Origin of the sequence: Streptomyces sp. NPDC087844, from assembly GCF_044742785.1 — a bacterium.
GTDB lineage: Bacteria > Actinomycetota > Actinomycetes > Streptomycetales > Streptomycetaceae > Streptomyces.
Genome location: NZ_JBIUVD010000014.1, coordinates 1 through 115,343, shown reverse-complemented (window position 1 = coordinate 115,343; position 115,343 = coordinate 1). Strand labels below are relative to the sequence as shown.

Here is a 115,343-nt window from a genome sequence, read left to right as displayed (position 1 = left end):
CACGGCCCCGCGCAACGCGGCGAGGTCGTCGTACAGAACCGGCGCGACTCCTCCACCGCCGGTCTGCCGGCCCGCTGGGACTTCAGCGACGAGTGGTACAACCTCGTCCCGGCCCCTTCGAAGGTCCGCGTCCTGGCCACCGTCGACGAGTCCACGCTCGCCGGGGGCGTCACGGGCAATCAGGGGCACCCCGGCCATGGCAGGCACCACCCGGTCGCCTGGTGCCAGTACTACGACGGCGGACGTGCCTGGCTCACCACCCTCGGCCATGACGCCGACGCCTTCTCGACGGACGGCTCGTTCCCCGGTGCCGAGCAGTTCCGGAAACTGATCCTCGGCGGCATCGAGTCCGCCATGGGCAGGGAGCCGTTCTGCCGGGCGGACTGACGCACTCCTGCGCGTTACCTGTTGGCCCATTCGCCGAATCCCCGTGCATCCTGCAAGGAAAACGTGGAAGAAGGCGAAGATGAGATCTTCCATGGATGACGGGATCGTTGCCGACTTCTACGACTTCGAGGCCGCGCTGTCGGACGAGGAACGCAAGATCCTGCTGAAGACGCGCGCGTTCATGCACGACGAGGTCAAGCCCCTGGTGAACGAGAACTGGGCCGCGGGCACCTTTCCCAAGGAGCTGATCACCAAGTTCCGGGAGAGCGGCCTCGTAGGACTGTCGTACGAGGGCTACGGCGAGCACCGTCCCGCGGTGAGTCACCTGCTGACCGGGATGATGGCGCTGGAGATGAGCCGGGTGGACGCGTCGGTCGCCACGTTCTTCGGCGTGCACACCGGCCTGGCCATGTACTCCGTCCTCGCCGGTGGCAGCCAGGAGCAGCGTGACCGCTGGCTGCCCGGCATGGCCGCCATGGACACCATCGGGGCCTTCGCCCTGACGGAACCGCTCGACGGATCCGACGTCGCGGCCGGTATGGGCACCACGGCCGAGCGGCGGGGCGACACCTGGGTCCTCAACGGCGCCAAGCGCTGGATCGGCAACGCCACCTTCGCCGACCATGTCGTGGTCTGGGCGAGGGACCTCGCGGACGACCAGGTCAAGGGGTTCGTGGTCGGCGGGGGAACGCCGGGCTTCGTCACGGAGAAGATCGAGAACAAGATCTCCCTGCGCATCGTCGAGAACGCGGACATCACCCTGACCGATGTCAGGGTGCCGGAGGCCGACCGGCTCCAGAACGTCGAGTCCTTCCGCGACGTCGCGGAGGTGCTGCGCGCCACCCGCAGCGGCGTCGCCTGGCAGGCACTGGGTGTGATGATCGGCGCGTACGAGCTGGCGCTCGCCTATGCCACCGAACGCGAGCAGTTCGGCCGGCCGCTCGCCGGTTTCCAGCTCGTGCAGGACCTGCTGGTCAAGAGCCTCGGCAACATCACCGCCTGTTGGGGCATGCTGCTGCAGCTCGCGCGGCTGCAGGACTCGGGTGTGTTCAAGGACGAACACTCCTCACTGGCCAAGGCCCACGTCACGGCACGTATGCGCGAGGTCGTCGGCTGGGCCCGGGAGATCTTCGGCGGCAACGGAATCGTGCTGGACTACGACGTCGCCCGCTTCTTCTCGGACGCGGAGGCCATCTACTCCTTCGAGGGGACGCGGGAGATGAACACGCTCATCGTCGGGAAGGCGGTCACCGGCGAGAGCGCGTTCGTCTGAGGCCTGATGTCCTCGGGTCCGATGTCCTGGGGCACCCGATGTGCTGGGGCCCGGTGTACTGGGGCCTGGTGTGCTGGGGCCTGGTGTGCTGGGGCTCGATGTCCTGGAGCCTGGTGTCCTGGGGCCTGGTGTCCTGGGGCCTGGTGAGAAGACGGCGATCTCCTGCCTGTAATACTCGCCCAATGAACCGGAGCATTACAGGCAGGAGTGGCGCGATCTCGGTACGGCGGGCCACCGCGCGGGACGCCAAACGGCTCACGCGGCTCGTGCGCGGCTCACGCGCCTACGAGGGCCAGTACGCGGCCATGGTGGCGGGCTACCGGGTGGGCCCCGACTACATCGAGACCCACCGCGTGTTCGTGGCGGTCGCCGCCACGGAGGGACACGAAGGCCAGGTACTCGGGTTCTACTCGCTCGTTCTGGCCCCGCCCGAGCTGGACCTGATGTTCGTCGCCGAGCAGGCACAGGGGCGCGGGGTGGGACGGCTGCTCGTGGCACACATGACGGCTGAGGCCCGTGCGGCCGGGCTCGACCGTGTCCGTGTGGTGTCCCATCCTCCCGCCGAGGGTTTCTACCGCAGCGTGGGCGCGGTGCACGTCGGGATCGCGCCGGCGACGCCGCCCGCGGTGGTGTGGGACCGGCCCGAGCTGGAGTTCCGCATCCCTACTTGCCAGTAGGCTTGCCGGTAACTTCTGCGACTTCTGCGCCCACGGAGAGAGTGCCCATGCCCCGCACGTTCACCGTCACTCGTGACATCCTGGTCGAGGCGTCACCGGCGACGGTGTACGACCAGGTCAGCCGGCTTTCGCAGATGGGCCGCTGGAGCCCCGAGAACCTCGGCGCGACCGTCCCTGGCGGGGACGCTCCGGCCCAGGTCGGAATGGTCTTCGAGGGGCACAACAAGCGTCGCGGGTTCCGCTGGACGACCCGCTGCACGGTCACCGCGGCGGATCCCGGCCACCGCCTCGCCTTCCGCGTCCACGCCATCGGCATCAGGCGTCCCCGCCTCAAGGCGCCCATCGCCACGTGGGAGTACCGGTTCGAGGCGGAGGGCGGCGGCACCCGGGTGACGGAGACCTGGACCGACGACCGACGCTCCTGGCCGACGCCCGTGGCCGACGTCTTCGACCGCGTGGCCACCGGCGGCAAGACCTTCGCCGTCTTCCAGGTCGGCAACATCGACAGGACCCTGCGCAACCTCAAGCGAGAACTGGAGGCACAGGCACGCCCTTGACGGCCTTAACGGGGTTGACGGGGTTGACGGCCTTGGTAGCCGGCGGCCGGCGGCCGGTTCAGGCTGTCAGTTCTGTTGGTCATGTCAGTTCTGTCCGCGGGGACGCGACGGAGCTGAGGTCGTGGCGGATGTACCACTCGGTGGAGAGCAGCCGCGCCCGGTCGGACGCCGGGAGACCGGCGATCAGCGCCGGGACGGCTCCCCTTTCCACTTCGGTGCGGTGGGCCAGTACAGCGGCGACCTTCTGCTCCAGCCAGGGGCCGACGTCGACGGTCGCGGTGATCCACTCGTCCGGCACGCTGCGCATCGTCCTGCCCCTGGGCGCCAGGTGTCCGCCCCACGCCCGGACCGCCGAGTGCGGGTGCGTGGCCAGGTACAGGGCGCCCGGCTGCCAGGGTTCGCCGGCGTCCGGATAGAGCCGCTCCAGGCCGGCCGCCCGCACGGCGAGCGTCGTCACCCGGTGGGTGTGGACATGGTCCGGATGGCCGGTCAGCCCGCCGTAGGCGTCATGGGTGACCACGATCTCCGGGCGGAACTCCCTCAGGTGCGCGACCAGTTCGCCCACCGTCCGGTCGAGCGGCGCGTCACAGAACCGCGCCCTGCCGGGTGCCGACCGCGGGACGCGCGCGTCGGCGTGGCCGAGCAGCCGCGGAGCACCGGCGCCGAGGATTCCGAGCGCCTCGGCCAACTCCGCGGCACGCCCGGTGTCCGGGGCCCACGTCGCCGTGACCACCGTGACGGGCGCGCCCGCCGCGGCGTGCCGCGCGAGCACTCCGCCCGCCGACAGGGACTCGTCGTCCGGGTGGGCGAACACCGCGAGCAGACTCGGCGTGGTCATGGCACCTCAGGCGTTCTCGTTGCGTGAGGCACGTCGGCGCAGCCAGAGCGGCAGCGCGTACCAGCACAGGCCGAAGTACAGCATCACCCCGGCGACGAGGAACTCCGCTATGAGGCCCGGCAGAACAACGCGCAGGATGAGCAGCAGCGTCGAGCCGATGGTGAGGGCGAGCAGGGCCATTCCGAACATCATCAGCCGGTGGGCGGTCTCCACCAGCTCGTCCTTCATGCGCTGGCCGGACAGGAAGCGGTGGATCGAGACCGGGGCGATGAGGGAACCGGTGGCCGCCGCGCCGAGGACTACGGTGACCACGTAGATCGTCCGGTCGATGGTCCCGAGGTCCCGGAACCCGGCGGTGAAGGCCACGCTGAGCAGGAAGCCGAAAAGGATCTGTACGCCGGTCTGCGCGACCCGGGTCTCCTGGAGGATCTCGTTCCAGCGACGGTTCGCCTGCTCTCCCGGCGCCTCCGCATGCTCCCGGGCGTCCCTGGGTTCGGAGACCTCGGGAACCTCGGAGGCAATTGTGGGGGCGGGTGGGTCCGTCACGGCCATGATGTCCTCCACACATACGCGGTACGGATGCGGATACGGGCTTGGATACGAGTACGGGTACGGGGCACGGGCCGTGTGCGGCACGTCGGAGAATGCCGCATACCCCGCATGGCCTGCGTCAAGCCCGCTCGCCCCGGAGGCAGTTGACACACTGGCAGCGCGCACAGCACCGGGCGGCCCCGTCGGCCGGTCGGGAGCGGCCCGGTCACCCGTCGCGTGTGGGAGGGGAGCGCGCGGGTAACCGGGCCCTGCCGATCCGTCCGGTTCGGCGCCGAACCGACCACGAAAGGCGGCCCCGTGTCCGCATCCCTGGTGGAGACCGTCGACATCCAAGCCCCTGTTTCCGTCACCTGGGCCCTGTGGAGCGATGTGACGAGGTGGCCGTCCTTCCTCAGCCACGTACGGCTGGTGGAGCCCCTGGACGAACGGCGATTCGCCTGGCAGCTGTCCCTGCCGGGGGCGGACAAGAACTTCGTCGCCGAACTGGCCGAGGTGGTCCCCGAGGAGCGGATCGCCTGGCACACCGTCGAGGGCGTGCATCACGCGGGAGTTGTCACGTTCCACCGCCTCAGCGACACGTCGAGCCGCGTCACCCTGCAGATCGAGTACGACCCGAAGGGTTTCGTCGAGCGCCTGGGCGCCCTGACCAATCTGGACTCGGCGCTCGCCAACTACGACCTCGGCGAGTTCCAGAAACTCGCCGAGACCGCCGCGTCGGCCTGACCGCGCCACCCTCGGCCCGGCGCTGCGCCGGCCGACCCCAGGCGCTGTACCGGTGTCCGGCCGGTGTCAGGCGCTGTACTGGTGTGCTGGATAGGTCAGGTATCCGGCGTCGCCGCCCTGGTAGTAGGTCGCCTCGTCGACGGGGGCGACGGGGACACCCGTGCGCAGGCGTTCCACGAGGTCGGGGTTGGCGATGAAGGCGCGGCCGAAGCTGATGAGGTCGGCGCCCAGACCGAGCCAGTGGTCGGCGTCCGACCGGCCGGTCTGCCTGGGCCCCATGGGGAGGACCGGGTTCATGACGAGGGTGCCGGGCCAGGCGCGGCGAAGTTCCACCAGCACCTCTTCGTCCGTGGTCGCCTCGATGTGCACGTACGCCACGTCCAGCCGCGCCAACTCGCCGAGCAGGGCGGTGTAGAGCTCCGTGACGTCCGTCTCCTCCACTCCCCAGAAGGTCCCGCCCGGGGAGAGCCGGATGCCGGTGCGCGCCGCGCCGACGGCCTCGACGGTCGCGGACACCGCCTCGACGGCGAACCTGATCCGGTGGGCCACGGAGCCGCCGTAGCGGTCCGTCCGCAGGTTGGCGTTGGAGGAGAGGAACTGCGAGATCAGGTATCCGTTGGCGCCGTGCAGTTCCACGCCGTCGAATCCCGCGTCCACGGCTCGGCGGGCCGCGTCCGCGTAGGAGCGGGCGTGCTCCGGCACCTCTGAGGTCTCCAGTGCGCGGGGCACGGGCGCGGGCTGGGGTCCGGTCGGTGTGAACACGTCGCCGACGGCGGCCACGGCCGACGGGCCGACCGGTTGTGTGCCGATGGTGTCGGGGTGCGAGACGCGCCCGCCGTGCATGAGCTGGGCGAAGATCCGTCCGCCGTTGGCGTGCACGGCATCCGTCACCGGCCGCCACGACGTCTGCTGCTCATCGGTGTGCAGGCCCGGCGTCCCCGGGTTGGACTGCCCTATCAGGCTGGGCTGGACTCCCTCGGTCACGATCAGTCCGGCGCTCGCCCGCTGAGCGTAATAGGTGGCCATCGACGGCGTGGCCAGACCGCCGGCAGCGGCCCTCACCCGGGACATGGGGGCCATCACCACTCGGTTGGGCAGCGTCAGGGCACCGAGGTCGTAACGCTGGAACAGGCTCGTCACTTGCGACTCCTTCGCGATCCGTGGCCCGGGTACCGGGCACAACGGTTACGCTAAAACCTGACATTGACGTCAGGGGCAAGTTCTGTGACCCAGGTAACAGCGGAACGCGGGGAGAGCGGGGAGAAGCGCATGCGTATCGGAGAGCTCGCCGAACGGGCCGGTGTCAGCGTCCGGTCGCTGCGCTACTACGAGGAACAGAAGCTGCTCACCAGCACCCGCAGTGCGAGTGGACAGCGGCACTACACGAACGACGACATCGAACGCGTCAGGTTCCTCCAGAACCTCTACGCGGCCGGCCTGTCCAGCCGGACCATCGCAGAGCTGCTCCCCTGCGTCGACTCCCCCAGCGAGGACAACCAGGACGCCGCCCTCGACCGCATGGACCAGGAACGCGACCGGCTCACCACGCACATCGCGGAACTCGTCCAGGCCCGCGACGCCCTGGACCAGTTGAGGGTCTCGGCCCGGGCGTACCGCGACCAGCTCCAATCGGCCACTGCCTCCGTCTGACCGCACTGTGCCACTGACGGCCCGATTCCGTCTGCCACCGCCGGGTCACGCACGGCCGGCGGTCGCGCGGAACGTCACTTGGATTCGATCCGGCCCAAGGGGGCCACATCCTCCGAGAGCGCCTTGCGCACCGCTGTCCAGCTGTCGTCCTCCATGCCGAGCGCATGCCGGAGGTAGGCCCAGGTGGCCCGCTGCAGCAGGGCGACCCGCCCGGGGTTCTCGTCCGTCGTCTCCTGGACCTCGTATCCGGCGATCCCGCCGAGCGAGTGTTCCGCCCCGAACAGGGTGAGCAGACTCTTGTCGCCCGGACTCAGGAAGTACGGGTCGGCGAGCCACTCCGGCCCCCGGACGGACAGCGGGGAGTCGTCCCGGTCCCCGGCGACCACGAGGGCCGGTGCGGTCATGTTCTCGAAGCTCGGGTTCATGAACGGGAAGTGCTCGGCTGCGAACGGCGTCAGGTCGGCTCCGCCCTTTCCCGCCGTGGCGAGCAGCACGCCCGCCTTGATCCGCGCGTCGGACAGGTCCACTTCCTCCTTGCTCGTCGGATCCAGGACCCGCAGGCCCAGCAGATTGCCCGCGGTCTGACCGCCGAAGGAATGCCCGGCGGCGGCGATACGGGTCCGGTCGAGGCGACCTCCCAGACCGGGAACGGCCGCTTCCAGCAGATCGAGCCGGTCGAGAACCAGCTTCATGTCCTCGACGCGGTGACGCCAGATCCGCGGCGTACGAGGGTCGTCCTGGGCAAGGCCCACCGTGCGGGAGTCGAGGTGGGTCGGCTGGACGACGACGAAACCGTGAGCGGCCCAGAAGTCGGCCAGGGGGCCGTAGCCGTCGAGCGACGACCCGAAACCGTGCGAGAGAACGATGATCGGCAGCGCACTCCCGGTCACCGGCGCGGAGATCCTCACCCGGAGGTCTTCGCCACGGCCGGGCGCTGCCAGTGTCACCGGCTTCACCGAGAGGACGGGGGTGGGTGCGAGTTCCGGTACGGATACCCGTGCGGATACCGGTGCGGATGCGGGTGCGGGTGCGGTTGATGCAGTCACGGGAATTCCTCTTTCCGACTGTTCGATGTGCTGACTCTGCGCGGCTGGCCACCAGCTCCCCCACCTGCCATGATGAGGAAACGGGACGGTGTCCCGCATTGGTGTCGAACATACGGGACAGTGTCCCGTTTAGTAAAGACGGCTACGACGGTCAGCAGTGAGAGGGACGGTGCGGTGAGCGAGAACGATCAGAGTGCGGGACGTACGGCCCGCCCCAAACGTGCGGACGCGCGCCGCAACGAAGAGGTCCTGCTCGACTCGGCCGCCGCGGTCTTCGTCACGTCGGGCGTCGAGGCGCCGATTCGTGACATCGCGGCCAGGGCAGGCGTCGGAACAGCCACGATCTACCGCCACTTCCCCACCCGGGCGGACCTCATCGTCGCCGTCTACCGGCACCAGGTGGAGGCTCTGGCCGAGGCCGGTCCCGCGCTGCTGGCGTCCAGCGCGTATCCGTACGCCGCACTGGCACAGTGGATCGACCTGTTCGTCGACTTCGTGGTCACCAAGCAGGGGCTCGCCTCCGTGCTGCAGTCCGACGACCCCTGCTTCGACCCCCTGCACTCCTACTTCCTTGAGCGCCTCGTGCCCGTGTGCGCCGAACTGCTCGACGCCGCGGCCGCGTCGGGGGAGATCGACCCCGGCATGGACGCGTACGCACTCATGCGCGGCGTCGGCGGACTCTGCGCGGGCGCGGGCAACAACCCCCGCTACGACGCACGTCGACTGGTGGGAATCCTCATCGCGGGCCTGCGCCGCCAACATTGAGAGGTTGGCGGTTGGCGGTCGGCGGTTGGCGGTTGGCTCGAAACGAGCGGCGTCGCTGTCAGGTCGGCCGAGAGGGAGCGTTGTCAGTGGCCTCACCTAGAGTTCTCGGCACTTGATCAGTGAAGTGCGGGGAGGCACATATGGGGTGGGTCACGGCCGGCGATTACGAGGTCGGCCTCGACGGCGGAAAGGTGGTGTGCCGCAACGCCGCGGGACGGCGGTTGAAGTCCGTACCGGCCAAACTCGCGGAGGATCCCGCGGTCATGGGACTGCGGCAGCTCGCCGAGTGGCTGGAGCGGCACGAGCGCCAATGCCTCACCGACGTCGAGAAGTGGCTGGTGCGCTCGCTTCCGGTGCCCTTCGCCGTCATCGCCCGGGTGTGGCCGGACCCCGCCTGGCAGAGCGCGCTCCGCGATCTCGTCGTCACCGGCCCGGACGACGAAGTGGCCGGATTCCTGCGGGACGTCGACCTCGACCGCGGCCTCGGCCTGGTCGACCTCGACGGGGACAGCGTGCGCATCACTCCCGAACTCGTTCGCCTCCCCCACCCCGTCCTTCTCGACGACCTGGCGGAACTGCGGGAGTTCGCCGTCGAGATCGGTGTCGAGCAGCGCGCCCAGCAGCTCTTCCGCGAGGTGTGGCACCGTCCCGCGGCCCTCGACGCCGAAGCCACCACCGTGGAGGACTACGCGGGCGGCACGTTCGGGCAACTGCGCTTCCTGCAGGGCCGGACCACCCAGCACGGTTACCGCGTGCGCGGCGGCAACGCCGTCTGCTCCGTGCGGGAGGACTCCCGCGGCGTCGAGGCCCGCGTCTGGATCGGCGACTACGACGGTTACGAGCAGACCGAGACCGGCCCCCTGATGTGGACGGACGGCGCGGGCCGGGTTCTGAGGCTCGGTCAGGTGGGGCCCGTCGCCTGGTCGGAGGGCATGCGCATGGCGGCCACCCTGTTCGCCGGGCGTGACATCGAGGACGAGGAGCAGGCGGCATGACCACGTACGCGCACAGCAACACGGCCGCGCTGCTCGAAGCCGGCGCCGTCCTGCCCCTGGGCACCACCGCAGGCGAGGACGCCGACACTCTCACCGTGCGGACGTACAGCCACCCCGCGCTGGACGGCCGGGTGGCCGTCCGCCTGGTACCGGGCACGCTCGGCGAGGCCGAGGACCTGGCTCTGGAGTTCCTCGGTCTGGCCCGTGAGCCTCAGACTCCCGAGGTCGGCCAGGTCCGCCGCGAGACCCTCGGTTTCCCCGCCTGGGCACTGGTCAACGACCCTGCCAACGGTCACCACGCACTGGCGCTGGTCAAGGACGTCGAACGGCTCGCGCGCCAGGCCAAGTCCCGCCCCGGCACGGCCAAGGAGGGCTTCGAGGCGCTCGGCGAGCGGCTCGGCCGGGCCGTGCCGCACTTCCTGCCGACCTTCTACGAGCAGGCCGCGCGGGTCTTCCTCCAGCACGAGAACACGACGTACGGGGCCACCTTCTTCGGCAAGGCCCGCGAGGCCGAACGGGTGCACGCGCTCACCGTGGACGAGGAGCGGCAGCGTGCCGTGTTCCTGGAGTTCGCCTTCGCCGGGGCGCTGACGGTCAAGGCGCTCAAGGAACATGTGAAGGATCTGGCCCACCGGCTCGACCCGGCCACGGCGTGGGCGCAGTTCCGGCAGCTGTGCGTGGAGCGTTGCGCGGCCGGCATGCCTCCGTACGCGTCGCTGCCGCAGGACGCCCGTGGTCTGGTCAAGGCCGCGGGTCTCGACCGGGTCACCGAGGAGTGCGCGTTCGTGGCCGACCTGATCGCCTCACCCGCCGCGGTCCGGGCGCCCGCCTCCTTCTGGACCGCGTACCGAGCCACTCTCGCCGTCCTCACCGAGCGGCAACCGGCCGTACGGGTCCGGCTCCTTGAGATCATGCCGACCGGTCTGGGACGCGACGTCAAGAACGACGAGTTCTGGTTGACGCTGCTTGCCGAGAGCGGCGCCGATCGCCTCCTCACCGGCGAGGCCGGCGCGGGCGACGCGGCCGGCGAGGCCGGCGGCGGCGTCTCGGTGGACGGCATCGACGCGGCGGGCTGGCTCAGCCGCTGGGCCACCCACCGCAAGCACGGCGGTACGGTCAGCGGGCGCTCCCCGCTCACTCTCCAACTCGTCGAACGGATGGCGCCGCGGCTGCGCGCCGACGGCCGGGCCGTGGACCTCTTCACGGGCCGCTGGTACGCCGGTGCCGACCTCGACCTGCTGGACCTGTGCGTGGCGCAGGGCATTCCGCTCGCGATGCCCGCACCGGACAAGGACGTGCATCTGGCCCTCGACCGCTGGCTCCGCGAGCGCCGGCCCGGCGGACGCGACCTGGCCGCCACCGCCGCGGACGCGCGCTGTCGGCCGCTGCTGCACCGGGCCATCGGGACACTGGGCAACGACCGGTCGCTCTCCACCGAACTGCTGGAGAGCCTGGCCGACCATCCCGTACTGCACGACGTGCTGCGTGAGTGGCTGGACGACGCGGCCGAGACGTTCGGCTCGTCCACGGGCCTGCCCGGCGCCCGCGCCGCCCTCCAGCGCCTGCGCCCCTTCCGTCCGGTCGCCGCCCGGGTGAGCCCGCGAGCGGTCGCACGCGTCGCGGGGCACGAGATCGCGCCACTGCTCGGCCGCACCCTGCGGGCCGGCATCCCCGACGAGCTGGGCTGGCCCGCCCTCGACGAGGCGCTGCGGCTCATGGACAGCGAGACCGGCCGCAATCAGGACGATCATCTGCGCCTCACGGAGGCCTGGCCCGCGCTGATCCTCTCCCGCGGCCACAAGGCGGTCGTCGTCGGCCCGGACGAGGTACTCCTCGACCACGATCTGCGGCTGCCCGTAGAGCTGGACCGCTGGACGTATCCGCGGTTCCGTTACACCGACGGTGAACTGCTCGTGATCTGGCGGCAGGACGACAAGCAGTTCGGTTACTGGTCGGCCCGGCCGTCCGAGGTGTTCACCCTCGGCGGCGAGCAACTGCCGTACTGGTACGGCAGCGATGCCGGTGATCCCTCCATCCCGCTGTCCGGTGGCGGCCGTGCCACCGGCGGACGCACCCTGCACGCCGGCGACACCGTCCTGCCCGCCGACCGTCCCGTCATCGGTGACGGCACGACGTGCTGGCGTCAGGGCAAGCAGGGCCTGCAGCAGGTCTGGCTGGAGTACGACCCGGCCACCGGAACGCACGGACGTGCGTCCCTGCCCGCCTTCCTCCAGTCGGGCATCCGTGAGGACGCCACGCTCCTGCAGCACCACTGCCAGGTCCTGCCGCTGCAACCCGGTCTCGAAGGGACCCCGTTCGGCACCGACGGCACGGTACTGGGCCGCTGGGTGCGTGCGGAGGGCACCGGAGCCGAGGCCCGGACGACCACCGGTACGCCGGACGGCCGGACCGTCACCCGGCTGTCCGCCGGCAGCCGGTCGGCGGGCTTCCCCCTCGGTGCGCTGCGGCTGCCCGGCGGCGCCGAGCCCGTCGCGGCACAGTTCCATCAGCAGGTCGCACTGTTCGCCGACGAGGACACCTCGGACTCCGGTGAACTGGGCCGGGTGACACCCGGCCAGAGCGGCGGGGAGTTCGCGGCCGGTACGCGGCTCGTACCGCCGGTGGCCTTCTGGCACGCGCTGCGCCCCCGTGACGAGCGGGCCTCCGCCGTGCTGCGTGCGCTCACCGACAGGACGGCGGCCGATGTCCTGGCCGCCGCGGACCGGGCGCTGGCAAAGCGGCAGGCCCAGATCCTCCAGGCCGGTGACGCCGCCCTCGACACCGGTGACCCGGCCGGGACCACCGCCGATGGCAAGCCCGTCGTCGCGTCCGCGGACGACTTCGTCCGGCGTGCCGTGTCCGAGGCCCTGCCCCACCTCACCGACGAGCGGATGCTCACCGGTGTGTCCGCCCTGGTCCGTGCGGCGCTCCGCGTCGACGGGTCGGTCGCCACGTTCGTGGAGCCGCCGGTCGAGCGGCCGCAGGCCGACCGCCGACGCAGCGAGGGTATGTTCCCCGACTACAGTCCCGTGCACGGCGACGACCGGACCGTGCGTGCGGCGGCCGACGGTCTCGCCGAGATGCGGGGCTGGTGGGGCGGCGAATCCCAGTGGACGACTCTGCGCCAGATCCGGTCCGTGAACCATGTCCTGTCGGGGCGGCCCGCCGACGGCAGGCCGCTGCCCGACCTCGCCCGGACGGGCGCTGTCGGTGACGGATGGCGGAGCGAGGAACACACGATCCCCGGTACGGGCGGCGCCTGGACGTCCCTTCTCGCCGAGCTTCGTCCACTGGCCTACCGGGCCGCCGCGCCCGTGGTGACCGAGGCCGAGCGGGAAGCGCTGCTCCTGCTCTTCGAAGCGATCGCCGAAGGGCCGCTCGCCACGCCCGGAGGCGGGCTGCGCGAGATCGTGCTGAGCGAGCCGCACACCAAGCAGCAGCGTGCCGGCCAGGTGCTCCGCCGGGAGGGCCGCACCGTGGTCGTCCTCGGCTGCCGGAACGTCGACAACCAGCACGCCCGGGTCAGTTGGCTCGCGCTCGACCACGACCCCTCCGGTGCGTTCGGCGCCGTCGCCCACTTCACCCTGGCAAAGGAGACCTCGGTGGTGTCGGCGTTCCCCGAGAACGGCCTCGCCGCCGTCACCCGGCTGGTCCGGGACAAGGGCGCCGCCCCGTGGCTGCCCGAGGCGCCCGCCGCTCTCGCCGACGCGACCCGCGGCGGCCTGGGGCCCGTCCAGGCCGCGGTGCTGCTCGCCGGGCGTCCGCAGGAACCCGGAGCCGACGCCCTCGCGACGATCGGACTCAAGCCCCGGCAACTCGACCTGGGCAACGGCCGCCTGTCGTCGCTCAGCCGGGAGGACCGGTCCGCGCTGCTGAGCGCCCTGCTGCCCAAGGACCCCGCGGACCTGTGGACCACCGGTCCCGACACCGCGACCGCGGGCCGGGTGTGGGCCGAGCGGCTCGGTTCCGTCGTCCGCCTGCCCGAGGACCTCGCGGTCGATCTCGCCGGTCTGCCCGCCGGTTCCGCCGAGTCCGTGCTCAATCCGGGACTCACCGCCTGGATCAGCCGCACCACGGTGCAGCGTCCGGACAAGGACGGCGGTCTCGTCCCGGCGGACCCCGCCGCACTGCCCGGCGCGCACGACCTGACCCGCGCGGTGGCCGCCCTGGCCTCACTCGCCTACGCGCTGCCGTACGGGCACCCGCTGCGTGCGTCCCTGCCCGCGGGCCTCGCCGCCCTGCGGCACCGCCTCACCGACCCCGAGCTACTGCTCGGGCTCGATGTCATGTGGACCGAGAAGGGCGGCTCGACGGCGGTCGAACTGCGCAAGGCGTACGGGCTTCCCGCCACCGGGGGCGCCGACGCGCACGGCCTGACACCCGTCGGGGACGCCCTCGCGCTGCGGCCCTGGTACGCCGAGCGGGAGACGGTCCTGCTGCGCACCGCCGCCCTGACCGGTCCGGACGACTCGGTCCTCGGGCTCCTGGCTGGCCTGGTGGGTCCGCAGCGCGACGCCGGTGTCCGGTCCCTGCGTGCGATCCTCGACGCCGAACTGGCGCACGCGCTGAAGGCCGGCACGGACCCCGAAGGCCCCGCCGGGTACGCCCAGGACCCGACCGTCGTCGCTCCCGCACTGGTCGCCGAGGTGGCCGAGGCACACGGTCTCGGCGAGGACGCGGCGGCGCTCTACCTCCAGCTGCTGGCCCTGCCCGATCCGACCGACCGCAACTGCGCCCGCTGGACCGGCTGGAAGCCCACCCGGCTGAAGAGGGCCCGCGCCGAACTGACCGCCACCGACCTGGTGGTCGAGGCGAAGCGACCGCGCGCCGGGCGCACCCTCTTCCTGCCGTGCGGATGGCGCGACCTCAAGTCCCCCGCCCTGCCGGTGGAGACCTGGAAGGAGAGCCTCTACCCGATACGCGAGAGCACGCGTGCCGTGCCGCTCCTCCCGGTGCCCGAGCTGTTCGCCCGCGCCTGGCGACGCGTCCAGGACGGGGACGCGCCCGCCTACGAGAAGCTCACCACCCGTGCCACCCGGAAGGGCCGCCGCCGATGACCACCGCCCGAACCGAGCAGAACGACCGGGACGACCGGGACGACCGGGACGAGCCCTTGACGACGGCTCCCCGATGACGGCTCCCACGACGACCGCCCACCGGATGACACCCCCTCCGCCCATGACCCACCGACCCGACCGGACGTGCCCCCGATGACCACCACCCTGGCCTCCGCCCCGGGCCGCCAGATCACACCGCCCGAGGACCGGCACGCCACCGAGCTGGCCTTCCTCGCCGCGTACGACGACGGGCCGCGGCCACCGGCGTGGCGGCTCACGCCCCGCGCCGTCGTCACGTTCGTCATGGGCAGCGACAACCGCGCCCTGCGGCTGCCCGACGACGCCCAGGTGCCGGAGGGCGTGCCACGGCGCCTCGTGGTCGAGGGGAAGTTCGTCGGCGACCGTGCCCTGGTCGAGCGGTGCGTCGTCACGCTCGCCGGGGAGCGCGGGCTGCTGCTCGTCGGGGAGCCCGGCACCGCCAAGTCCATGCTGTCCGAGCTGCTGTCCGCCGCGGTCTGCGGCACCAGTGGCCTGGTCGTCCAGGGCACCGCGGGCACGACCGAGGACCAGCTGAAGTACGGCTGGAACTACGCCCTGTTGCTGGCCCAGGGGCCCAGTCGGCAAGCCCTGGTGCCGTCACCCGTCCTGACCGCCATGACCAGGGGGGCCGTCGCCCGGGTGGAGGAGGTCACCCGCTGTCTGCCCGAAGTGCAGGACGCCCTGGTGTCGTTGCTCTCCGAGCGGCGCATCGCCGTGCCCGAACTGGCGGGCACCGAGGACGCCCTGGCCCACGCGGCGCCCGGCTTCTGCCTCATCGCGACCGCCAACCTGCGCGACAGGGGCGTCTCCGAGATGTCGGCCGCGCTCAAGCGCCGCTTCAACTTCGAGACCATCGGTCCCATCGCGGACCTCGACGCCGAGACCGCGCTCGTCCGCGGTCAGGCCCGTGCCTCGGTCGAGCGCGCCGGGGCGCCCTTCCGGGTCGACGACGCCGTGCTGGAAGCCCTCATCACGGCCTTCCGGGACCTGCGGGAGGGCCGGTCCGCGGAAGGCTGGGAGGTCGAACGGCCCTCCACGGTGATGAGCACCGCGGAAGCCGTGTCCGTGGCGGGCGCCCTCGGACTCGCCGCCGCCTACTTCCCGGGCGACCGTGATGTCCTCGGCCTGCTGCCGGGCCATTTGCTCGGCGTGGTCCGCAAGGACGACCCCGCCGACGCGGCCCGGCTCCGCGGCTACTGGGACGGCCCCGTCAGGCGCCGCGCCGAGCAGGGCTCCGCCACCTGGCGCACCCTGTGGGACCTGCGCTCCGTCCTGGAGGGCTGACCACCGTGCCCCTCTCCCCCGAGGAAGCCGTCGCGGCTCTCACCGACCCGGCGGCGCCTTATCTCATCGGCGTACGGCATCACGCGCCCTCGCTGGCCGCGGCCGTGCCCGCGCTGCTGGACGCGGCCGAGCCGGATGTGCTCCTCGTCGAACTCCCCGACGAGATGCAGGAATGGCTGCCGTGGCTCGCCCACGAGGAGACGCGGGCACCGGTCGCCCTCGCCGCCGCTCCCCGCGACGGGGGCGGCGGCCGGGGCCCGGCCTTCTATCCGTTCGCCGACTTCTCGCCCGAACTGGCGGCCGTGCGCTGGGCCGCGCGGCACGAGGTGCCGGTCGTCGCGTGCGACCTGCCGCTCGCCGACCGGGCGTGGAGCACCGCCCGCCACGAACCCGTACGCCCGCACGACGGTCATGAGGGCCAGGAGGGCCGGGAGGGCCAGGAGGGCCAGGAGGGCCGGGCAGGTCAGGAGGGCCGGGCAGGTCAGGAGGGCCGGGCAGGTCAGGCAGGTCAGGCAGGTCAGGAAAGCGAAGAAGGCCGCGAGGGGACGGACCGGTCCTCCGCCACGCCGCCGACCGGAGGTCCCCCGCCTGTTCCGGCCACCCGGGCCGCGGCGGGTCTGGCCACAGCCCTGCGCGCCCGGCTGACCGGCCGTACCGGTGAAGATCTCTGGGACCGTCTCGTCGAGGCCGCCGCCCCGGACTCACCTCCCGAAGCGCTGCGGCGCGCCGCGCTCCTGACGGGCTGGGCGCTGCGCGAGGAGGCGGCAGCGGCCTCGGGGGGCGTGCCAGAGCTGGATCTTCGGCGCGAGGAGTGGATGCGCGCCCGGCTGGCCGCCGCCACCGCGAACGGCGAACGTGCCGCCGTGGTCGTCGGCGCCTTCCACGCCCCGGCGTTGGCGGCACCGACGCCCTCGGCCTCACCGGCGTCCTTGACGGCATCGACGTCATCGGCGTCGCAGTCGTCACCCGATACAGGCGTGAGGAGCCTGTCGCCCGTTTCCGGCGACACCGCCACCGGTGCTCCAGTGGCCTGGACGACGTCTCTCATCCCCTACACCTATGCGCTGCTCGACGAGCGGTCCGGCTATCCGGCGGGGATCCGGGACCCGGAGTGGCAGCATCTGGTGCTGCGCGCGGCGGGTGACCCGGTCGCGCTGGAGGAGTCCCTGACCCGCGCCGCCGTACAGGTCTGTGCCGAACTGCGCACCATGGGCCACCCGTCGGGCCCCGCCGAGGCCCGGGAGATCACCCGCCTCGCCGGAGATCTCGCCCGGCTGCGCGGCCTCCCCGCGGCAGGCCGGGGCGAACTGGTCGAGGCGGTGCAGACGGTACTCACACAGGGCGAGCCGTACGGGCGCGGGCGGGCCGTGGCGCGGGCGATGGAGCGGGTGCTCGTGGGAAAGCGGGGCGGCCGTCCGGCACCCGGAGCGCCCCGCAGCGGACTGGCTCCGGCGGTGGAGGACGAGGTGGCGGCCTTGCGGCTGCCCGGGCCCGAGAGCCATGGCACCGACGCCACTCGGGACCTGCGGCTGGACCCGCTGCGCTCGGACCTGGATCGCCGCCGCGAACTGCTGCTGCACCGCCTGACCGTGTGCGGCGTGCCGTACGGGGAGCCCAGGGAATCCGTCGGCGCCGGCGGCACGGAGGCCCTGACCTCGCGCTGGGAGGTGCGCTGGACACCCGCCACCGCGGCCATGCTGACCGCGGCCGGTGTCCGGGGAGTAACCCCGGCGCAGGCCGCAGAGGGTCTGCTGCGTGCACGGCGGCGGGCCGAGCAGGACGAGGGCGGGCCCACCGCCGCACAGACCCTGCAGGGGCTTCGGCAGGCGGCGGAGTGCGGCCTGCCGACCCTCACCGACGAACGCCTCACCGAGGTGCGTGACGTGCTGCCCCGGTCCGCCACGCTGCCGGAACTCCTCAGCGCCTTGGCCCTGTTGGACCGACTGCGGACAGGTCATGTCGCGGGCCTCGGCGCCGACGAGGAACGTACCGCCACGGTGACCGCCGTGGCCGAGTCGCTGACCGCCGCGGCGGTGCGGCAGGTCGACGGCCTCACCGGCTCCGAGGAGCCGGCCGACGCGCACGCGCTGCTCGAACTCGCGCATCGCGCGGACCGGTTGGGGGGCATACGGCTCGCCGACGCACTGGCCCGGCTGGCCACCGACGGCTCCCCGCTGATGCGCGGCGCCGCCGGAGCCGTACGAGTGCTCCTCGGACACGAGGATCCGCACGCTCTCGGCGATCGGATCGCCTCCTGGGTCGACGGGGCCGGCACCCCCGAGGCCCGTTCCGCCCTCACCGATCGCCTCGTCGGCGTGCTGACCGCCGCTGGTCCGCTGCTGGAGTCGGCGGCTCCCGCCCTGGAGCCACTGCTGAACCGGGTGGCCGAGATGTCCGACCAGGACCTGCTCGACCGGCTCCCCGCGCTGCGGGGAGGCTTCGACGCGCTCAGTCCCGCGGCCCGCGACCGGCTGCTCGACATCGTGGAGGAGCGCCTCGCCACCACGCGGCTGAGCGACACCGGTGGCGTCGACCCCGCCGCACTCGCCACCTGGACCCGCGCGGACCTCGCGGCCCGTGCCGCACTGCGCACGCTCGGGCTGCTGCCACCGCCCCCCGTGGACAAGCTCGTACCGACGGTGGAGTCCCCCGCACCGCACAGGCCCGGCGCAGGGGTTTCCGAGGATCACGTCCTCGGGGCCGCCGACCGCTGGCGGCTCGTGCTCGGACGCCGTACGGACCAGTTGCCGGCCTCGGCCTCGGCGTTGGCGACCGCGCTGGACGAGCTGTACGGCAGCGGACGCGGCGAGGGCAGCAGGGGCGGGCTGAACGGACGGGGCTCACGCGGCGGCCGCGAGGCTCCTTACCCCGGGGTGCGCGAGTGGTCCGAGGAACTCGCCGCCCTGTTCGGCCCGGGCATCCGGGAAGAGGTGCTGGCGGCTGCCGCCGCGTCGGGCCGCAAGGACGTGCTCGCCGAACTCGATCCGCAGAGCGTGCGGCCCTCCGTCGACCTGCTGCGTACCGTGCTCCGGCACGCGGGAGGACTGCCCGAGGCACGGCTGGCCGCGCTGCGCCCACTGGTCCGCCGGCTGGTCGAGGCGCTGACCCGGGAACTGGCCACGCGGCTGCGTCCCGCACTGCACGGCACGACCCTGCCGCGCCCCAGCCGACGACCGGGCGGCGGACTCGATCTGTCCCGCACACTGCGCGCCAACCTCGCGACGGCACGCCGCGGTCCGGACGGGACCGTCCAGGTCGTTCCGGAGCACCCCGTCTTCCGCTCGCGCGCCAGACGCGCCCCGGACTGGCGGCTGATCCTGGTGACCGACGTATCCGGGTCCATGGAGGCCTCGACGGTCTGGGCCGCCCTCACCGCTTCGGTCCTGGCGGGCGTACCGACCCTGTCCACACACTTCCTGGCCTTCTCCACGGAGGTCATCGACCTCACCGGCCATGTCGACGATCCGTTGTCGCTGCTGCTTGAGGTCAGTGTGGGCGGCGGCACCCACATCGCCGCGGGGCTGCGCCATGCCCGCGAGCTCGTGACCGTGCCGTCCCGCACCCTCGTCGTGGTCGTCAGCGACTTCGAGGAGGGATATCCCCTCGGTGGTCTGCTCGCCGAGGTCCGCGGCCTTGTCGGGGCGGGCTGCCATGTCCTGGGCTGCGCGAGTCTCGACGACACCGGCCGCCCCCGGTACTCGACCGGTGTCGCCGGACAGCTCGTCGCCGCGGGCATGCCCGTCGCCGCCCTCAGCCCGCTCGAACTCGCCCGCTGGGTAGGGGAGAAAGTCTCATGAGCCTCGATCTGCCTCCGGTCGCCCCGTCCGTGACCGCCGAACTCGTACAGGGGCTCACCCCCCGCCTCCGCAAGCGGCTGGACGCCGGCGTCAGCAAACTCGCGGACCGCCCGTGCGTCCGCGACGGCGACACCGTACGCATCGCCGTGGACGACGACACCCACCTCGAACTGCACGCTCCCGGCGGCAGCGTGACCAGCGCGGACGCGATCCGTTGCGGCTGCCTGCTGGCACCGGACTGCCTGCACCGCGCGGCTGCCGCCTCGGCCGCACCTATCGCCGGGTCCGGACCGGAGGCAACGCCGGAGCCGGGCTCCGAGTCCGGCTCGGGCACCGGCGCCGGGTCGACACCCGAAACCGCCCCCGTACCAGCGGCGGAGTCCGAGACCGCCATCACCACCGCCACCGCCATCACCACCACCGCCACCACCGCCACCACCGCCACCACCGAGCAGCGCACCGCCGCGCTGGCCGTGTACGACGCCACGGCCGCCGTACTGGAAGCCGGCACGGACGGGGCCGGGGCCGTGCTGCAGGCGGAGTTGCTGCGGGCCGCGCACACCGCACGGGTCGGTGGTCTGCCCAGGGTCGCCGCCTCGGCGGTCTCCGTGGTCACCCAACTCCGTGCCGCTCGGGGCGCCGAACCGGCGTACCGCCTCACCGATCTCACCGCGGCTCTCCGTGACGTCCTCATGACAGCCCATCGCCTTCCGGACTCCACCGATGGCGAACTCGCCGACCTGCGCGGCACCGCACGGCAGCCCTACGCTCCGGACGGGTCCCTGCGGTTGTACGGGCTGTTCTCCGAGCCCGTCCTGACGGCGACCGGTTACGCGGGAGCGGTCACCTGGACGGCCGACGCCGAAGGCAGGCTCTACACGGTCTCCGATGTCGCCCCGGGTGGTTCCGGCCGGGCCGTGGGTGCGGCCGACCGGGCTGTGCGCGTCGGGGACACGGCTCTCACCCACCGGGAGCTGTCGCGGGCCGGGCTCGCCGTGTCCGGCGCGACGGTCTCCCCGACGGGCCGACTGGGCGCGGGGGCGGGCGTGCGGGCCGTGCGCGCGGCGGGAGCCGCCTGGAACGAGGCTCCTCTCGACCGTCTGTGGGCGGCGCCGGTCGCCGAACAGGTGTCACGCGCCCTGCAGGGCGGGGACGGTCTGCTGTTCCTCGATGTGACCGTCACCGGGACGGTCCGGGAGGCCGCGGGCGACTGTCTGCTCGCCGACTGCGAGGGCCTGACTCTCCGTCTGGCCGCCGCGCACGACCACCCCGCGCTGCCCTACCGCGACAACCTCCGTCTCCTCGCGACCGCTCCGGGCACCCGGTTGCGTGTCGTCGCCCGCCTCGACACCTCTCCCCTGCCCCGGGCACTCCTGGTCGCCGCCGGCCACCCCGGTGATGCCGGGGCCCATGTCGACCTGGGCCTCGACCGCCTTCAGCACGCGGACCTGCCCGCCCCCGGGATGGCACCCACACCTACCGCCGACGGTTCCCCCCTCGACGAGGCACCGCTGCATCTCCTGCGACGCCGTGTCCACCAGGCGGCCTCGGCGGGCCGTCGCGTGCTCGCCTTCCCCGGTGACAGTTCTGCCGACGGTCGGCGTCTGAGCCGTTACGGCTTCGCCTGCGCCGGAGACCTCCTCGACGAACTCCACGCCGCCGCCGCGGACCGGTCCCGCGATGCCTTCGGCCGTCTGGTCCCCGCCGATCGCGACCGGTTCGCCCGCGCCTGGCTCGCGGCGGCCCACTACACCGAGGAGGTGGACCGGGCGCTGTGCGCCGCGGCGTGGGGCGCCTCTTGAGGCAGGGTCGGCCGGACAGGCCCTTCAGGGCGACAGGAACTCGGCCAGGCCCGCCAGGAACCGCTCGATGTCCTCCGCGCTGTTGTAAGGAGCGAGGCCGATCCGGAGACCGCCGGTGTCACCGAGGCCGAGACGGCGAGAGGCCTCGATCGCGTAGAAGGACCCCGCCGGCGCGTGCACATCGCGCTCCGCGAGAAAGCTGTACGCCTGCGCCGTCGACCGGCCCTCGAAGGTGAGCAGCACGGTGGGTGTGCGGTCGGCCGCCTTGGAGTGGACCTGGACTCCTCCGAGCGCGCTCAGCCCCTTGTCGAGCTGTGCGCGCAAGGTCTGCTCATGTGCTTCGAGTGCGGTGAAGGCCGAGGCGAGACGCTGCCGCCGCGTCCCGGTGGCGCCGGTGTCCAGGCCCGCGAGGAAGTCGACGGCCGCGTGTGTGCCCGCGAGGAACTCATAGGGCAGGGTGCCCAGTTCGAAGCGTTCGGGGACCACATCGGTGGAGGGCAGGAGCTTGTCCGGCCGCAGCGTCTCAAGCAACTCCGGCCGGGCCGCGAGCACTCCGTGGTGAGGGCCGAAGAACTTGTACGGGGAGCAGACGACGAAGTCCGCGCCCAGTTCTTCCAGGTCGATCAGCGCGTGGGCGGCGTGGTGGACGCCGTCGACGTAGATGAGGGCACCGACAGCGTGTGCCAGGCCGCAGATCTCAGCGATCGGGGGACGGGTGCCGATCAGGTTGGAGGCGGCGGTGACGGCCACCAGCCGGGTTCGCGGGGACAGTACGGCGCGAATGTCGTCGGCGGTCAGCTCTCCGGTGGCTGGATCGAAGTCGGCCCAGCGCACGGTGGCACCGGCCTGTTCGGCGGCCTGGACCCAGGGGCGGATGTTGGCGTCGTGGTCGAGTCGGGTGACGACCACCTCGTCACCGGGCGACCACGTCCTGGAGAGGGTGCGGGCGAAATCGTAGGTGAGCTGGGTGGCGCTGCGGCCGAAGACGATCCCCGTCGGCCGCGCTCCCAGAAGGTCGGCCAGGGCCTGTCGGGTCGAAGTGACGATGGCCTCGGCGTTGCGCTCCCCCGGCGTCATCCGGCCCCGGATGGACAGCGGCTGCCCCATCGCGTCGGCGATCGCCCGGATGACGGGCTGTGGGGTCTGGGTGCCGCCGGGGCCGTCGAAGTGGGCGATTCCGGCGCTCAGCGCCGGGAACTGGGCGCGGAGGGCGGTGATGTCGTACGTCACGGATACTCCTGTCGGTGCCGTGCCAGGCCAGCCGGCTGTGCTCTGGGCCGGCCCTGCCCCTTGAGCCCGGCCGCCCCTGCATCGTGATCGTTCGTCCCGCCTGCCACAAGGGGCAACTCTGCGGTCCAATGGGGTGTCCGCTGAGGTCCGTTGAGGTCCTCGGAGGTCCTGACGCATCAGGCCGTCCATGAAATCCGGGAAATCGATTGATTTTCGATCGATACCGATCGATAATCGATGCATGCATCAACTCCTCATAGCCGTACTCCGGGTCGGCATCCTTACGACGGTCGCGGTCGGGCTCTTCGGCCAGATCGTGGTCATTCCGACGACGGCGGCCGATGAGGTCGAGCGTTTCCCGCCCTACGCCCCGTTCGCCACGTCCTATGTGACGATGGCGATCATCGGCGTCGCCTGTGTCCAGGTCGCGCTCTTCGCGGTGTGGATGCTGCTCGACATGGTCCAACGTGACGCGATCTTCACGGCGCTGGCCTTCCGCTGGGTCGATGTCGTCATCGGTTCCTCGGTCGTGGCGACGCTGTTGGCAGGCGGGGTCGCCGTGCACATCCTCCTGGCCGACATTCCCACTCCGGACGATGGCATGGAACTCCTCGGAGTCCTGGGGGCCACGGTCATGGCTGTCGGCGTGGGAGCGGCGTTCGCGATGCTCACCGTCATCATGCGAGGACTCCTGCGCAAGGCGACGGACCTGGAGACCGAGATCGCCGGGGTCGTCTGATGGGGATCATCGTCGACCTCGACGTCCAGCTCGCCAGGCACAATCTGTCGGTCGGTGAGTTCGCCGCCGCCGTCGGCATCACGCCCGCCAACATCGCCGTGCTCAAGAACGGCCGCGCGAAGGCGGTACGGTTCACGACCCTCGACGCGATCTGCCGCACGCTCGACTGCCAGCCCGGTGATGTGCTGCGCTGGGTACCGGACGACGACGCCGGCAGTCAGACCTCCCGGACCTGATCCCGTCATCCGTCAGCTGTCATCCGTCAGCTGTCATCCGCAATCCGTAGTCCGTAGTCCGTAATCCGTGCCGGTCCGCGTGAACCTTGTGCGTGCCCCGTGCGTTGTCCTTGCAGGCCGCTCGCTGTCGGCCGGGCCGCTTTCGGTCGGAGTCGGGTGAGGAGGGGGGCGGGTCATGGCAGAGCGCATCCGTACGGCCTCGCCCACCGGCAGACACCGGGCTCCCGTCACCGGCGTACTGCTGGCGGCGCTGTTCACCCTCCTCGGCGTACTCGGCCTCCAGGGCAACTCCGCCGCGGCCTCCTCCGACGCACTGACATCGGTCGCGGTCGCCGCACACCACAGCCCGGCACCGGCACCGGCACAAGCCCGGGCCGACACCCGCACCGGCGTCGACGACACCTGCACCTCCGCCTGCGGCCAGCCGCCCCGCGCGGGCCGGGTCACCGCGGGCGAGTGGCACACGCCGCCTCCCGGCGGGGTGTCGGTCCCGCCCCGCCTCGTGGTCCCCCTGCCGAAACCAGGGCTGTCGCTGCCGGGCGCACTCGGCGCCTCCACACCCTCACAGCACTCCACGCGGCACAGCGGGCGCGGCCCGCCGCCTCCAACCGGCATCTGACGTCACCCGGTCGACAATCGATCTCCACCGCGCCCCTTCCCCGGGCGCGGTATGCCTGTTGGAGGCACTCTTGACGCGCGCCATCCGCGTGCGGGCGTTCTTCGCCCTGGCCGTCCTGGCCCTGTCGCTCTACATCACCCTGACCGTCCCGGTCCGCCTCGGGCTCGACCTGCGCGGCGGAACCCAGATCGTCCTGGAGACCCGCGACTCCCCCACCGCCGAAGCCGACTCCGAAGCCACCGACCGAACCCTGGAGGTACTGCGCCACCGCATCGACGCGCTCGGCGTATCCGAGCCCACCATCGCCCGTTCCGGGGACAACCGCGTCATCGTCGAGCTGCCCGGTGTCCAGGACCCGAGCGAAGCCGCCGACGTCCTCGGCCGTACCGCCCAACTGACCTTCCACCCCGTTCTCAGCACGGATCCAGGCACGGATCCAGGCGCGGATCCAGGCGCGGAAAACGGCACGGATGCCGACACGGATCTCGACACAGGTCCCGGCAGCACAGGTCCCGGCACAGTCGACTCCGACGAGTCCGGACGGCCCGTGCGACTCGGCCCGTCCGCGCTCACCGGTGCGGACGTCGACAGTGCCGAGGCGCGCATCGACCCGCAGACCGGGGCCGGCTGGTTCGTCGGCATCGAGTTCAAGGGTGCGGGCGACGCCTGGGCCGAGCTGACCGGCGAGGCCGCGTGTCACCCGCCCGGCGATCCGGCCCGCCGCGTGGCCATCGTCCTGGACGACAAGGTCATCTCCTCCCCCCAGGTCAACTCGTCCGTGGCCTGTCGTACGGGCATCGCCGGAGGGTCCACCCAGATCACCGGTTCGTTCAGCCGGGAGGAAGCGCGCGAACTGGGCCTGCTCATCAACGGCGGGGCCCTGCCGGTACCGGTCGAGACGGTCGAACAACGCACCGTCGGCCCCACCCTGGGCGCCACGGCCATCGAGGCCAGTGTCCGGGCCGCTGTCATCGGCACCGCGCTGACCTCACTGTTCATCATCGCGGTCTACCGGCTCCTCGGTGCCCTCGCCGCCCTGGCGCTGGCCTGTTACGGAGTCATCTCCTACGCCGCTCTGGCCGCGCTCGGCGCCACCCTCACCCTCCCGGGGCTCGCGGGGTTCGTCCTGGCCATCGGTATGGCCGTCGACGCCAACGTGCTCGTCTTCGAACGGGCCCGTGAGGAGTACGCGGCCCGTCGCAAGGGCCTGCGCCCGGCCCTCGACGCGGGATTCCGGAAGGCCTTCAGCGCCATCGCCGACTCCAACATCACGACCCTCATCGCCGCCGGCCTGCTGTTCCTCCTCGCTTCCGGGCCGGTGCGGGGCTTCGGCGTCACCCTGGGCATCGGCGTACTCGCCTCCATGCTCAGTGCCCTGGTCATCACCCGGGTCCTCGCCGACTACGCGGTCGCCCGGCGATCCGTACGACGCCGTCCCCGACTCACCGGCATCGCGGACACCGGGAAGGTCCGCGACTGGCTCACCCGCCGCGACCCGGACCTGATGCGGCGCGGGCGCACCTGGCTGGCGGCATCCGCCGTAGTCCTCGTCCTGGCCTCCTCGGGCATCGCGGTCAGGGGGCTGGACTTCGGCGTCGAGTTCACCGGCGGACGGCTCATGGAGTACGCCGCCTCCGCCCCGGTCGACGCCGACCGGGCGCGGGCCGCCCTGGCCGACGCGGGTGTGCCCCGCGCCGTTGTGCAGACCTCCGGCGACGGCGATCTCTCTGTCCGCACCGGTCAGCTGACCAACGCCGAGGCGGCGAAGGTGGACAAGGCGGTCGGCGATCTCACGGGCGGCGCCGAGAAGATCCGCGACGAGTTGATCGGCCCCAGCCTCGGGGACGAACTGCGCCGGGGTGCCCTCATCGCCCTCGCCTCGGCCCTGGCCGCGCAACTGCTGTATCTCGCGGTCCGCTTCCGGTGGGCTTTCGGGGCGTCCGCGGTCGCGGCCATGGTCCACGACACCCTGATCCTCATCGGTGTCTTCGCCTGGCTCGGCAAGCCGGTCGACGGAGTCTTCCTCGCCGCGCTGCTGACGGTGATCGGTTACTCGGTCAACGACTCCGTCGTCGTCTTCGACCGGATCAGGGAACTGTCAGCCGACAACCGGACCGACGGCCCCGGTGACGAACGAAAGGGGGTTCCCTTCCCTGTCCTCACCAACACGGCGATCCTGCAGACGCTCCCCCGGACGGTCAACACCGGTATGGGAGCCGTGTTCATCCTCGCCGCCCTCACCCTGCTGGGCGGCGACTCCCTGACCGACTTCGCGCTCGCCCTGCTCATCGGCATCGTCGTCGGCACGTACTCCTCGATGTTCACGGCCGCGCCCCTGGCCATCGAACTCGACGCCCGCAACAACCCGCCGCCCGGCGCACGGAAACGGGGCTCGCGGTAGGGGCCTGAGGCAAGGGCACCAGGGACGGCCGGCCACGGCAGACCGCCGTCAACCCCGTGGCGGCCCTCGTACTCATCGCGTCCGGCGCCTGGCACGGCAGCGGAGTACGCGGCCCCGAGGCGATACCTCCCGGCCGTTCCTCAACCTGCTCACGGAGTACGGGGCGCCGCGGGGCAGGCGGGAGGGCGCCGTTCCCGTGTCCGGACCGGACCGGACGCTCCATGAAGCCTCGTGGTCACTTCGCCGGGGTGCGGCGCACCACCTTGCCCCGCGCGTCCGCCTCCAGGGAGGCCACGCCCTCGGCGTCGGCCACGCCCACCCGTATGGAGGGGGAGCCGGCCAGGCCGTCGACGCTGATCTGCCAGGTCTTCGGGGAGCGGACACCGAGGGTGGTCCTGGCCTCCTCGACCAGGGCCGGAAAGCGTTCGTAGGGCAGGGAGTCCGGGTCGAAGTGCGCGGCTTGCGTGCCAGGAGGAGAGAACACGATCGACAACTGGCGCTCCCGTACGACGACAGTGAGCGCCAGGTGCTTGTTCTCACCCCTGCCCTTGCCCTTGCCCTTGCCCTTGGTGAGCGAGTCGACGGCTCGGCGCAGTTCCCCCTTGTCGAGCAGTGACTGGTCCGGGCCGACGTCGACCGTGCCGGTCTCCGACGACAGGACGGTGGTGGACGTACTGGAGGAGGACGTACTGGAGGAGGACATGCCGGCGGAGACGGACCGCTCCGCGGACGGTGACCGCCGGGTGGCGGAGGTGTCCTGGTCGAACAGGTCCCCGCGGAACGACAGCAGCACGGCCGCCGCGCCGAGCAACAGGCCGACCATCACGAAGGCCCCGAAGGCACAGCCCTCGGGAGGCCGGCTCACCTTGGACTCCTCGGGCGCCGAGTCGATACCCGCTTCGGCCGCCCGGGCCTCCCACTCCGGGGTGGGCCGCTGCACGATCGTCACCCGCCACGGACGGTCCGGCGGGTACTCGACCACCAGGATGCCGCGGGGCCGGTAGTCGGGGAGGTCGACCAGGTTGATGTCCCGGGTGGTCTCGGCGCGGAACGCGGGAGCGTCGTCCGGCGCGACGGTGAGATCGAACCGCACCGGGATGTCTCCCGTCTCACCGCCGACGGCCCGCAGACTCTCGATCATCGCGAGAGCCGTGCGGGGTACGACGGCCGCTTCCCGGGCCCGCCTCGGCGCTCCTGCCAGGACGAGGACCAGGCCGAAGACGACGGGCACGACCAGGCCCGTGACGAACACCGGCACGTTCTCGATGACGACGCCGGTGACGAGAGCCGCCGACGACGCTCCGATCACGCCGCCCGTCAGGAACCCCCGGGCGAGGGCGCCGGGGGTGCCGTGCGTGGGCGGCGCGCTCGTGCTGATCGTCATGGGGGTGATTGTGCCGGGCCGCACCGACAGCCGGTAGAGCGGTACGGCTGTGCGTCACGCGTTCCGTTCGGCTTCCTGGGCTGCGCGCTCCAGCCGGCTTCGGTATTCCTCCTGCCACGCCGAATCGCCCGGCGCCATACCGCTGTTGGTCCTGTTCATGCCGACCGAGCCGTCCATGAGTTCGCGGAGGATGTCGGCATGGCCGGCGTGCCGGTGCGTATCGGCGATCACGCGCACGGCGGCGTGGTGCAGGGTCACCTCGTTCCGCTCGCTCGGCCACCACGGCACCCGGCCGACCGTGTCCAGGGCGAGCGCGTCGATCGTCGCGTCCGCGTGCGCCCAGGCCCGTCGGTAGAGGCCCACGATGTGCTCGCGTGACTCTTCGGCGGTGGCCCACATGTCCGCGTTGGCCTCGGCTCCGTCCTCAAGCCAGGGCAGCGACTCGCCGGACGGGCGCCCGAAGGTGTCGCCGAAGTAGCCCAACTCCACCCCGGCCGCGTGTTTGACCAGGCCAAGGAGGTTGGTGCCGGTCGGCGTCGAGGGGCGGCGGATGTCGTACTCCCGGAGCCCTTCGAGCTTCCACAGCAGGGCCTCGCGGGCGGACTGCAGGTAGAAGTGCAGGTCGGCCTTGAGAGCAGCCTCGGGATCGCTCTCGGAACCGGGGTCGGGGTGGGTATCCGATGTGTTCATGGGGTCGAGTCTCCCGCTCGCGCGATGATCGCGGACAGTCCGAACTCGAAGCGTTCGTCGAAGGATCGCGTGTCGAGGTGGTGGAGGACGCGGTGGAGGGCGGGGTAGGCCGTCCTGGAAATCGCGTGCACCAGACTGTCGTTCGGGGGCCGTTGGGGCGCCGCCTGTTCCTCCTGGGTGAGGCCGAGGGCGAGGTAGATGATCGTCCACGTGGTCCAGGCGGCGTCCCGGTCGTCGAGACCGCTGTCCAGCAGCGCGGTCAGCAGCGCGTCGGCGAAGCCCAGGGTGTGCGGTTCGGCGGCGAACGTACCGACCACGAGTACGGCGCCGTCGCGGTGGGCGAGCAGGGCGCGGCGGTACCGGCGGGCGAGTTCGCGCACGCCCTCGTTTCGGTCGGCCGGGAGTCCGTCGAGCGAGGCCTCGCCGACGACGGCGTCCGCCATCAGCTCCAGCATCCGGGCCTTGGTCTTCACATGCCACAGCACGGTGTTCATGCGTACGCCGAGCCGGTCGGCGACGGCCCGGGTGGACAGGGCGTCCAGGCCCTTCTCGCCCAGCAGTTCCAGCGCGGTCCGGATCACGTTCTCGACCGCCCGCCGCGGCCCGGGTCCGGCGTCTTCGGTCTCCGGGGCGCGCTGATGGTCGCACCGCTGCCGGGCGGGCTTCATCGCCTCGTCGGCCTCAGCCCCGACAGCCTCACCACCGAGTCGCCGGGAGACCTCACTCTGGAGGAGCTGCGGGCCAAGGCCACATCGCCTGGGTCGGCACGGACCGGGACGACACCGCGCTGGCCGCCGCGGCGGACCGGGCGCTCGCCACCACCCACCGGTCGGCGGCCGGCTGACCGCGCCCGTCATCGGACGCGGAGCCGCAGAGCCGCGAGGAAGTGCCGTTCAGTCGCCCACGTACGCCGCGAGGTGTTCCCCCGTGAGGGTGGAGCGGGCGGCGACCAGGTCGGCCGGGGTGCCCTCGAAGACGATCAGGCCGCCGTCGTGGCCCGCGCCGGGGCCGAGGTCGATGATCCAGTCGGCGTGCGCCATGACCGCCAGGTGGTGCTCGACGACGATGACGGACTTGCCGGAGTCGACGAGCCGGTCGAGCAGGCCGAGCAGCTGCTCGACATCGGCGAGATGCAGGCCCGTGGTCGGCTCGTCCAGGACGTACACACCACCCTTGTCGCCCATGTGGGTGGCCAGCTTGAGCCGCTGGCGCTCGCCTCCGGAGAGCGTGGTGAGCGGCTGGCCGAGGCTGAGGTAGCCGAGCCCGACGTCGGCGAGGCGTTCGAGGACGCGGTGCGCGGCCGGGGTGCTCGCCTCGCCCTCGCCGAAGAACTCCACGGCCTCGGTCACCGACATCGCGAGCACCTCACTAATGTCACGGCCGCCGAGGCGGTACTTCAGGACCGCGGCCTGGAACCTCTTCCCCTCGCACTCCTCGCAGGGAGTGGCGACACCGGCCATCATCCCCAGGTCGGTGTAGACGACGCCCACGCCGTTGCAAGTGGGGCAGGCGCCCTCGGAGTTGGCGCTGAACAGGGCCGGCTTCACGTCGTTGGCCTTGGCGAACGCCTTGCGGATGGGGTCGAGCATGCCGGTGTACGTCGCCGGGTTGCTGCGCCTGGAGCCGCGAATGGCGCCCTGGTCGATCGACACCACGCCCTCGTCGTCGTGGATCGATCCATGGACGAGCGAGCTTTTTCCGGAGCCCGCGACTCCGGTGATGACGGTGAGCACCCCGAGGGGAATGTCGACGTCGACGCCCCGCAGGTTGTGCGCGCTCGCGCCGCGGATCTCCAGCGAGCCGGTGGGCTCACGTGGCGTCCTCTTGAGGGTGGCCCGGTCGTCGAGGTGGCGGCCGGTGACGGTGCCACTGGCCCGCAGCCCCTCCACCGTGCCCTCGAAGCAGACGCTGCCGCCCGCCGTACCCGCGCCCGGCCCGAGGTCGACGACATGGTCGGCGATCGCGATCGTCTGGGGCTTGTGCTCCACGACGAGCACGGTGTTGCCCTTGTCCCGCAGCCTCAGCAGCAGGTCGTTCATCCGCTGGATGTCATGGGGGTGCAGGCCGATGGTGGGCTCGTCGAAGACGTAGGTGATGTCGGTGAGCGAGGAGCCGAGGTGGCGGATCATCTTGACGCGCTGCGCCTCGCCGCCCGACAGCGTGCCCGCCGGACGGTCGAGCGAAAGGTAGCCGAGGCCGATCTCCACGAACGAGTCGAGGGCCTGCTGCAGTGCGGCGAGCAGCGGTGCCACCGACGGCTCGTCGAGGCCCCGGACCCATTCGGTCAGGTCGCGGATCTCCATCGCGCAGGCGTCGGCGATGCCGACTTCGCCGATCTTCGACGACCGGGCCCCTTCGCTGAGCCGGGTGCCGTCGCACTCGGGGCAGGTGGCGAAGGTGACCGCCCGCTCCACGAACGCCCGGATGTGCGGCTGCATCGACTCCTTGTCCTTGGACAGGAACGACTTCTGGAACTTCGGGATCAGCCCCTCGTAGGTGAGGTTGACGCCGTTGACCTTGACCTTGACGGGCTCCCCGTAGAGGAAGTCCCGCAACTGCTTCTCGGTGTACTCGCGGATCGGCTTGTCCGGGTCGACGAAGCCGGACTGGGCGTACACCTGCACGGTCCACTGGCTGTCGGACTTCCAGCCGGGAATGGTGAACGCGCCCTCGGCGAGGGACTTGGAGTCGTCGTAGAGCCGGCTGAGGTCGATGTCGGAGACCGTGCCCCGGCCCTCACAGCGCGTACACATGCCGCCGGTGCGGTTGAAGGTCGCCTTCACCGTCTTCTTGGCGCCGCGCTCCACGGTGATCGCACCGCTGGCCCGGACCGAGGCGGTGTTGAAGGAGTACGCGCTCGGCGGACCGATGTGCGGTGTGCCGAGGCGGCTGAAGAGGATGCGCAGCATCGCGTTGGCATCGGTGGCGGTGCCCACGGTGGAGCGCGGGTCGGAGCCCATCCGCTGCTGGTCGACGGTGATCACGGTGGTCAGCCCGTCGAGGACGTCGACCTCAGGGCGGGCCGGTGTCGGCATGAAGCCCTGGAGGAAGGCGCTGTAGGTCTCATTGATCATCCGCTGCGACTCGGCGGCGATCGTGTTGAACACCAGGGAGCTCTTGCCCGAGCCGGAGACACCGGTGAACACGGTCAGTCGGCGCTTGGGGATCTCGATGCTGACGTCTTTGAGGTTGTTCTCCCGCGCGCCGTGCACGCGGATCAGGTCATGACTGTCGGCAGCGTGCGGCGCGGGCGACCGCGTGTCCGTCCGGGGGGCCATGCTCATCATGTCTCCATCTGTCGCTCTGTCGCTCTGTCGCTCTGTCGCTCTGGTGATCTGGTGATCTGGTGATCTGGTGATCTGGTGATCTGGTGATCTGTGCGTTCGCTGGACATGCTCAGCGGCGTTCCTGAATGCGGATCATGTTGCCCGCGGGATCGAGGAAGGCACAGTCCCGGACGCCGTACGGCTGCTCGGCCGGCTCCTGGACGACCTCGCCGCTGCCCGCCGCCCTGACCCGCTCGAAGGTGGCGTCGAGGTCGGGGGTGGCCAGGAGGATGCCCGCGTACGCGCCCTTCGCCATCATCTCCGCGACGGTGCGGCGCTCGTCGTCGGTGACGCCGGGGTCGGTGACCGGCGGCTCCAGGACGAGGGACGGGCCGGACCGGCCGGCGACCCCGACCGTGATCCAGCGCATCGTGCCGTGCCCGACGTCGTCACGGACCTCGAAGCCGAGGGCGTCCCGGTAGAAGGCCAGGGACGCGTCCGGATCGGTGTGCGGGAGGAAGCTGGCGTGCAGGGTGACGTCCATGGCAGTCACGCTAGACGCGGCACGGGGGTCGGCGCTTCTCGATTCCTGATCGATCCGGTGCCCGCGGCCGGCCGGCGGCCCTACGTACCCGTGGTGGTGATGCGGGTGACCGCCTCAAGCGTCAGGGCACGGTCGTGGGGCTCGATGTCCAGGGCGCGGTGGAGGGTCAAACCCTCGATGAGGGCGTCGAGTTGGCGTGCCGTGTCCGGATCGAAGTGCTTCTCCAGATGGGTACGGCTGCGGGCCATCCACTCGTGGGTCAGTTCCCGGTAGACCGGCCGACGCGCGGCGAGGACGTACAGCTCCTGGGTGAGTACGAGGTCGCGGCGGCTCCCCTCCGACAGTGCGTGGACGAGATCCGTCACGGCCTGTCGGGCCTGGTCGCGGTCGGCCGGAGCGGCGAGATGGGCGTCGAAGACGGCGACGATGTGGTCGGCGAAGCGGGTGAACGCCTCCCGCAGCAGCTCGTCCATACCGCTGAAGTGGTAGGTCATCGATCCCAGCGGGACGCCGGCGCGCGCGGCGATCTTCCGGTGGGAGACGCCGGCGATCCCCTCCTCGGCGATGAGGTCGAGGGTCGCGCCGATGATGCGTTCGCGGCGCTGCGGGTCGGTGTGTCCGGTGGCCATGGCGGAAGCCTTCAGAGGGTGCGGACCGGGCGGGCGGGGTTGCCGACGGCGACGACACCGGCGGGCACGTCCTTCGTCACCACGGCGCCGGCGCCGATGACGGAGTTGTCTCCGATACTCACACCGGGCAGCACGATGGCGCCTCCCCCCAGCCACACGTTGTTCCCGATGGTGATCGGCTGGGCGGCTTCCAGCTTGTCGCGCCGGGGCTCCGGCTCCAGGGGGTGGGTGGGGGTGAGCAGTTGGACGTTCGGACCGATCTGGCAGTCCTCGCCGATCGTGATCGCCGCGACGTCCAGGGCGGTCAGGTTGTAGTTGACGAAGGTGCGCGCGCCGATCGTGATGTTGCTGCCGTAGTCGACGTACAGCGGTGGTCGCAGGTGTACGTCGGGCCCGAGGGAGCCGAGCAGTTCGGCGAGGATCGGGCGGGCCGCCTCGGTGTCCTCGACATAGGCGGCCTGATAGCGGGCGGCCAGGCGCACCGCTCGCTCGTAACGGCGGACGATCTCCGGGTCGTCGGCGATGTAGTGATCGCCCGCCATCATGCGTTCGACATTCGTGCGGGGGTCCTGGGCGAAGTAGTCCGTCGACATGCGTACGATCGTACGCTCGGCGGCGGGCCGCGACCCGGGAAACGTGAGACGCCAGGGACGACAGGGCCCAGGGCGTTTCTTCTGGATCAGGTCGGATCAGGCCGCGGTGTCCGGTGCGGTGCATCGCGAGGCGGAGCATGACCCGCGTACTGGACGTGCTCGGGTCGTGCGACAACGCCGCGAGGCGCCGTGCCGGGCGCCGCGGACCCGGGCTGATCCAAAAGAAACGCCCTAGCGGCGTTGGGGCTGCAGCACCTTGGCGAGCAGGAGTACCAGCAGGCCGGCGAGGGGCACCACCAGCAGGCCCACCCGCAGGCCGGCCGCGTCCGCGACCAGTCCGACGACCGGCGGGGAGAGCAGGAAGCCCAGACGCATGAGCCAGGACACGATGGCCAGCCCCGAACCGGGCTTGAGGCCGGGCAGTTCGTCGGCTTCGTGCATCGCCGCGGGGACCAGCGTCGCCACGCCGAACCCGGCCGCGGCGAACCCGAGAATCGTGCCGGGCACCGTGGGCACGGCCAGCGCCAGGCCCATGCCGGTAACGACGACGAGGCCGCCGGCTCGGGCCACCGCGCGCTGGCCGAACCGGTCGACGAGACGGTCGCCGATGATGCGGCCCACGAACTGGGCTCCGACCAGGGCGATGTAGCCGGAGGCGGCCAGCGTCACCGACGCGGACAGCGAGCCGGAGAGGTAGAGAGCGGCCCAGGAACTGCCCGCGTCCTCGACGAGCGTGCCGGCCGTGGCGATGAGCACGAGGGCGCCCAGCACGTACGCGGTACGCCGACCCGCCGTCGGACGCCGCACCTGCCCCTCTTTCCGACCGCCGGGACCCGACTCCGCTGCCGAGTCCGTCGCCGAGCCGGTGTCCGCCACGGACCCGGGCTCGTCGTCGCCCCCGGGCTCGGTCTCGGTCTCGGGGCCGGACAGGCAGAACCGCAGGGCGACGCACGCGGCCACCGCGAACACCACCGCCGAGATCGTCAGATGCCGCCCGCGTGAGAGGTCGAGCGCTATCGCCGCCGCGGCCATGGATCCGCCGGCGACGGCGCCGATGGACCAGATCGCGTGGAAGGAGTTGATGATGGAACGCCCGTAGCGTCGCTGCACACGCAGTCCGTGGGCGTTCTGCGCCACATCGGTGACCGCGTCCATCGCTCCGGCCAGGAACAGCGCCGCCGCGAACAGCACGACCGAGTCGGCCAGACCCGCGACGAGGATCCCCGCTCCGGTCAGCAGGGTGCCGGCCACCGCCGCCCGCGCCGAGCCCATCCGGCGGATCACCACCGCCGCGGCGAGACCGGCCGCGATGGCGCCCGCCGGGAACGCGGCGACGGCCAGACCGTAGGCCGCGTTCCCCAGGCCGAGATCCGCCTTGATCTGCGGATACCTCGGCAGAAGGTTGGCGAACAGGGCTCCGTTGGTGAAGAAGAGCACGGCGACGGCCACCCGAGCCCGCCGTTCGGCCGACGCGGGTCGGCGCAGTACGTCAACAGTCATGATGGCGACCCTATAGCGAGAGCGTACGAACGTACATTCTCGCTTGTTCGGCAGGCCACGACACACGGCGGGGCGGGACCGGCACGTGCCCCGGTCCCGCCCCGTCCCGCCTCTGTGCGCTCGCGTTCGTGTGACCTACTTGCTCGCAGCGAAGCGCATCAGGGCCTGCTCGTCGCCCTGCTTGATCTTCCCGGTCTCGTTGATCACCTGCAGCTTCCAGACCCCGCCGACCCGGATCGCCTTGGCGACGGCGCAGCCGTTGTCGTTGCTGAGGAGACTCGGCCAGACGTCCGCGACCTGCTGCGTGCTGCCGCCGCTGGCGTCGTACACCTTGAAGCTGATGTTCCGCGCCTTCTGGAAGGAGCTGCCCTTCTTGTAGGCGGCGGCGACGAAGACGATCGAGGTGATGTTCGTCGGGACACGGGCGAACTCGACGGTCACCGTCTCGTCGTCACCGGCGCCCTTGCCGGTCTGGTTGTCGCCGGTGTGCACCAGCGAGCCGTTGCCCAGCGGGTCCAGCGAGTCCAGACCTGCCAGCCGGACCGGGTCCGAGCCCTGCATCGCGATGGCGATCAGGTCGAGGTCCGTGCCGGTCTTCTGGCGCAGCTTGCCCATCAGTCCGCCGCTGCTGCCGACGGTGGGGTCCCAGGACACCCCGATCGACAGATGAGTCACTCCGTCGAGATCCGCCGGGCCGTCTTCCTTCGTAAGCGTGATCATGCCTGTTCCTCTTGATCGTGAGAATGCCTGTATGCAGTGTGCCTCCCTCGTGTCACACCACATAGCCCGGGACCCACACGAATCACCAGATCCCCGCCCCGCTCGGGTCACAGGCGCCCCGATGCGCCCATCGGGCGATCCGTCCCCTCACCGCGGGACATCTCACTGCCCCGTCTGGATGTCCCCCCGCGTGGAGGACGCGATGGTCTCGCGGTGGGCGAAGTCGCCCGGGGGGATGCCGGGGTGGTGACCGAGACGGGTCGGTGGTTCTGCCGCCGAGGGGTCGAGGGTGAGGCGGGAGACGATGCGGTAGCGGTCGCCGCGGTAGATCGAGTGGACGTATTCGACGGGTCGGCCGGTGGTGTCCGAGGTGAGCCGTTCGAAGAGCAGCGCCGGGGACAGTTCGGGAACGTCGAGCAGTTCGGCCTCGGCGCGGGTGACGACGGTCGGCTCGATGGCCTGCACGGCCTCCTGGACGTGTACGCCGTGCTGTTCGCGCAGATGCTCGTACAGGTCCCCCGCTTCCAGTTCCCGGGCGGACAGGGTGGGGACCAGATCGGCTCTGATGTGCAGATGCTCGATGGCCATCGGGGCGCCGTCGACGAGGCGCAGCCGTGCCACGTACACGATCTCGGCGGCGGGTGACATCCGCAGTTTGCGGCCCACGCGCGCGCCGGCCGCGAAGGTGGTGAACTCCAGCAGGCGGCTCGACCACGCCCCGGAGGCCTGAGGTGCCGTCATGGTCCGCTGTCCGGAGACGAGTTCCTGGGTGATCTTCTCGGGTGCGACGAACATGCCCCGGCCGTGCTCCCGCACCAGGAGGCCCGCGGCCACGAGTTCGTCGACCGCCGCGCGCAGGGTCGGGCGGGACACTCCCAGACGGGCGCACAGGGAGCGCTCGGAGGGAATCGCGTCACCCGGGCTGCGTGACTCGACGAGGTCGAGGACGAAGTCGCGGACCCGCTCCCGTTTCAGTACCGCACCCGACGCGTCTTCCCTCATGCCGCTCCCACCCACATGCTGCTCCCCCTCATTCCACTCCCCCATGCTGTGTCCCTCATGCTGTCGTGCGCGACATCCCCTTTACCAGTTGACCAGTTGTCGCACGCAGTGTCACTCCTGGTCGGGCGAAGTGTAACCGCTGCCCATGGCCCGACACCCGGGTATTGCCCTGCCCGGACGCCAACAACCCATGCGGCACAAGGGGTTGACGCCGCTGATTGGTCTATGCCAGTTTCATCCCCGCATCGAGAGGTGAGCTGTCCAGTGGGCTTCACTGGTCAGGTGGTCTGCTCATGTCCTCCAGAGGTGAACCGTGAAGCTCCGCTTGTTCGCCGGTGTGTCCGCGCTCGTCGTGACCGCCGGGCTGAGTGCCTGCAGCAGTTCTTCCGACGCCTCCGACGGGAGCACCGCCATCGATGTCTGGCTGATGCGCGACAGCGTCTCGGACCGGTTCCAGAAGGACTTCGTCAAGAGCTTCGAGGCCGCTCACCCCGACATCGAGGCCAAGGTCCAGATCCAGGAGTGGGACGGCATCGGCGAGAAGGTCACGGCGGCACTCGCCAGCGGCGACGCACCCGACGTCATCGAGACCGGCAACACCCAGGTCGCCCAGTTCGCGCAGAGCGGGGGCCTGCTCGACCTCAGCGACAAGGTCGGCGAACTCGGCGGGGAGGACTGGCTCAAGGGCCTCGCCGAGCCCGGCGCCCATGAGGGCAAGCAGTACGGCATCCCGTACTACGCCGCCAACCGCGTCGTCATCTACCGCACCGACCTCTTCAGGGAGGCAGGCGTCGACCCGGCCGAGATCAAGACCCGCGACCAGTGGATCACCGCCACCAGAAGGCTGAACTCCGGTGGTACGCAAGGCATTTACCTGCCCGGACAGAACTGGTACACCTTCGCGGGCTTCGTCTGGGACGAGGGCGGCGACCTCGCCACCGAGTCCGGCGGCAGGTGGAAGGGCTCGCTGGACACCCCCGAGGCGATCCGCGGCATGGAGTTCTACAAGAAGCTGCAGTCGCTCGGCAGGGGCCCCAAGGACTCCGACGAGGCCAATCCTCCGCAGGCGGACGTGATGGCCAAGGGGAAGGTCGCCCAGATCGTCTCGTCCCCGGGCGGCGCCAACACGGTCGTGGAGAACAACCCCGCGCTCAAGGACAAGCTCGGCTTCTTCCCGATCCCGGGGAAGACCGCCGACACCCCCGGCGCCGTCTTCACCGGCGGCTCGGACCTCGTCATCCCCACGGCCTCCGCCAAACAGGACGCGGCCTACACCTTCGTCAGGGAACTCACCGGGGACACCTGGCAGAAGAAGCTCGCCGTCGCCATGAGCTACGTACCGAACAAGACCACGCTGTCCGACGCGGTCGCCGCCGACCCGGGCGCCTCGGCGATGGCGGTCGGCGCCGCCGAAGGCCGGGCCACGCCCAACACACCCGGCTGGGCCGCCGTCGAGGCCAAGAACCCGATCAAGGACTATCTGACCGCCGTGCTCACCGGCGGCGACGCGCGGAAGGAAGCCGCCAGGGCGTCCGAGGCCGTCACCACGGCGATGAACTCCGGCACCTGAACCGGCCGGCCCCCGAACCGTCCTCGCACCGGCTGTCCGCGCCGGTGCCGCGCTGGAGGAAGTGTGCCGTGACGGCCGTCCGAGAGCAGACCGCGCCCCATCTCCCACCGAACGCCGGGCGCCCCCGGCGCTCCCCCGGCTCAGGACCGCGCCGCCCGTCGAAGGACGGCGGGCCCGGCGTCTGGCCGTACGTCCTGATCGCACCCGCCGTCCTCGGCACGCTCTACCTGCTCGTCCACCCCCTCGTCCGCGCCGTGGTGATCTCGCTGCAGGACTTCGGCCTGCGTCAACTCATCCTGGGCGACGCGCGGTTCGTCGGACTCGACAACTACGGGACGCTGCTCGGCGACAGCCGCTTCTGGGAGGTCGTGCGCCGCACCTTCCTCTTCATGGCGGTCAACGTCGCATTGATCATGGTGCTGTCCACGCTGGTCGCGCTGATGATCGAACGGCTGGGCCGCTTCGGCCGGACCGCGGTCCTCAGCTCACTCGTCCTGACCTGGGCGATGCCCGTCATCGCGGCGACCACCGTCTTCCAGTGGCTGTTCCACTCGGAGTTCGGCATCGTCAACGCGGTGCTGACGGACCTGGGGTTCACGTCCTTCGACCGCTACGCCTGGTTCGCGCACGGACCGGCCGCCTTCGCCATCCTGGTCGCGCTCATCGTGTGGCAGTCCGTGCCCTTCGCGGCGATCACCCTGTACTCGGCCCTCACCACCGTCCCCGTCGAGCTGTACGAGTCGGCGCGGCTCGACGGGGCGTCGGGGACACGGATCTTCCGTTCCCTCACCTTCCCGGTCGTGCGGCCGATCTTCCTGCTGGTGTTCTCGCTCGAAGTGATCTGGACGTTCAAGGCGTTCGTCCAGATCTGGGTGATGACCAACGGCGGCCCCGGCGACGCGACCACGATCCTGCCCGTGTACGCGGTGCAGACCGCCCTGTCGAGCCAGCGCTACGACCTCGGGTCGGCGGCCTCCATGGTCACCGTCGTGCTGATGTCGGGCGTGCTCGTCCTCTACTTCCGCCAGATGTTCCGCCAGGAGGACGAGCTCGCATGAGCACCACCCGGCCCCGTATGCGCCGCATCCCCCTCAAAACCGCCGCCGTCGTCACGGTCGCGCTCTGCCTGTTCCCGGTCTACTGGATGGTCGCGACCGCGTTCACCCCGGCGCGCGACATCCAGTCCGACAGTCCACGACTCGTCCCCCGGACGTGGACGCTCGACCACTTCCGCACCGCTGTCGGCGCCGACGGCTTCGGCCTGTTCTGGCGCAACAGCCTCCTGGTCACACTGAGCGCCGTCCTGCTCTCCCTCGTCATCGCGCTCGGTTCCGCCTACGCGGTGGCGCGGATGAGGTGGAAGGGGCGCCGGCAGTTCATGCTCATGGTCTTCATCGCCCAGATGGCGCCCTGGGAGTCACTGATCATCCCGGTCTACATCATCTCCCGGGACACCGGCATGCTGGACCGGCTGCCGACCCTGACCCTGGTCTACTTCATGATGACCCTGCCGTTCACGGTCATCGTCCTGCGCGGCTTCATCGGCACGATCCCGCCGGAGCTGGAGGAGTCCGCGCAGGTCGACGGCTGCACCCGGCTCGGCGCGTTCCGGCACATCGCGTTGCCGCTGCTGGCACCGGGGCTCATGGCCACCTCGCTCTTCGGCTACATCACCGCCTGGAACGAGTTCGCCTACGCCAACTTCCTCATCATCAAACAGCAGGACAACCGCACCCTGCCGGTGTGGCTGTCCTCCTTCCAGAACGTCTTCGGCACCGACTGGGGCGCCACCATGGCCGCCTCGACCCTCTTCGCGGCCCCGGCTCTCGTGGTGTTCCTGCTGCTCCAACGCCATGTCACGTCCGGTTTCGCCGCCGGCGCGGTCAAGGGCTGACCCCCGCCACTCCCCCCTGTGCTCCCCGTGCACCAGCTCCGGAGGCGATCCGTGCCCACACAGCCGCCCGCGCCCACCCTCGTCCCCCGCCCCACCGAGGCCACGCTCCGGCCAGGACACTTCACGCTCGACGCCGACACAGCGCTGCGGATCGGCGAAGGCGCCGAACCCGCCGCGGAACTGCTGCGCACCCTGCTCGCCCCCGCCACCGGGCTGCCCCTGCGACCCTCCACGAAGGGGCAGTTCACCCTGGCACTCGACCCCGGTCCCGGTGAGCTGGGCGAGGAGGGATACCAACTCACCGTCGACCCGCACACCGTGCTGCTGCGCGCCGCGCACCCCACCGGCCTGCTCCGCGGCATCCAGACGGTCCGCCAACTCCTGCCCCCGGCCGCCCTGTCGGCGGACCCGCAGCGCGTCACCCGGTGGCCGCTGCCGTGCGCCGACATCACCGACGTCCCACGTCACCCCTGGCGCGGCGCGATGCTGGACGTGGCACGCCACTTCCAGCCCGTCTCCTATCTGCGCCGGTACGTCGACCTGCTCGCCCTGCACAAGATCAGCGTCTTCCATCTGCACCTCACGGACGACCAGGGCTGGCGCATGCCGGTCGCCGCCCACCCCAAGCTCACCGAGATCGGCGGCCACCGCGCCGAGTCACAGCAGGGCCCGGCCGGCAGCGGCACGTACGACGGAATCCCGCACGGTGGGGCGTACACGCGGGGCGAACTGACCGGCCTGGTCCGGTACGCGGCCGCGCGCGGTGTCACCGTCGTGCCGGAGATCGAGATGCCAGGGCATGTACGCGCCGCCCTCGCCGCCTATCCCTCCCTGGGCAACCTCCCTGAGCGCACCCTCGACGTGTGGACGCGCTGGGGTGTGTGCGACACCGTCCTCGGCGTCCACGACGAGGTCCTCGACTTCTGCCGAACCGTCCTCGACGAGGTCATGGACGTCTTCCCGTCGCCGTACATCCACCTCGGCGGCGAGGAGTGCCCGACCGGCGAGTGGACGCACAGCGCCGCCGCACGGGAACGAGCGTCGGCGCAGGGCCTGTCGAGTCCCGAGGCGCTGCACGGCTGGTTCCTCAAGCGGATCGGCGAGCATGTCGTCAGGAACGGGCGCAGGCCGGTCGGCTGGGCCGAGACCGGAACCGAACTGCCCGCCGCGTTCACGGTGATGACGTGGCGCGACCCGGCCCACACCCTGACGGCGGCCCGCCGCGGCCACTCCGTCATCAACGCCCACCACCGGGCCACCTACCTCGACCACGCCCAGTGCGACGACCCGAAGGAGCCGCCGGCCCAGCCGGGAGCCGTCGTCGATCTGCGCGCCGTCCACGCCCATGACCCGGTGCCCGCGAACGCCGACGCCGAAGCCGCCGGGCGGGTGATCGGTACACAGGCCCAGCTGTGGACCGAGTTCGTCACGACGCCCGCGCACATCGAACACCTCACCTATCCACGGCTGTGCGCCCTCGCCGACCGCGGCTGGAGCGGCGCCACCGACTGGTCCGACTTCCGGTCCCGGCTCGACGGGCACATGGCCCGGCTGGACGCACTCGACGTCCACCACCATCCCTGACCTCACCCCCTACCCCAACCCATCCCTCCACCGACCCGTCCGTTTCCGGGAATCACCCCCACCTTTCTGGAGAGGAACCACCATGAGATCCGCGAAGAACCGGCTGCGCGCCACCGCACACACCGCCGTCGCCGTGGCCATGGGCGCCGCCGCGCTCACCGCACTCCCGGCCACCGCGAGCGCTGCCGCCGACGGACTGAGCGTCCAGTACCGCACGAGCGCCACCGGAGCCGGCGCCGACCAGGCCGAACCGTGGTTCAAGGTGAAGAACACCGGTACCGCGACTGTGCAGTTGAGCAGCGTCAGGGTCCGGTACTACTTCAAGGCCGACTCCGCGGGCGCCACCTATCGCTTCGCCTGTTCCTGGGCCGTCAAGGGCTGCGCCAACGTCACGGGCACCTTCGGCACACTCGCCGACCCGACCGCCACAGCCGACCGCTATCTCGAAATCGGCTTCACCTCGGGGGCCGGCTCACTCGCCCCCGGCGCCGACACCGGCGACCTGCAACTGCGCTTCCACCAGTCGACCTGGGCGTCACTGAACCAGAGCGACGACTACTCCTTCGGCGCCTCCCAGACCTCGTACGGCGACTGGTCCAAGGTCACCGCGCAGCTGGGCGGCGCCACCGTGTGGGGGCAGGCGCCCGCGGGCAACGGGCCGACGGATCCGCCCACCGACCCGCCGACCGATCCTCCGGCCGACGCCGCCACGCTGTTCGACGACTTCAACTACAGCGGCTACAGCGACCCGAGGATCTCGGCGAACGGCTGGAACGTACGCGCCAACTCCGGCGGCCCCGGCGTGCCCGGCGCCACCTGGGCGCCGGAGAAGGTCACCTTCGCCACCACGGGCGGCAACTCCATCATGAACCTGGAGACCTCGACCGCCGGCACCGCGGCGAGCACCAGGCAGACCGAGGTCCTCACCAAGGCGACGAAGTTCAAGAACGGCACCTACGCGGCACGGGTCCGGTTCAACGACGCGCCCAAGTACGGCCCGGACGGCGACCGCCTCGTCCAGACGTTCTTCACCATCAACGACCTCAAGGCACCGCTGGCGGACGACTACTCCGAGTACGACTTCGAGTACCTGCCCAACGGCGGCTGGGGCGAGCCGTCGAACATCCTTTACACGACGTCCTGGGAGACCTACCAGGCCGAGCCGTGGGTGGCGGTCAACGAGCACACCGAGGCGAGGCGGAGCTTCAGCGGCTGGCACGACCTGGTGCTGACCATCGACAACAACAGCATCAAGTACTACATCGACGGGCAGCTCTTCGGTACGCACGGCTCCGCGTATCTGCCGGAGCGGCCGATGTCGATCAACTTCAACCAGTGGCTGATCGACCTCGCGGGCCAGACCAGCACCACCGCGCGGGCGTACGACCAGCAGGTCGACTACGTCCTGCATGTGAAGGACCAGGTCCTCACACCGGCGCAGGTCACCACGAGGTTGAACGCCTACCGCGGCGCGGGCACCACCTTCCAGGACACCGTGCCCGGCAGTTGACCGCCCGCCCGGGCCCTGGCCTCCGACGGCTCGTCAGCCGTCGGAGGCGAGACGGTCCAGCCACTCCCTGAGCAGCTGCTGCTCCGCTCCGCTGAGGGTCGACTGCTCGGGCAGCGTGGCGCGCAGGGCACGGGCGGCGCCGGCCGGGCCCACGTCCTGCACGGCCGGCTCCTCGTTGGTGACGGCGGTGACCATGGACTCCCGAAGAACGGTCAGCAGAGCGGGGTCGCGCCGGTCCACGGTCAGGGACAGCCAGGTGAGCACCGCGCCGCGTGCCGTGGCGTGGATGAGCATGGCCGCGAGCTCTTCGTCGACACGGAGGCGGCCACCGGCGGCAAGGCGGCTGATACGGCCCATCAGGATCTCCATGCCGGCCTTGAACGCGGCCGATGTCGCCCTTGTGGGCTCGCTGTACATCAGCGTGTACAGCGCGGGATGGGCCAGACCGAACTCGACCGCCAGGTCCCACCCGGCCCGCAGGTCCTCGATGAGGTCCTGCGGGTCGGGGTCGACGTGTTTGGCCGCGAGGAACGTCGCGAAGCCGTGTTCGGCGACTGCTTCGAGCAGCCCGTCCTTGTCGCCGAACAGCCGGTAGATGGCCGGCGGCTGCAAGCCCGCCGCGACCGCGACCGCGCGTGTGGTGACGGCGTCGCGGCCCTCGCGCGCGAGCAGGTCGGCGGCGGCCTCGATGACGCGCTGCCTGGTCTCGACGACGGCCCCGTCCCCGGCACGTGCATGTGATGGCATATATCAACGATACCGCACTTGCGTTTCCAGCGTTAATATCAGTGATACGCTAAATCTGTTTCCACTGGAACGCATCCTCGTGCCATCACGTAACCCCACCATTGGAGCCCCACATGATCATCGTCACCGGAGCCACCGGACTGCTCGGACGCCAGATCGTCGAGCGACTGCTCACCCTCGTACCGGCGGACAGGATCGGCGTCAGCGTCCGCGATCCGCTGAAGGCGGAGGCGAAGACGTTCGCCGAGCAGGGGGTACGGGTCCGGCAGGGCAGCTTCACCGACGCCGCGAGCCTTGCCCACGCCTTCGAAAGCGCCGCCCAGGTACTGATCGTCTCCGTCGACAAGATGGGCGAGGAGGCCGTACGGCGACATCGCGCCGCGATAGACGGCGCCGTGGCCGCCGGTGCCCGCCGCATCCTCTACACCAGTCACATGGGAGCCGACGCCTCGTCGCGCTTCCAGCCCTGCCGCGACCATGCCGCCACCGAGGATGCGCTGCGGGCCTGCGGCGTGCCGTTCACCTCCCTGCGCAACGGCTTCTACGCCTCCAGCGCGATGCAGTTCCTGAGCCAGGGCCTGCAGTCCGGCCAGGTCGCTCTCCCCGCGGACGGGCCCGTGAGCTGGACCGCCCACGCCGACCTCGCCGAAGCGGCAGCCGTGGTGCTGGCCGACGAGGGGCGCTTCGACGGCCCCACTCCTGCGCTCACCGCGGGCCAGGCGTTGACCTTCGACGACATCGCCCGCATCGCCACCGATGTCACCGGCCGTTCCCTCACGAGGAGCACCGCACCGGACGACCGGTTCCGGCAGCAGCTGATCGGTCACGGGGTGCCCGCCGAGACGGCGGACCAGTTGCTCGGCGTCTTCACCGCGGCCCGCGCCGGAGAATTCGCCACCGTGGACCCGACGCTGGCCACGTTGCTCGGCCGGGAACCCATCGCGCTGAGCACGGTCCTGCGCGAGCACCTGTGACACCCCGGAGGTACATGTTCAAAACTCCACGCGGCGAGTGCGTCGGGCGACATTGGAATCGCCGCACTACACGGACCGGACCCCCTGCTCAGAAGCCGACGTCGGCCGGTCGGTAGGTCGGCGGGCGGCGGACCCGGCCGGCCTGTCCGTAGGCGTAAGCGAGGCGGAGCAGGACCGGTTCGCTCCACGCCGTGCCCATGAACGTCAGCCCGACGGGCAGGCCGAACACGAAGCCGGCCGGGACGCTGACCGCGGGGTATCCCGCGAGGGCGGCGGGCGTCGAAGCGCCTCCGCCGTAACTGTCCCCGCGGATCAGGTCGATCTTCGCGGGCGGCCCGGTGGTGGGCATCACCAGTGCGTCCAGGCGGTACCGGCGCAGCACCGCGTCGATTCCCTCGGCGCGCGAGAGCCGGTGGTTGGTGGCCAGCGCCTCCCGGTACTCGCGTTCACCGAAGTCCAGTCGGTGCACGGCCTCCAGTCCGTCCTGCCGCACATAGCGCAGTTCCCGGTCGGCGTGTTCGCGGTTGAACGCGATCAACTCCGCCAGGCCGCGCGGGTGGTCACCGGGGGCAGCCGCCAGATAGCCGTTGAGGGCGCGCTTGATCTCGTACGCCTGGACGATCATCGAGCTGGGCAGGTCCTCCAGTTGCTCGGCGGTCGGGATGTCGGCCGGGTCGACCACGGTCGCCCCGGCCCCGCGCAGCGTGGCGATCGCGCGTTCCGCGATGTCGTCGGCGTGGTGGCTGTAGCCGAAGTACACCGTTCGCGGTACGCCGATGCGCGCTCCCCTGAGTCCGCCGGCGTCGAGGAATCGGGTGTAGTCGCGGTGGAAGTGGCCGCGGCTCGCCCTGGTCGCCGGATCACGGTCGTCGACCCCGACGAGAGTGCCGAGCAGGATCGCGGCGTCGCGGACCGTGCGTGCGATCGGGCCGACGCTGTCCTGGCTCGGCACGCCGGGGATGACACCGCCGCGGCCGACCAGTCCGACGGTCGGCTTCACCCCGACGACGCAGTTGGCCGAGGAAGGGTCGATGATCGAGCCGTTGGTCTCGGTACCGATCGCGGCGACGCACAGGCCGGCCGCGGCGGCGACCGCGCTGCCGGAGCTCGACTCGTTCGGTGACCGGTCCAGCTTGTAGGGGTTCCGGGTCTGCCCTCCTCGGGCGCTCCAGCCCGCGTGGTGGGTCAGCGACATGCCGCCCGCCCACTCGCTCAGATTGGTCTTGCCGAGAATGACGGCACCGGCCGCGCGCAGCCTGGCCGCGACGGTGGCGTCGGCCGCCGGACGCAGACCCCGCAGGGCGAGTGATCCGGCCGTGGTGTGCATCCGGTCCGCGGTCTCCACCAGGTCCTTGAGCAGGACGGGCATGCCGTGCAGCGGTTTCCGGGGGTCGCCCTCGGCGTCCAGGCGCCGGGCTTCGCGCAGCGCGTCGGGGTTCACCTCGATCACGGAGTGCAGGAGGGGGTCGATGCGTTCGATGCGTTCCAGGTGGTGGCGGGTGAGCTGTTCGACGTCGAGCCGTCCGTCGGCCATCCGTCGGCGCAGTTCGCCGATGCCCAGTTCGTGCGGTGCCGTGGCGGACGCGTGGCGTGTACTGCTCGCGGTACGGGCCTGGGCTGGTGTCCCGCCGAGCAAGGGTGTGGCGGCCGCGGCGGTGCCGAGTGCGAGCACGGTGCGGCGGGGGGTGTCGGTCCGGTCCGTTTCGTGCGACTCCTGGGACGTCATGCACCAGAACGCTAGAGGCGCGGCCGACGTTTCTCGCTCCGGCTGTCCCCCGCTTTCCTGGTGCGAGCAGCCCCATGCGGCAGCGGGGGACAGCCGGAGCAGCCCTCTGCCGTAGCGGGGGCCGGACGGACGTACCGTGCCGCGGTGCCAGGCGGAGCTGTCGTCGGCCAGGACCGTCTCGGCCCCGGCCGGATCGAGACGATGCCGCACCGGCCGCGCCCCGCTGGGACTCGTCCAAACGTCGAGGTCCCGCTCCCCGTCCTCCCACCGCAGTCCGCCTTCTGTTGACCCCCGTCGCCGCCCTTCTCAACGAAAGGTTGATCCGACCACACCCCAGGACTCGACCGCACGTGTACGGAGGAAATCGACCGGCTGATCGATGACATGCGCCAGCAGGGCTGAAACACTGAACCTGAGCAATTTCGGCCGCGCTTTCTGGAACAGCGCGACTTTCACGCCGGTCTCTCCATAGAGCAGCACATCGCGCAGCACACATCGGGGGAACAGTTTGCGGATCAACATTCTGGGACCTGTGTCCATCAGCATGAGCGGCAAGCATCACACCATACGTGCCAACAAAGTACGGGCATTTCTCGCCCTTCTCGCGCTGGAAGCCGGCCGGGCCGTGTCGAATGAGGATCTTGCAGAGGAACTGTGGTCCGGACATCTGGTGGGCAACACCCGAAACGCGTTACAGGCGCATGCGACCCGGCTGCGCAAGGTGATCGTCGGCTCGGCTCAGCAGCGTCAGGGCGCCTCCGTCCTGCGGGCCGTGCACAACGGCTACCTTCTCGAAGTGCCGCCCGAGTGCGTCGACAGCAACAGGTTTCTCGAACTGGCCGCGCGAGGGGCCGCCGAGTTGCCGGTCCGTCCGGAGCATTCACTGGAGCTTCTGCAGCAGGCTCTCGGGCTCTGGCAGGGACCCGCGCTGCTCGACGCCGGTGACGGACTGCGGGCCCGCGGCGCGGCCGCCCTCTTCGACGAACGAAGGCTCACGGCCTGGGAGAACCTGGTCAGCGCCTATCTGGCCGTGGGAGACGACGCGGGCGCGATCGCGGAGCTTCGTCAGCTCGTCGCCCGGTACCCGCTGCGCGAGCGGTTCTGCGAACTGCTCATGCTGGCGCTGTACCGAACCGGTCGGCAGGGCGAGGCCCTGGATCTGTTCCAGTGGGCCAGAAGGCGACTGGACGAGGAGCTGGGGGTCCGGCCGGGCGCCCTGCTCCAGCGCCGTCACACGGAGATCCTCGCCCAGGACCCGTCGCTGACGCTCCCCTCCGCGGTCATCCCAGGCCGGCGGGAGCCCGCGGCCGCCAGAAACTGACGCGTGCGGGACTGCGCCTTCCTTGCGGCTTGTACATCCCCTGTACATCCCCTGTACATCCCCTCCGGGATTCACTGTTCTCCGACTTTCCGCTCTCACGGAATTCTCGAACCGTCAGCCGGGCCAACCAGCGGGAGTGTTCAGACATCATGCGGTTCGATTCGGCGGAACCCGTGGCGATCGTGGGTATCGCCGCCTTGTACCCGGGTGTGCAGGGCCCCGCAGAGTACTGGCAGTTGCTGAATGAGGAAGCTCCCACCGCGAAAGTCTCCCGTGCCGCCCCGGGCCTCGACGACATAGAAGTGAACGTCGCACGGTTCGGGATTCCCCCGGCCCAGGCCCGTTCCATGGCCCGCATGCAGATCCTCATGCTTGAGGCCGCCCGGCAGTGCCTGGCGGACGCGGGGCATCCCGAGCGCGCTCTGCCCGTTGAGCGAACGGATGTCATCACGGGCACCTGCTTCGGCCTGGACCGCCAGCACGCCAACGCGCTGCGCGTAGAGGCGAGTCGTTATGTCCGCGAGGTCGAACGCGCGGCCCTCTCCGCGGGCGCCGGCTCCGACAGCGCGAGGCGAGCCGTGGAGGAACTGCGGCTGCTCCTGGCCGAGCGCCTGCACGGTTCCCCGCACGACCGGGTCGGGGAGATGGCGAGCACGATCCCGGCACGCGTCGCGACGGCCTTCAAGTTCCACGGCAGGACGCTGGCCATGGAGTCCGCGGACGCGACCTCGTACGCGGGTGTCGCCCAGGCCGTGCTCAATCTCCGCGGCCGGCTGTCCGACGCGGTGCTCGTCGTCGCCGGGCAGCGCCGGGAGAGCCCGCTGTTCGCCAGGGCCCTCGACGCGAAAGGGCTCCTCTCCTCCGCGAGCCGCCCTTTCGCGTCGGAAGGCCCCGGTTCCGGCCTCGGTTCCGGCTCCGGTTCCGGCTCCGGTTCCGGCTCCGGCTCCGGCTCCGGCTCCGGTCCCGGCTCCGGCTCCGGCTTCGTGCTCGGCGAGGGCGTCGGGGCGCTCCTGCTCAAGCGCCTGTCCACCGCCGTACGCGACGGTGACCGGATCTACGCCACGATCCTCGACTGCTCGCTGCGCCACGACCCCCGCCCGGGCCCCTTCGCCACTTCGCCGTCCGTCGGGCTTCGCCACTCGACGGCCGTCGGCTCACTGCGTGCGGCGGCGGTGCGCCCGGAGACGATCCAGTACGTCGAGTGCGTCGGATCCGGTGTCGCCCACGAGGTCCGCGCGGAGCTGGAGGCGCTCGCCGCGCTCCACGAGGGCGGTACCGCCGCATCCGTGGCCGTCGGAAGTGTGAAGGACCGGCTCGGACACACCTTCGCCAACGCGGGAATCGCCGCTCTCAGCAAGGTCGCCCTCGCGTTGCACCACCGCAGGATCCCGCCCCAGCTGGAGCCCGCCGACGCGGCGGAGTTCGAGCGCTCCGGCACGCCGCTCCGGCACGCCGACGCGGGCCGGCCGTGGCCGCCGGGCGAGGAAGGCCACCCGCGTCGGGCGACCGTGCACGGCACCTCCCTCACCGGCACGCTCTGCCACCTCGTACTCGAAGAACACGAAGAACACGAAGGACTCGTACGCGAAGAACATGACCGGACGGACCCGCACGGCCGGGCGCCGACCGCCGAAGCCGTGTGCCCGACCCTGCCGACCCGGCTGACCCGGCTGCCCGGAGACGGGCCCGCAGCCCGGTACGCGGTCGGGAACACGGCGTCGGACACCGAGCCGATCGCGGTGGTGGGGCTGGCGGGTTGGTTCGCGGACTCATCCGACGCGGAGAGCTTCTGGCAGGCCAACCGTTCGGGTGTCAGCCGGATCGGCCCGGTCCCGGAGACCGTCCTCGACCGGGACCTGTACTACGCCCCGGGCGCGCTGAGCCTCACCCACAGCTACACCGACCAGGGCGGTCACACGACGCTCCCGGCCGCTCCCCCACCCGGTCTGCGGATATCGCCTTCGCGCCACGCCTCCATGGACGGCGCCCAGCGCCTGGCCCTCGGTGTCGCCGCACAACTCCTCGCCGGACGCGGCACGTCCGTACCGGGCGGTCGCGGACTGATCGCCGTCGGCAGCAATCTCGGCCTGTCCCGTGAACGCCGCCTGAACGCCGAGTCGTCGCTGCAGGACCTGGAGGACACGGTCGCCCGTCTCGACGCCCTCGGCGGCCTGTCCCCGCTGCGGAGGAAGTCGCTCCTCACGTCCCTGCGCGAGCACACGGGCCCGCCGGACGAGGGCGTACCGCCGGACCTGCTCGACGGCTGCCTGGCCAGCGGGATCGCCGCCCTCCTCGCCAACGAGTACGGGCTCGACGCGGTCCCACTCGCCGTGGAGGCGGCGTGCGCCTCCTCCCTCGCGGCGATCGACGTGGCGGTCGGCGCGCTCCGCGCGGGGGCCGCCGACTTCGCGATCGCCGGCGGCGTCGAGCTGGCCTGCAACGCCCGGGACATGGTCCTGTGCTCCGCGCTCGGTCTGCTGTCGCACAGCAGGAACGCGCCGTTCGACGCGGGCGCCGACGGCTTCACGCCGGGCGACGGCTGCGGTCTGTTCCTGCTCAAACGCCACGGTGACGCGCTGCGCGACGGCGACGAGATCCTCGGCCTCGTCCGGGCCGTCGGAGCGTCCAACGACGCCAAGTCCCTGATCGCACCCGATGTCGCGGGACAGACACGCGCGATGGAACGGGCCTTCGCCCAGGTCGACTTCGCCCCCTCGGCGGTCGACTACCTGGAGGCACACGGCACCGGCACCAAGGTGGGGGACCGGGTGGAGATCGCCGCGGTCGCGAAGGTCTACGGCGGGGCAGGGCGCACCCGTCCGCTGGAGATCGGATCGGCCAAGTCGTTCTACGGCCACACCTTCGCCGCCGCCGGGAGCGCCGGACTTCTGCGCACGCTGCTCGCGATGCGGGCGCGGACACTGCCGCCCAACACGAACCTGCACACCCTCAATCCGGCGCTCGACCTGGCCGCTGTTCCCGCCGTGGTCTCGACCGAGCCCTCTTCGTGGGTCGAGCGGCCCGGGCAGCCGAGGCGTGCTGCCGTGAGCTCGTTCGGCACGGGCGGCATCAACTATCACGTACTCGTCGAGGAGCACGAAGAGCACATGGACGGATCACGATGAACTTCGAGTTCGACCCGGACGTCGAGGAAATGCGCGCCGTGACGGTGGCGTTCGCCCGGCGCGAGCTGGACGGCCGGCGCGAGGAGACCGGTGCGGCCTTCGACGCGGACGACTTCCGCAGGCGCTGGCTCCTCGCGGGCAAGCAGGGTGTGGTCGGTGGCGTCGTCCCTGTCGGGTACGGGGGCAGCGGCCTGGACGCGGTCGCCGCGTCAGCGGTCATGGAAGCCCTGGGGTACGGCTCCTGGGACCTGGGCTTCGCCTTCTCCGTCGCGGCGCACCTGTTCGCTTCCCTGATGCCGATCGTGGAGTTCGGTACGGAGGAGCAGAAACGGCGTCTGCTGCCCGCGCTCGGCTCGGGAGAGCGCATCGCTGCGCATGCCATCACCGAGCCCGAGGCGGGTTCGGACGCGCTGAACCTGCGTACACGCGCCGAGTTCCGGGGCGACCACTATGTGCTGCACGGCAGCAAGTGCTTCACCACGAACGCGCCGGTCGCCGATGTCTTCGTCGTGCAGGCGGCGACGGAGCCGGGCCGTGGCTTCTTCGGTCTGACGGCGTTCGTCGTCGAGGCGGGCACGCCCGGGCTCAGCGTGGGGCCGCCCTACTCCAAGGTCGGTCTGCGGGGCTCCCCGACGGCCGACGTCCACTTCGACGGGTGTGCGGTGCCCTCGGCCGATGTGCTCGGCGCCCGGGGCGCGGGGGCGAGTGTGTTCTCCTCCTCCATGAAGTGGGAGCGCACCTGCCTCTTCGCCGCCTATCTCGGTGCCATGCAGCGTGTCCTGGAGTCGACGGTCGAGTACGCGGGCGAACGTGAGCAGTTCGGCGCTCCCATCGGTAGTTTCCAGGCGGTGGGCCATCGCCTCGTCGACATGACCCTGCGGCTGGAGTCCGCCCGGCTCCTGCTCTACAGGGCCGCCTGGGGGCTGGCGCGGGGCTCCGAGGACGAGGTGGCTCCCGCGCTGGCGAAGCTGGCCGTCAGCGAGGCCGCCGTGCAGTTGGGCCTCGACGCGATTCAGGTGCGCGGTGCTCTCGGCGTCCTCGAAGGGGAGGCCGAGACGCTGTTGCGTGACGCGCTGCCCGCACGGATCTTCTCCGGCACCAACGAGATCCAGAAGAACAACATCGCCCGGGCGCTGGGGCTCAGCGGCAGCCGCCGCCGGTCCGGGCGGCGCTGACCCACCGGTTGCTCCGGCAACCACTCGTCGGCCCGGTCACCTTGTCCGGCCCGGAACGGAGTACACCATGACCGTCATCGTTCACCGCATCCGGCTGCTCGACGGTGTGGCACCGGACCGCTTCGAGACATGGGTGCGGGACGTCGACTACGCCACGTGCCCCGAGCTGCCCAGTGTCCTGTCGTTCAGCGTCCAGCGGGTGCATGCCGGGGACGCCCCCCTCGCCTACGTCGAAATCATCGAGGTGTCCAGCCTCGCGGACTTCGAGCACGACATGCAGAGCCCGCCATTTCGAAAGCTGGTCTCCGACTTCGATCAGATGGCCGAGGTCGTGTCCGAGACGGTGGGCGATCGTATCGGAGACGGCTATCGCGCGTGAATAGCGGATGCGCCGTCGGCGGCGAAAGGCGTATTGCTTTGCGCTCGTCAGCTCCGGCCCGATCCTTTTGAATTCTGTTCAATGGCCGCCATGAGTCCGGTCTCGTAGGCGACGGCCACGGCCTGGGCGCGACTTCCGACACCCAGTTTCCTCAGCAAATGGTGAACGTGGGAGCGAACGGTCGCTGTGGAAACCGATAGTTTCTCCGCTATCTCCGCATTGGACTTTCCCTGGGTGAGCAGGGCGATCACCTCGGTCTCCCGTGGAGTCAGCGAGGGCACGACGCTCGCGGCGAGCGCGGAGGCAGGACGCTGCGGCAGGTGGTCGAGGCTCCTGCGGGCCGCCTCGGGGATGACCATCGCACTGCCCGCACTGACCGTCCGCAGGACATGGATCAGCTCGTCGGCGGAGGTGTCGGGGGCGAGGACGGCACGGACCCCGAGACGTAAAATCTCGATCGAACGGCAGGCGTTCTCGGCCTTCGTGATGTGGATGACCTTGGTCAGTGCCGCGAGAGCGGTCAGCTCACGCTTGTTCTCGATGGTCAGAGCGGGGGCGACCACCACAGTGACGTCCGGTGCCGAGTCGGCGGCGACGGCTTCCGAATCCGTCCCGGTCGAGTAACCGATGACAGCGATGTCGGGCTGCTGGTCGAGCAGGGCCCGCATACCGGCACCCACGATCGATCCCTCGCAGCAGACCAGCACCCGGATGCCGCGGCCGGCACCACCGCTGGGGGCCGTGTGATGAGCTGGAGAGGCCGACCAGTCGTCCCGCACGGCTCGATGTCCCGGCCTCCGCCGGTGGACGCTCATCGCCCGGTGATCAGGTAGGTCGTCCACGCGAAACGATGAGTGGCATTGAGGCCCGTTCGCCGAGAGCAGTGCAAGGTTCGTTCCTCCCCCGAGATTGACGCGACCCTGCGTGTTCCAGGAGACCCTTCGCTGCTTATCGGTCTCGCAACATCGAGGCCGCATGGCATATGCAGGGTAACACAGGAGGCACACACTCACGGCTCTCCGAGGATGCCTCGACGTTTTACCACCGAGTAACCTCACGCCTTATGTGTCCGGTATTTGATGGCTGGTTCCGACAACGCCCAGGAGAATTTCACGGGACATTTGGGCGACGTGTCAGATCGTGCGTACGGCACGGGCTCCTATCCGGCGCGGGGACCGCGGGAAACCCGTGAGAGGGTGCCCCAATCTGCTCACGAAGAAGGTGCGGCCCGGCAGTCCCAGCCGGTCCTGCAGCTCCTTTCGAACGTCGTCGTGCTGCAGGACGACGCTGACGGGGTGCAGCGCGAGCCCCGCCTCCGTGGCCCGCAGCCAGTATTCGGCCAGCCGGGCTCCGCCGCGGACGGTGGCCTCGACACCGGGAAGCGCGTCGGCCAGACCCATGGCGACGATGGCCGGCGTCGGCCGTACGACGCGGGCGAGTTGGCGGGCGAGCACCCGGTGGTAACCCGCGTGGCGGAGCACACCCATCGTGGTGGGAGCCAGCGCGAGGCGCAGTGCGTGGCGCCGTGGCGTCGACAGCGGCCCGAACAACTGGCTGAGGGGGAAGCCGTCGCCACGCGCCTGTGCCTCGGCCTCGTCCCGGCGCACGAACGAGTACGTCTCGCGCCAGGCCTGTCGATGAGTGAAGTCGCGGCCCCCGTGGCGGGCCACGAGGCCGGCGAAGGCCGCACGCTCGCTGTCGGCCACGAGATGCCGGACGGTGACGCCCGCGTCCTCGGCGACGCCGGTCGACGGGGCGGACAGACCGTCCAGGACGGCCGGTTCGACCGCACCGGGGCGGTAGGGCGCGCGGTTGGTCCGTCGGGCCAGGGCGGTGCGGCGGAGTTCGGCGAGCGTACCGACCGGCTCGTCCGTGCGGCGCAGCCGGACCGCACACAGGGGCGACCATGACTTCGGCCAGGTGTCTCCGAGTGGGCGACACGCGTCGTAGGCCTTCTGCGTCCGTCCGTCGGCGAGCGGTTCGACGAATCGGATCCGGTCCGTCGACCAGCCCTGGAGGGCCAGGGAGCGCAACAGGATCTGCAGGTACGCGCCACAGCTGACCAGCATCTCGACGGCGTGTGCGGGGAGGGAGGTGAGTTCACGCTCCCGGTCGAGGGCCAGGATCACGTACTCGTCCGTGTCACCTCCACCGGTACTGCTTTCACCGGAGGTGCTGTCGGGGGCCTCGGGGCCGCCGGCGGGAGCCTCTTCGACGAGTCGTTCCGCTGCCCGGCGCGCGCCACGGCCGGAGGGCCAGGCGACGCCCCAGGGCTGGCAGTTGTGCGACGACGGGCTGAGCGCGGCGATGTCTGCCGCTTCACGCAGAGCGTGTTCGAAGGGCACTCGCCGTGCCGCGGAGGGCGGCCGGGGTGCCGAGGTGGGTGAACCGGTCACGGTGTCCGTTCTCCTCACTGCCACACGAGCGCCAGGGCGTATCCGTCGACTTCCCGGGCCCAGCTGTCGAAACGGGAACCGTCGGCCGCGGGCGCGTGACGGCGCAGTTCCGGCCCTGCCCGCCAGGCGAACCGGCCGTCGGGCCACCACTGGGTGAGCCGCACCTCGCGGCTGTCCACCCGCAGGCCGAAGCCGAAGTGCTTGAGCACCGCCTCCTTGCAGGCCCACCGCAGGGGGAGCGGCATGCCGCCCACTCCCCCGAGTCGTGGATCCGCGGCGATCTCCGGGGACTGCGTGAGCAGTTGCGCGAGCGGCGGTGGCACCTGGCGGCTGCGCTCGACGTCGATCCCGACGGCACGCGGCCCGCAGACGGCGACGGCGAAGTCCACCGAGTGGGACAGACCCACCTCGACACGGGCGTCGACGACGGGTTTTCCGGCGCGGAGCCCGTCCGGGACGACGCCGACCGTGATGTCGCGGGGGCGCACCGAGGTGCCGGCGTGCCGCCGCTGATAGGCGCACACGCTGTGTTTGATGGCCAGACGTCCTGCCAGCCACTCCAAGCGCCGCTTGAACAGGCGCAGTTGTGCCGCCTGCTGGATCTCGTCGTCGCTCAGATGCCGGGCGCCGATCAGCACGCGGTCCGTTTCGTCGCGTCCGCGCAGCCAGGCGATGGACACCACGGCGACCGTCAGGGGGCCGCGGGCGTGACTGACGTACAGGGGACGTGCGGGATCGAGCGTCATGCTGTCGTCGAGGCTGCGGGCCGCGACGCGGTCCGGCGAGGTGATGGTCATCGCCGGGCCTTCAGCGCTCCACGCGCGGGGGCAGCAGGAACGGGTAGGTGCGGCGCCTGATCCTGTGGTGCCAGAAACGGTCGGCCTGGCGCAGCCGCTGGATGAGTTCCCACATCCGGGCGTCGTCGCGGTAGTACGCGGCCACCTCCTCCGCGGTGATCGGTCTGGACAGGCGGGCGTTGGCCTGTTCGAGGAACGCCGGGACGAGCTCGTGGAGCCGTTCCTTGTGCAGGTTGCCGAGGAAGTCCAGCAGGACGCCGCGGGTCTCGTAGAACTTGTCGAAGATCGACTTGGTCATCGAGATACGGACGGCGTCGCGCAGGACCCAGGGCAGCGAGCTGAAGAAGAGCCGGACGTCCAGTCGTTCGCGGTTGCGGGCGTCCCGCATGAGAGGCGTCGTGACATCGATGTACACCAGTTCACCGCCGACATCCACCCAGTTGTCGGCCTGCGCGTCCAGACCGAGGGTGGGCTCCACGGCACGCTCGACCCGGTCGAGGAACCGGGAGAAGAAGTCCTTGACCCAGATGTCGTCCTCGGTGTGCAGAAGCCTGGAACACAACCGGTGCGGCGGCAGCTCGCGCTGCACGCAGTAGGCCGTGATGCGCCCCGACGGCAGCCGCGTGTGCCACAGCCCGGTGTCCGCGACGTCGAGGCCGTTGTCCGCGAGCCTCCTCAGGTACTCGCGGAGGCCCTCCTCGTACCGTTCGAAGCGTCCGCGGTCGGGGAACACCGGCAGCCGTTTGCAGGCGAACACCCCGTCACCGCTCTCCAGCCGCAGTACCAGGCTGACTTCGCCGTACCCGAGCACATCGAGGGCACTGTCGTCCATGGTCCTGAGCGCGGCTTGAACCCGGTCTTCGAGCTGCGCGAGTTCGACGTGCGGAACGGTGAAGGACATGGCGTGACCCTTAGCTCTGGTTGTCCGTCCTGGCCGGCGTGGTTGCCGCGGCGGACGGGGACGATGTGCGCCGGTGCCGCACGAGGAGGTAGACGGCCGCGGCGAAGAACGCGGCGTCGAGCACGAGTATCTGCGGCACGCTGCTCACGAGGACGACGACCAGGCAGACCAGCATGAGCAGTTGGCCGTAGAGCGCGGCGACGACCAGGCCCCGGCCGAGGATCAGGACGACACCGCTGACGGCCATCGCCGCCGCGACGAACACGGTGACGCCCGTGGGGTGTGCGGCGAGCCAGTCGGTGAAGGGACCGATGACGGCGACACCGTCGTTGCCGTCCGCGGCGCCGTCGAGGCGCTCTTCGACCGACTCGATCTCCGGGAAGAACTTGCCGATGCCGGCGATGACGTAGAGGACGCCCACTGTGCGCTGGAGGATCAGGTCTCGTGTGGTCACCCGATGGAGTCTTCCGGTGTCGTGGCCTGACGGCCGGGGCTTTTTCGGACGAGATCCATTGACCGTGCGATCCGCAGTCCGCGTGTACGCCGATTTCAGGCGGCCGTGATCACCAGCACCGCGTTCTGACCGCCGAAGCCGAACGAGTTGCTCACCGCCACCTCCACCTTCCGTTCCCGGGGCGATCCGGCGACGATGTCCAACTCGACCTCGGGGTCCTGCCGTTCGAGGTTGGCGGTCGGGGGGATGGTGCCGTTCTCGACGGTCAGCACGGTCAGCGCGGCCTCGATCGCACCGGCGGCTCCCAGGGTGTGGCCGGTCACCCCCTTGGTGGAGGTGACCGCGGGACCTTCGCCGAGGAGCCCTCGCAACACCTTGGCCTCCGCCGCGTCGTTGAGCGGTGTGGACGTGCCGTGGGCGTTGACATGGTCGACCTCCCCGGGCGTGACGCCCGCTCCCGACAGCGCCGTGCGCAACGCTCGCAGAACCCCCGCGCCCTCGGGGTCCGGTGCGGTCATGTGGTACGCGTCGGCGGAGGCCCCGTACCCGGCGATCCTCGCCCGGACCGTCGCCCGGCGCGCCCGTGCGTCCGCCTCGCGTTCGAGGACGAGCATGCCGCTGCCCTCGCCGATGACGAACCCGTCACGGTCCGCGTCGAAGGGGCGGGAGGCGGCGGACGGTGCGTCGAGCCGCCTGGACAGCGCGCCCATCTGCGCGAAACCCGTCACCATCAGGGGGCTGACCCCGGCCTCGGCGCCGCCCGTGACGACGACGTCGCAGCTTCCGTCGCGCAGCAGTTGCAGGGCCGTGCCGATCGCCGTGGCGCCGGACGCACAGGCCGTCGCCGTGACCAGATTCGGACCCTTGGCGTGCAGGTCCATCGCCAGGTGCCCGGCGGCCATGTTCGGCACGAGCATCGGGATCAGCAGGGCGGAGACCGCTTCCGGGCCCTTCTCCAGCATCCGCCGGTGCTGGGTCTCCCAGGTCGTCACTCCCCCGAGGCCGCAGCCGACGACGACCCCGACGCGGACGCCGTCCCAGGTACCGGGGTCCAGCCCGGCGTCGGCGACCGCCTCACGGGCCGCGGTGATGCAGAGCTGGCTGAAGCGGTCGTGTGCCAATGCGCTGCGCCGGCCCACGTGCTCGCGGGCGGAGAAGCCGGGCACGGTGCAGGAGATGTCCACGGGAAGTCCGGCCAGCGAGGGGTTCCTGGCCGCCGGGGACCGGCCCGCGCACACGCCCTTCCAGGTGTCGTCGGCGCCGATGCCGACGGGGGTGACCAGACCGACACCCGTCACCGCGATGGGCGGCGAAGGTGACCTGGAGATGGTCATGCCGAGGCCTCGGCGGACGCGAGGCGCTCGATCAGGTCGGCGACCTGGGTGATCGTGTCCCCGGGAGACGCGGCGTCGTCACCGACGTGCACACCGAAGTCGGACTGGACGACGAGGAGCAGCTCGACGAGGAACAGGGAGTCCATGTCGAGGTCCTCGAACGTGGTGTCAGGGCCGATCTCCGCGCGGTCCACCTCGAAACGGTCGACCAGCAGATCGACCAGCCTGCCGTACATCACGCTCATGCGTTCATCACATCCATGCGATGCGCCCTGCCTTTCCGGCGCTCACAAGGCACCGCTGCGTCACTTCGCCGCTTCACTTCGCCGTGCCCGACCGGACAGGTCCTGGTCGTCATCGAGTGTGGGCGACCGGGCTGACCGCCCGCTGACCGATGACTGACCGCGCGCTGACGGGCAGGCACCCGTCCACACGGAGATGCTGCGTCAGCCATCGGTCAGTGCCTCGTCAGCCATCGGTCAGCCCCTCGGACCAGACTCGGCCCGGACATCACCCATGACCGTCCGGAACACATGGCCGTCCGGAAGACGAGGAGCACTCGCGTGGTTGCACGTCTTCGCGACCGACCGACACCTCGACACCTCACCGGTGACCGCCCCGGCCGTCATGGCCGGGACGGTGTCCGATGAGCCGGGCCGCCGTGCTGACGGGAGTCGGCAGCTGCCTGCCGCCCAGGGCTGTCCCGAACGACGAACTGGCCGCCGGACTGGACAGTTCCGAGGAATGGATCCGCTCACGCACAGGTATCGAGCAGCGGTACTTCGCGGAGCAGGGCACGGCCACCTCCGACCTGGCGGTCGGGGCGGGCGAGAGAGCCCTCAAGAGCGCGGGCGTCTCCACCGTGGACACGGTGCTCGTCGCGACGACCACCCCGGACCGCCCCTGCCCGGCGACCGCCCCCGTGGTGGCCGCCCGGCTCGGGATGAGGGGAACGGCCGCCTACGACGTGTCCGCCGTCTGCACCGGGTTCGTGTACGGGCTGGCGACCGCGGCGGGGCTCATCTCCGCGGGCGTCGCGGACCGCGTGCTGGTGATCGGCGCGGAGACGTTCTCCACCCTGCTCGATCCCCAGGACCGGTCCACGGCCGTGATCTTCGGGGACGGCGCCGGAGCCGTCGTACTGCGCTCGGGCGATCCGGCGGAGCCCGGCGCGCTCGGCCCGTTCGATCTGGGGAGCGACGGAGCGGGCGAGGACCTGATCACCGTGCCCGCCGGCGGATCACGCCAGCGCCTGTCCGGGCTGGCACCGGCCGCCGGCGAGCGGTACTTCACCATGTCGGGCAAGGAGGTTTTCCGGCACGCGGTACTGCGGATGACCGGATCGGCCCGCACGGTTCTCGCCCGGGCGGGCTGGCTGGCGCGGGACGTCGACCATCTGGTGAGTCACCAGGCGAATCTCCGGATCACCAACCATGTCGCCGACGACCTCGGGATTCCCAGGAACCGCTGTGTCGGCAACATCGCCGAGGTCGGCAACACCGCGGCGGCCTCCATCCCCCTCGCCCTCGACCAGGCACACACCGAAGGTGCGTTGCGGCCGGGCGGGCGGATGCTGCTCACCGCGTTCGGCGGAGGGCTCACCTGGGGGTCCACGGTACTGACCTGGCCGGACCTGGACCCGGCCCGCGCGTGAGCACACACAAGCACACGCACAAGTACAGGAACGAGCACCGGAACGAGCACCGGAACGAGCACGAGCACGACGGAAGGAGCACACGGCATGGGCGTGATGAACGCATGAGCGTGATGTACGGCAGGCTGGTCGATCTGCTGGTCGACCGTTTCGAGGTGGACCGCGCGGAGATCGGCCCTGACACCACGTTCGAGGACCTCGACATGGACTCCCTGTTCCTCGTCGAGCTGCTCCTCGTCGTCCAGTCCGACTTCGGTGTGCACGTCGGTGACGACGCCGCGTCTCCCGGGGACACGATCACCCAGGTCGCCGACCTGATCGAGCGCCTCGCGTCCGCCGAGGTCCCCACCGGGCCCTAGCCGGGCCGCAGCAGGGCCAGAGTCCGCCGGAAAACGAGCCGAGGACGACCATGAGCACCCAGCAGTCAATCATCAACTACATCGCCGGTGTGTGGCTCGACGGTGACGCCGAGGGCCTCGACGCGCAGGTCCCCATCGCCGAGCTGAACATCATCGACTCGGCCGGAATCTTCGACCTCGTGCACTACATGCAGGACGACTTCCGTATCACCGTCCCGCTGCAGGAGATCTCCCCGGCGAACTTCCGGACGGTCGACACGATGGCAGCGCTGGTCGAGCGGCTGCGGCGAGAGGGAGAAACCGTCCGATGACGAACGTCACTGGGGACAGGCGGGACAGCGTCCGGCGTGAGGTCGTCGACATCATCGCCTCGCGGACGCTCTACGACGAGTCCTACCTTCTGCCCGACAGCCACTTCGAGGCAGAACTCGGTATCGACTCGGTCATCTTCGAATCGATCCTGGCCTCGGTGAAGGAACAGTTCTCGCTGGTGGCACCGCTGCCGTCCGGCCTCGCAACGGTCGGCGACCTCGTCCGCGCGGTCGAGCAGGCCTGCCAGGCCGCCACCGCCGACGTTCACCGACCGGCGGAGACCGCACCGGGTGGCTCGCTCCTGGAGACCGTCGTCACCACCACCATGCGGCACACCCAGTACCAGCGCGGTCAGTTGGCACCCGGCGCCGACTTCGAGAGCGAGCTAGGCATCGATTCGGTGGTCCTGGCCTCGATCGTGGCCGACGCCGCACGTGAGCTGGGACTTCCCCCCGGCCTGGCGGGCACCGTCACCGCGACGTCCCTGGACGAGCTGGTGGAGGCCCTGCGTCCCTATCACGAGGACGCGCACCGGGTGGACCGGGCGCTCACCGACCCCGATCGGGGTGCGGCGCGGATCCCGGACGGGCGCGCCGCGGACGACCTGGGCTCGGCCTGGGACGGCCGCTCCATGAAGGACTTCGTGGAGGAACGCGACAGCGACCTGTTCGCCAAGACCCGCAGTTTCGGCAGGTATCTGCGGCGGCGCGAGGCCGAGCGGCTCTACTGGTACGGCATGCCGCTGCACTCCCGCTGCTCGAACCGGGCCGTCATCTTCGACGAACTGGAGGGCCACGAACGCGAGTTCCTGATGTTCGCGTCGAACAACTACCTGGGCCTGGCCAACCACCCCAAGGTGATCGAGGCGGTCTGCGAGGCCACCCGCCGGTACGGGGCCACACACACCGGCTCCCGGTTCATCGGCGGGACCAACATGCTCCACAAGGAACTGGAGCGGCGCCTCGCGGCCTTCAAGCAGCGGCCGGCCTGCATCGTCTATCCCGGTGGCTACGCGGCGAACATCGGCGCGATCTCCGCGCTGGTCAAGAGCTACGACACCGTCGTCGTCGACAAGCTCAACCATATGAGCATCGTCGACGGCGCCCGGCTCTCCGGCGCCACCCGCAGGATCTACCAGCACAACGACATGGCCGACCTGGTGCGCATCCTGAAGCGCTGCGACGAGGGACCCGGCGGCAAACTCGTCGTGGCCGACGGTGTGTTCAGCATGCACGGCGACATCTGCGACCTGCCCGAGATCGTCCGCCTGGCCAAGGAGCACGGCGCCAGGGTCATGATCGACGACGCACACTCCACCGGTGTACTCGGCCGGCGCGGCTCGGGGACGGCCGAGCACTTCGGACTGAAGGGCGAGGTCGACCTCGAACTCGGCACGATGAGCAAGACACTCGCGGGCATGGGCGGGTTCGTCGTCGGCGACGAGGAGGTCGTCGAGTACCTCCGCTTCTACTCGAACTCGTACGTCTTCGCCGCGAACATTCCCGCGGGTGTCGCCGCCGGGCTGATCGCGTCCATCGACGTCATCGAGTCGGAACCCGAGCGCATCACGAAGCTGTGGCGCAACATCCGGCTGCTGCGGAGCCAGTTGGCGGACGCCGGCTTCGATCTGGAGAACACCCGCAGCGCGATCCTTCCCCTGGTCATCGGCGACGAGCGCAAGGCGATGGAGATGGGCCGCGCGGTCCGCGCGAGAGGGCTCTACTGCCAGACGGTGGTGTTCCCCGGCGTGCCGCTCGGTGACGCGCGCCTACGGGTCAGTGTCACCTCGGAGCACACCCCCGAGGACCTGGAGACCGCCGCGGGCATCTTCGTCGAGGCCGGCCGCGAGGTCGGTGTCCTGCCGTCGGCGGGGTGAGGCGACGATGACGGAAACAGCCCTGACGCGGATGCGGCACGACTGCGACACCTCGCTGATCCGGTTGCCGCGGTCGCTGTCCCCCGAGCAGGCGGTCCGGCCCGCCTTCGTCGGCGAACGGACCATCACATACGGCCAGTTGGGGGCGGACGTCGCCGCCGTCGCGTCCGGCCTGGTCGGGCTCGGCGCGACGATCGGTGACCGGGTGGCTGTCTGGATGGACAAGACGCCGCGCTACGCCGAGGCGATCCTCGCGACCCTGCAGGCCGGCTGCGCCTATGTCCCCCTCGACGGGGGCCAGCCGCCGGCGCGGGTGGAGCACATCCTCAGGGACTGCGAGCCGGTGGTCCTCTTCACCGACCACCGGCACCTGGAACTGCTCGCGGGCTGCGCACTGCCCGCCTCCGTGCGGGCGATCGTGCCGGCCGACGGCACCGGCCCGGAATCGAAGGGGACCACGTCGAGGCCGACGGCACCTGTCCGGTCGTGGGCCGACTTCGCCGCGACGCCAGGAGGGAAGGCCGCCTACGCCGAGATCCCGCCCACGCCGGATCGCGACGACCTCGCCGCCATCCTCTACACCTCCGGCTCGACCGGCACGCCGAAAGGGGTGCGGATCTCCTACCGGAACCTGGCGAACTTCATCCGCTGGGCGCGTACCGAACTGACCGTGGGGCCGGACGACGTCTTCGCCAACCACGCCTCCTTCAACTTCGACCTGTCCACCTTCGACCTCTTCACCGCGCTGTCGGTGGGCGCCGGCGTCTGGATCGTCGCCGACGACCAGTCACGCGACGTCGCGTCGCTGGCCAGGGGAATACGCGAGCACGGCGTCACGGTGTGGTACTCCGTGCCCTCCGTGCTGAACCTCCTGACCCGCTCGGGAGCGCTCACCCCGGACACGGTACGCACCCTGCGGTACGTCCTCTTCGCGGGTGAGGTCTACCCGATCGGGCAGTTGCGTGCACTGGCGACCCTGCTGCCCGAGCAGACGGCGCTCTACAACCTGTACGGGCCGACCGAGACCAACGTCTGCACCTATCACCGGGTCCGTGCGGAGGACCTCGCCCGGGACGAGCCCGTACCGATCGGCACACCGGTGCCCGGCGCCCGCGCGTCCGTCGTGGACGAGGACGGACACACGCTGCACGGGCCCGAGGCGTACGGCGAACTGATCGTCGAGGGTGACTGCGTCACTCCCGGCTACTGGCGACGGGGGTCGCGTGCGCCCGACGCCCAGGACGCCGCCTCCGCAGACGCCGCCTCCGCGGACGCCGCCTCCGGACACACCGCGGTCGGCCATGGGCGGGGCCGCCACGCCACCGGCGACCTGGTGAGCTACGAGGGAGACAGCCTCGTCTACCGCGGACGCCGTGACCGGATGGTCAAACTCCACGGCTACCGCGTGGAGTTGGGTGAGATAGAGGCCACGGTGCTCAAGCGGCCGGGCATCACGTCCGCCGCCGTCGTGCTCGACAAGCAGGGCACGGAGCCGCGGATCGCCCTCTACTACACCCTCGGTCCGGGCGTCCGCAGACCGAACCTCATCGAGATCAAGCGGCACTGCGCACAGCACCTGCCCCGCTACATGCTGCCCCAGCTGGCCGTCTGCCTCGACGAACTGCCCCACAACGCCAACGGCAAGACCGACTACCACCGCCTGGGCAGCGGGACGGCCGGTCCTGTCCGGCACTCGCAGGCCGTGCCCGGCAAATGACGGAGACGCTCATGAACCAGGATCCCCACGAGACCCCCTGGCAACCCTGGCAGGGGAAAGAGCCGAAGACCGTCGCCGGGCTGCTGCGCCGCCATCTCGACCACCGCCCGGACGCGCTCGCCTACCGTTTCCTCGACGGAACCGATGCGGGCCGCGCCGGCGACGGCAGCGCGGGAGAAGCAGGAGAGGCGGAAGGGGCGGAACAGGGCGAGTCATGGAACTACCGGGAGCTGGACCTCCGCACCCGGGCAGTGGCCGCGCTCCTCCAGCGCGAAGGCCTCACCGGCAAGCCGGTCCTGCTGCTCCATCCTCCGGGGCTCGACTACGTCGCCGGCTTCCTCGGCTGCCTGTACGCCGGAGCCATCGCCGTACCGGCCTACCCGCCGGACACCCGGCGCTTCGGCCAGACCATGCCCCGTCTCGCGGCCATCGCCCGGGACTCCGGGGCGACGCACGCCCTCACGACCGAAGCCCTGTCGCGCTTCGCGGCCACGAAACGACGCGAGATGGACTCCCTCGGACTCGCCGGTCTGCGCTGGCTGACGCTGTCGGAGCTGGGCACCGCCGGAGCCGGCGACTGGCATGAGCCCTCCGTCGGCAGCGATGCGACGGCCTTCCTCCAGTACACGTCCGGTTCGACCTCGTCCCCCAAGGGCGTCATGGTCAGCAACGGCAACCTGCTGCACAACCTCCGTTCGATCCACCGCAGGCTGGAGCACGACGCCGGGTCGGGCATGGTGTCCTGGCTGCCCCCGTACCACGACATGGGTCTCATCGGCGGCATCCTCACGCCCCTGTACGGCGGCTTTCCCGCTCACCTCATGTCCGCGATGTCCTTCGTACGGCAGCCGCTGCTGTGGCTGCGGACGCTGTCGCGGACCAGGGCGTCCACCAGCGTGGCCCCCAACTTCGGCTTCGAGCACTGCGTACGCCGGATCACGGACGAGCAGCGGGACGGTCTGGACCTGAGCCACTGGAGGCTGGCGCTGAACGGCGCCGAGCCGGTACGCGCCGACACCCTCGACCTGTTCACCGAACGGTTCGCGCCCTGCGGCTTCGAACGCCGCGCCCTGCTGCCCTGCTACGGCCTCGCCGAGGCCACGCTGATGGTGACGGGGGTCGGCGCGCACGAACCGCCGCCGGTCGGCGCGTTCGCGTCCGCCGCGCTCAGTTCGGGGGTCGCCGAGTCCGTACCCGACACAGCCGTGACCGAGGTGCCCGAGGTGCCCGAGTCGCGTGGTGAGCGGGCGGTGCGGCTGGTCGGATGCGGCCCCGCCGTCGAAGGAGTGGACGTCGCGATCGTCGACCCCGGCACCCGACGGCGGATCGACTCCGAGGGGCACGTCGGCGAGATCTGGATCGCGGGCGGGAGCGTGGCACACGGCTACTGGGGCCGCCCCGAGACCAGCGAGGTCACCTTCCGGGCCCGTATCGAGGGCGAAGGGCCGACAGCCTTCCTGCGCACCGGCGATCTCGGCTTCCTGAAGGGTGGCCACCTCCACGTCGTCGGCCGTATCAAGGACGTCGTCATCGTGCAGGGCCGCAACCACTACCCGCAGGACGTCGAACGCACCATGGAGCGGGCCGACGAAGCGGTCCGGGCGGGGTCGGGCGCCGCCTTCTCCATCGAGATCGACGGCGCCGAGGAACTCGTCGTCGTGCACGAGGTGGAGAGCAGGCGTCTCGACGGGGCGCCCGCGCTCCTGGCGAAGCTGCGCACGGCGATCGCCGAGGAGCACGACGTGGCACCCCACGCCGTCGTCCTCCTGAAGAGGTCGACGGTCCACAAGACGACCAGCGGAAAGATCCAACGACAGGCGTGCAAGCGGGACTTCCTCGGACTCGGGCTCACCGTGGTGGCGGCCGGCGTCACCAGGGACCTTGTGACACCCCTGCCCGCCGGGGACCTCGCCGGCCTGTCCGGCGGCGCGCGCCGGCAGCGGGTGACCGACGCGGTCACCGAGGTTCTGACAGGTGTCCCGGCGACTGCCGACGCGCCGGACGTGACCGGCTGGACGTTCGCCGAACTCGACCTGGACTACCCGGCGCTCCTCACCGCCGTACGCGTCCTGGAGGAGCGGCTCGGCACCAGGATCCCCGTGGGCGCGCTGCTGGCACGTCCGAGGGTCGACACCCTGATCAGCCTGCTTCTCGGTGAGAAACCAGGTACGGAAGCAAGTGAGGAACCGCTCTCCAAAGATCAGGCGGCCGGTCCGTGGGACCCGGACGCCGTCGAGGCATGGCTGGTCGAGGAGGTGGCGACCCGCCTCGGCCTGTCCGCCGCCTCGGTCGATGTCACCAGGCCGCTGGCCTCGTTGGGCCTGGACTCGAAGCAGGCCGTGGCGATCCTCGCGGAACTCGGCGCGCGGACAGGGCGCGAGATGAGCACGGGCAGCGCGTTCGAGCACCCGACCATCCGGGCCGTCGCGGCGCACGTCGGTGCCGCCGGACGCCCGGCGGGCACGGCGGTCTCGACGGTGGCGACCCCGCCACGGCAGCCTCAGCCGTCGCGGCAACCGTCACGGCAGGAGGACACCGGGCACGAGCCCATCGCCGTCATCGGTATGGGGTGCCGTTTCCCGGGCGCCCCGGACCCGGACAGCTACTGGCGGCTCCTGGTGGACGGACGCGACGCGATCACCGGGGTCCCGGGCGGCCGTTGGGCCACCGAGCAGGTGGACGCGCCGGCGTTCGGCGGCTTCATCGATCGCGTGGACGAGTTCGACGCCCGCTTCTTCGGCCTGTCTGCCAGAGAGGCGGCGCGGATGGACCCCCAGCAGCGGCTGCTCCTGGAGACCGCCTGGCAGACCGTGGAGGACGCGGGCCTCGACCCGACCGGGCTGTCGGGCAGCGCGACCGGCGTATTCGTCGGGATCAGCAGCCATGACTACTCCGAGCTGCAGATGAGCCGGCTGGAGACGATCGACGTCCACGCGGCGACCGGCAACGCGCACTCCATCGCGGCGAACAGGCTCTCGTACACACTCGATCTGCGCGGGCCGAGCCTCGCGGTGGACACCGCGTGCTCGTCGTCGTTGCTGGCGGTGCACCTCGCCTGCGAGAGCATACGGCGCGGGGAGTGCGACACCGCCCTGGCCGGCGGGGTCAACCTGCTGATCTCGCCGGGCCTCTCGGTGGCGTTCGCCCAGGGCAATATGCTCTCCCCCGACGGACGGTGCCGGACGTTCGACGACTCGGCGAACGGCTACGTACGCGGTGAGGGCGTGGGCCTGGTCCTGCTCAAACCCCTCTCCGCGGCCCTCGCCGACGGCGACCCGGTCCACGCCGTGATCCGCGGGTCGGCCACCGCCCACGGTGGCCGGAGCAACGGCCTGACGGCGCCGAAGGGTTCCGCCCAGCGGTCCGTGATCGAACGGGCCCTGGTCCAGGCGGGTCTGAGCGGTGCGGACGTCGACTACGTCGAGGCGCACGGCACCGGCACCTCGCTCGGCGACCCCGTCGAGTGGGAAGGCCTCGCAGCCGCCTACGGCCAGGGCAGGCCCGAGGGCAACCGCTGCCTGGTGGGGTCGGTGAAGACCAACATCGGCCACCTGGAGTCGGCCGCGGGCATCGCCGGGCTCATCAAGGCGGCCCTCGTCGTACGGCACCGCCAGGTCCCGCCGACGCTCCACCTGCGCACCCCGAACCGCCACCTCGCCTGGGACGGCGCCGGACTCGACGTGCCGACCCGGCTCACCGGCCTGCCGGACACCGGCAGCGTACGGGCAGGTGTCAGTTCGTTCGGGTTCGGCGGGGCGAACGCACACGTGGTGCTCGAATCGGCCCCCGAGCCGGACCCGGTCGAGGCGGTGGCTCCGAAGCGGCCCACCCACGCCCTGTGCCTGTCGGCGCACACACCGACCGCTCTCACCACGCTGGCCCAGCGCTGGCGTACGCACCTGGCCGCCCACCCCGACGCGGAACTCGCGGAACTCTGCCACACGGCCAACACCGGGCGGGCCCGGCTCGCCTTCCGGGCGGTCGTCACCGGTGGTTCCCAGGAGACGTTCGACACCGCGCTCGACGCCCTGGCCCGCGGCGGACCGTCGACCGCCGTGGTGCGCGGCCGGACCCGCCCGGGACCCGCGCCGAAGGTCGCGTTCCTCTTCAGCGGCCAGGGCACGCAGTACACGGGCATGGGCAAGGGCCTGTACGACACACACAGCGGGTTCGCCCGCACCCTGGAACGCGCCGACGGCGTCCTGCGACCGCACCTCGGCGTCCCGCTGACGGAACTGCTGTTCGGGGAGGGGAGCGCCGACCGGCTGGCGAACACCCGGTACTGCCAGCCCGCGCTGGTGGCACTGGAGGTCGCGCTCGCCGAGCTGTGGATCTCGCTGGGTGTGCGGCCCACCGCCCTGCTCGGGCACAGCATCGGGGCGTACGGCGCCGCCTGTGTCGCCGGGGTGATGTCGCTTGAGGACGCCCTGACGCTGGCCGTGGTGCGGGGCGGGCACATGGCCGAACAGCCCGGCGAGGGCGCGATGATCGCCTGTGCCGGGGACGCGGAGACGATCCGCGCCGCGGCGGCCACCGGGGACTCCGTCGCGGTCGCCGCCGTCAACGCCCCCGGGCATCTGGTGCTGTCCGGGCCCCGTACGGAGATCGACGGGGTACGAGCGCTGCTGGAGAGCCGGTCGGTCGTCGTCAGGCCTCTCACGGTGTCGCACGCCTTCCACTCCCCGCTGATGGCGGGTGCGGCTGAGCCGCTGCGCGCCGCGGCCGACGGTGTCGCGTTCCGGCGGCCGGAGATCCCCTGGGTCTTCGACGCCACGGGCGAACCGGTCACCGGTCCTGTCGGGGCCGACGACTGGGCGCGGCACATGCTGGGTCCGGTGCGTTTCGCCGACGGTTTCGCGACGCTGCGCCGCCTCGGCTGCGATGCCTTCGTGGAGATCGGCCCGCATCCGACCCTGCTCGGCATGGCACGCACCATGACCACCCCGGACGACGAGGAGTCGGTGCTGTGGCTGCCCTCCCTGCGCCGCGCACGCGGCGGCCCCGCGGGGGACGGTGACTGGCAGACGCTTCTCCAGTCGCTCGGCCGTCTGCACTGCGCGGGCGGGCCCGTGGACTGGGCCGCGCTGGACGAGGGCTCGCGCCGGCCGCGGATCCCGGTACCGCACGCGGTCCTCGAAGGGCAGCCGTACTGGTTCTCGCCGCCGCCGCCGTCGATGACGCCGTCGCCGTCGCCGTCGACGAGCGGCGCCGCGCAGGACGGCCTCGCGCATCCCGGACCGCCGCGGTCCGCCCCGGCCGCCCTTGTCACCCCTGCCCCGGTCGCCCCGGCCACCCTTGCCGCCCCACCGGCTTCAGCCCCACCGGCTTCGGCCCCTCCGACCTCCGACGCAGGCGAGGTCCGCAGTGAGGTGGTCGACCAGGTGGCGCGGGCCTGTGCCTTCCCGCCCGAGCAGATCCCCCTGGACGCACGGCTGGGCGCGGACCTCGGTTTCGACTCGCTGATGCGCACCGAACTCGAACGCGCCCTCGCCCGCCGGTTCCCCGGGCATCTGGACAGGTACCGCGAGTCGGTGCCCGAGGACCCGACCGTCGGCGAGCTGGTGGCCCTGCTGGACTCCGGCGACCGGCCCCCGGCCCAGGGGAACGGCACTCCCCCGGCTGCCGTCGACGGCCCTCCGGTGCGGCAGGAGCGCGAGTTCGAGGAGTGGGCCGAGTACGCGGAACTGCGGGGCCGCCTCCGCCAGACGACGGCGAGCGGCTCGAACCCGTACGGCCGGATCCACGAGGGCCACAACTGCGGCCGTGTCTCCATCGACGGGCGCCCGGTCATCAACTTCTCGTCCTTCAACTACCTCGCGCTGTCGCACCACCCACGGGTACGCAAGGCCGCGCAGGAGGCCATCGACCGGTACGGCACCTCCAGTTCGGCGACTCCCCTGTTGTTCGGCGAGACCCCGCTGCACCACGAACTGGACGCCGAGATCGCCTCGTTCCTCGGCACGGAGGCCGCGATCGTCTTCGCCGGGGGCCATGCGACGAACGTGGCGACCATCGGGCACCTCTTCGGGCCCGAGGACCTGGTCCTGCACGACGAGTGGATCCACGACAGCGCGCTGCGCGGCTGCATGCTCTCGGGTGCCCGGCGCCGGCCCTTCCCGCACAACGACTGGCGGGCGCTGGACTCGATGCTGGGGACCCTCCGCTCGCAGCACCGGCGGGCCCTGGTCCTCATCGAGGGCGCGTACAGCCAGGACGGTGATCTCCCCGATCTGCGCAGGTTCATCGACGTGAAGAAGCACCACGGCGCGATGCTGATGATCGACGAGGCCCACTCGATCGGTGTCCTCGGGCGGACGGGCCGGGGCATCGGCGAGTACTTCGGCGTCGACCGCCGTGACGTCGACCTGTGGATGGGCACGCTCAGCAAGGCACTGGGCAGCCTCGGCGGTTACATCGCGGCCCGTGAACCGATCATCGAGTACCTCAGGTTCACCGCTCCGCTGCACATCTTCAGCACCGGTATCTCGCCGGCGAACACGGCCGCCGCCCTGGAGGCGATCCGGGTCGTCAGGGACGAGCCGCAGCGCGTGGCCCGGGTGCGGCGGCTCGCCGAGCACTTCCGCGACTCGGCCCGAGCGCGCGGCTTCGACATCGGTGTGTCCCGTGCCTCGGCGGTGATCCCGGTCGTCATCGGCGACTGGGAGAAGACGATGGCCCTCTCCAACTCCCTTCTGGAGCGGGGGGTGAACGTGATGCCGATCGGTTATCCGGCCGTCGCACGCGACGAGTGCCGGCTGCGCTTCTTCGTCAACGCGGACCACACCGAAGAAGATCTGGAACACTCCCTCGACCTCCTGGGACGAGCCATGTCGGAACACACCCACGCGACCCCCTCCCCCGGCCCCACGGAGCACTTGACCGCGACCTCCCGCCCGACCGCTACCGATCCCGCGGCCCATCCCGTTCCCGCACCCCGCTCCGGATCCTCGGGCGACTCCGTCGCGGACGTCCTGGTCACCGGCGCGAGCGGGTTCATCGGCGGGCATCTGACGCGTCGGCTGACCGAACACGGCCATCGCGTGCGGGTGCTGGTGCGCGAGGGCAGCGACCGTGCCGCCTTCGCGGGCCTGGACGTGGAGGTGACGACCGGTGACCTCAGCGACCCGGAGAGTCTGCGCCACGCCACCTCGGGCGTCCGGCACGTCTACAACTGTGCGGGCCTGTCGGCCGACTGGGGACCGTGGGAGGAGTTCAGGCGGATCAACGTCGACGGCAGCCGCAACCTGGTCGAGGCCGCCCACCACGCGGGGACCGTGGAGCGCCTCCTCCACCTCAGCACCACCGACGTGTACGGCTATCCGGTCACCCCCTGCGACGAGAGCGCGGAGCCCAGAGACATCGGACTGCCCTACAACCGCAGCAAGGTGCTGGGAGAGCGAGCCGTGCGGCAGGCGGCCGAGCGGACCGGGCTGCCGGTCACCGTCGTACGGCCGGTGTCGGTCTACGGGCCGCGCAGCAAGGACTTCGTGATCGAGATCGCGACGCTGCTGCTGAGCCGGCAGATGGTCTACGTCCGCGGGGGTGCCGTACCGGCGGGTCTCGTCTATGTGGGCAACCTTGTCGACGGAATGATCGCGGCGTGCGCCTCGGACACCGCGGTCGGCAAGGCGTACAACATGCGGGATCCCGATCCGACGACATGGCGGGAGTACGTGGAGGCACTGGCTCGCGGTCTGGGCGTGAAGCCTCCCGCGTTCAGTCTGCCGACTCCGGTGGCGCGGGGGGTGGCCACGGTGTCCGAGAGGCTCTACGGCGCCCTGAGGATCAAGTCCCGCCCGGTGCTCACCCGCCATGCCGTCCATCTTTTCGACCGTGATCAGTCCTACGCCATCGACCGGGCGCGCGACGACTTCGGGTTCAAGAGCGAGGTGGGCTTCGAGGAGGGCATCGAGCTGACGCTGGCCTGGCTGGACTCACCGGAAGGCCGCGCACTCGTCACCCGCTGACCCCGACCGAGAGGATCCACGTGCACACGATCGAGCGGCCGTCGGCGACGGGTCCTTCGGTTCCGCGACCACCGACCGCCGTCTGGTTCCCCGGCTTCGGCCCGAGCACGGACACGGACACAGCTACAGGTACAGGTACAGGTACAGGTACAGGTACAGGTAAGAGTGCCGGGGCGCGCACCGCCCCACTGCGTCTCGTCTGCCTCCCGTACGCGGGCGGCACGCCGTCCGTCTACCGGAACTGGGCGGCGCACCTCGGCGTCGGTGTGCACGTCGTCCCCGTGCTCCTGCCCGGCCGGGGACTGCGCGCGCGGGAGGTGCCGTACACGGACATGGGCGCTCTGGTCGCGGATCTCACGGACGCGTTGGTCGAGCACGGACTCGCCGACGGGTACGCCTTGTTCGGGCACAGCATGGGAGCGCTGCTCGCCTACGAGGTCGCCCGCGAGCTGCGGGACCGCGGCCTGCCCGAGCCGGCGCACCTGTTCGTGTCGGGCAGCAAGGCACCGCACCTGTACGGCGACCGCCGCGACCACACGCTCTCCGACGCGGACCTGCGGCAGTTGGTACGCGACCTCGGAGGCCTGGCCGCCGACGACACCATCGGCAGCTCGTACCTGGAAAGGCGGCTGCCGGTGCTGCGCGCCGACCTCACCGTCTGCGAGACCTACCGGTGGGCCCCGCGTCGCCCCCTGAGCTGCCCGATGACCGCGTTCTCCGCCACCCGTGACCCGATCGCGCCCGCGCACGAGATGGAGGCATGGCGCGTCCACACCCGGGGGTCGCTCCTGCGCCACCACGTGGAAGGTGACCACTTCTTCCTCAACGGCCCGTCCAGGCCGTTCCTCCTGCGCGAGATCCGTGCCGAACTCGCCCGCCACCTCGTTTGCCCACTGTGAAGAGGGAATCCTCATGGATCTACTGAGCCTGGCCAGGACCGTCAAGGACCGGGTGGAGACACCGATCACGGATGCGCTGGCCGTGGCGAAGGTCGTCACGGACCCGCGGACCCCCCTGTTGCTGGCGCTCTCCACCGTGGTGGTCACACCCCTGTACCGGGCGGCCTTCCTGGCGTCCGCCTCGGGCTCGGGTGTGCTCCAGTGCCTGGCCGTGCGGCCCTGCGATCTGGACAGCCTGGTCGAGTATCTGGAGGTGCCCCAGGACCGGGAACGGCTGCGCGTCTGGCTCGACACCGGTGTCCGCCTCGGTGAACTCGACGTGCGAGAGGGGTGTTACCGCCTCCGCAGCACCCTGGCCAAGGTCCTGGCGCGGGCGGGGAACGACGCGGTGGCCGCCGCCCTCGAAGAGATCATGCGCTTCCATGTGCCCGCGCTCCTGGACGCGCCCCGGATGCTCCAGGAGGGCCGTCGCTTCTCCCTCGGCGACCAGGACGGTACGGTCATCGCCCGTTCGTCCCTGGCGCTGCGGGGCATGGTGCAGGAGGCCATCGACCGGCATCTGGAGCGCGCCACCCCGATCCGGCTGCTGGAGATCGGCTGCGGGACGGGGGCGTACGTCCGCCACGCCGCACGGCTCAACCCCCGCCTGACCGCCCTCGCGGTCGACCTCCAGCCGGAGGTCGCCCTGCGGGCCGCCGCCAACATGGCCGAATGGGGGCTCACCGAGCGCGTGGAGACCCGCCAGGGTGATCTGCGGACCCTCGAACTCCAGCCCCAGTTCGATCTGGTCACCCTGCACAACAACATCTACTACTTCCCCGAGGCCGAGCGGGTCGAGGTGCTGGAGCGGGCCCGCTCCTTCCTGGCGCCCGGCGGCCGGCTGCTCCTCACCTCGTCGTGTCAGGGCGGCGGCAACGCCGGGCTCGACGTGCTCAACCTCTGGTTCGAGTACGCCGACTTCGGTGGTCCGCTGCCCCGGGAGGACGAGTTGGTCACCCAGCTGGAGAAAGCGGGGTTCACGGACGTCCGGGCCGCCGGGATCGTCCCCACACAGCCGTTCCGCGTGTTCGTCGCGACCAACGGCGCCCATGGCGCCCACGTTCAGGCCTGACGGGCCAGGAGACCTCATCATGGACACACGCACGGCAAGCACTCCGGCCCCCGCCGTCTCTCCCGCCTCACTTGTGGTCGTCCTCGGTCATACCACCGGCATCACCAGCGAGACCCTGGGTGGCAAGGCGGCCCGGCTCAGCGAGATGACCGAGGCGGGACTGCCCGTCCCGCCCGCGTTCTGCGTCACGACCGGGATGTTCGACCTGTTCCTGCGCGAGACGGGCCTGGGCGCGGAGATCCGGGCCGCCGAGGCGCGCGACGCGGACCCCGGGGCCATCCGTGAGCTGATCACGGCCCGGGAGATACCCGAGCCCCTCACCCGTGCGATCCTCGCCGCCTACGAGGCCCTTGGCCGGCCGAGGGTCGCGGTCCGTTCGTCGGCCTGCCGGGAGGACTCCGCCGCCCAGTCCTTCGCGGGCCAGCACGACACCGTCCTGGACGTGTCGGGCGACCAGGACCTGCTCGACGCGGTGAAGGTCTGCTGGGCCTCCCTGTGGTCGGACCGCGCGGTCGCCTACCGCGAGGGGACGGGTCCCGCGGGTTCCATCGCCGTGGTCGTGCAGGAGATGGTCCAGGCGGACGTCAGCGGGGTGCTGTTCACCGTCGACCCCGTCGGCGCACGGCCCAACCGCCTCGTGGTGGAGGCCTGTTGCGGGCTCGGCGAGGGCCTGGTCTCCGGACGGGTGTCCAGTGACTTCTTCGTCGTCGACGACCGCACGCTGGAGGTGATCGAGGAGCATGTGCGGTACAAGGTGACCAAGTGCGCGCCCCTCGCCCCCGGCCGGATCGGCATGACGAAGGTGGACGCCGCCGACCGCAGCGCGCCCTGTCTGACCCGGGAGCAGCTGGGTGTGCTCGCCCGGCTCGCGGTCGAGGTCCGTTCGCACTACGGCACGGAGCAGGACATCGAGTGGGCCATGCGCGACGGAGAACTCCACCTCCTCCAGGCCAGGCCGGTCACCACGCGTCCGCCGGACCGGTCGACGGCCGACGGGGAGCGCAGCCCGTATCTCGCGCGGCAGAGCGACCCCGTGCGGCACGGCACGCTCTGGTCGCGGATGGACATCGGCGAGATCTTCGTCGGGCTGATGTCGCCGCTCGGTCTGAGCTTCGCGCAGTACTACCAGCGGAACGTGCACGGAGACTGCGCCGCCGCGCTCGGGGTGCGGGACACCGGTGACGTGGGTCTGCAGATGGGCTTCCTCCAGGGCCATGTGTATCTGAACATCTCCTACACGGCCTATCTGCTCGGCCAGTGTCTGCCCACCCGCGACCAGCGCCACTTCACCAAGCGCTTCGTCAGCGAGGAGGTCGACCTCGCCGCGTACAAGAATCCCTTCGGCACCTTTCCCGGGGGTGTGGAGGATCTGCTCTCCACGGTGCACTGGGTGCAGGCCACGGCCACCGAGATGCTGAGCATGAAGCAGCGTGCCGAGGAGATGGCCGGCTCGCGGCTCTACGAGTTCGACCGCGCCCGGCAACTCGACCTGACGCGGATGAGCCGCCGGGAACTCGACGCCGAACTGACCCGCTACCTCGGCTACTTCCACGACGCGCACGTCGGCTACATGCCGTACTACATCAACGCGTTCGGGTTCTACGGCGTCCTCACGGAGCTGTGCGCCAAGTGGCTCGGTGCCGACGGCGACAACCTGCAGAACCGCGTCAAGACCGACATGTCGAGCCTGCGGACCGTCGCGTCGGCGCAGGAGATCTGGGGTGTGGCCCAGGCCGCCAGGGCGAGGCCCCGCGTACTGAAGATCATCCATGAGGCTCCCCTCGACGAGATTGAGGAACGGCTGCGCGGCGACGACGAGGGCCGGGCGTTCTGGGACGCGCAGGTGGAGCCCTTCCTGCGTGCCAACGGCACCCGCGGACGCCAGGAGATGGAGCTCACCCATCCGCGCTGGATCGACGACCCCTCGTACATCTTCCAGATGATCCGCCGTTACGCCGCCGACGGGATCTCCGTGGACGACCTGATGGGACGCAGCCGTGCCCACGCGGAGGGCGACGGCCGGGATGTGCTGGAGAAACTGCCACTGCACAGGCGGAAGGTCCTGGAGACCGTCATCTCGATGTACAGCCTGTGCAGCGAGCTCCGCGAGACCACCCGCATGTCGATGATCACCTCGATCTGGCTGGTCAGGAACGTCGTGTACGAGGTGGGCCGGCGGCTCGTCGCGGAAGGGGTCCTGCACTCCCTGGACGAGGTCGCCTTCCTGGAGTTCGAGGACGTACGGGCCTATCTGGCCGGTGCCGCCACGGAACGTGCGGCGTTTCCCCGGGCCGAGCTGGACGAACGGCGGCGTCTGCACGAGTACCACAACCGGCTGCCCGAGCCGCCGCTCACGTTCGTCGGCGAGCACGACATCACCCAGGCGGTGCGACCGGTGGCCGACGGGACCCGGCTCGAAGGGCTGGGCTCCAGCCCCGGGCGGATCATGGGCCGCGCGCGGATCGTGGAGGACCTGGTCTGGCAGGCGGACGAGTTCCAGCCCGGCGAGGTCCTGGTCACCCGCTACACCGACGCGTCCTGGACGCCGCTCTTCGCCATCGCCGGCGCGGTGGTCACCGACATCGGTTCGATGCTCTCCCACAGCTCGATCGTGTCGCGGGAGTTCAACGTGCCGTCCGTGGTCAACACCAAGTACGCCACGCAGCGCATCAACACGGGCGACCTGATCGTCGTCGACGGCGACACGGGTGTCGTGGAGGTCGTCGAAGGCTGAGCAGCCCTCCGACCCCGCCCGTCAGCGAACCGTGCCGCGCCCCCATGGAGCGGTTCACCCCAGGAAGGCAGCGAGATGATCCCCAATCAGTGGTATCCGATCCTCCAGACCGGTGACATCGAACGCGACAAGCCCACCGGTGTACGACGCATGGGCGAGGAGCTCGTGCTCTGGCGCGACCTCGGCGGCACCCTCGTCTGCCAGAGCGCGCGATGCCCGCACAAGGGCGCCAACATCGCCGAGGGGCGGCTCAAGGGCAACACGGTCGAGTGCCCGTACCACGGCTTCCGTTACAACGCCGAGGGCACCTGCAAGGTCGTCCCCGCCCTCGGCGCCGACGCCCGCATCCCCCAGTCGCTCCAGCTGAAGACCTACCCGGTGCGCGAGCAGCACGGGCTGGTGTGGCTGTGGTGGGGCGAGGCGCGGGAACAGCTCCCGCGGATCGAGCTGCCCCACGAACTGGCGGGCAACCCGCGCCCGCACGAGACGATCTCCTGGACCAGGCCGGTCCACTACACCCGGTACATCGAGAGCCTGCTTGAGTTCTACCACGTGACCTTCGTGCACCGGGATCACTGGACGAACAACATCGACTACACCTTCATGTACGGCACCGCCCGCAAACTGTGGACGGACGGCCGTGAGCGGTACCTCGCCGCGAACAAGATCGTCAATCACGAGGTCGAGGTCGACGGCACCACGATCCGTTCCACCTTCGACCAGTGCGAGGAGGCGAATCCCGCCAACAGTTCGCACTTCGACCTCATCTACCAGGCGCCGGGCCTGACGCACGTCAAGACCGGCCTGCTGGAGATCACGACGTGGCTCACGCCCATCGACGACGAGAACACGCTGGCGATCATGCGCCTCTACGAATACCCGCAGTTGCGGACCATGGTGCCCATCAAGCCACTCAGGCCCTGGGTGTTGCGCGCTTCGCTCCTGATGGAGAAGCTCGTCCAGGACCCCCAGGACGTGGGCATCATGCTCCGGCAGGAGCCCAAGGTCAGCGAGCGCGGCGTGAACAAGTTCATCGCCGTGGACGAGATGAACGCCAAATTCCTGCAGATGCGCGACCGGCTCAAAGCGGAGGCGCAGGCGGGGGCAGGGGCGGGGGCGGAACCCGAGGCGAAGGCAGCACCCACGGAAACCCCGGAGATCCCTGTGGCACCGACCGCCGAGACACCTCCCCCGGCCAACGGCAAAGTCAATGGCAACGGTGCCAAGAGCCCGCACAACCCCCGGCGGAAGCGAACAGGATCGGCGGACCATGAGGACGGCCTGACGAAGGTCCGTTCCTGATGTACGGCGGGTACGACGCCTCGACCGGCCCCAAGATCCTGGTGACCACGTGCAACACCCTGGCCGTGGTGGCCGCCGGGTGGTTTCTCTTCGGTGGCACGGACACGGTGGCGGACTGGTTCGGGACCGACCTGGACCACGCCGAACCGCTGCGCCGGGGGCTGCTGTTCGCCCTCTCGGCGATCTACCTGCTCCGCTTCGTCGCCACGACCTTCGTCATGCTGAAGAGAAGCATGGAGTGGTCCGAGGCCGCGACCGTGGGCGTCTGGGTCGTCATCATCCACGGCACGATGGCGTACCTGGGCGGCACCAACTCCGCCTCCGTGGGCGTGGTCACCTGGCTGGGGGTGCTGCTCTACCTGGTGGGTTCGTACCTCAACACGGGCTCGGAGTACCAGCGCAAACTGTGGAAGCGAGCGCCGGAACACAAGGGCAAGCTCTACACCGAGGGCCTCTTCAAGTACTCCATGCACATCAACTACTTCGGTGACGTCGTGCTCTTCACCGGATTCGCCCTGGTGACGGGCAGCCCCTGGGCCCTGATCATCCCGGCGGTCATGGCGTGCATGTTCTCGTTCATGAACATCCCCATGCTCGACAAGTACCTGGCCGAGCGGTACGGGGCAGCGTTCGACGAGTACGCGAAGAACACGGCCAAGCTGGTCCCCTTCGTCTACTGACCTGCGACACGCCGAAAGACACACCGAACGGCACAGGAGGAGAAACGCATGGCAGAGGCGGGCGACGAACGGTCCGGGACCGCGCAGGAGCGGGTGAGCCCGGCCGAGTTGTTCACGGAAGTGATCGCCCAGGGTCTGCTGACTCTCGCGCGGGGCCGCGACCTCCTCGACCGGTGTCTCACCGAAGAGCAGAGCGTCGACGACTTCGGCTTCGACCCCGAGCTCACCGACGAGATGATCCTCGCCCCCTTCCGGCCCCTGTACGAGAAGTACTTCCGGGTGACGGTGGAGGGACTGGAGAACGTGCCGGGCGAGGGCGGTGCCCTGGTGGTGGCCAACCATTCCGGCACGCTTCCGCTGGACGCGTTGATGCTGCAGGTCGCCCTGCGCGACCGTCATCCCGCCCATCGCGCGCTGCGTCTGCTCGCCGCGGACCTGGTGTTCGATCTGCCCGTGCTGCGCACGCTGGCCCGCCGGGCCGGGCACACCCAGGCCCGTATGGACAACGCGCTGCGACTGCTGGAGCGCGGCGAACTGGTCGGTGTGATGCCGGAGGGCTACAAAGGCCTCGGCAAGCCCTTCGCCGAGCGGTACCGGCTGAGGCGCTTCGGCCGGGGCGGCTTCGCGGCCGCGGCTCTGCGCACGGGGAGACCGATCGTGCCGTGCGCCGTCGTGGGCGCCGAGGAGATCTACCCGATGGTCGCCGACGCCCGGCCCCTGGCCAGGCTCCTCGGGCTGCCGTACTTTCCGATCACCCCCACGTTCCCGCTGCTCGGACCGCTCGGTGCGATTCCCCTGCCGACGAAGTGGACGATCCGTTTCGGTACGCCCCTGCCGACCGACCACTACGCGCAGGACTCGCTGGACGACCCGATGTTCGTCCACAAGATCTCCGACGAGGTCCGGGACACCGTCCAGGACATGCTCACCGAGATGGTCCGCGAGCGCCGCTCGCTGTTCGGCTGAGCCGTGCTCGGACGGGCCGTGCTCGGACAGGCCGCGTTCAGGCAGGCCGTGAGCGGAAGGTGCGGCGGTAGGTGTCCGGTGGTACGCCGAGCGTGTGGTTGAAGTGGCGGCGCAGCGTCGTGGCGGTGCCCATGCCGGTGGCCTCCGCGATGGCTCCGACACCGCTGTCGGTGGTCTCCAGCAACTCCTGGGCACGGCGGATCCGTTGGGACAGCAGCCATTGCAGCGGGGTGGTGCCGGTCGCCGCCCTGAAGTGACGGCCGAGGTGGCGCGAACTCATCCCTGCCCGGCGCGCCAGGTCGTCCACGGTCAGCGGTTGGTCGAGGCGTTCGATCACCCAGGGCAGCAGAGCGGCGAGCGGGTGGTCGTCCCGGGCGGGTACGGGCGTGGCGACGAACTGGGCCTGGCCGCCGGCCCGGTGTGGCGGCACGACCAGACGGCGGGCCACCGCGTTGGCGACCGCCGAACCGTGGTCGAGGCGGACGAGATGGAGGCACAGGTCCATCGCGGCGGCCTTGCCCGCGGAGGTGAGCACGCTGCCGTTGTCCACGTAGAGCACGTCCGGGTCGACCTGCACGCGGGGGTGGCGGGCCGCGAGCACGTCGGTGTGCGCCCAGTGCGTGGTGGCACGCCTGCCGTCCAGCAGTCCGGCGGCGGCCAGCACGAAGGCGCCCGTGCACAGGGAAGCCACCCGTGCGCCCGCCTCGTGGGCCGCGCGCACCGCGTCGACCAGTTCGCCGGGCGGGTCCTCGTCGACGTCGGCCCAGGCCGGGACGAGGACCGTGTCGGCGTGCGGCAACCGGTCGAGCCCGTGGTCGGGCTCCAGCCGGAACCGGCCGACCCGTACGGCGGCGGACCCGCAGACCTCGACGTCGTACCAGGGGACATCCACTCCCGCCGGGGCGCTGCCGAACACCTCGCAGGCCACCGCCAGTTCGAAGTGCAGCATTCCCTCGGTGGCGACCACCGCGACAGAGCTCATGTCCGTAATTGTACGCAGCATGTCGTTCCGGACACTCACGGTCAGGTGCCGCCACTCGACAGGATGATCGCAGCGGATGCCGAACAGGTCCGCGGGGGATCTGTGCAGCGGATCCCTGTCGACTTTTGAGCACGGGGAGTAGTCATGAGACCGAGTCCGGGTCACACGGTGACGGTGTTCGGCGCGTACGGGCACACCGGGCGGTTCGTGGTGGCGGAGCTGCTGAAGCGCGGGTTCGTCCCGGTGCTCTCCGGCCGCGACGCGGGCAAGCTGAGGGCGCTGGCGGCATCCTGTCCCGGACTCGACGTCCGGCCCGCGTCGGTCGACGATCCGGCCGCGCTCGACCGCGCCCTGGCCGGTGCGGCAGCGGTCGTCAACTGCGCCGGCCCCTTCACCACCACGGCCGCCCCCGTGATCGAGGCGGCCCTGCGCGCCGGGATCCCGTACGTCGATGTGGCGGCCGAGATCGAGGCGAACGCCGACACGCTCGCGCACTTCGCGGACCGTGCCCGCGCCGCCGGAACAGTGGTCGTGCCCGCGATGGCCTTCTACGGCGGACTCGGCGATCTGCTGGTCACCGCGGCCATGGGTGACTGGACCGCGGCCGACGAGGCGCACATCGCCTACGGCCTGAGCGGCTGGCACCCCACCGCCGGGACGCGCATCGCGGGCGCGGCCGTCCAGGCCCGGCGTGAGGGACAGCGCGTCCGCTTCCGGAAGGGGCGGCTGGAGTACCACCGGGACGACCTGCCCACCCTCGACTGGCGGTTTCCCGCCCCGATGGGCACGCGGAGCGTCATCGGGGAGTTCACGATGGCCGATGTCGTCACCGTCCCCAGCCACCTGTCCATCCCCGAGGTGCGCACCTACATGACCACCGAGGCGGCCGGTGACCTGGCGGCCCCGGACACTCCGGCGCCCACCGCCGTCGACGGGAGCGGGCGGTCCGCGCAGACCTTCCTCGTCGATGTCGTCGTACGGTCCGGCGCTGCCGAGCGCCGTGCCACGGCCTCGGGGCAGGACATCTACGCCGTCACCGCGCCCCTCGCCGTGGAGGCCGTCCACCGCGTCCTCGACGGACGGACCGGCAGGACGGGCGTCACCTTCGCCGGGGAGGTCTTCGACGCGCCCGACTTCCTCGACGCACTCGCCCCGCACATCACGTACTCGACGACGAAGTAGCCTCCGGCGGCGGGGCGTGGGGCGGCAACTACCCACCGGCTTACCGCGATTGCCGCTATGCATAGGGTGTGGGCTGCGACAGCCGCCCGCACCGGTGCGGCGGTCACGCACGAGAACGCAGTCGAGGGGAAAACCGCCGTCCGATGAACCAGATCCTGTTTGCCGGGGCCATAGGCCTGTTCCTGACACTCGGCGGCACACCACTGCTGATCAAGCTGCTGGCCCGCAAGGGCTACGGCCAGTACATCCGTGACGACGGACCCCGCGGCCACCACGGCAAGCGCGGCACACCCACCATGGGCGGCATCGCGTTCATCCTGGCCACCCTCGCCGCGTACGCCCTGACCAAGGTCATCACCGGTGAGCCGCCGACCTTTCCCGGTGTTCTGGTGCTGTTCCTGATGGCAGGCATGGGCGTCGTCGGTTTCCTCGACGACTACATCAAGATCGTGAAGCGGCGTTCGCTGGGGCTGCGGGCCGGTGCCAAGATGGCGGGCCAGCTGATCGTCGGCATCCTGTTCGCCGTCCTGGCGATCCGGTTCGCCGACGACCGCGGACTGACTCCCGCCTCGCTGAAGCTCTCGTTCGTGACCGACTTCGGGTGGACCATCGGGCCGGTGCTGTTCGTCGTATGGGCCCTGTTCATGATCCTGGCCATGTCCAACGGGGTGAACCTGACCGACGGTCTGGACGGACTCGCCACCGGCGCCTCGGCGATGGTCCTCGCCGGTTACACCTTCATCGGCCTGTGGCAGTTCCAGAACTCGTGCGCCAACGCGATGAACCTGACCGACCCCGGCTCCTGCATCGAGGTACGCGATCCGCTCGACCTGGCCGTCGTCGCCTCGGCGTTGATGGGTGCCTGCATCGGGTTCCTCTGGTGGAACACCTCACCCGCCAAGATCTTCATGGGTGACACCGGTTCGCTCGCCCTCGGCGGTGCGCTGGCGGGTCTGGCCATCTGCTCCCGCACCCAGCTGCTGCTCGCCCTGCTGGGCGGCCTCTTCGTCCTGATCACCCTGTCCGTGGTCATCCAGGTCGGCTCGTTCAAGATGACCGGCAAGCGGGTCTTCAAGATGGCCCCACTGCAGCACCACTTCGAACTCAAGGGCTGGTCCGAGGTCCTGGTCGTGGTCCGCTTCTGGACCATCCAGGGGATCTGCGTCATCGTCGGGATCGGTGTGTTCTACGCGGGCTGGGTGGCGGGCTGAGGGCCGGCGTCACTCCGGCGTCACATGAGTCGCGCCGCCTGCCCACTTCACATCGCCTACTTCACATCGCCGGTGAAGACGGCCGTCTCCGATTCGTAGTCGGGTGCGACTTCCACCTGTAAGTACTTCTGCTTCTTGGGGAGTTCGCAGGCCCAGACGACGGAGAGGGAGCGCCCGGCGAGTATGCGGGTCTCGGGGAGCCCGTCGAGGCCTTCGTCGAAGATGGCGTCTCCTTCCTTGCCCTCGTCACCGTAGGCGCAGTTGACGCTGAGTTCGTCGGCGTTGACGCTGGCGTCGGACTCGTTCACGATCTTGATGGTGAACTTGGCGTACGGCGTGTTCTGCGGGGACGCGTAGTCACTGGACATGCCCCGCGAGAACCTCGACAGGCTGACCTCCACGTCGGTCTCGTAGACGACCGCCTCGGTGAGGCTGTGGACGCCGTCGCCCGACTCCTCGGCGACCGGTTCGGTGTCGCCTTCGGACACGGCGGGGGCGTCGTCCGCCGGCGCGACTTCGGTGACCGTGACGGTCGGGCCCGGCTGGGCCGCGCCGTCACGGCTGCCGCTCACCGCGAGGCCCGTGGCGACGACAGCGACGACGACGGCAGCCGCGGAGCCGATGACGACCGCGTTCGAGTGGTTCTTCCTCACGGGTGGCGGAGGCAGCGGCGGAGGCGGGAGACCCGGCATGAGTGGCGGTGTCGACTCGTGGCTCATGTGTCCCCCTGTGTGGTGCTGCCGAGGCATGCATCATGACGTCGCGAGCGAGACTTGTGGACCCTCTGTGGCCAAATAGTTCTCATGATGCGCGAGCGCTGTCCGGTTCCGGCATCAGCCGTCCGTGGACGGCGGCTCAGGCCCCCGCCAGTCGGCGTGCCAGGTACGGCGCCGTCGCACTGTGGCGTGCTTTCGCCACCTTCGCCGGCGGGCCCTCGGCGACCACACCGCCGCCGGCGTCCCCGCCGCCGGGGCCCAGGTCGATGATCCAGTCGGCGGTGGCGATCGTGTCCAGGTCGTGTTCGACCAGGACGACCGTGTTGCCCGCGTCGACCAGCCGGTGCAACTGGCGCAGCAGCAGGGCGATATCGGCGGGGTGGAGTCCGGCCGTCGGCTCGTCGAGGAGGTAGAGCGCGTGGCCGCGACGGGCCCGTTGCAACTCCGTGGACGGTTTGATGCGCTGGGCCTCACCTCCACTGAGCTCCGTCGCGGGCTGCCCCGACCTCAGGTACCCCAGCCCCACTTCCCGCAGCGTCTCCAGGCTCCGTCGGGCGGCCGGGAGGTCGGCGAGGAACCCGGCGGCCTCGTCCACGGGCATGGCCAGCACGTCCGCGATGTTCTTGCCCCGGTAGGTGACTTCGAGCGTCCCGGGGTCGTAACGCGCGCCGTGGCAGGCCGGGCACGGGGCGTACGTTCCGGGCCGGAACAGCAGCTCGACCTCGACGAACCCCTCACCCTGGCAGGTCTCGCAGCGGCCCTCCGCGACGTTGAAGGAGAACCGCCCCGCCGAGTACCCGCGCTCGCGTGCTTCGCCGGTCGCCGCGTACAGCTTGCGGACCGTGTCGAACATGCCTGTGTACGTGGCCAGGTTGGAGCGGGGTGTCCGGTCGACGGGCCGCTGGTCGACCCGTAGCAGCCGGTCGAAGGAGTCGAGTCCCGACGCTCCCCGCAGGTCGACCTCCAGCTCCGCGCCCTCCCCGTCGCTTTCGGTTCCGTCCGGGCCCTGGCCCAGGTGGCGGCCTACGACCTCGGCGAGCACCTGGGTCACCAGTGTGGACTTCCCGGACCCGGACCCGGACACCCCGGTCACCGCTGTCAGCACCTGAAGCGGTACGTCGACCGAGACGTCCCGCAGGTTGTGCCGAAAGACCCCGCTCAGGCGCGGCCGGCCCCGCGGAGCCCGGAGATCTCCTGGACGTGTGGGGCGCCGACCTGCTGGAGCAGCCGCCGGGCATACGGCGCGACGGACTCGAAGTACCGCCGCTGAGCCTCGGCACAGAGCGTGGGCGAAGGCCAGCGAGGACTTGCCCGAGCCCGAGATCCCGGTGAAGGCGACCATCGCGTCGCGGGGAACATCCACGTCGACGTTCTTGAGATTGTGCTCGGCGGCACCTCTGACACGCACGAACGGGTCGGACGCGTCACGCTCCACCACCCCTCCTCACCCGGCGGGTCCGCCCCCACACATCCACCCTGCCGCTCCTGCCCCGCTTCGGCACCCGGGGAGGGAGGAACCGGGGCGCGGCCCCGTTCCTCCAGGGGCGCGCGGGGCTGCGCGCCCAGCCCCGACCGAGCCCGCGGACGAAACCCATACCCCTGCAGGGCCTCGCTTGCCCACCCCGGTACCTACTAGGTACCATCCGGGCATGCCGTCCTTGAACATCACCTACAGCGACGAGGAGATGCAGGAACTGCGAGCCGCCGCCGCAGCCGCAGGCACCTCCCTCAAGCAGTACGTCCACGACCTCTCACTCCGCGAACGCCAGCGCCAGCAGTTCGTGCGCTACGCCGTCTCCTGGGGCGAGCTGCGGCGCGCCGAGTTCGACGAGGCGTTCCCGGACGAGATCCCACCGGCCGGCCGTCACCAGGGAGCCGAAGCCGCCTGATGCTCCATGTCGACATCGCCTGGCTGCTCGACATCCAGGAGCAGGCGGTCCCGGAGGACGTGACGGTCGGGGACTACTCGGCTCTGGTGGCCGCGGTCGCCCGCCACAAGACCCGTATCCCCCGCCCCGGCATCGCCACGCCGGACGCGTCCTGGCGGGCGGCGGCGCTCCTGCACACGATCGTCCGGCTGGAGCCCCTGCCGTACCGGAACTCCCTGTACGCCTGTCAGGTCGCCGTCGCCTACATGCACACCTCCGCCGAGGGCATCGATCCGCCCTACGGGGCGCTTGTGGAGCTGGTGCGCGACATCCAGGCCCGCAAGGCCACGGTCTACCAGGCCGCCGACCGGATCCGTACCTGGCGCATCTGACGCCGGGGCGGAACGGTCGACGTAGGCCTGGCAGCAGGCGGGGGCCGCCCGGTGAGCAGCGGGGAGGCATCTCACCGGGCGGCCCTGGCGTCGGCCGCGTCAGACGTCAGACGCCGGCGCCAGACGTCAGACGCAGCCCACCGGAACCGCCCGCGACACGTCGTCGATCAACGCCTCGTGGGCCGCCTTCACCCGCCGCACATCGGGCTTGACGACCGCACGGTCGTACGTGATCAGCCCGTTGAGCTCGCCCTCGACGTCCGCGATCTGGGTGTACACCGCACCGTTGCCGCCCTCGCAGGCCAACGCGTGCACCTCGGCGAGCTTGGTGAGGTAGTCGTCGGTGTACGTGGCCGGGTCGACGTCGACATAGGACTGCTGCACCGACCAGGCATGTCCGGGCACGGCGAGTCCGAGGCCGCCGTACTCACCCATGACCAGTGCCCGCTTGCCGTCCGGACGCGGTGGCAGCGCGGGGCTCGGATAGCCGTGCTCGTCCATGATGTCGCCCGTACCGCCGTCGGCGCCGAGGTTGAGGCCCGACTGGTTGTTGACCAGACGCGTCGGGTCCCAGGCCTTGGCCTGTTCGGCGATGCGGCCCACGTCGTACTGGCCCCACCCTTCGTTGAAGGTGACCCACATGACGATCGACGGGCTGCTGATGTGCTCGTCGATCATCTGCTTCATCTCGCGCTCGTACGTGGCTCGGGCGGCGGCGGACGGGTTCACGCCCGCCGTCATGGCCGGCATGTCCTGCCACACCATCAGGCCGAGCTTGTCCGCCCAGTAGAACCACCGGTCGGGTTCGACCTTGATGTGCTTGCGGACCGAGTTGAAGCCCATCGCCTTGTGCATCCTGAGGTCGTACGCGAGCGCCTTGTCACTCGGGGCGGTGTGCAGTCCGTCCGGCCAGAAACCCTGGTCGAGGGTGGCCATCATGAAGACGGGCTCGCCGTTGAGGACGGTACGAGGGGTTCCCTCGACGTTCTCCACCGCGATGGACCGCATACCGAAGTAGCTGTCGACCCGGTCCTTGCCGACGCGGACCTTCAGGTCGTACAGGAACGGGTCGTCCGGCGACCACAGGCGTGCGTCGCGGATCCTCAGGGTGAGCGGGCTGCCCGTGCGGCCGGAGACCGTGGCCACCTTGCGCTTGCCCTCGTACGCGGTCGCGGTGACCGGCACCCCGTCGCGTACGCCCTTCGGCGCGACCGTCAGCGTGCCGGCGTCCACGTCCGGGGTGAGGGCGAGCGAGTCGACGTGGTCGGCGGCGACGGGCTCCATCCACACGGTCTGCCAGATGCCGGAGGACGGCGTGTACCAGATGCCGCTCGGGTCGAGGCGCTGCTTGCCGATCGGCGGGTTCTCGCCGTTCGCGGCGTCCGTCGGGTCGTAGACGCCGACGATCAGCTCCTGGGTGCGGCCCGGCTTGAGGGCGTCGGTGACATCGGCGCTGAACTTGTCGTAGCCGCCCTGGTGGTCGGCGACCTTCGTGCCGTTGACGTAGACCTCGGAACGCCAGTCGACCGCGCCGAAGTTGAGCCGCAGACGCTGCTTCGAGCCGATCTTCCAGTCCTTCGGGACGGTGAAGGTGCGCCGGTACCACATCCGGTCCTCGTGCCGCTCGATGCCCGACAGCTGGGACTCGACGGGATACGGGACGAGGATCTTCTCGGCGAGCTTCCTGCCCACCGGGGGCCGCTCCCCCGCCTGTGCCGCGGCGAACTGCCAGCTGCCGTTGAGGTTCTTCCAGGTGTCGCGGGTGAGCTGGGGCCTCGGGTACTCGCGGTGGGCGTTGGCCGGGGTGACGTCCTTGCCCCACTTGGTGCTCAACTGGTGGGTCGAGCTGTTGGTGCCACTGCTCCAGAAGGACTTGACAACGTTGCCGTCCTGGGCGGAGAGGCCCCCTGCCCCGTCGTAGCGCACATCGGCGCTGCCGCGCGCGGTGCCGGTCCTGTTGCCGACAACGGGTTCCTTGAGCGCGATCAGCAGGGACCTGGAGTCGCCCGGGTCGAGTGTGATGCGCCCGAGCGGCCAGGTGGCCCCGCCGATGACCGCGTCCAGGTGATCGACGAGACCGGCCGGGGGCGCCTTGAGTTCCTGGGCGAAGTCGAGCCGCAGCGTGCGGCCGTCCTTGAGGACGGTGGTGGCGATGGCCCCGTCGTAGTCGTAGCCCGCGGGCAGCAGGAACGCCGACTGCGGGATCGCGGTCTTGGTGCCGCCGGGCGGAGTCCAGCGCAGGTGGAGGTTGGAGCCTCCGTAGTGCTCGAAGTACTCGACCTTGATGTCATACGCTGTGCCGGCGGTCAGCTCCACCGGTTCCGCACTCTGTTCGCGGTCCCAGTCGTCGACCCAGTGGTCGATGGCGAGTCTCCCGTCCACCCAGAGGCGGAAGCCGTTGTCCCCGATGATCGAAAAGGTGGTGGGGCCGGTCTTCTCGGGCACGATCCGGCCGGTCCAGCGCACGCTGACGTCGTCCGACCTCCCGGTCGCGGAACGCAGCCGGGACTCCAGACTGTCGAAGTCGAGCCGCGCGTCCATCCCGGTGGCCTTGAGCTCGTGGAAATCGAAGGCGCCGGGGGCGGACTGGGTGTAGTACTCCCCCTTGAGCCCGTGGACCTCGACAGGAGGCTCCACAGCTGTCGCGACAGGTGCGGCGGCAAGTCCCGCGGCCCCGAGTAATGCCGCGACGAGCAGAGCGAGTCGGTCTCTGAGTGGTCTGATGCGCACGCATCCTCCTAAGGAGCTTCTGATGAGAGCCGGTGTCACATCCACGGCCGGACCTCGCGCGCACGGCCGGGGACATGACACAGGCTCCGGATCTCCGCGGCGAACCCCGCTCCTTCACCCGCGAAGACCCATCAGAAGCCCCCTAGGGTGAGGAAGGGTGGCGGCTCGGAGCTTCAGTCTGTACAACGTTGGAAGCAGAGGCAGTTGGCATGAGAGCACGGGCTCCCACCCGCTGTCCAGGTTCATGACACAGCTCCGGTCGCGGAGTTCCCGTCGATGCCGAGGAGATCCCTTGCGGGTCAGCCTGAAGGACGTGGCCGAACGGGCCGGCGTCTCGATCAAGACCGTTTCCAACGTCGTGAACAACTATCCGCACATCACCCCGACGATGCGCGCCAAGGTCCAGGAGGCGATCGACGAGCTCGGCTACCGGCCGAACCTCACCGCGCGGCATTTGCGCAAAGGCCGCACCGGCATCATCGCGCTGGCCGTTCCCGAGCTGGGCAACCCCTATTTCGCCGAGCTCGCGGGAGCGGTGATCGACGCCGCCGCCGAGCACGAGTTCACAGTCCTGCTCGACCACACACGGGGCGAGCGCCAGCAGGAACTGCTGGTCAGCCAGGGGTTCCGGGCCCGGGTGATCGACGGGCTGATCCTCAGTCCGCTGGAGATCGAGCCCGAGGACCTGCAGGGCCGGGCCGACGACGTGCCCCTGGTCCTGCTCGGCGAGCGCGAGTACGGTCTGCCCTTCGACCACATCGCGATCGACAACGTCGCCGCCGCACGGGCCGCGGTGCGCCACCTGCTCGACCGCGGCCGGACCCGGATCGCCTATCTCGGAGTCCGCACGGACTCCGCGAACCGTCCCGCCCATCTGCGGCTCGACGGCTGGCGTGCGGAGCTGGCGGCGGCGGGCCTGACCCCCGACGAGGACCTGATCGTGCCCGTCGGCGGCTGGGACCGGGACGACGGCGCCCGGGCCATGGCGGAGCTGCTGGACGCGGGCCATCGGCCCGACGCGGTCTTCGCCTTCAACGACCTCATCGCGATCGGCGCCATGCGGGTGCTGCACGAGCGCGGACTCAGGGTGCCGTGGGACATCGCCGTGGTCGGCTTCGACGACATCGCCGAGAGCCGTTTCGGAGCCGTTTCGCTGACCACCATCGCGCCGGACAAACAGGCGATCGCCCGCCTCGCGGTGGCCTCGCTGCTGCGCAGTCTTTCGGGCCGCCAGGACCCCGGCGGACGTGAACTCACGGCGGAGTTCCGGCTGGTGGAGCGGGAGAGCACCCTCGGGCGGCGCTGACGGCGGGTCGAACGAACCGGTCGAGATTTCGGACAGAGGGGTTTACACGGTCTCTCCAACGATGTAAAAACCTCCCCTGAACGCCGTGCACGCCTATCGACCGTCAAGTGCCGAACTCCCGGGAGCGCTCTCAGCTCCGGGGCCGCGCCGTTTGGGGATCTCCATGAAGTCGACCGCATCTTCTCGTCGCACCACCGCTCGCGCCCTCCTCGCCACCGGCATCCTCACGAGCCTGGCACTCACCGGATGCACCAAGTCCGAGGACTCCTCCGACGACAAGGCCACCGAGCAGCAGGCCGACGCGGGTCAGGAGGTCGCCTCGCCGAGCGCCGGTTCCGGGCCCTCCTGCACCATCGACACGTTCGGGGGCGAGAAGCTCGACCTCAAGAACGCCACGGTCGGTTTCTCGCAGTCCGAGAAGGAGGCCAACCCCTTCCGGATCGCCGAGACCGCCTCGATCAGGGCCGAGGCGAAGAAGCGCGGCGTCAAGCTCCTCACCGCCAACGCCCAGTCGCAGTTCTCCAAGCAGATCAGCGACGTCCAGGACCTCATCGCCAAGGGCGCGGACGTGCTGGTCGTCGCCCCGCTCAACTCGGACGGCTGGGAGCCGGTACTGAAGACGGCGGCGGCCAAGCACATCCCGATCGTCACGGTCGACCGCAAGATCAACGCCGAGGCCTGCAAGGACTATGTGAGCTTCATCGGCTCCGACTTCGTGGAGCAGGGCAAGCGGGCCGCCGACCAGATGATCGAGGCGACCGGCGGCAAGGGCGAGATCGCCATCCTGCTCGGCGCGGCGGGCAACAACGTCACCACGGAACGGACCAAGGGCTTCGTGGACCGGATCGAGGCGGAGGCCCCCGGCCTCAAGGTGGTGTTCCAGCAGACCGGCGAGTTCGCCCGCGAGAAGGGCCAGTCGGTCACCGAGAACCTCATCCAGTCCAAGCCCGGCATCAAGGGCATCTACGCCGAGAACGACGAGATGGGCCTCGGCGCCGTCAACGCCCTCAAGGGCGCGGGCAAGAAGGCCGGCGATGTGAAGATCGTGACCATCGACGGCACGCGCAACGCCGTCCAGGGCATCGTGGACGGCTGGATCAGCGGTGTCGTCGAGTCCAACCCGCGCTTCGGTCCGCTCGCCTTCCAGACCCTCGACAGCTTCACCAAGGGCGACGAGGTCTCGCAGGACATCGTCATCAAGGACACCGAGTACACCGAGGCCAACGCCGAGTCGGACATCGCCAAGGCCTACTGAGATGCTCTCCGTCACCGGCGTGTCCAAGCTCTTCCCCGGCGTGAAGGCGTTGTCCGACGTGGACTTCACCGCCCGCGCCGGGGAGGTGCACGCCCTCGTCGGCGAGAACGGCGCGGGCAAGTCGACCCTGATCAAAGTACTCACCGGTGTCTACCGGCCGGACTCCGGCGAGGTCGTCCACAACGGCTCGCCGGTCCACTTCACCACACCCCTGCAGGCCCAGCAGGCGGGCATCTCCACCATCTACCAGGAGGTCAACCTCGTCCCGCTGATGAGCGTGGCGCGCAACCTCCTCCTCGGCCGTGAACCGCGCGGCCGGCTCGGTCTCATCGACTTCCGGCGGATGCACCGGGAGGCGGACGAGGCACTGCGGGGCCTCGGCATCCGGGTCGACGTGAGCCGGCCGCTGCGTGAACTGGGCGTAGGCGCGCAGCAGATGGTGGCCCTCGCGCGAGCCGTCGCCATCGACGCACGTGTCGTGATCATGGACGAGCCCACCTCCTCGCTCGAACCGCGCGAGGTGCGCACCCTGTTCGACGTGATCGCCATGCTCCGCGAACGCGGCATCGCCGTGGTCTATGTGAGCCACCGCATGGACGAGCTGTACGAGATCTGCGACGCCGTCACCGTGCTGCGTGACGGCCGGGTGGTGCACACCGGGCGGCTCGCCGACCTCGACCGTCTGCGGCTGGTCTCGCTGATGCTGGGCCGGGAGATCGGCGAGGTCCGCACTGAGGGACTGACCAAGTTCACCGGCTCGCACCAGGCATCGGCCGAACCGGTGCTTCGAGCCGATGGGCTGACGGTCCGTCACCGGCTGAAGGGCGTGTCGCTCACCATCCGTCCGGGTGAGGTGGTGGGTCTGGGCGGGCTCCTCGGCTCGGGCCGCAGTGAGACCGCGAGGGCGATCGCGGGAGCGCTGCCGACCGACTCCGGCCGGGTGTCGGTCGGCGGCGCGCCCGTGCGCACCGGCTCCACACCGGCCGCGATCCGCGCCGGCATCAGCCTGCTGCCGGAAGACCGCAAGGCCGAGGGCATCTCGCCCGGACTCTCGGTACGGGAGAACATCGCGCTGGCCGCCCTTCCGGGGCTCTCACGGTTCGGCCTGGTGGACAACGCCCGCGTCGACAAGGTCGTCGACATGTTCGTCAAGCGGCTGCGCATCAAGTCCGCGGGGCCGCACCAGAAGGTCGGCGAGCTCTCCGGCGGCAACCAGCAGAAGGTGCTGCTGGCCCGCTGGCTCGCCATGCACCCGAAGGTACTGCTCCTGGACGAGCCCACCCGGGGCATCGACGTGGGCGCCAAGGCCGAGGTCCAGTCCCTCATCGACGAACTCGCCGAGGAGGGACTCGCCGTGCTGCTGATCTCCTCCGACACCGAGGAACTGATCGAGGGCAGCGACCGGATCATCGTCCTCAAGGACGGTGTGGTGGTCGACGAGCTGACCGGCGACGCCGTCACCGAGGACGCGCTGATGCGCGCCATCGCCGCTGAACCCGCAGGGCTCTCGGAGCCCGCAGAGCCTTCGAAATCGCCCGACGTCCCGAAGTCCGCGGAATCCGCTGGGAGCGCCCCATGACCGACCTGACGCTCACCCGCGGTCAGGTGGACCGCGAGCGGCTGCTGCGCCTGCTCCAGGAGTACGGCGTCTACGCGGGCGTCGTGGCTCTGCTCGTCTTCAACTCCGTCTTCACCTCGCACTTCGTCTCGGCGGAGAACTTCCGCACCCAGGCCGTCCAGGTCGCGCCGGTGCTCATCGTCGCGCTCGGCATGGCGCTGGCGATCGGCACCGAGGGTGTGGACCTGTCGGTGGGCTCCGTGATGGCCCTGTCCACCTCGCTGCTGTCCCTGTACCTCGGCTACGGCCTGTGGATCGCCATGCTCATGGCGGTGGCGGGCGGCATCGTGATCGGCCTGGCGAACGGTTCGCTGATCGCCTTCCTGGGCGTCCAGCCGATCGTCGCCACCCTGGCCCTCATGGTCGCCGGCCGCGGAACAGCCCTGGTGCTGCTCCCGCAGCTGGAGGACGTACGGGACCCGGGAATGGCGTCGCTCGGCTCCGGTGACGTGCTGGGCGTACCGTATCTCGTCCTCGTCGCGGCGGCCCTGGCGTTGCTGGTGGCCTTCGTGGTGCGGCGCACCACCTTCGGGCGCCAGTTGCTGGCCGTCGGCGACAGCAGGCCCGCGGCACGCCTCGCGGGGTTGCCCGTGCGCCGGGTCCTCATCGTGGTGTACGCGTGCTCCGGCGCGCTGGCCGCGGTGGCGGGCGTCCTCGCCACCGCCCGGCTGACGGCCAGCGATCCCACCTCGCTGGGCAACCTCATGGAACTGTCGGCGATCACGGCGGTGGTCGTCGGCGGCACTCCCCTGTCCGGGGGCCGTGTACGCATCGGCGGCACGGTCGCCGGGGCCGTCCTGATCCAGTTGCTGACCACCACGCTCATCAAGCACGACCTGCAACCGTCGTGGACGCAGATGGCCCAGGCCGTGGTGATCATCGCCGCCGTCTACGCGGCCCGTGAACGGGGGAAGCGATGACCACCGAGACCACGGAGGCCGAGATGCGACCGGCCGCCGCCCGCCAGGAGGCCGACCCGTCCGACGCCCCCACCCGTGCGGAGCGCTTCAGCGCCCTCGCCCAGCAGCACGGTGCCCTGGTCACCCTCCTGGTGGCCATGGTCGCGGCGTCGCTCAGCTTCGACACCTTCCTGACCGGTGACAACCTGGAGAACATGGCGCTGTCCTCGGCCTTCCTCGCCGTGGTAGCGCTCGGTATGACGTTCGTCATCGTCACCGGCGGGATCGACCTGTCGGTCGGCTCGCTCTTCGCCCTCGGCGGAGTACTGGCGGCCTGGGGCTCGCAGTACGGCACGGCGGTGGCACTCCTGCTCCCGCTCGCGGTGTGCGGGCTGATCGGAGTGGTCAACGGCCTGCTCATCGCCCGGTCGGGCCTGGCCCCGTTCATCGTCACCCTGGCCGCCATGCTGGGGGCGCGCGGCATCCTGCTGGCCATCACCGATGAGGGCTCACGCACCTATCTCGTCGACAAGGACTCGTTCTTCGCGACCCTCGGGCAGGGTTCGCTGCTCGGCATCGGCGTACCGATATGGATCACGGTGGCACTGTTCGCGCTGGGCGCCGTCGTCCTGCGGCTCACCAGATTCGGGCAGTACGTGTACGCGGTCGGCGGCAACGAGGACGCGGCGGCCCTGATGGGTGCCCCCGTGGCGCGTACGAAGATCACCGTGTACGCCCTGTCGGGGTTGTGCGCCGGTCTCGCGGGCGCGCTCAACGCGGCCTGGCTGGTGTCGGGCGTGACGATCCTCGGGTCGGGCATGGAGCTGGAGGCCATCTCGGCGGTCGTCATCGGCGGCACCCTGCTCTCCGGCGGCTTCGGCTTCGTGAGCGGTTCACTGGTCGGCGTGCTCCTGTTGAAGGTGATCCAGAACGTCATCAACCAGATCGGCTCACTGGACTCCGCGTACCAGCAGGTGGTCAGCGGTGCCTTCCTCGCCGTGGTGGTGGTGGCCCAGACATGGCTGGGGCGCAGGCGCCGGGTGCTGTGAACCGGCCCCGTTCGGGCGGCGTCGACGCCGCCCGAACGGGGCCGAGCCATGTCCCGGGCCGGGGTGTCCCTCCGCTGTTCCAGGGCATTCGGAACCCCGGAGGAGGTGTCGGCCTCCGCCTTCCTGGATTTCTCGTTGTCGCCCCCGGCAACCCTTATGAGAGGCTTTATCACGTGCGTACCGTGGGAGTGGAAGAAGAACTTCTCCTGGTCGATCCCGAGACCGGAGAACCACAGGCACTGTCCGCCGCGGTACTCGCTCGCGCCGCCAGGGACGATCCGTCGGAGGAGACGTTCGAGAAGGAGCTGCACACCCAGCAGCTCGAATTCGCCACTCACCCCCAGGCGGACATGACCGAGCTCGGCGCGGAGATCGTCCGGTGCCGGAAGGAGGCGGCGCGTGTCGCGGGGGACATCGGAGCCACTGTCGTCGCGCTCGCCACTTCCCCCCTGCCGGTCAGGCCGTCGGTCAGTATGAGTTCCCGTTACCAGTGGATGATCGAGGAATTCGGCCTGCCTGCTCAGGAGCAGCTCGTCTGCGGCTGCCACATCCATGTGTCGGTGGAATCCGACGACGAGGGCGCCGCGGTGCTCGACCGCATTCGCCCCTGGCTGTCCGTGCTGACCGCGCTCAGCGCGAACTCCCCGTTCTGGCAGGGAAAGGACAGCCTCTACAGCAGTTACCGGAGCCGGGTGTGGATGCGCTGGCCGATGGCCGGTCCCACGGAACTCTTCGGTACGGCGGACGCCTACCACCGGCGGGTCGACGACATGGTGGCCACGGGGGTGTTGAAGGACAGGGGCATGGTCTATTACGACGCCCGGATCGCCGAGCGGTACCCCACCGTCGAGATACGCGTGTCGGACGTCTGCCTGGAGGCGAGCACCGCGACCCTGCTGGCCACCCTCACCCGTGGACTCGTCGAGACGGCGGCGCGCGAGTGGCGTGCGGGAACCGCACCGGCGGCGCACCCCGTGGAGCTGTTGCGCCTGGCCGCCTGGCGGGCCGCACGGTCGGGTCTTGAGGGGGAACTGCTGCACCCGTCGACCATGCGCCCGGCACCGGCCGGGGACGTGGTGCGCGCACTGCTGGAACATGTCGGCCCCGCCCTGGACGACAGCGGTGACACCGACCGTGTGCACACGGCCGCGGCGGAGTTGCTGCGTGACGGCAACGGCGCCCGGGTCCAGCGCGAGATCCTGGAGCGGACCGGAAGCCTGGGCGACGTGGTCACGGAGTGCGTGCGGCGCACACAGACCTGAGCGCACCGACCGCACCGACCACCGACGGGTCGCGTGCGGTCAGTGCGGTCAGTGCGGTCAGTGCGGTCAGTGCACGGTCGCCCGGGTGGGGCCGTCGTCGAGGAAGCCGCCGGACTGGTGCTGCCAGAGCTTGGCGTAGGCGCCGGCCGAGGCGAGCAGTTCCTGGTGGGTGCCCTGTTCGACGATGCGTCCGCGGTCGAGGACGACAAGCCGGTCCATGGTGGCGACCGTGCTCAGCCGGTGGGCCACCACGAGCGCCGTCCGTCCCTCCATGAGCCTCCACAGCGCCTCCTGGACCAGGACCTCGCTCTCGGAGTCCAGGGCGCTGGTGGCCTCGTCGAGCAGCAGGATCGGCGCGTCACGCAGGATCGCCCTGGCGAGCGCGACCCGCTGGCGCTGTCCGCCCGACAGCTTCACCCCGCGCTCACCCACCATGGTGTCGAAGCCGTCCGGCAGGGCGTCGGCGAACTCCGTGACGTGCGCCGTCTCGGCCGCGCGCCGGATCTCCCCGTCCGTGGCGTCCGGGCGGGCGAACGCGATGTTGTCCCGCAGCGAGCGGTGGAACATCGCCGGATCCTGCGGCACATAGGCGATCAGGCTGCGCAGTTCGGCCTGGCGCAGCCTGCTGATGTCCTGCCCCCCGATCAGGATCCGGCCGGCGTCGAGGTCCGTCATCCTCAGCAGCAGCCGGCTGAGTGTGGTCTTGCCTCCGCCGGACCGGCCGACGAGACCGATCCTCGTCCCGCTGGGCACCGCCAGTTCGAGCCCCTGGAAGAGGGGCCCCGCCCCCGCGTGGGCGAAGGTCACCTCCTCGAAGCGGACGTCGGCGGCCCTGGACAGCAGCGGCTCAGGCGGCACCGGGTCCAGCACGGTCGGCGGCATGAGCAGCAGTTCGGTGAACTGCCCGGCCTCTGTCATCGAGCTCTCCAGGCGGCGGTACACCTGATTGAACTCGAACATGATCCGCGTCGCGTTCGAGTAGTACGTGAAGGACACCACGACCGCCTCCACACCGTGCCCGCCGCCGGCGAGGGCGACCGCGAGCAACAGGCCCAGCGCGTTGGTGAGTACGGACATGGGTGCGACCAGTGTGTCGATGCGCAGGTTGCCGTAGTCCCACGCCCGCAGGGTGAGCCGCCGTGACTCGGCGACCCGGGACCGGTGTTCGGCGGCTTCACGTTCCTCGGCCGCGAACGCGCGGACCGTGTCCATGTTCATCAGACTGTCGGCGACATGACCCGACACCCGGGCGATGGCCTCCTCGCGCCGGTCGACCAGTGCCTGGCGACGGCGGATGAGAGGCACCACGCACAGCGCGGTCAGCACGAGCATGGTCAACAGGCCGACCACGAGCAGCGGTTCGTACCGCCAGAGGATCACCGAGCCGAACGCCAGTGGCACCACGCGGCCCACGACCTGGAACGTCAGCGTGTCGACGAACTCCTCGAACCGGGAGGCGAAGCTCAGCACCCGCTTGGTCAGCGACCCGGCGAAGTTGTCGTGGAAGAAGGCCGCGTCCTTGGCGAACAGCTCGTCCATGCCGATCACGTAGAGGTTCTCGATACCGCGGGCGGCGAGCCGGTTCAGGCAGTGCAGGCCCAGGCGCCACAGCGTCTCCCCGAGCAACAGGACACCGGCGAAGCCGAGGACGTAGGGGAGCGCCTCGGTGACGGTGATGCCGCCTTCGGTGGCGATCCTGGCGACGAGTTTCGCGACGATGAGCGGCGCGATGTAGTTGATGCCGATGTTGCCCATCGCCGGCAGCAGCATGGCCGGTACCGAGAACAGCCGTAACCGTGCCAGTTCCCGTCCGTAGTGACGAAGTGCCAGAAGCACCGCACCCTTGCGCGGTTGCACCCTGTGTGTCCCAGGCGATCCCATCCCACCCCCGAGTGGTCGTAAGGCGGCCCGTCGCCCGTTTCCCCGGTCGATCGCCGTTGCCGCACGCCGACAACAGGTGCGAGTACGGGTGGGCCGGAACTGGGATTGTCCCGCGACGGCACCCGCTGAGTCCAAGTGTTTTGCGGCCCGTACACCTCTACGCATGTGCGAAGTCGGTGAGCGGATTCCCCTTCCGTCAACGGCATGCCACAGCCCTCATGCCTCGCGGGAGGCACACATGCAGGTGCGGGCATACAGTGCCACCCAGGCTCCGTACACGTACGAGTGGGGAATACGACGTGGTGCACACACTTGTCATCGGTGGTGGGATCGCCGGCACGGCTGCCGCGCTGGCTCTGCACAAGGCGGGTTCGGACGTCACCGTGTACGAGACTCATCCCGACTCGGCCGAGGACATCGGGGCGTTCCTCACCCTCGCGAGCAACGGCATGCGGGCCCTCGCCCAGATCGACGCCTCCGCCGCGGTCGCGGCGGTCGGCTTCCCCCTGCGTTCGATGCGTGTCCTCGACGACACGGGCGCCGTGGTGGCCCATGTACCGCTCGGTGAGGCCGGCGACCCACTCCTGCGGTACCGGTGCCTGCACCGTGGCGAACTCGCCACCGCGCTGCAGGCGGAGGCCGCTCGCCGGGGCATCGACATCCGGCACGGAGCACACCTCGTGTCCGTCCGGGACACCCCGGACGCGGTCACCGCGCACTTCACCGACGGCAGTACCGCGACCGGTGACCTGCTCGTCGGAGCGGACGGACTGAACTCCGTCGTACGGCACGGATTCGCCCCTGCCGTGCGGCCCCGTCACGCGGGACAACGCGTCTTCTACGGCTGCACCGACGACGCGCTCCTGGCCGAGGAGAACGCCGGGGAGAGCGAGCGCATCACCATGGTGCGGGGCAGCGGGACCGCCTTCGGCTACGCGGTGTCGCCGGTGGGGGAGACGTACTGGTTCGCGCGCGTGGCCGGTGAGCCCCTGGCCGCCGAGGCGATCGCCCACGGCACACCCGGTCACTGGCGCGAGCTGCTCCTGCCGCTGCTGCGCAAGGACACCACCCCTGCCGCGGGTGTCGTCGCGGCCACCACCGACCGCCTCATGGTCACCAACGCCACGGAGCTCCCCACGGGTACACCCTGGCGCTCCGGCCGCGTCCTGACCATCGGTGACGCGGCCCACGCCGCCTCCCCCGCGACCGGACAAGGAGCCTCCATGGCACTGGAGGACGCGGTCGTTCTCGCGAAGTCCCTGCGCGACGCACCCGATACCGAGGCCGCGCTCTCCCACTACGAGTCACTCCGCCGCCCGCGCGTCGAGGAGAACGTCACCGTCAGCGGGAACATCTCCCGAGGCACTCCCCCGCCACCCCGGCCCGGCCGGGGAGCCCCCGTGTCGCGGCCGGGCGACGACGACCTCGTCCGGCACCTGGACTGGCACACCGACCTCTGGACCGAGGCCGGCGGCAGCACACCTGGATCGCGGACTCACTAGCCGGCACAGGCACTCATCGGAAACAGCCCGTTCCACCCATGCGTACTATCTCTACACTGGCGCAAAGCGCGCAGTTGAGTCCTTCGGACGGACCAGCCCCGACAGACACCATCCCGCTCTCCACTCACGCACGGACGTGCGGCCCCCTTTCGCACATGTTCCGGCGGACCGAGAAAGGCTCCACTCATGTCTGAGAACCAGATCTCCACCACAGAACTCACCTCGCAGTACATCGCACAGGTGACCAGCGACCTGGAGCGCAACAGCAAAGAGCAGGAGCGCATCGCGACGGACATCTCGGCCCTGCAGGAGCAGTTGCTGGCTCTGCAGCACGACCACACGGTGCTGGTGAACATGCACCAGGCGCTGGGTGGCACGAGTCCCGTCGCCGCGGCCACCCCCGCCGCGCCCTCCGTGCCGAGTCAGTCCTCCGCCCGGACCAAGCAGTCCAAGGCCGCCAAGCCGAAGAAGGCGACCGCCACGGGCGCGAAGAAGGCCGAGGCCAGGAAGCCCGGGACCGGGAAGACCGCGGCCAAGGCGCCGAGGACAACCGATCGGCCGAGCCTCGTCGACCTGATCCGCGGCCACCTCGAAGCGCAGAACGAGCCGCGCTCCGCCGCCGAGATCACCACCGCGCTCACCGCGGCCCACCCGGAGCGCACCATCAAGACCACCGTCGTGCGCACCACCCTCGAAAACCTGGTCGCCAGGAGCAGCGCCCAGCGCAACAAGCAGGGCTCCTCGGTCTTCTACACCGCCACCGCCGAGGCCACCGCCGAGGCCGAGCCCGCCGCGGCGGCCGGCTGACCTTCCTCGTCGGCGCCCTGCCCCGAGGCTGCCGGCACGCTCACTGGCGCCCGTTCGCGTACGCCATCGCGTGCCGGGGCCGCCGACGGCACAAGGCGTCCGCGGCCGGTCACAGCACCGTTCGACCGGCCGGGTGCGGCGGGGTGAACTCCTCGGCGAGTACGCCCATCATGACCACGTCGTGATGCCGGCCGGCGAAGAACACATGGTCGCGCAGACGCCCCTCCTCGATGAAACCGAGTCTGCGTTGCAGTGACAGCGATGCCTCGTTGTGTGCGAAGACCCGCGCCTGGCATCTGTGGAAGCGCCGCTCGGCGAACATGTAACGCAGCAGCAGTGCCGCGGCCTCTGTCGCATATCCCTTGCGCCGGTGCTCCGCGCCCAGGGAGATGCCGTACTCGAACCAGCCCGCGCGCGCGTCGGCGTGGTGCGAGCCGACCACACCGGCCAGTTGTCCCGTGTCGAGCGCTTCGACCGCCAAGGTGAAGCAGTCACTGTCGGGCCCGGCGACCGCCAGTTCCTTCGCCCGGGCACGATGTCCCTCGGCGGAGCGGGGAGGCTGCACCAGGTCGCCCAGGCGCTCCTCGTCCACCGCGAGGCGCATGAGCGCGGTCCAGTCGTCGGGCTCGATACCGCGCAGTCGTACTCGTTCACCGGTCCAGAACGATGCCATCCCCCATTGGATCACGCCGTGTCCGCAGCCCGATCCGGAGCCGTTGTCAGTGGTGGCGGGCAGGATGACCTGCATGACCTCACCAGTTGCAGTGATCGTGGACGCCGTCGCCTACGCGCAGGCCGTCGAGGACGCCGTGAAGGCATCGGCCGCCTACTACACGGGCGGCACCTCGCCGATGGACGACGACACCTACGACCGGCTCGTGCGGGCCATCACCGGTTGGGAGGCGGAGCATCCCGACGAGGTGCTGCCCGGCTCACCGAGCGGGAAGGTCGCCGGCGGCGCGGTGGACGGCGATGTGCCGCACACGGTGGCGATGCTCAGTCTGGACAATGTGTTCTCGGCCGACGAGTTCACCGCCTGGACCGCGTCGCTGGCCCGGCGCGTCGGCCATGACGTGGAGCGGTTCAGCGTCGAACCGAAGCTCGACGGCCTGGCGGTCGCCGCCCGGTACAGGGCCGGCCGCCTGGAGCGGCTGATCACCCGTGGGGACGGCACGGCCGGGGAGGACGTCTCGCACGCGATCGGCACCGTCGAGGGCCTGCCCGAGGTCCTGACCGAGCCGGTGACGGTGGAGGTGCGCGGTGAAGTCCTGATGACCACGGCCCAGTTCGAGCACGCCAACGAGGTGCGCACGGCGCACGGCGGACAGCCGTTCGCGAATCCGCGCGGCGCCTCGGCGGGCACCCTGAGAGCCAGGGAGCGTGCCTACACCGTGCCGATGACGTTCTTCGGTTACGGTCTGCTGCCCCTGCCGGACACGGACGCCGAGCCGGCCGGGCGGCTGCGCGAGTTGTCCCACAGCGAGCTGATGGACCGTGCCGCCGGGCTCGGGGTGAACACCACCGCGGGCACCGCCGTGCCCGGCACCACCGCAGGGACGGCCGAGCAGGTCCTGGCCCGGGTGCGGGAGATCGCCGCGCTGCGCGCCTCGCTGCCGTTCGGCATCGACGGGATCGTCATCAAGGCCGACCTGGCCGCCGACCAGCAGGCCGCCGGATCCGGTTCGCGCGCCCCGCGCTGGGCCATCGCCTACAAGCTGCCGGCGGTGGAGAAGATCACCCGGCTCCTTGAGGTCGAGTGGAACGTGGGCCGCACCGGCGTCATCGCCCCACGCGCCGTACTCGAACCGGTCGTCATCGACGGGGCCACCATCACCTACGCCACCCTGCACAACCCGGCCGACATCACCCGGCGCGATCTGCGCCTGGGCGACCACGTCATGGTCCACCGAGCCGGTGACGTCATCCCCCGTATCGAGGCGCCCGTGGCCCACTTGCGCACGGGTGACGAACAGCCCATCGTCTTCCCCGAGGTGTGCCCGCGGTGCGGGAGCGGCATCGACACCGGCGAGCAGCGCTGGCGCTGCGAGAACGGCCGCAACTGCCATCTGGTCGCCTCCCTCTCGTACGCGGCCGGCCGCGATCAGCTCGACATCGAGGGCCTCGGCCACACCCGCGTCGTCCAGCTCGTCGAAGCGAACCTGGTCACCGATCTCGCGGATCTGTTCACCCTGACCCGTGACCAGCTCCTGAATCTGGAGCGGATGGGTGGGACGAGCACCGACAACCTCCTCGCGGCGCTCACCACGGCCAAGGGACGCCCGCTGTCACGGGTGTTGTGCGCGCTCGGCGTACGGGGCACGGGGCGGTCGATGTCCCGCCGCATCGCCCGTCACTTCGCCACGATGGACCACGTCCGCGCGGCCGACGCCGTGTCGATGCAGCAGGTCGAGGGCATCGGTACGGAGAAGGCCCCGTCCATCGTCTCCGAACTCGCCGAACTGGCCCCGCTCATCGACAAACTCGTCGCCGCCGGGGTGAACATGACCGAGCCCGGCGCCACTCCCCCGAGCGCGCCGACGGCCGAGGACTCCGAGGGCGCCTCGGGCAGCGACCGGGACGCCGAGGGCTCGGCCGGCTCAGGAGGTCCCGAGGGTGCGGAGGGTTCGAAGGGGCCGGCACCGGCGGACGGGCCGCTGAGCGGGATGACGGTGGTGGTGACCGGCGCGATGACCGGCGTACTGGAGAAGCTCAGCCGCAACCAGATGAACGAACTCATCGAACGGGCCGGAGGGCGCTCCTCGTCCAGCGTCTCCAAGAAGACCACCCTGGTGGTGGCGGGAGAGGGCGCCGGATCCAAGCGCGCCAAGGCCGAGACGCTCGGCATCCGCCTGGCCGGCCCCGACGAGTTCGCCACGCTCGTCACCGACCACCTCGAACAGTCCGCTCAGTAGTCCACCTGCGGCCGGCCGTGCTCCGCGTGCTCCCGGCCGGGGCCGCTGGCGCAGGACCGGGCCACCGTGACAGGCTCTGCGTCGCTCGTGAACAGGCTGTTGGTGAGGGGAATCCGTGGACACGCAGACGTGGGACGCACTGGTCGCATCGATGAAGAACGCGTACACCGCGGATCTGGCTCAGGGGAGGGCACCCCGCCCGGTCATCATGCCGCTGGTCCGCGGCGAACTGGTGGGACTCGTCTGGCTGCGCCCGGCCGAGACCGGCGAGGACGCCATGACCGCGATCGTCGAGCTCTCGAACGTCGCCGCGGCGGCGGGCGCGGACGAGGTCGTGCTCGCCTGGGACACCCAGAACGTCGCGATCGCATGCGGGCTTCCGGTGATCGGGCCGGCACCCTGTCTGAATCTGGTGCACGCCACGAAGGACGGCCACGTACTGCATCGACTCCCCTGCACGCACCGGCCGGTGGACTCCTCACCCGAGGGTCCGGACACGGCCGAGCCCTTGTGGCTCCCCGCCCCGGGACCGCAGCCCGGTGGCGAGCTGGCCCCGCCGATCCAGGCCGCCCTCACGTACTCCTTCACCCCGCTCGATCTCGACCACCCCTCCCCTTTCGGCGTCACCGTTCTCCTCATGGAGGACGACGGCTACGCCGTGCACCTCACCGACACCTTGGCCCCGTGACGCGGGTGTCTCGCACCGCTGTCCTGAGGTTCCGCGAAAGAGGTCCGGGCAAGAGCGGCGGCCTGTTGCCGTTGTTGTCTCCCCCTGGCGGGGTATACGGAGCTGTGCACGGACCGCACCACCGCCCCCGGCCCAGGAGTAGAGCCATGGCAGGCATCATCAACAAGATCAAGCAGTTCGCCCGGAGCCCGCAGGGACGGCGCACCATCGAGCAGGCACGCCGTGCCTCCGCCGATCCGCGACGCCGGGCCCAGGCCCAGCGACTGCTGGGCAAACTGCGCGGACGGCGCTGACCTCGACCGAGCGGCCCGCCCTCAAGCAACGCGAAGACCCCACCCGCGGAACACGGATGGGGTCTTGTTGAGCGCCGGGCAGGCCTTGCACCTGCATTTCCCCGCAGGAAGCGGGGCGTCTTTCCTTGGACCACCGACGCGAGACGCGCCCGCACTTGGCGGCTCGCTCAAGATCGAGTCTAGCAGCATCGGCGCCCCGCTCCGCACACGCGAGCGATGTGAAGATGTGAAGACGTGGAACACAATCCCCGTTTGCCGAACGCAGAGCCGGATACCCGGTGTTCATGGCTGGAGCGAACAACAAAACCACGAACGGACAGTCGCCCACCGCGCATGCGCGAGCGGCGAAGACCACCGTGACCGAAGGTGCCACGGCGCCCGCGAAGGAGTCACAGAAGGCCGCCACCGAGGCGGTGAAGAACGCCGGGGACGCTGCCGGGGCCGTCGGCCGTGGCAGCAGGGAAGCCCTGGTGAACCTCGGCGGAGTCGCGTCGCAGAAGGCCAAGGCAACGGCCAGGACGGTGCAGGGCGGTGTTTCCACGGCCGCTCAGCAGACAGTCGGGAAGGCCGGCCTTGCCTGGACCCTCCTGAAGGCGAGGAAGGTCGTGGCGGCCGGCGCCGGCGCGGCCACCGCGGCTGTGGTCCTCTGCTCCTACACCGTGGGCCGGCGTGCCGGTCTGCGGCAGCGAGGCCCGCTCTCCCGTCTCAGCGGCGGTCGTCTCTGAGCAACAGGACGCCGCCAAGGCACCTGCTCACAGGCCCGTCGGAGCTTCGCTCCGACGGGCCTGTGAGCGTGCGGCTGTCCCGCCCTCCCCCGGTGCGCGGGGACCGCTGCCGGAACCCATACCACCGCGCTGTGCGTCGCCACAGGCACGTCGTGCGCATGACGTGGGGCGACGGACGGTTCCGGAACGGATACGGGATCCCGGGACAGAAACGGGTGGGGCCTGGTGGAGCGGACGGCGAACGGCAGTGCGGCGACGAGAACGAAGGCCGCGGTGCCCGGCCGATGGCATCGGAGGCTTCCCCGGCGACGCCCTTCTCGGCGGCCTTGGGGCCCGGACGCGGACGGCCGGTCGTCCTGGACGCGTGGGCGTGTGCTCGCCTCTCTCGCCGTACTGACCGCCGCCCTGTCGGCCTTCCACTCGGTGGTGCCCAACACGGTGGGCCGCTTCGGCAGCCTGCTGGAGACGTTTCTGCCCTGGCTCGGCCTGGCCGTGCCCCTGTTGCTGGTGCTCGCTCTGCTGCGCCGCTCGGCGATCGCACTGGTGGCCCTGGTGCTGCCCGTGGCCGTGTGGGGGCAGTCGTTCGGCGCACGGCTCCTGCCTGCGGGCCGCGGCGCGCACGACCTCACCGCGGTGCAGCACAACGTCAGTGACGTGAACACCGATCCCGCGGGCACCGCGGTCGCCCTGATCGAGGCCGCACCGGATCTCGTCGCCCTGGAAGAGCTGACCCCTGCCGCGTTGCCGGCCTACGAGAGAGTCCTGGCATCGCACTACCCCCACCACGCGGTCGAAGGAACGGTCGGACTGTGGTCGAGGCATCCCCTGTCGGACGTGCGCCGACTGGACATCAAACCGGCGGCGATCGAGGAGGGTTGGAGCCGCGGGATGCGGTCCACGGCTCGCACTCCGTGGGGCGACATCGCGGTGTACGTCGCCCATCTGCCCTCGGTCCGCCTCGGCTGGAGCGGTCTCGGTTCCGCTCTGCGGGACGAGAGCGCAGGCCTGCTGGGAGCGGCCCTCGCCGCCGAGAAGCTGGACAGAGTGATCCTGCTCGGTGACCTGAACAGCACCCTGGACGACCGGGGCCTGGCTCCGGTGACCTCACGGATGGACCGTACGGACTGGACAGGGCAGGCCTTCGCCTTCAGCTGGCCCGCCTCCTTCCCGGTGTCCCGGATCGACCAGGTCCTGACCCGCTCGGCCACCGTGTCGAACGTGCGGACCCTGGCCGCCACCGGCAGTGACCACCTCCCCGTCGCCGTCGACATCAGGCTTGAGCGCGGCTCCGACGACCCGCCACCGACTCCCTGACCCGCTCTCCCGAGGCCCGAGTTCCTATGTCTGCTGCAACGGCTCGTAGGCCTCCGCGCCGACGCCGAACGTCCATGCCACGCCCTCGCGGGCCGTGCGGGTCGACGGCGGCACCCTCAGCCAGTAGGTGCGGCTCGTACCATCCGGTTCCGGTGTGGAGTTGACGACCTCGACCATCATCACGTCCTCGTCACCGACGAGTCGGACCCGCCACAACACGCCCGTCTCGTCGCGGTGGACGGGGACCGCGCCGGACTCGTCCAGATAGCGGTCGTAGCCGTAGTACTCCAGCATCACGCGGCGCAGTTCGGCGTTCTCCTCGCCGCGGATCCGCTCGGGAGTCAGTCTCGTCAGCTCGTCGAGGAAGTCGCGTGGGACGGGCATCCCCCGCCACGCGTACAGCTCGAACCCGTCCCCGTAGCCCAGTGCCGGGCCGTCGCCGCGGTCCAGGCGTCCGGCCTCGTCGCGGTGCAGCGTCAGGGGGCGTTCGCTGATGACCGCCACCTTCTCGTACGGCCACCACCAGCCCGCGTGGCGCGCCACCGCGGCCGGACACCAGTCGGACGGCAGAAGGACAGCGGGTCGGGTGCGGCAGGAGGACCCCTGATCCATGCGTTGTCAGTGGGGCTTGGTAGAACTCCGGTACCTGGATGCGGTCGGCGCGCGCCGGGATCAGGACCCACGACTGCCGACCCACCGACTTCAGCACGAAGGAGCAGGCGCGCATGACCATCGGTGACCACCTCCAGGAGTTCCACGGCCTGCCGGCCTTCAGCTTCCCGGGTCTCGACGACCCGACGCCCGACGCGGCCTCGCTTCCGTCGCCCGAGTCCGTGGCCTGGCACATCGCGGTGAACTCCTACGACTCCGACGAGCATTGGGAAGAGGCCTTCGGCCGTTTCCTGGCGGCCGTCGACACCGAGCGGGTGCGGGCGATCGTCGTGGGCGCGTGGAGCGACGTGTACGACTCCGCCCCCGACGAGGTGGTCAAGGCGCTGGTGGCGGCCCGCGACCGGCTGCCCGCCCTGCGCGGGCTGTTCGTCGGTGACATCGTGATGGAGGAGGCCGAGATCTCCTGGATCACCCAGGGCGACATGGGTCCGCTCCTCGAAGCCTTCCCCGACCTGGAGGAGTTCGGGGTCCGCGGCGGCAACGGACTGGTCTTCCCCGCCGTCCGTCATGAGCGGCTGCGGAAGCTGACCGTCGAGACCGGCGGTCTGCCCGTCGAAGCGGTGCGGGGCATCGCCGCCTGCGACCTGCCCGCCCTCGTCGAACTCGACCTGTGGCTCGGCACCTCCGAGTACGGCGGCGACTGCGACATCGCCGACCTCGAACCCTTCTTCGCCGGCACCAGGCTGCCCACCCTCACCCGGCTCGCCCTGCACAACAGCGAGATCCAGGACGCCATCTGCTCCGCTCTCGCGTCCGCTCCGGTGGTGGCGCGCCTGGAGGAACTCGACGTCTCCATGGGTGTGCTCACCGACGACGGCGCGACGGCGCTGCTGACCGGTCAGCCGTTGACGCACCTCAAGAAGCTCGACCTCCACCACAACTACCTCAGCCCCGCCCTGCGGACCCGGCTGCTGGAGACCCTCGAACCCGCGGGTGTGGAGGTCGACATCGACGAGGACGACGCCGAGTCCGACGAGGACGGCGACGGCGAGGTCTGGCGTTTCGTCGCGGTGGGCGAGTAGCGCGCCGCGAAGTCCGGACCAGGGAGGGGGAAACGGCATGCGCCGTACGGGATCGGCGGACGCACCACCGAAGTGGGTGGTCGTCGCCAACGGGGACAACCGCAGGGCGAGCCTGTTCGCCACGGCCGCCGAGGCCGCCGGCCACGGCACACCCCGGGTCGTCGAGTGGCTCGACGTCCTGCGCGACGGCGGACACGACTTCGCCGACGACGAGATCGTCCGCCTCGACTCCCCCGGTGAGAACGCCGACGTGGACGCCATGCTGCGCGGAGCGGACGATCCGACGCGGGTGGAGGGTTCCGCGCGGTGGTACGCGCGGTTCCTGGACTGCGTCGCCTCGCTGCGCGGCGGAGTCCGGCTCGACGACCCGGCGGAGCTGGCCGTGATGTTCGACAAACGGCTGTGCCACGACCGGCTCGCGCGCGCGGACGTGCCGGTGCCGCCGTCCCCCACGTCCGGTGCCGACCACCTCGCGCCGCTCCGGGGTTGGTCGGACGTACGGGACCTCATGGCGGCGGCGGGCATGCGGCGTGCCTTCGTCAAGCTCGCCCACGGCTCGTCCGCCTCCGGTGTCCTGGCCGTCGAGACCGCTGCTGCGGGCCGGATCCGTGCGACGACCTCGGTGGAGCGCACCGAGGACGGTCGTCTGTACAACTCACTGCGGGTACGCCGCTACACGTCGGAGCCGGAGATCGCCGCGATCGTCGACACCCTGGCCCCCGACGGGCTGCATGTCGAACGTTGGCTGCCGAAGGCCTCCCTCGGCGGCCGGTCGGCCGATCTGCGCATCGTGGTCGTGGCCGGCCGGGCCACCCACGCCGTGGTCCGCACCAGCCGTACCCCGCTGACCAACCTCCATCTCGGCGGGACGCGTGGCGATCTGGCAGCCGTGCGCGCGCTGGCGGGCGACCGGTGGACCACGGCCATCGAGGTGAGTGAGCAGGCCGCTGCCTGCTTCCCCGGCACCTTGTGCGTCGGCGTCGACCTGCTGCCCGCCATCGGCTGGCGTCGCTTCGCCGTCGGCGAGGTCAACGCGTTCGGTGACCTGCTCCCCCGCCTCACCGGCCTGCCGGGCAGTGGGGCGGAGGGCAGGGACACGTACGCCGCGCAGACAGCCGCGGCGGGCTCCTGGTGCCGCGGCCCGCGCCCCGCGCCCGCCGCACCGACCAGGGAGCCCGGCCCGCCCGCGACACCGCACGATCTGCCAAGGACAGCCCATGCCACAGCCTGACCCCGTACCGCCCTCGGCCGACCTCACTGACACCACGCCCAGTACGTCCACCACCACACCGGACATGAACGAGGTCGTGGGCCGGGACGACCTGCTGCTCCTCACTCTGGACACCCTCCGGCACGATGTGGCGGTCGAGCTCGCGGCGGCCGGCCGGCTGCCCCACCTCACCGCCCATCTCCCGGGCGGCACCTGGGAGAAGCGGCACGCGCCGGGGAACTTCACCTACGCCTCCCACCAGGCGATGTTCGCCGGCTTCCTCCCCACGCCGGCCGGGCCAGGACCGCATCCGCGGCTGTTCGCGGCCCGGTTCGCGGGCAGCGAGACGACGGCGGACCGCACGTTCGTCTTCGAGACCCCGGACCTCGTGTCCGCCTTGGCCGCGCGCGGTTACCGCACGGTGTGCATCGGCGGCGTCGGCTTCTTCAACAAGCAGGGCGCTCTGGGCGACGTACTGCCCGGCTACTTCCAGGAGAGCCACTGGGAGCCCGAGTTCTCCGTGGCCTCTCCGACCTCCTTCGAGGCGCAGGTGGCACGGGCGGAGAAGACGGTCGCCGAACTGCCGCGGCAGCAGCGGCTGTTCCTCTTCCTGAACGCCTCCGCGCTGCACCAGCCGAACTGGTTCCACCTTCCCGGCGCGACCCGTGAGACGGGCGACAGCCGCCGCACCCACGCCGCGGCGCTGGAGTACATCGACCGCCATGTGGGGCGGTTGTTCAGCGCGATGAGTTCGCGCCGTCGCTGCTTCGCGATCGTCTGCTCCGACCACGGCACCGCCTACGGGGACGACGGCTACACCGGCCACCGCCTCGGCCATGAATCCGTGTGGACCGTGCCCTACGGCCACTTCTTCCTGGAGCCGCCCACATGACCGTCGTCACCTCCGCGGGCACCTCCACGGGCACCGCTGCGAGCCCCGCCGCGGACGCCTCCGCCGACATTCCCGCACGCACTTCCGTGGGCACCCCCATGGGCACCCCCGTCGCTCTGCCGCGCCCCTACCAGAGCTATACATACGCGTATCCGCACAAGACCGCCTACCGGCCGCTCGCCCCCCATCCCCATCTCGCGGACCTGTGGGCCGGAGAGTCCCGGCAGGCGCTCTCGCTGTACCTGCACATCCCGTTCTGTGAGATCCGCTGCGGTTTCTGCAACCTCTTCACCCGCATCGGCGCGCCGGACGGGCTGACAGGCCGCTATCTGGACGCCGTACGGCGTCAGGCCGCCGCCGTTCGCGAGGCTCTGGGTGACGAGGAGCCGCCGCGTTTCGCCAACGCGGCGTTCGGCGGCGGCACTCCGACCTACCTGGAGGCCGCCGAGCTGGAGCGGCTGTGCGACATCGTCGAGCAGGAGATGGGCGTGGACCTGCGGGTCATTCCCCTGTCCGTGGAGGCCTCCCCGTCCACCGCCACCGCCGACCGGCTGGCCGTCCTTGCGGAACGGGGAACCACGCGCCTGAGCCTCGGCGTGCAGAGCTTCGTCGAGGAGGAGTCCCGCGCCGCCGTACGCCCTCAGCGCAGAAGCGACGTCGAGGCGGCACTGACCCGCATCCGCGAGGCCGGCGTCCCGGTCCTGAACATCGACCTGATCTACGGCATCGACGGTCAGACGGCGACCAGTTGGCGGTACTCCCTCGACGCGGCTCTGTCCTGGCGCCCCGAGGAGATCTACCTCTACCCCCTCTACATACGTCCGCTCACCGGCCTCGACCGCCACACCGACCGACGCACGGCCGACCGGCAGTGGGACGAGGAACGGCTGCGCCGCTACCGGGAGGGGCGCGACCATCTGCTCTCCCACGGGTACGAGCAGGTGTCGATGCGTATGTTCCGGCGGGCCGACGCACCGCCGCAGGGGCCGGACGACTACGCGTGCCAGACCGACGGCATGATCGGCCTGGGCTGCGGCGCACGCTCGTACACCTCGCGGCTGCACTACTCCTTCGACTACGCGGTGTCGATGCGGGAGATCCGCGGCATCATCGACGACTACACCGCCACCGAGGACTTCTCCCGTGCCCTGCACGGCAGGTGGGTCGACGAGGACGAGGCACGGCGTCGGCATCTGCTGCAGTCACTGCTCCAGGCGGAGGGCCTGCCCGTCACCGACTACCGCCGGCGGTTCGGTACGGACCCGTACGACGACTTCTTCGGGGAACTGGACACCCTTGTCGGCCGCGGCTGGCTCGACGACGCCCGGCCGGAGCTGCTGCGCCTCTCCGCCGAGGGGCTCGCGCACTCGGACGCCATCGGCCCCGAGTTCTTCTCGCCGGCCGTGCGCGAGGCCATGGCCGCCTACGAGACGAAGTGAGCGCCGGTGGACCTCACACTGCTGTACCGCGGCCCCCTCTCCTCCTGCGACTACGACTGCCCGTACTGCCCGTTCGCGAAGCGGCGGGACTCCACGGCCCAACTGCGCGCCGACCGGGCGGCACTTGAGCGCTTCGGCGGCTGGGCGCGCGAGCAGCGGCAGGACCGTCTCTCGGTGCTGTTCACCCCGTGGGGCGAGGGGCTGGTGCGCTCCTGGTACCGCCGCGCCCTCGTGGAACTGTCGAACCAGCCGCACGTACAACGGGTAGCCGCCCAGACCAATCTGAGCTGCCGTACCGACTGGCTGAGGGACGCGGACCTCGACACCCTCGCCCTGTGGTGCACCTACCACCCCGGACAGACACCGTACGAACGTTTCCTGGCCAAGACGCACACCCTGACCGGCCTCGGTGTCCGTTTCAGTGTCGGAATCGTCGGTGTACCCGACCACTTGGAGCACGCGCGCCGGCTGCGCGCGGAACTGCCGCGACACGTCTACCTGTGGGTCAACGCCGCCGAAGGACACACCTATACGGACACTCAAGCCGCCGAGTGGACCGAGCTGGACCCGCTCTTCCCGTTCAGTCGGCACCCGCACCGCTCCGCGGGCATGCCGTGCCGCACCGGCGAGTCCGTCCTGTCGGTCGACGGAGAGGGCACGGTCCGCCGCTGCCATTTCGTGCGCACCGAACTGGGCAACCTCTACGACGGCTCCTACCGTGCCGCGCTCGGCCCCCGGACCTGCCCCAAGGAGCTGTGCGACTGCCACATCGGATACGTCCACCTGGAGACACTGCCGCTGTACGACGTGTTCGCGGGCGGCATTCTGGAACGCGTACCCGCCCTCCCCGACCGCCCGCTCCTGCCCCTCATATCCACAACCGGGCTCGGCTGACGTCCAGTCGGCTGTCGTGCCGTCAAGCAGCACCCGTCGGCCGCGGTCGGCGTGGCTGGCAGGATGTCGCCGTTGACCCCTTTGTGCGGCACATGACAGCGTCGGTCCGCCCCGGGCATCACGCCCCAGGCATCACGCCCCAGGCATCAAGCTCCGGGCGGCAGACTCCGGGCACATCCACAGAGGGGACCGATCGGTATGGGCGGCAGACAGGTCACGTACGCGGCGGCACTCACGGCGGCCGTACTCTTCCTCGGCGTCTCGGGCACCGCGGCCTCGGCCGTCGCCGGACCGGCCGCGACTCCGGCCACCTCGACCGCGGCGGTCGGGACGGCGTTCGGCCAGAGCAGTTTCACCCCGGAGGAGGAGGCTCACCTGCGCGAGATGGCCGCAGCCATCTGGAACGCGGACCTGGCCGCCGGCTGGAACATGAACCCCGAGGTCGCCGACGTGCTCTCCACGGCGACCGGGGAGATCCTCCGGTGTTCCGAGGCCTTCGCCCTCGTGCCCCGACCGGCCGGCTTCGTCCCGGGCGTCGGATATTTGCTCAGCTACTGGAAGAACCTCAAGGACTACTTCCTCGCGGTGAAGGACAACCGCACCTACCGTGCCTGCGTCGTGACCGCGGCGGCCAACTACCGCTCGGCGGTCGAGATGGCCTCCATGGGTATCTGATCCACTGATGCACAGGGATCGGCTGCGCGACAGCGGGAGTGCCGTCAGCCGAGCACGCCGGCACGCCGGGCACGCCGTGCACGAGACTGGGAGGCGAGACCGTGACCGGTGAGCACGCACCTTCGCTCACCGGCACACCCAGCCACGCCGGCCACGGCGCGCCCGAAAGGAATCACCGCGTGATCATCTTTGGCACCAAGGGATATCTCTACCAGTTGGCGATACTGACCCTGGTGTGCGGCCAGTGCGGCAACCCCGCCGCGCACACGCTCAGCAAGCGCGTCACGAAGTTCACCCTGTTCTTCGTCCCGCTGTTCCCCGTCTCCACGAAGTACGCGACCCAGTGCACGTTCTGCGGCGCACAGCAGAAGATCGGCAAGGAGCAGGCGGAGCAGTTGCAGGTGCAGGCCACGAGCGCTCAGACCCACGGACAGCAGCCCCAGCAGCAGCCGTACCAGGGCTGATCCTGCCCCCCGGCTCCCGACGTTCGTCCCCCGAGCGCCGGGCACAGGACCGCGAGGCGCGGGGTGACCGCTGCAGGAGCCCCGGCTCCGCGGCAGCGCCCCGGCCCGGGCGGGCTCGGACCCGTCCGCGGCGGACCCCCGTGCCGCCCGCACCGCCCTACTTCGCGGCAACGGATGTCACGTGTGAGAGACCTTGACGATCACTGCGACGGGTGCCACGATCCCGGCGCCGCCATGTTTACGTAAACATCACCACCGACCCAGCCCTGAGCACGCCTTAGGGCCTGTGTGACGTCGTGATCAATCTCGGGTTTTGGTCCCGTGCGTGGGTAGGACCTGGTAGGACGATGGGTGTGACACGTAGGCAACTCACCGACGAGCAATGGGAGTTCATCGAGCCGTACCTGCCGATAGGCGAGTACGGCCCGTACCCCGAGCGGCTGCGGGAGCAGTTCGAGGGGGTGATCTGGCGGTTCCGGTCCAGCGCCCAGTGGCGGGAGATGCCTGCCGAGTTCGGACCGTGGCCGACGGTCTACGGGCGCTTTCGCGTCTGGCGGGACGCCGGGGTCTTCTCTGCTCTCCTGGAAGGCACGATCGCGGAGGCCGCCCGCCGGGGGCAGACGGACTTGTCCCTGGTCAGCGTGGACTCCACCACCGCCCGCGCCCACCACGATGCCGCCGGGATGTGCATCGGCAAGGAGGTCATGGGCGCCCTTGAGGAAGCTGCCGCCGACCAGGAACGGGCCCGGCAAAAGGGGGCGGCACGCCGGAACAGAACAGACAGGACGGAAGCGACGCCCCCGACCGGGAAAAGCGGCGGCGCCTCAGACGACGGCACATGCTCCGTCTGAAGGAAGCCCTGCTCGGGAGATCCCGTGGCGGGCTGACGAGCAAGGTTCATCTCGCCGCGGACCGCAAGTGCCGTCCGTTGTCGTTCGTCCTGACCGCGGGACAGGCCGCCGACAGCCCGCAGTTCGTCCCCGTGCTGCAGAAGGTGCGGGTCCGTCTGCCGGTCGGCCGTCCC

92 protein-coding genes and 3 pseudogenes (1 of these 95 running past the window's edge) are annotated in these 115,343 nt (G+C 70.6%); 63 read left to right on the top strand and 32 right to left on the bottom strand.

The window, feature by feature from the left end:
• From ACIOKD_RS25780 to ACIOKD_RS25765, 4 genes are all read left to right on the top strand, one after another.
• Positions 1–387: the end of a ThuA domain-containing protein gene (locus tag ACIOKD_RS25780; protein ID WP_402088381.1), read on the top strand. It extends 630 nt beyond the left edge of the window; 387 of the gene's 1,017 nt are visible here — the last part of the coding sequence; its start codon lies off the left edge, out of view; it ends in the stop codon at positions 385–387.
• 91 nt (positions 388–478) lie between these two features.
• The gene (locus ACIOKD_RS25775) at positions 479–1,660 is read left to right on the top strand and encodes an acyl-CoA dehydrogenase family protein (protein ID WP_402088379.1); all 1,182 of its coding nucleotides are present in this window, start codon (positions 479–481) and stop codon (positions 1,658–1,660) included.
• Positions 1,661–1,842: 182 nt separating this feature from the next.
• Positions 1,843–2,337 (top strand): GNAT family N-acetyltransferase, encoded by a 495-nt coding sequence (locus ACIOKD_RS25770; protein ID WP_402088376.1) that lies wholly within the window; start codon positions 1,843–1,845, stop codon positions 2,335–2,337.
• Positions 2,338–2,384: 47 nt separating this feature from the next.
• Complete coding sequence (locus ACIOKD_RS25765; protein ID WP_402088373.1) at positions 2,385–2,894, top strand: SRPBCC family protein; 510 nt, start codon at positions 2,385–2,387, stop codon at positions 2,892–2,894.
• Between the two features lie 79 nt (positions 2,895–2,973).
• Here ACIOKD_RS25765 and ACIOKD_RS25760 read toward each other — a convergent pair whose 3' ends face one another.
• Complete coding sequence (locus ACIOKD_RS25760; protein WP_402088371.1) at positions 2,974–3,732, bottom strand: PIG-L deacetylase family protein; 759 nt, start codon at positions 3,730–3,732, stop codon at positions 2,974–2,976.
• A gap of 6 nt (positions 3,733–3,738) precedes the next feature.
• Positions 3,739–4,284, bottom strand: a complete 546-nt coding sequence (locus tag ACIOKD_RS25755; RefSeq protein WP_402088368.1) for a DUF6328 family protein — start codon at positions 4,282–4,284, stop codon at positions 3,739–3,741.
• Positions 4,285–4,581: 297 nt separating this feature from the next.
• On the opposite strand from ACIOKD_RS25755, the gene ACIOKD_RS25750 reads away from it, so the two are divergent.
• Positions 4,582–5,007, top strand: a complete 426-nt coding sequence (locus ACIOKD_RS25750; RefSeq protein WP_402088365.1) for an SRPBCC family protein — start codon at positions 4,582–4,584, stop codon at positions 5,005–5,007.
• 66 nt (positions 5,008–5,073) lie between these two features.
• On the opposite strand, the gene ACIOKD_RS25745 is transcribed toward ACIOKD_RS25750, so the two are convergent.
• Positions 5,074–6,147, bottom strand: coding sequence for an alkene reductase (locus ACIOKD_RS25745; protein ID WP_402088362.1), 1,074 nt, complete (start codon positions 6,145–6,147; stop codon positions 5,074–5,076).
• A 129-nt stretch (positions 6,148–6,276) separates the two neighbouring features.
• Between ACIOKD_RS25745 and ACIOKD_RS25740 the strand changes: the two genes are divergently transcribed.
• Positions 6,277–6,657 carry a MerR family transcriptional regulator gene (locus tag ACIOKD_RS25740; RefSeq protein WP_402088359.1) on the top strand — a complete coding sequence of 127 codons (381 nt, stop codon included), beginning with the start codon at positions 6,277–6,279 and terminating at the stop codon, positions 6,655–6,657.
• A gap of 74 nt (positions 6,658–6,731) precedes the next feature.
• Here ACIOKD_RS25740 and ACIOKD_RS25735 read toward each other — a convergent pair whose 3' ends face one another.
• A complete protein-coding gene (locus ACIOKD_RS25735; protein ID WP_402088749.1) occupies positions 6,732–7,613 on the bottom strand; it encodes an alpha/beta hydrolase family protein in 882 nt (293 codons plus the stop codon).
• Between the two features lie 264 nt (positions 7,614–7,877).
• On the opposite strand from ACIOKD_RS25735, the gene ACIOKD_RS25730 reads away from it, so the two are divergent.
• From ACIOKD_RS25730 to ACIOKD_RS25705, 6 genes are all read left to right on the top strand, one after another.
• Positions 7,878–8,468 carry a TetR/AcrR family transcriptional regulator gene (locus tag ACIOKD_RS25730; protein ID WP_402088356.1) on the top strand — a complete coding sequence of 197 codons (591 nt, stop codon included), beginning with the start codon at positions 7,878–7,880 and terminating at the stop codon, positions 8,466–8,468.
• A 140-nt stretch (positions 8,469–8,608) separates the two neighbouring features.
• Entirely contained in the window at positions 8,609–9,463 is an 855-nt protein-coding gene (locus tag ACIOKD_RS25725) for a DUF4132 domain-containing protein (protein ID WP_402088353.1), read from the top strand.
• Positions 9,460–14,520: a hypothetical protein gene (locus ACIOKD_RS25720; RefSeq protein ID WP_402088350.1), complete on the top strand. Its 5,061-nt coding sequence runs from the start codon at positions 9,460–9,462 to the stop codon at positions 14,518–14,520. Before ACIOKD_RS25725 ends, ACIOKD_RS25720 begins: the two co-directional genes overlap by 4 nt.
• A gap of 153 nt (positions 14,521–14,673) precedes the next feature.
• Positions 14,674–15,843 carry an AAA family ATPase gene (locus ACIOKD_RS25715; protein WP_402088347.1) on the top strand — a complete coding sequence of 390 codons (1,170 nt, stop codon included), beginning with the start codon at positions 14,674–14,676 and terminating at the stop codon, positions 15,841–15,843.
• Between the two features lie 5 nt (positions 15,844–15,848).
• Positions 15,849–19,640: a DUF5682 family protein gene (locus tag ACIOKD_RS25710; protein WP_402088344.1), complete on the top strand. Its 3,792-nt coding sequence runs from the start codon at positions 15,849–15,851 to the stop codon at positions 19,638–19,640.
• A complete protein-coding gene (locus ACIOKD_RS25705) occupies positions 19,637–21,442 on the top strand; it encodes a hypothetical protein (RefSeq protein WP_402088342.1) in 1,806 nt (601 codons plus the stop codon). The genes ACIOKD_RS25710 and ACIOKD_RS25705 overlap by 4 nt, the downstream gene beginning before the upstream one ends.
• A gap of 24 nt (positions 21,443–21,466) precedes the next feature.
• On the opposite strand, the gene ACIOKD_RS25700 is transcribed toward ACIOKD_RS25705, so the two are convergent.
• Complete coding sequence (locus ACIOKD_RS25700; RefSeq protein ID WP_402088340.1) at positions 21,467–22,672, bottom strand: cysteine desulfurase-like protein; 1,206 nt, start codon at positions 22,670–22,672, stop codon at positions 21,467–21,469.
• A 241-nt stretch (positions 22,673–22,913) separates the two neighbouring features.
• Here ACIOKD_RS25700 and ACIOKD_RS25695 point away from each other — a divergent pair, with 241 nt between their 5' ends.
• The 4 genes from ACIOKD_RS25695 (at position 22,914) to secD (ending at position 26,667) form a co-directional block, all read left to right on the top strand.
• Positions 22,914–23,411 (top strand): DUF2975 domain-containing protein, encoded by a 498-nt coding sequence (locus ACIOKD_RS25695; protein ID WP_402088337.1) that lies wholly within the window; start codon positions 22,914–22,916, stop codon positions 23,409–23,411.
• Positions 23,411–23,647 carry a helix-turn-helix domain-containing protein gene (locus ACIOKD_RS25690; protein ID WP_402088334.1) on the top strand — a complete coding sequence of 79 codons (237 nt, stop codon included), beginning with the start codon at positions 23,411–23,413 and terminating at the stop codon, positions 23,645–23,647. The genes ACIOKD_RS25695 and ACIOKD_RS25690 overlap by 1 nt, the downstream gene beginning before the upstream one ends.
• 175 nt (positions 23,648–23,822) lie before the next feature.
• Entirely contained in the window at positions 23,823–24,266 is a 444-nt protein-coding gene (locus ACIOKD_RS25685; protein WP_402088331.1) for a hypothetical protein, read from the top strand.
• Between the two features lie 70 nt (positions 24,267–24,336).
• A complete protein-coding gene (gene secD / locus ACIOKD_RS25680) occupies positions 24,337–26,667 on the top strand; it encodes a protein translocase subunit SecD (protein WP_402088328.1) in 2,331 nt (776 codons plus the stop codon).
• A gap of 235 nt (positions 26,668–26,902) precedes the next feature.
• Here secD and ACIOKD_RS25675 read toward each other — a convergent pair whose 3' ends face one another.
• From ACIOKD_RS25675 to ACIOKD_RS25630, 10 genes are all read right to left on the bottom strand, one after another.
• Complete coding sequence (locus ACIOKD_RS25675; RefSeq protein ID WP_402088325.1) at positions 26,903–28,051, bottom strand: hypothetical protein; 1,149 nt, start codon at positions 28,049–28,051, stop codon at positions 26,903–26,905.
• A gap of 54 nt (positions 28,052–28,105) precedes the next feature.
• Positions 28,106–28,741, bottom strand: a complete 636-nt coding sequence (locus ACIOKD_RS25670) for a DinB family protein (RefSeq protein WP_402088323.1) — start codon at positions 28,739–28,741, stop codon at positions 28,106–28,108.
• Positions 28,738–29,409 (bottom strand): TetR/AcrR family transcriptional regulator C-terminal domain-containing protein, encoded by a 672-nt coding sequence (locus ACIOKD_RS25665; protein ID WP_402088320.1) that lies wholly within the window; start codon positions 29,407–29,409, stop codon positions 28,738–28,740. Before ACIOKD_RS25665 ends, ACIOKD_RS25670 begins: the two co-directional genes overlap by 4 nt.
• 225 nt (positions 29,410–29,634) lie before the next feature.
• Positions 29,635–32,025 (bottom strand): ATP-binding cassette domain-containing protein, encoded by a 2,391-nt coding sequence (locus ACIOKD_RS25660; RefSeq protein ID WP_402088746.1) that lies wholly within the window; start codon positions 32,023–32,025, stop codon positions 29,635–29,637.
• A 112-nt stretch (positions 32,026–32,137) separates the two neighbouring features.
• Entirely contained in the window at positions 32,138–32,551 is a 414-nt protein-coding gene (locus ACIOKD_RS25655) for a VOC family protein (RefSeq protein ID WP_402088317.1), read from the bottom strand.
• A gap of 80 nt (positions 32,552–32,631) precedes the next feature.
• Positions 32,632–33,180 carry a TetR/AcrR family transcriptional regulator gene (locus ACIOKD_RS25650; protein ID WP_402088314.1) on the bottom strand — a complete coding sequence of 183 codons (549 nt, stop codon included), beginning with the start codon at positions 33,178–33,180 and terminating at the stop codon, positions 32,632–32,634.
• Between the two features lie 11 nt (positions 33,181–33,191).
• Complete coding sequence (locus ACIOKD_RS25645) at positions 33,192–33,773, bottom strand: sugar O-acetyltransferase (protein WP_402088312.1); 582 nt, start codon at positions 33,771–33,773, stop codon at positions 33,192–33,194.
• 231 nt (positions 33,774–34,004) lie between these two features.
• Positions 34,005–35,273, bottom strand: coding sequence for an MFS transporter (locus tag ACIOKD_RS25640; protein WP_402088309.1), 1,269 nt, complete (start codon positions 35,271–35,273; stop codon positions 34,005–34,007).
• Between the two features lie 135 nt (positions 35,274–35,408).
• Positions 35,409–35,993, bottom strand: coding sequence for a TerD family protein (locus ACIOKD_RS25635; protein WP_402088306.1), 585 nt, complete (start codon positions 35,991–35,993; stop codon positions 35,409–35,411).
• Positions 35,994–36,155: 162 nt separating this feature from the next.
• Entirely contained in the window at positions 36,156–36,995 is an 840-nt protein-coding gene (locus ACIOKD_RS25630) for a GntR family transcriptional regulator (RefSeq protein WP_402088303.1), read from the bottom strand.
• Positions 36,996–37,308: 313 nt separating this feature from the next.
• Between ACIOKD_RS25630 and ACIOKD_RS25625 the strand changes: the two genes are divergently transcribed.
• From ACIOKD_RS25625 to ACIOKD_RS25605, 5 genes are all read left to right on the top strand, one after another.
• A complete protein-coding gene (locus ACIOKD_RS25625; RefSeq protein ID WP_402088301.1) occupies positions 37,309–38,565 on the top strand; it encodes an extracellular solute-binding protein in 1,257 nt (418 codons plus the stop codon).
• A 68-nt stretch (positions 38,566–38,633) separates the two neighbouring features.
• A complete protein-coding gene (locus ACIOKD_RS25620) occupies positions 38,634–39,623 on the top strand; it encodes a carbohydrate ABC transporter permease (protein ID WP_402088298.1) in 990 nt (329 codons plus the stop codon).
• Positions 39,620–40,459 (top strand): carbohydrate ABC transporter permease, encoded by an 840-nt coding sequence (locus ACIOKD_RS25615; RefSeq protein WP_402088295.1) that lies wholly within the window; start codon positions 39,620–39,622, stop codon positions 40,457–40,459. The genes ACIOKD_RS25620 and ACIOKD_RS25615 overlap by 4 nt, the downstream gene beginning before the upstream one ends.
• A gap of 51 nt (positions 40,460–40,510) precedes the next feature.
• A complete protein-coding gene (locus ACIOKD_RS25610) occupies positions 40,511–42,043 on the top strand; it encodes a beta-N-acetylhexosaminidase (protein WP_402088292.1) in 1,533 nt (510 codons plus the stop codon).
• Positions 42,044–42,125: 82 nt separating this feature from the next.
• Positions 42,126–43,553, top strand: coding sequence for a cellulose binding domain-containing protein (locus tag ACIOKD_RS25605; RefSeq protein WP_402088289.1), 1,428 nt, complete (start codon positions 42,126–42,128; stop codon positions 43,551–43,553).
• Positions 43,554–43,586: 33 nt separating this feature from the next.
• Here ACIOKD_RS25605 and ACIOKD_RS25600 read toward each other — a convergent pair whose 3' ends face one another.
• Positions 43,587–44,300, bottom strand: a complete 714-nt coding sequence (locus ACIOKD_RS25600) for a TetR/AcrR family transcriptional regulator (RefSeq protein ID WP_402088287.1) — start codon at positions 44,298–44,300, stop codon at positions 43,587–43,589.
• A 113-nt stretch (positions 44,301–44,413) separates the two neighbouring features.
• Between ACIOKD_RS25600 and ACIOKD_RS25595 the strand changes: the two genes are divergently transcribed.
• The gene (locus tag ACIOKD_RS25595; RefSeq protein WP_402088284.1) at positions 44,414–45,274 is read left to right on the top strand and encodes an NmrA family NAD(P)-binding protein; all 861 of its coding nucleotides are present in this window, start codon (positions 44,414–44,416) and stop codon (positions 45,272–45,274) included.
• Between the two features lie 88 nt (positions 45,275–45,362).
• Here ACIOKD_RS25595 and ACIOKD_RS25590 read toward each other — a convergent pair whose 3' ends face one another.
• Positions 45,363–47,000 carry an amidase gene (locus ACIOKD_RS25590; RefSeq protein ID WP_402088281.1) on the bottom strand — a complete coding sequence of 546 codons (1,638 nt, stop codon included), beginning with the start codon at positions 46,998–47,000 and terminating at the stop codon, positions 45,363–45,365.
• Between the two features lie 306 nt (positions 47,001–47,306).
• Positions 47,307–47,522, bottom strand: a complete 216-nt coding sequence (locus tag ACIOKD_RS25585) for a hypothetical protein (RefSeq protein ID WP_402088279.1) — start codon at positions 47,520–47,522, stop codon at positions 47,307–47,309.
• 10 nt (positions 47,523–47,532) lie between these two features.
• Between ACIOKD_RS25585 and ACIOKD_RS25580 the strand changes: the two genes are divergently transcribed.
• The 4 genes from ACIOKD_RS25580 to ACIOKD_RS25565 all read left to right on the top strand — a co-directional run bounded on the left by ACIOKD_RS25580 (position 47,533) and on the right by ACIOKD_RS25565 (position 53,000).
• Positions 47,533–48,321: a BTAD domain-containing putative transcriptional regulator gene (locus tag ACIOKD_RS25580; RefSeq protein ID WP_402088277.1), complete on the top strand. Its 789-nt coding sequence runs from the start codon at positions 47,533–47,535 to the stop codon at positions 48,319–48,321.
• 149 nt (positions 48,322–48,470) lie between these two features.
• The gene (locus tag ACIOKD_RS25575) at positions 48,471–51,446 is read left to right on the top strand and encodes a polyketide synthase (RefSeq protein ID WP_402088275.1); all 2,976 of its coding nucleotides are present in this window, start codon (positions 48,471–48,473) and stop codon (positions 51,444–51,446) included.
• Complete coding sequence (gene redW / locus ACIOKD_RS25570; protein WP_402088273.1) at positions 51,443–52,621, top strand: L-prolyl-[peptidyl-carrier protein] dehydrogenase; 1,179 nt, start codon at positions 51,443–51,445, stop codon at positions 52,619–52,621. The genes ACIOKD_RS25575 and redW overlap by 4 nt, the downstream gene beginning before the upstream one ends.
• A 67-nt stretch (positions 52,622–52,688) precedes the next feature.
• Positions 52,689–53,000 (top strand): RedY protein, encoded by a 312-nt coding sequence (locus ACIOKD_RS25565; RefSeq protein ID WP_402088270.1) that lies wholly within the window; start codon positions 52,689–52,691, stop codon positions 52,998–53,000.
• A 47-nt stretch (positions 53,001–53,047) separates the two neighbouring features.
• Here the strand turns inward: ACIOKD_RS25565 and ACIOKD_RS25560 are convergent, their stop codons facing one another.
• The 7 genes from ACIOKD_RS25560 to ACIOKD_RS25530 form a co-directional block, all read right to left on the bottom strand.
• Positions 53,048–53,779, bottom strand: a complete 732-nt coding sequence (locus ACIOKD_RS25560; RefSeq protein ID WP_402088268.1) for a response regulator transcription factor — start codon at positions 53,777–53,779, stop codon at positions 53,048–53,050.
• Positions 53,780–54,133: 354 nt separating this feature from the next.
• Positions 54,134–55,396 carry a RedV protein gene (locus ACIOKD_RS25555; protein ID WP_402088265.1) on the bottom strand — a complete coding sequence of 421 codons (1,263 nt, stop codon included), beginning with the start codon at positions 55,394–55,396 and terminating at the stop codon, positions 54,134–54,136.
• Between the two features lie 14 nt (positions 55,397–55,410).
• Complete coding sequence (locus tag ACIOKD_RS25550; protein ID WP_402088263.1) at positions 55,411–56,193, bottom strand: 4'-phosphopantetheinyl transferase family protein; 783 nt, start codon at positions 56,191–56,193, stop codon at positions 55,411–55,413.
• A gap of 10 nt (positions 56,194–56,203) precedes the next feature.
• Positions 56,204–57,094, bottom strand: a complete 891-nt coding sequence (locus ACIOKD_RS25545; RefSeq protein ID WP_402088260.1) for a DUF6206 family protein — start codon at positions 57,092–57,094, stop codon at positions 56,204–56,206.
• Between the two features lie 10 nt (positions 57,095–57,104).
• Complete coding sequence (locus ACIOKD_RS25540; RefSeq protein ID WP_402088258.1) at positions 57,105–57,548, bottom strand: DUF6041 domain-containing protein; 444 nt, start codon at positions 57,546–57,548, stop codon at positions 57,105–57,107.
• A gap of 95 nt (positions 57,549–57,643) precedes the next feature.
• The gene (locus tag ACIOKD_RS25535) at positions 57,644–58,882 is read right to left on the bottom strand and encodes a beta-ketoacyl-[acyl-carrier-protein] synthase family protein (RefSeq protein WP_402088256.1); all 1,239 of its coding nucleotides are present in this window, start codon (positions 58,880–58,882) and stop codon (positions 57,644–57,646) included.
• A complete protein-coding gene (locus tag ACIOKD_RS25530; RefSeq protein ID WP_402088253.1) occupies positions 58,879–59,127 on the bottom strand; it encodes an acyl carrier protein in 249 nt (82 codons plus the stop codon). Before ACIOKD_RS25530 ends, ACIOKD_RS25535 begins: the two co-directional genes overlap by 4 nt.
• 401 nt (positions 59,128–59,528) lie before the next feature.
• Between ACIOKD_RS25530 and ACIOKD_RS25525 the strand changes: the two genes are divergently transcribed.
• The 12 genes from ACIOKD_RS25525 (at position 59,529) to ACIOKD_RS25470 (ending at position 80,459) form a co-directional block, all read left to right on the top strand.
• Positions 59,529–60,536 carry a beta-ketoacyl-ACP synthase III gene (locus ACIOKD_RS25525; protein ID WP_402088251.1) on the top strand — a complete coding sequence of 336 codons (1,008 nt, stop codon included), beginning with the start codon at positions 59,529–59,531 and terminating at the stop codon, positions 60,534–60,536.
• A gap of 104 nt (positions 60,537–60,640) precedes the next feature.
• Positions 60,641–60,895, top strand: coding sequence for an acyl carrier protein (locus tag ACIOKD_RS25520; protein WP_402088248.1), 255 nt, complete (start codon positions 60,641–60,643; stop codon positions 60,893–60,895).
• Between the two features lie 50 nt (positions 60,896–60,945).
• Positions 60,946–61,206 carry an acyl carrier protein gene (locus ACIOKD_RS25515; RefSeq protein ID WP_398290875.1) on the top strand — a complete coding sequence of 87 codons (261 nt, stop codon included), beginning with the start codon at positions 60,946–60,948 and terminating at the stop codon, positions 61,204–61,206.
• Entirely contained in the window at positions 61,203–63,083 is a 1,881-nt protein-coding gene (locus ACIOKD_RS25510; RefSeq protein WP_402088244.1) for an aminotransferase class I/II-fold pyridoxal phosphate-dependent enzyme, read from the top strand. The genes ACIOKD_RS25515 and ACIOKD_RS25510 overlap by 4 nt, the downstream gene beginning before the upstream one ends.
• A gap of 7 nt (positions 63,084–63,090) precedes the next feature.
• Positions 63,091–64,800 (top strand): amino acid adenylation domain-containing protein, encoded by a 1,710-nt coding sequence (locus ACIOKD_RS25505; RefSeq protein ID WP_402088242.1) that lies wholly within the window; start codon positions 63,091–63,093, stop codon positions 64,798–64,800.
• 11 nt (positions 64,801–64,811) lie between these two features.
• Entirely contained in the window at positions 64,812–72,767 is a 7,956-nt protein-coding gene (locus ACIOKD_RS25500) for an aminotransferase class I/II-fold pyridoxal phosphate-dependent enzyme (RefSeq protein WP_402088239.1), read from the top strand.
• Between the two features lie 20 nt (positions 72,768–72,787).
• Positions 72,788–73,666, top strand: coding sequence for a thioesterase II family protein (locus ACIOKD_RS25495; RefSeq protein WP_402088237.1), 879 nt, complete (start codon positions 72,788–72,790; stop codon positions 73,664–73,666).
• 13 nt (positions 73,667–73,679) lie between these two features.
• Positions 73,680–74,777 (top strand): SAM-dependent methyltransferase, encoded by a 1,098-nt coding sequence (locus tag ACIOKD_RS25490; protein WP_402088234.1) that lies wholly within the window; start codon positions 73,680–73,682, stop codon positions 74,775–74,777.
• Positions 74,778–74,796: 19 nt separating this feature from the next.
• Positions 74,797–77,511, top strand: a complete 2,715-nt coding sequence (locus ACIOKD_RS25485; protein WP_402088232.1) for a PEP/pyruvate-binding domain-containing protein — start codon at positions 74,797–74,799, stop codon at positions 77,509–77,511.
• Positions 77,512–77,586: 75 nt separating this feature from the next.
• On the top strand, positions 77,587–78,813 hold the full coding sequence (locus ACIOKD_RS25480) for a Rieske 2Fe-2S domain-containing protein (RefSeq protein WP_402088228.1): 1,227 nt from the start codon (positions 77,587–77,589) through the stop codon (positions 78,811–78,813).
• Positions 78,813–79,493 (top strand): methyltransferase family protein, encoded by a 681-nt coding sequence (locus tag ACIOKD_RS25475; protein ID WP_402088226.1) that lies wholly within the window; start codon positions 78,813–78,815, stop codon positions 79,491–79,493. The genes ACIOKD_RS25480 and ACIOKD_RS25475 overlap by 1 nt, the downstream gene beginning before the upstream one ends.
• Before the next feature lie 48 nt (positions 79,494–79,541).
• The gene (locus ACIOKD_RS25470) at positions 79,542–80,459 is read left to right on the top strand and encodes a lysophospholipid acyltransferase family protein (protein ID WP_402088224.1); all 918 of its coding nucleotides are present in this window, start codon (positions 79,542–79,544) and stop codon (positions 80,457–80,459) included.
• Positions 80,460–80,496: 37 nt separating this feature from the next.
• Here ACIOKD_RS25470 and ACIOKD_RS25465 read toward each other — a convergent pair whose 3' ends face one another.
• A complete protein-coding gene (locus ACIOKD_RS25465) occupies positions 80,497–81,441 on the bottom strand; it encodes a helix-turn-helix domain-containing protein (protein WP_402088222.1) in 945 nt (314 codons plus the stop codon).
• 144 nt (positions 81,442–81,585) lie between these two features.
• Here ACIOKD_RS25465 and ACIOKD_RS25460 point away from each other — a divergent pair, with 144 nt between their 5' ends.
• Entirely contained in the window at positions 81,586–82,623 is a 1,038-nt protein-coding gene (locus ACIOKD_RS25460) for a saccharopine dehydrogenase family protein (protein WP_402088219.1), read from the top strand.
• A 143-nt stretch (positions 82,624–82,766) separates the two neighbouring features.
• On the top strand, positions 82,767–83,834 hold the full coding sequence (gene mraY / locus ACIOKD_RS25455) for a phospho-N-acetylmuramoyl-pentapeptide-transferase (protein WP_402088217.1): 1,068 nt from the start codon (positions 82,767–82,769) through the stop codon (positions 83,832–83,834).
• Between the two features lie 56 nt (positions 83,835–83,890).
• Here the strand turns inward: mraY and ACIOKD_RS25450 are convergent, their stop codons facing one another.
• Positions 83,891–84,487: a hypothetical protein gene (locus tag ACIOKD_RS25450; RefSeq protein WP_402088214.1), complete on the bottom strand. Its 597-nt coding sequence runs from the start codon at positions 84,485–84,487 to the stop codon at positions 83,891–83,893.
• A gap of 202 nt (positions 84,488–84,689) precedes the next feature.
• Positions 84,690–85,724: pseudogene (locus ACIOKD_RS25445) on the bottom strand (ABC transporter); the annotation flags it as partial.
• Positions 85,725–86,199: 475 nt separating this feature from the next.
• Between ACIOKD_RS25445 and ACIOKD_RS25440 the strand changes: the two are divergent.
• Together ACIOKD_RS25440 and ACIOKD_RS25435 are read left to right on the top strand one after the other, a co-directional pair.
• Positions 86,200–86,439, top strand: a complete 240-nt coding sequence (locus ACIOKD_RS25440) for a hypothetical protein (protein WP_189767570.1) — start codon at positions 86,200–86,202, stop codon at positions 86,437–86,439.
• Positions 86,436–86,810, top strand: coding sequence for a toxin Doc (locus ACIOKD_RS25435; RefSeq protein WP_402088742.1), 375 nt, complete (start codon positions 86,436–86,438; stop codon positions 86,808–86,810). Before ACIOKD_RS25440 ends, ACIOKD_RS25435 begins: the two co-directional genes overlap by 4 nt.
• A 126-nt stretch (positions 86,811–86,936) precedes the next feature.
• Here the strand turns inward: ACIOKD_RS25435 and ACIOKD_RS25430 are convergent, their stop codons facing one another.
• Complete coding sequence (locus ACIOKD_RS25430) at positions 86,937–89,540, bottom strand: PA14 domain-containing protein (protein ID WP_402088211.1); 2,604 nt, start codon at positions 89,538–89,540, stop codon at positions 86,937–86,939.
• 292 nt (positions 89,541–89,832) lie between these two features.
• Between ACIOKD_RS25430 and ACIOKD_RS25425 the strand changes: the two genes are divergently transcribed.
• The 6 genes from ACIOKD_RS25425 to ACIOKD_RS25400 all read left to right on the top strand — a co-directional run bounded on the left by ACIOKD_RS25425 (position 89,833) and on the right by ACIOKD_RS25400 (position 96,929).
• Positions 89,833–90,846 carry a LacI family DNA-binding transcriptional regulator gene (locus tag ACIOKD_RS25425; RefSeq protein WP_402088209.1) on the top strand — a complete coding sequence of 338 codons (1,014 nt, stop codon included), beginning with the start codon at positions 89,833–89,835 and terminating at the stop codon, positions 90,844–90,846.
• 163 nt (positions 90,847–91,009) lie between these two features.
• The gene (locus ACIOKD_RS25420) at positions 91,010–92,101 is read left to right on the top strand and encodes an ABC transporter substrate-binding protein (RefSeq protein WP_402088206.1); all 1,092 of its coding nucleotides are present in this window, start codon (positions 91,010–91,012) and stop codon (positions 92,099–92,101) included.
• A 1-nt stretch (position 92,102) separates the two neighbouring features.
• Positions 92,103–93,680 (top strand): sugar ABC transporter ATP-binding protein, encoded by a 1,578-nt coding sequence (locus tag ACIOKD_RS25415; RefSeq protein WP_402088204.1) that lies wholly within the window; start codon positions 92,103–92,105, stop codon positions 93,678–93,680.
• Positions 93,677–94,639, top strand: coding sequence for an ABC transporter permease (locus ACIOKD_RS25410; RefSeq protein ID WP_402088202.1), 963 nt, complete (start codon positions 93,677–93,679; stop codon positions 94,637–94,639). Before ACIOKD_RS25415 ends, ACIOKD_RS25410 begins: the two co-directional genes overlap by 4 nt.
• A gap of 23 nt (positions 94,640–94,662) precedes the next feature.
• The gene (locus tag ACIOKD_RS25405) at positions 94,663–95,667 is read left to right on the top strand and encodes an ABC transporter permease (RefSeq protein ID WP_402088739.1); all 1,005 of its coding nucleotides are present in this window, start codon (positions 94,663–94,665) and stop codon (positions 95,665–95,667) included.
• Between the two features lie 173 nt (positions 95,668–95,840).
• Entirely contained in the window at positions 95,841–96,929 is a 1,089-nt protein-coding gene (locus ACIOKD_RS25400; protein WP_402088200.1) for a glutamate--cysteine ligase, read from the top strand.
• 66 nt (positions 96,930–96,995) lie between these two features.
• On the opposite strand, the gene ACIOKD_RS25395 is transcribed toward ACIOKD_RS25400, so the two are convergent.
• Positions 96,996–98,810, bottom strand: coding sequence for an ABC transporter ATP-binding protein (locus ACIOKD_RS25395; RefSeq protein ID WP_402088197.1), 1,815 nt, complete (start codon positions 98,808–98,810; stop codon positions 96,996–96,998).
• Positions 98,811–99,109: 299 nt separating this feature from the next.
• Here ACIOKD_RS25395 and ACIOKD_RS25390 point away from each other — a divergent pair, with 299 nt between their 5' ends.
• Entirely contained in the window at positions 99,110–100,312 is a 1,203-nt protein-coding gene (locus ACIOKD_RS25390) for an FAD-dependent monooxygenase (protein WP_402088194.1), read from the top strand.
• A gap of 186 nt (positions 100,313–100,498) precedes the next feature.
• Positions 100,499–101,119, top strand: coding sequence for a hypothetical protein (locus ACIOKD_RS25385; RefSeq protein ID WP_402088191.1), 621 nt, complete (start codon positions 100,499–100,501; stop codon positions 101,117–101,119).
• 109 nt (positions 101,120–101,228) lie between these two features.
• Here ACIOKD_RS25385 and ACIOKD_RS25380 read toward each other — a convergent pair whose 3' ends face one another.
• Entirely contained in the window at positions 101,229–101,792 is a 564-nt protein-coding gene (locus tag ACIOKD_RS25380) for a GNAT family N-acetyltransferase (protein WP_402088736.1), read from the bottom strand.
• 73 nt (positions 101,793–101,865) lie between these two features.
• Between ACIOKD_RS25380 and ligA the strand changes: the two genes are divergently transcribed.
• The 5 genes from ligA to ACIOKD_RS25355 all read left to right on the top strand — a co-directional run bounded on the left by ligA (position 101,866) and on the right by ACIOKD_RS25355 (position 107,051).
• The gene (gene ligA, locus ACIOKD_RS25375; RefSeq protein WP_402088188.1) at positions 101,866–104,031 is read left to right on the top strand and encodes an NAD-dependent DNA ligase LigA; all 2,166 of its coding nucleotides are present in this window, start codon (positions 101,866–101,868) and stop codon (positions 104,029–104,031) included.
• Positions 104,032–104,146: 115 nt separating this feature from the next.
• Complete coding sequence (locus tag ACIOKD_RS25370; RefSeq protein ID WP_402088186.1) at positions 104,147–104,719, top strand: hypothetical protein; 573 nt, start codon at positions 104,147–104,149, stop codon at positions 104,717–104,719.
• 146 nt (positions 104,720–104,865) lie between these two features.
• The gene (locus ACIOKD_RS25365) at positions 104,866–105,012 is read left to right on the top strand and encodes a hypothetical protein (protein ID WP_402088183.1); all 147 of its coding nucleotides are present in this window, start codon (positions 104,866–104,868) and stop codon (positions 105,010–105,012) included.
• Between the two features lie 284 nt (positions 105,013–105,296).
• Positions 105,297–105,737 (top strand): hypothetical protein, encoded by a 441-nt coding sequence (locus tag ACIOKD_RS25360; RefSeq protein WP_402088180.1) that lies wholly within the window; start codon positions 105,297–105,299, stop codon positions 105,735–105,737.
• 372 nt (positions 105,738–106,109) lie between these two features.
• Complete coding sequence (locus ACIOKD_RS25355) at positions 106,110–107,051, top strand: endonuclease/exonuclease/phosphatase family protein (protein ID WP_402088177.1); 942 nt, start codon at positions 106,110–106,112, stop codon at positions 107,049–107,051.
• Between the two features lie 24 nt (positions 107,052–107,075).
• On the opposite strand, the pseudogene ACIOKD_RS25350 reads toward ACIOKD_RS25355, so the two are convergent.
• Positions 107,076–107,600, bottom strand: a pseudogene (locus tag ACIOKD_RS25350) (DUF6745 domain-containing protein); the annotation flags it as partial.
• A 176-nt stretch (positions 107,601–107,776) separates the two neighbouring features.
• On the opposite strand from ACIOKD_RS25350, the gene ACIOKD_RS25345 reads away from it, so the two are divergent.
• From ACIOKD_RS25345 to ACIOKD_RS25310, 8 genes and pseudogenes are all read left to right on the top strand, one after another.
• Entirely contained in the window at positions 107,777–108,745 is a 969-nt protein-coding gene (locus ACIOKD_RS25345; RefSeq protein ID WP_402088174.1) for an STM4015 family protein, read from the top strand.
• Positions 108,746–108,782: 37 nt separating this feature from the next.
• Positions 108,783–109,976, top strand: a complete 1,194-nt coding sequence (locus tag ACIOKD_RS25340) for an STM4014 family protein (RefSeq protein ID WP_402088171.1) — start codon at positions 108,783–108,785, stop codon at positions 109,974–109,976.
• A gap of 64 nt (positions 109,977–110,040) precedes the next feature.
• Positions 110,041–110,847, top strand: coding sequence for an STM4013/SEN3800 family hydrolase (locus tag ACIOKD_RS25335; RefSeq protein ID WP_402088733.1), 807 nt, complete (start codon positions 110,041–110,043; stop codon positions 110,845–110,847).
• A gap of 98 nt (positions 110,848–110,945) precedes the next feature.
• Complete coding sequence (locus ACIOKD_RS25330) at positions 110,946–112,286, top strand: STM4012 family radical SAM protein (RefSeq protein WP_402088731.1); 1,341 nt, start codon at positions 110,946–110,948, stop codon at positions 112,284–112,286.
• Positions 112,287–112,292: 6 nt separating this feature from the next.
• Positions 112,293–113,180 (top strand): STM4011 family radical SAM protein, encoded by an 888-nt coding sequence (locus ACIOKD_RS25325; protein WP_402088168.1) that lies wholly within the window; start codon positions 112,293–112,295, stop codon positions 113,178–113,180.
• A gap of 198 nt (positions 113,181–113,378) precedes the next feature.
• Positions 113,379–113,855, top strand: coding sequence for a hypothetical protein (locus tag ACIOKD_RS25320; protein ID WP_402088165.1), 477 nt, complete (start codon positions 113,379–113,381; stop codon positions 113,853–113,855).
• Positions 113,856–114,034: 179 nt separating this feature from the next.
• A complete protein-coding gene (locus ACIOKD_RS25315) occupies positions 114,035–114,319 on the top strand; it encodes a zinc-ribbon domain-containing protein (protein ID WP_402088162.1) in 285 nt (94 codons plus the stop codon).
• Positions 114,320–114,672: 353 nt separating this feature from the next.
• A pseudogene (locus ACIOKD_RS25310) lies at positions 114,673–115,343 on the top strand (IS5 family transposase); the annotation flags it as partial.

Excerpts from the sequence above, each read along its gene's own strand:
- ACIOKD_RS25595 (WP_402088284.1), top strand. The coding sequence starts at position 44,414 with ATGATCATCGTCACCGGAGCCACCGGACTGCTCGGACGCCAGATCGTC.
- ACIOKD_RS25550 (WP_402088263.1), bottom strand. The coding sequence starts at position 56,193 with ATGACCATCACCTCGCCGGACCGCGTCGCGGCCCGCAGCCTCGACGAC.
- ACIOKD_RS25440 (WP_189767570.1), top strand. The coding sequence starts at position 86,200 with ATGCCGTCCTTGAACATCACCTACAGCGACGAGGAGATGCAGGAACTG.
- ACIOKD_RS25630 (WP_402088303.1), bottom strand. The coding sequence starts at position 36,995 with ATGAGGGAAGACGCGTCGGGTGCGGTACTGAAACGGGAGCGGGTCCGC.
- ligA (WP_402088188.1), top strand. The coding sequence starts at position 101,866 with ATGACCTCACCAGTTGCAGTGATCGTGGACGCCGTCGCCTACGCGCAG.
- ACIOKD_RS25590 (WP_402088281.1), bottom strand. The coding sequence starts at position 47,000 with ATGACGTCCCAGGAGTCGCACGAAACGGACCGGACCGACACCCCCCGC.
- ACIOKD_RS25600 (WP_402088287.1), bottom strand. The coding sequence starts at position 44,300 with ATGCCATCACATGCACGTGCCGGGGACGGGGCCGTCGTCGAGACCAGG.
- ACIOKD_RS25485 (WP_402088232.1), top strand. The coding sequence starts at position 74,797 with ATGGACACACGCACGGCAAGCACTCCGGCCCCCGCCGTCTCTCCCGCC.
- ACIOKD_RS25340 (WP_402088171.1), top strand. The coding sequence starts at position 108,783 with ATGCGCCGTACGGGATCGGCGGACGCACCACCGAAGTGGGTGGTCGTC.
- ACIOKD_RS25765 (WP_402088373.1), top strand. The coding sequence starts at position 2,385 with ATGCCCCGCACGTTCACCGTCACTCGTGACATCCTGGTCGAGGCGTCA.
- ACIOKD_RS25770 (WP_402088376.1), top strand. The coding sequence starts at position 1,843 with ATGAACCGGAGCATTACAGGCAGGAGTGGCGCGATCTCGGTACGGCGG.
- ACIOKD_RS25605 (WP_402088289.1), top strand. The coding sequence starts at position 42,126 with ATGAGATCCGCGAAGAACCGGCTGCGCGCCACCGCACACACCGCCGTC.
- ACIOKD_RS25420 (WP_402088206.1), top strand. The coding sequence starts at position 91,010 with ATGAAGTCGACCGCATCTTCTCGTCGCACCACCGCTCGCGCCCTCCTC.
- ACIOKD_RS25500 (WP_402088239.1), top strand. The coding sequence starts at position 64,812 with ATGAACCAGGATCCCCACGAGACCCCCTGGCAACCCTGGCAGGGGAAA.
- ACIOKD_RS25725 (WP_402088353.1), top strand. The coding sequence starts at position 8,609 with ATGGGGTGGGTCACGGCCGGCGATTACGAGGTCGGCCTCGACGGCGGA.
- ACIOKD_RS25380 (WP_402088736.1), bottom strand. The coding sequence starts at position 101,792 with ATGGCATCGTTCTGGACCGGTGAACGAGTACGACTGCGCGGTATCGAG.
- ACIOKD_RS25740 (WP_402088359.1), top strand. The coding sequence starts at position 6,277 with ATGCGTATCGGAGAGCTCGCCGAACGGGCCGGTGTCAGCGTCCGGTCG.
- ACIOKD_RS25635 (WP_402088306.1), bottom strand. The coding sequence starts at position 35,993 with ATGATCACGCTTACGAAGGAAGACGGCCCGGCGGATCTCGACGGAGTG.
- ACIOKD_RS25490 (WP_402088234.1), top strand. The coding sequence starts at position 73,680 with ATGGATCTACTGAGCCTGGCCAGGACCGTCAAGGACCGGGTGGAGACA.
- ACIOKD_RS25505 (WP_402088242.1), top strand. The coding sequence starts at position 63,091 with ATGACGGAAACAGCCCTGACGCGGATGCGGCACGACTGCGACACCTCG.
- ACIOKD_RS25360 (WP_402088180.1), top strand. The coding sequence starts at position 105,297 with ATGGCTGGAGCGAACAACAAAACCACGAACGGACAGTCGCCCACCGCG.
- ACIOKD_RS25405 (WP_402088739.1), top strand. The coding sequence starts at position 94,663 with ATGCGACCGGCCGCCGCCCGCCAGGAGGCCGACCCGTCCGACGCCCCC.
- ACIOKD_RS25330 (WP_402088731.1), top strand. The coding sequence starts at position 110,946 with ATGGGCACCCCCGTCGCTCTGCCGCGCCCCTACCAGAGCTATACATAC.
- ACIOKD_RS25715 (WP_402088347.1), top strand. The coding sequence starts at position 14,674 with ATGACCACCACCCTGGCCTCCGCCCCGGGCCGCCAGATCACACCGCCC.
- ACIOKD_RS25585 (WP_402088279.1), bottom strand. The coding sequence starts at position 47,522 with ATGTTGATCCGCAAACTGTTCCCCCGATGTGTGCTGCGCGATGTGCTG.
- ACIOKD_RS25640 (WP_402088309.1), bottom strand. The coding sequence starts at position 35,273 with ATGACTGTTGACGTACTGCGCCGACCCGCGTCGGCCGAACGGCGGGCT.
- ACIOKD_RS25365 (WP_402088183.1), top strand. The coding sequence starts at position 104,866 with ATGGCAGGCATCATCAACAAGATCAAGCAGTTCGCCCGGAGCCCGCAG.
- ACIOKD_RS25415 (WP_402088204.1), top strand. The coding sequence starts at position 92,103 with ATGCTCTCCGTCACCGGCGTGTCCAAGCTCTTCCCCGGCGTGAAGGCG.
- ACIOKD_RS25615 (WP_402088295.1), top strand. The coding sequence starts at position 39,620 with ATGAGCACCACCCGGCCCCGTATGCGCCGCATCCCCCTCAAAACCGCC.
- ACIOKD_RS25510 (WP_402088244.1), top strand. The coding sequence starts at position 61,203 with ATGACGAACGTCACTGGGGACAGGCGGGACAGCGTCCGGCGTGAGGTC.
- ACIOKD_RS25545 (WP_402088260.1), bottom strand. The coding sequence starts at position 57,094 with ATGTCCTTCACCGTTCCGCACGTCGAACTCGCGCAGCTCGAAGACCGG.
- ACIOKD_RS25705 (WP_402088342.1), top strand. The coding sequence starts at position 19,637 with ATGAGCCTCGATCTGCCTCCGGTCGCCCCGTCCGTGACCGCCGAACTC.
- ACIOKD_RS25660 (WP_402088746.1), bottom strand. The coding sequence starts at position 32,025 with ATGAGCATGGCCCCCCGGACGGACACGCGGTCGCCCGCGCCGCACGCT.
- ACIOKD_RS25465 (WP_402088222.1), bottom strand. The coding sequence starts at position 81,441 with ATGAGCTCTGTCGCGGTGGTCGCCACCGAGGGAATGCTGCACTTCGAA.
- ACIOKD_RS25720 (WP_402088350.1), top strand. The coding sequence starts at position 9,460 with ATGACCACGTACGCGCACAGCAACACGGCCGCGCTGCTCGAAGCCGGC.
- redW (WP_402088273.1), top strand. The coding sequence starts at position 51,443 with ATGAACTTCGAGTTCGACCCGGACGTCGAGGAAATGCGCGCCGTGACG.
- ACIOKD_RS25535 (WP_402088256.1), bottom strand. The coding sequence starts at position 58,882 with ATGACCATCTCCAGGTCACCTTCGCCGCCCATCGCGGTGACGGGTGTC.
- mraY (WP_402088217.1), top strand. The coding sequence starts at position 82,767 with ATGAACCAGATCCTGTTTGCCGGGGCCATAGGCCTGTTCCTGACACTC.
- ACIOKD_RS25760 (WP_402088371.1), bottom strand. The coding sequence starts at position 3,732 with ATGACCACGCCGAGTCTGCTCGCGGTGTTCGCCCACCCGGACGACGAG.
- ACIOKD_RS25525 (WP_402088251.1), top strand. The coding sequence starts at position 59,529 with ATGAGCCGGGCCGCCGTGCTGACGGGAGTCGGCAGCTGCCTGCCGCCC.
- ACIOKD_RS25475 (WP_402088226.1), top strand. The coding sequence starts at position 78,813 with ATGTACGGCGGGTACGACGCCTCGACCGGCCCCAAGATCCTGGTGACC.
- ACIOKD_RS25645 (WP_402088312.1), bottom strand. The coding sequence starts at position 33,773 with ATGTCGACGGACTACTTCGCCCAGGACCCCCGCACGAATGTCGAACGC.
- ACIOKD_RS25650 (WP_402088314.1), bottom strand. The coding sequence starts at position 33,180 with ATGGCCACCGGACACACCGACCCGCAGCGCCGCGAACGCATCATCGGC.
- ACIOKD_RS25345 (WP_402088174.1), top strand. The coding sequence starts at position 107,777 with ATGACCATCGGTGACCACCTCCAGGAGTTCCACGGCCTGCCGGCCTTC.
- ACIOKD_RS25565 (WP_402088270.1), top strand. The coding sequence starts at position 52,689 with ATGACCGTCATCGTTCACCGCATCCGGCTGCTCGACGGTGTGGCACCG.
- ACIOKD_RS25385 (WP_402088191.1), top strand. The coding sequence starts at position 100,499 with ATGTCTGAGAACCAGATCTCCACCACAGAACTCACCTCGCAGTACATC.
- ACIOKD_RS25775 (WP_402088379.1), top strand. The coding sequence starts at position 479 with ATGGATGACGGGATCGTTGCCGACTTCTACGACTTCGAGGCCGCGCTG.
- ACIOKD_RS25670 (WP_402088323.1), bottom strand. The coding sequence starts at position 28,741 with ATGAACACATCGGATACCCACCCCGACCCCGGTTCCGAGAGCGATCCC.
- ACIOKD_RS25470 (WP_402088224.1), top strand. The coding sequence starts at position 79,542 with ATGGCAGAGGCGGGCGACGAACGGTCCGGGACCGCGCAGGAGCGGGTG.
- ACIOKD_RS25655 (WP_402088317.1), bottom strand. The coding sequence starts at position 32,551 with ATGGACGTCACCCTGCACGCCAGCTTCCTCCCGCACACCGATCCGGAC.
- ACIOKD_RS25480 (WP_402088228.1), top strand. The coding sequence starts at position 77,587 with ATGATCCCCAATCAGTGGTATCCGATCCTCCAGACCGGTGACATCGAA.
- ACIOKD_RS25460 (WP_402088219.1), top strand. The coding sequence starts at position 81,586 with ATGAGACCGAGTCCGGGTCACACGGTGACGGTGTTCGGCGCGTACGGG.
- ACIOKD_RS25410 (WP_402088202.1), top strand. The coding sequence starts at position 93,677 with ATGACCGACCTGACGCTCACCCGCGGTCAGGTGGACCGCGAGCGGCTG.
- ACIOKD_RS25395 (WP_402088197.1), bottom strand. The coding sequence starts at position 98,810 with ATGGGATCGCCTGGGACACACAGGGTGCAACCGCGCAAGGGTGCGGTG.
- ACIOKD_RS25320 (WP_402088165.1), top strand. The coding sequence starts at position 113,379 with ATGGGCGGCAGACAGGTCACGTACGCGGCGGCACTCACGGCGGCCGTA.
- ACIOKD_RS25575 (WP_402088275.1), top strand. The coding sequence starts at position 48,471 with ATGCGGTTCGATTCGGCGGAACCCGTGGCGATCGTGGGTATCGCCGCC.
- ACIOKD_RS25520 (WP_402088248.1), top strand. The coding sequence starts at position 60,641 with ATGAGCGTGATGTACGGCAGGCTGGTCGATCTGCTGGTCGACCGTTTC.
- ACIOKD_RS25695 (WP_402088337.1), top strand. The coding sequence starts at position 22,914 with ATGCATCAACTCCTCATAGCCGTACTCCGGGTCGGCATCCTTACGACG.
- ACIOKD_RS25665 (WP_402088320.1), bottom strand. The coding sequence starts at position 29,409 with ATGAAGCCCGCCCGGCAGCGGTGCGACCATCAGCGCGCCCCGGAGACC.
- ACIOKD_RS25335 (WP_402088733.1), top strand. The coding sequence starts at position 110,041 with ATGAACGAGGTCGTGGGCCGGGACGACCTGCTGCTCCTCACTCTGGAC.
- ACIOKD_RS25675 (WP_402088325.1), bottom strand. The coding sequence starts at position 28,051 with ATGACGATCAGCACGAGCGCGCCGCCCACGCACGGCACCCCCGGCGCC.
- ACIOKD_RS25755 (WP_402088368.1), bottom strand. The coding sequence starts at position 4,284 with ATGGCCGTGACGGACCCACCCGCCCCCACAATTGCCTCCGAGGTTCCC.
- ACIOKD_RS25530 (WP_402088253.1), bottom strand. The coding sequence starts at position 59,127 with ATGAGCGTGATGTACGGCAGGCTGGTCGATCTGCTGGTCGACCGTTTC.
- ACIOKD_RS25685 (WP_402088331.1), top strand. The coding sequence starts at position 23,823 with ATGGCAGAGCGCATCCGTACGGCCTCGCCCACCGGCAGACACCGGGCT.
- ACIOKD_RS25690 (WP_402088334.1), top strand. The coding sequence starts at position 23,411 with ATGGGGATCATCGTCGACCTCGACGTCCAGCTCGCCAGGCACAATCTG.
- ACIOKD_RS25515 (WP_398290875.1), top strand. The coding sequence starts at position 60,946 with ATGAGCACCCAGCAGTCAATCATCAACTACATCGCCGGTGTGTGGCTC.